This window comes from Flavobacterium seoulense (genome assembly GCF_000695795.1).
GTDB classification, from domain to species: Bacteria; Bacteroidota; Bacteroidia; order Flavobacteriales; family Flavobacteriaceae; genus Flavobacterium; species Flavobacterium seoulense.
The window spans coordinates 1-91,205 of record NZ_JNCA01000024.1; the positions used below are offsets into that span (position 1 = coordinate 1).

85 protein-coding genes, 2 tRNA genes and 1 riboswitch are annotated in these 91,205 nt (G+C 32.4%); of the genes, 48 read left to right on the forward strand and 39 right to left on the reverse strand.

The window, feature by feature from the left end; translation table 11 throughout:
• Nucleotides 1–47: 47 nt before the first annotated feature.
• The 3 genes from FEM21_RS12475 to FEM21_RS12485 all read right to left on the reverse strand — a co-directional run bounded on the left by FEM21_RS12475 (nucleotide 48) and on the right by FEM21_RS12485 (nucleotide 5,048).
• Entirely contained in the window at nucleotides 48–770 is a 723-nt protein-coding gene (locus FEM21_RS12475; protein ID WP_035660786.1) for a hypothetical protein, read from the reverse strand.
• Nucleotides 771–876: 106 nt separating this feature from the next.
• Nucleotides 877–3,342 (reverse strand): TonB-dependent receptor, encoded by a 2,466-nt coding sequence (locus tag FEM21_RS12480; protein WP_035660789.1) that lies wholly within the window; start codon nucleotides 3,340–3,342, stop codon nucleotides 877–879.
• An 11-nt stretch (nucleotides 3,343–3,353) separates the two neighbouring features.
• The gene (locus FEM21_RS12485; protein WP_035660791.1) at nucleotides 3,354–5,048 is read right to left on the reverse strand and encodes a M23 family metallopeptidase; all 1,695 of its coding nucleotides are present in this window, start codon (nucleotides 5,046–5,048) and stop codon (nucleotides 3,354–3,356) included.
• A 177-nt stretch (nucleotides 5,049–5,225) separates the two neighbouring features.
• Between FEM21_RS12485 and FEM21_RS12490 the strand changes: the two genes are divergently transcribed.
• The 3 genes from FEM21_RS12490 to rny all read left to right on the forward strand — a co-directional run bounded on the left by FEM21_RS12490 (nucleotide 5,226) and on the right by rny (nucleotide 7,589).
• The gene (locus tag FEM21_RS12490; RefSeq protein WP_035660794.1) at nucleotides 5,226–5,516 is read left to right on the forward strand and encodes a hypothetical protein; all 291 of its coding nucleotides are present in this window, start codon (nucleotides 5,226–5,228) and stop codon (nucleotides 5,514–5,516) included.
• A gap of 8 nt (nucleotides 5,517–5,524) precedes the next feature.
• Nucleotides 5,525–5,812 carry a cell division protein ZapA gene (locus tag FEM21_RS12495; RefSeq protein WP_035660797.1) on the forward strand — a complete coding sequence of 96 codons (288 nt, stop codon included), beginning with the start codon at nucleotides 5,525–5,527 and terminating at the stop codon, nucleotides 5,810–5,812.
• A gap of 214 nt (nucleotides 5,813–6,026) precedes the next feature.
• A complete protein-coding gene (gene rny, locus FEM21_RS12500) occupies nucleotides 6,027–7,589 on the forward strand; it encodes a ribonuclease Y (protein ID WP_035660800.1) in 1,563 nt (520 codons plus the stop codon).
• 98 nt (nucleotides 7,590–7,687) lie between these two features.
• Here the strand turns inward: rny and xerD are convergent, their stop codons facing one another.
• The 3 genes from xerD to FEM21_RS12515 form a co-directional block, all read right to left on the reverse strand.
• Nucleotides 7,688–8,590, reverse strand: coding sequence for a site-specific tyrosine recombinase XerD (xerD, locus tag FEM21_RS12505; protein WP_035660803.1), 903 nt, complete (start codon nucleotides 8,588–8,590; stop codon nucleotides 7,688–7,690).
• Nucleotides 8,591–8,669: 79 nt separating this feature from the next.
• Complete coding sequence (locus tag FEM21_RS12510) at nucleotides 8,670–9,149, reverse strand: hypothetical protein (RefSeq protein WP_035660806.1); 480 nt, start codon at nucleotides 9,147–9,149, stop codon at nucleotides 8,670–8,672.
• A 186-nt stretch (nucleotides 9,150–9,335) separates the two neighbouring features.
• On the reverse strand, nucleotides 9,336–9,944 hold the full coding sequence (locus FEM21_RS12515) for an OmpW family outer membrane protein (protein WP_035660809.1): 609 nt from the start codon (nucleotides 9,942–9,944) through the stop codon (nucleotides 9,336–9,338).
• A gap of 325 nt (nucleotides 9,945–10,269) precedes the next feature.
• Between FEM21_RS12515 and FEM21_RS12520 the strand changes: the two genes are divergently transcribed.
• Both FEM21_RS12520 and aroQ read left to right on the forward strand, forming a co-directional pair.
• Nucleotides 10,270–10,821, forward strand: coding sequence for a porin family protein (locus FEM21_RS12520; protein ID WP_035660998.1), 552 nt, complete (start codon nucleotides 10,270–10,272; stop codon nucleotides 10,819–10,821).
• A 75-nt stretch (nucleotides 10,822–10,896) separates the two neighbouring features.
• Nucleotides 10,897–11,310, forward strand: a complete 414-nt coding sequence (gene aroQ, locus FEM21_RS12525) for a type II 3-dehydroquinate dehydratase (protein WP_035660812.1) — start codon at nucleotides 10,897–10,899, stop codon at nucleotides 11,308–11,310.
• Nucleotides 11,311–11,475: 165 nt separating this feature from the next.
• Here the strand turns inward: aroQ and FEM21_RS12530 are convergent, their stop codons facing one another.
• From FEM21_RS12530 to FEM21_RS12545, 4 genes are all read right to left on the reverse strand, one after another.
• Nucleotides 11,476–12,348 carry a cation diffusion facilitator family transporter gene (locus FEM21_RS12530; RefSeq protein ID WP_035660814.1) on the reverse strand — a complete coding sequence of 291 codons (873 nt, stop codon included), beginning with the start codon at nucleotides 12,346–12,348 and terminating at the stop codon, nucleotides 11,476–11,478.
• An 8-nt stretch (nucleotides 12,349–12,356) separates the two neighbouring features.
• A complete protein-coding gene (gene murA / locus FEM21_RS12535) occupies nucleotides 12,357–13,673 on the reverse strand; it encodes a UDP-N-acetylglucosamine 1-carboxyvinyltransferase (RefSeq protein ID WP_035660816.1) in 1,317 nt (438 codons plus the stop codon).
• Nucleotides 13,674–13,765: 92 nt separating this feature from the next.
• A complete protein-coding gene (locus tag FEM21_RS12540) occupies nucleotides 13,766–14,491 on the reverse strand; it encodes a DUF4290 domain-containing protein (protein WP_035660818.1) in 726 nt (241 codons plus the stop codon).
• A gap of 34 nt (nucleotides 14,492–14,525) precedes the next feature.
• The gene (locus tag FEM21_RS12545; RefSeq protein ID WP_035660820.1) at nucleotides 14,526–14,810 is read right to left on the reverse strand and encodes a DUF493 family protein; all 285 of its coding nucleotides are present in this window, start codon (nucleotides 14,808–14,810) and stop codon (nucleotides 14,526–14,528) included.
• 229 nt (nucleotides 14,811–15,039) lie between these two features.
• Between FEM21_RS12545 and FEM21_RS12550 the strand changes: the two genes are divergently transcribed.
• The 4 genes from FEM21_RS12550 to FEM21_RS12565 all read left to right on the forward strand — a co-directional run bounded on the left by FEM21_RS12550 (nucleotide 15,040) and on the right by FEM21_RS12565 (nucleotide 19,018).
• Nucleotides 15,040–16,935, forward strand: coding sequence for a RecQ family ATP-dependent DNA helicase (locus FEM21_RS12550; protein WP_035660824.1), 1,896 nt, complete (start codon nucleotides 15,040–15,042; stop codon nucleotides 16,933–16,935).
• Nucleotides 16,935–17,882 (forward strand): methionyl-tRNA formyltransferase, encoded by a 948-nt coding sequence (gene fmt / locus FEM21_RS12555; RefSeq protein ID WP_035660829.1) that lies wholly within the window; start codon nucleotides 16,935–16,937, stop codon nucleotides 17,880–17,882. The genes FEM21_RS12550 and fmt overlap by 1 nt, the downstream gene beginning before the upstream one ends.
• 179 nt (nucleotides 17,883–18,061) lie before the next feature.
• Nucleotides 18,062–18,334 carry an HU family DNA-binding protein gene (locus FEM21_RS12560; RefSeq protein WP_035660832.1) on the forward strand — a complete coding sequence of 91 codons (273 nt, stop codon included), beginning with the start codon at nucleotides 18,062–18,064 and terminating at the stop codon, nucleotides 18,332–18,334.
• A 123-nt stretch (nucleotides 18,335–18,457) separates the two neighbouring features.
• Nucleotides 18,458–19,018 (forward strand): YqgE/AlgH family protein, encoded by a 561-nt coding sequence (locus FEM21_RS12565; RefSeq protein WP_035660836.1) that lies wholly within the window; start codon nucleotides 18,458–18,460, stop codon nucleotides 19,016–19,018.
• Here FEM21_RS12565 and FEM21_RS12570 read toward each other — a convergent pair.
• Together FEM21_RS12570 and FEM21_RS12575 are read right to left on the reverse strand one after the other, a co-directional pair.
• Entirely contained in the window at nucleotides 19,015–19,854 is an 840-nt protein-coding gene (locus tag FEM21_RS12570) for an aminotransferase class IV (RefSeq protein ID WP_035660839.1), read from the reverse strand. The genes FEM21_RS12565 and FEM21_RS12570 overlap by 4 nt on opposite strands.
• A 55-nt stretch (nucleotides 19,855–19,909) precedes the next feature.
• Entirely contained in the window at nucleotides 19,910–20,302 is a 393-nt protein-coding gene (locus FEM21_RS12575) for an START-like domain-containing protein (protein ID WP_035660842.1), read from the reverse strand.
• Between the two features lie 153 nt (nucleotides 20,303–20,455).
• Between FEM21_RS12575 and FEM21_RS12580 the strand changes: the two genes are divergently transcribed.
• Nucleotides 20,456–20,529 (forward strand) — tRNA-Met (locus FEM21_RS12580).
• 308 nt (nucleotides 20,530–20,837) lie between these two features.
• On the opposite strand, the gene FEM21_RS12590 is transcribed toward FEM21_RS12580, so the two are convergent.
• From FEM21_RS12590 to FEM21_RS12625, 8 genes are all read right to left on the reverse strand, one after another.
• Nucleotides 20,838–21,416: a DUF4833 domain-containing protein gene (locus FEM21_RS12590; protein ID WP_035660847.1), complete on the reverse strand. Its 579-nt coding sequence runs from the start codon at nucleotides 21,414–21,416 to the stop codon at nucleotides 20,838–20,840.
• Between the two features lie 17 nt (nucleotides 21,417–21,433).
• Nucleotides 21,434–21,862, reverse strand: coding sequence for a GtrA family protein (locus FEM21_RS12595; protein WP_035660850.1), 429 nt, complete (start codon nucleotides 21,860–21,862; stop codon nucleotides 21,434–21,436).
• 1 nt (nucleotide 21,863) lies between these two features.
• Nucleotides 21,864–22,550, reverse strand: coding sequence for a CDP-alcohol phosphatidyltransferase family protein (locus FEM21_RS12600; RefSeq protein WP_051627591.1), 687 nt, complete (start codon nucleotides 22,548–22,550; stop codon nucleotides 21,864–21,866).
• 127 nt (nucleotides 22,551–22,677) lie between these two features.
• Nucleotides 22,678–23,484, reverse strand: a complete 807-nt coding sequence (locus FEM21_RS12605; RefSeq protein WP_035660852.1) for a phytanoyl-CoA dioxygenase family protein — start codon at nucleotides 23,482–23,484, stop codon at nucleotides 22,678–22,680.
• A gap of 227 nt (nucleotides 23,485–23,711) precedes the next feature.
• On the reverse strand, nucleotides 23,712–24,500 hold the full coding sequence (locus FEM21_RS12610) for an SDR family NAD(P)-dependent oxidoreductase (protein WP_035660855.1): 789 nt from the start codon (nucleotides 24,498–24,500) through the stop codon (nucleotides 23,712–23,714).
• Between the two features lie 234 nt (nucleotides 24,501–24,734).
• On the reverse strand, nucleotides 24,735–27,038 hold the full coding sequence (locus FEM21_RS12615; RefSeq protein WP_035660858.1) for a cation:proton antiporter: 2,304 nt from the start codon (nucleotides 27,036–27,038) through the stop codon (nucleotides 24,735–24,737).
• A gap of 62 nt (nucleotides 27,039–27,100) precedes the next feature.
• Nucleotides 27,101–27,412, reverse strand: coding sequence for a response regulator (locus FEM21_RS12620; RefSeq protein ID WP_035660860.1), 312 nt, complete (start codon nucleotides 27,410–27,412; stop codon nucleotides 27,101–27,103).
• Nucleotides 27,413–27,423: 11 nt separating this feature from the next.
• Nucleotides 27,424–27,717 carry a GNAT family N-acetyltransferase gene (locus tag FEM21_RS12625; protein WP_035660863.1) on the reverse strand — a complete coding sequence of 98 codons (294 nt, stop codon included), beginning with the start codon at nucleotides 27,715–27,717 and terminating at the stop codon, nucleotides 27,424–27,426.
• A gap of 306 nt (nucleotides 27,718–28,023) precedes the next feature.
• On the opposite strand from FEM21_RS12625, the gene FEM21_RS12630 reads away from it, so the two are divergent.
• The 6 genes from FEM21_RS12630 to FEM21_RS12655 all read left to right on the forward strand — a co-directional run bounded on the left by FEM21_RS12630 (nucleotide 28,024) and on the right by FEM21_RS12655 (nucleotide 39,109).
• A complete protein-coding gene (locus tag FEM21_RS12630) occupies nucleotides 28,024–28,746 on the forward strand; it encodes a beta/alpha barrel domain-containing protein (protein ID WP_051627592.1) in 723 nt (240 codons plus the stop codon).
• A gap of 311 nt (nucleotides 28,747–29,057) precedes the next feature.
• Nucleotides 29,058–33,617 (forward strand): LamG-like jellyroll fold domain-containing protein, encoded by a 4,560-nt coding sequence (locus FEM21_RS16310; RefSeq protein WP_051627593.1) that lies wholly within the window; start codon nucleotides 29,058–29,060, stop codon nucleotides 33,615–33,617.
• Between the two features lie 268 nt (nucleotides 33,618–33,885).
• Nucleotides 33,886–35,400, forward strand: a complete 1,515-nt coding sequence (locus FEM21_RS12640) for an ankyrin repeat domain-containing protein (RefSeq protein ID WP_035660865.1) — start codon at nucleotides 33,886–33,888, stop codon at nucleotides 35,398–35,400.
• Between the two features lie 4 nt (nucleotides 35,401–35,404).
• Nucleotides 35,405–35,887: a DUF2271 domain-containing protein gene (locus FEM21_RS12645; protein ID WP_035660868.1), complete on the forward strand. Its 483-nt coding sequence runs from the start codon at nucleotides 35,405–35,407 to the stop codon at nucleotides 35,885–35,887.
• A gap of 12 nt (nucleotides 35,888–35,899) precedes the next feature.
• Nucleotides 35,900–38,077 carry a PepSY domain-containing protein gene (locus FEM21_RS12650; protein ID WP_035660870.1) on the forward strand — a complete coding sequence of 726 codons (2,178 nt, stop codon included), beginning with the start codon at nucleotides 35,900–35,902 and terminating at the stop codon, nucleotides 38,075–38,077.
• A 24-nt stretch (nucleotides 38,078–38,101) separates the two neighbouring features.
• Nucleotides 38,102–39,109 (forward strand): FAD:protein FMN transferase, encoded by a 1,008-nt coding sequence (locus FEM21_RS12655; RefSeq protein WP_035660873.1) that lies wholly within the window; start codon nucleotides 38,102–38,104, stop codon nucleotides 39,107–39,109.
• Here FEM21_RS12655 and FEM21_RS12660 read toward each other — a convergent pair whose 3' ends face one another.
• On the reverse strand, nucleotides 39,110–39,562 hold the full coding sequence (locus FEM21_RS12660; RefSeq protein WP_035660876.1) for a DUF4442 domain-containing protein: 453 nt from the start codon (nucleotides 39,560–39,562) through the stop codon (nucleotides 39,110–39,112).
• A gap of 151 nt (nucleotides 39,563–39,713) precedes the next feature.
• Here FEM21_RS12660 and FEM21_RS12665 point away from each other — a divergent pair, with 151 nt between their 5' ends.
• From FEM21_RS12665 to FEM21_RS12685, 5 genes are all read left to right on the forward strand, one after another.
• The gene (locus FEM21_RS12665) at nucleotides 39,714–40,169 is read left to right on the forward strand and encodes a DUF4870 domain-containing protein (RefSeq protein WP_035660879.1); all 456 of its coding nucleotides are present in this window, start codon (nucleotides 39,714–39,716) and stop codon (nucleotides 40,167–40,169) included.
• 14 nt (nucleotides 40,170–40,183) lie between these two features.
• Nucleotides 40,184–40,522, forward strand: a complete 339-nt coding sequence (locus FEM21_RS12670) for a PadR family transcriptional regulator (RefSeq protein ID WP_035660882.1) — start codon at nucleotides 40,184–40,186, stop codon at nucleotides 40,520–40,522.
• Nucleotides 40,519–42,210 (forward strand): PspC domain-containing protein, encoded by a 1,692-nt coding sequence (locus FEM21_RS12675; RefSeq protein ID WP_035660887.1) that lies wholly within the window; start codon nucleotides 40,519–40,521, stop codon nucleotides 42,208–42,210. The genes FEM21_RS12670 and FEM21_RS12675 overlap by 4 nt, the downstream gene beginning before the upstream one ends.
• Nucleotides 42,211–42,212: 2 nt before the next feature.
• Nucleotides 42,213–42,992, forward strand: coding sequence for a head GIN domain-containing protein (locus tag FEM21_RS12680; protein WP_035660891.1), 780 nt, complete (start codon nucleotides 42,213–42,215; stop codon nucleotides 42,990–42,992).
• A gap of 86 nt (nucleotides 42,993–43,078) precedes the next feature.
• The gene (locus tag FEM21_RS12685) at nucleotides 43,079–43,906 is read left to right on the forward strand and encodes a GIN domain-containing protein (protein WP_035661007.1); all 828 of its coding nucleotides are present in this window, start codon (nucleotides 43,079–43,081) and stop codon (nucleotides 43,904–43,906) included.
• A 73-nt stretch (nucleotides 43,907–43,979) separates the two neighbouring features.
• On the opposite strand, the gene trxB is transcribed toward FEM21_RS12685, so the two are convergent.
• From trxB to FEM21_RS12700, 3 genes are all read right to left on the reverse strand, one after another.
• Nucleotides 43,980–44,927 carry a thioredoxin-disulfide reductase gene (gene trxB, locus FEM21_RS12690; protein ID WP_035660894.1) on the reverse strand — a complete coding sequence of 316 codons (948 nt, stop codon included), beginning with the start codon at nucleotides 44,925–44,927 and terminating at the stop codon, nucleotides 43,980–43,982.
• A gap of 215 nt (nucleotides 44,928–45,142) precedes the next feature.
• Complete coding sequence (locus FEM21_RS12695) at nucleotides 45,143–46,135, reverse strand: cobalamin-independent methionine synthase II family protein (protein WP_035660898.1); 993 nt, start codon at nucleotides 46,133–46,135, stop codon at nucleotides 45,143–45,145.
• A gap of 39 nt (nucleotides 46,136–46,174) precedes the next feature.
• Complete coding sequence (locus FEM21_RS12700) at nucleotides 46,175–47,188, reverse strand: NAD-dependent epimerase/dehydratase family protein (protein WP_035660901.1); 1,014 nt, start codon at nucleotides 47,186–47,188, stop codon at nucleotides 46,175–46,177.
• A gap of 161 nt (nucleotides 47,189–47,349) precedes the next feature.
• Nucleotides 47,350–47,534: riboswitch (cobalamin riboswitch) on the reverse strand.
• A gap of 171 nt (nucleotides 47,535–47,705) precedes the next feature.
• On the opposite strand from FEM21_RS12700, the gene FEM21_RS12705 reads away from it, so the two are divergent.
• Nucleotides 47,706–48,167 (forward strand): Lrp/AsnC family transcriptional regulator, encoded by a 462-nt coding sequence (locus tag FEM21_RS12705; protein ID WP_035660904.1) that lies wholly within the window; start codon nucleotides 47,706–47,708, stop codon nucleotides 48,165–48,167.
• A gap of 104 nt (nucleotides 48,168–48,271) precedes the next feature.
• On the opposite strand, the gene FEM21_RS12710 is transcribed toward FEM21_RS12705, so the two are convergent.
• Nucleotides 48,272–48,346: transfer RNA gene (locus FEM21_RS12710), tRNA-Pro, on the reverse strand.
• A 201-nt stretch (nucleotides 48,347–48,547) separates the two neighbouring features.
• Here FEM21_RS12710 and FEM21_RS12715 point away from each other — a divergent pair.
• The 7 genes from FEM21_RS12715 to FEM21_RS12745 all read left to right on the forward strand — a co-directional run bounded on the left by FEM21_RS12715 (nucleotide 48,548) and on the right by FEM21_RS12745 (nucleotide 55,459).
• Nucleotides 48,548–49,315 (forward strand): ParA family protein, encoded by a 768-nt coding sequence (locus tag FEM21_RS12715; RefSeq protein ID WP_035660908.1) that lies wholly within the window; start codon nucleotides 48,548–48,550, stop codon nucleotides 49,313–49,315.
• A 4-nt stretch (nucleotides 49,316–49,319) separates the two neighbouring features.
• Nucleotides 49,320–50,219: a ParB/RepB/Spo0J family partition protein gene (locus FEM21_RS12720; protein WP_035660911.1), complete on the forward strand. Its 900-nt coding sequence runs from the start codon at nucleotides 49,320–49,322 to the stop codon at nucleotides 50,217–50,219.
• Nucleotides 50,219–50,779: a DUF5683 domain-containing protein gene (locus FEM21_RS12725; RefSeq protein WP_035660914.1), complete on the forward strand. Its 561-nt coding sequence runs from the start codon at nucleotides 50,219–50,221 to the stop codon at nucleotides 50,777–50,779. Before FEM21_RS12720 ends, FEM21_RS12725 begins: the two co-directional genes overlap by 1 nt.
• Nucleotides 50,780–50,834: 55 nt before the next feature.
• On the forward strand, nucleotides 50,835–51,536 hold the full coding sequence (gene dapB / locus FEM21_RS12730; protein ID WP_035660917.1) for a 4-hydroxy-tetrahydrodipicolinate reductase: 702 nt from the start codon (nucleotides 50,835–50,837) through the stop codon (nucleotides 51,534–51,536).
• Between the two features lie 34 nt (nucleotides 51,537–51,570).
• Entirely contained in the window at nucleotides 51,571–53,148 is a 1,578-nt protein-coding gene (gene lepB / locus FEM21_RS12735; protein ID WP_035660920.1) for a signal peptidase I, read from the forward strand.
• Between the two features lie 38 nt (nucleotides 53,149–53,186).
• Nucleotides 53,187–54,764 (forward strand): signal peptidase I, encoded by a 1,578-nt coding sequence (gene lepB / locus FEM21_RS12740; protein ID WP_035660923.1) that lies wholly within the window; start codon nucleotides 53,187–53,189, stop codon nucleotides 54,762–54,764.
• Between the two features lie 74 nt (nucleotides 54,765–54,838).
• Nucleotides 54,839–55,459, forward strand: a complete 621-nt coding sequence (locus FEM21_RS12745; protein ID WP_035660927.1) for a WbqC family protein — start codon at nucleotides 54,839–54,841, stop codon at nucleotides 55,457–55,459.
• Nucleotides 55,460–55,499: 40 nt separating this feature from the next.
• Here FEM21_RS12745 and FEM21_RS12750 read toward each other — a convergent pair whose 3' ends face one another.
• The 6 genes from FEM21_RS12750 to FEM21_RS12775 all read right to left on the reverse strand — a co-directional run bounded on the left by FEM21_RS12750 (nucleotide 55,500) and on the right by FEM21_RS12775 (nucleotide 61,823).
• The gene (locus tag FEM21_RS12750; RefSeq protein WP_035660930.1) at nucleotides 55,500–56,546 is read right to left on the reverse strand and encodes an endonuclease/exonuclease/phosphatase family protein; all 1,047 of its coding nucleotides are present in this window, start codon (nucleotides 56,544–56,546) and stop codon (nucleotides 55,500–55,502) included.
• A 44-nt stretch (nucleotides 56,547–56,590) separates the two neighbouring features.
• Nucleotides 56,591–57,463 carry a rhomboid family intramembrane serine protease gene (locus tag FEM21_RS12755; RefSeq protein ID WP_035660933.1) on the reverse strand — a complete coding sequence of 291 codons (873 nt, stop codon included), beginning with the start codon at nucleotides 57,461–57,463 and terminating at the stop codon, nucleotides 56,591–56,593.
• A 29-nt stretch (nucleotides 57,464–57,492) separates the two neighbouring features.
• Nucleotides 57,493–58,305 (reverse strand): rhomboid family intramembrane serine protease, encoded by an 813-nt coding sequence (locus FEM21_RS12760; RefSeq protein WP_035660936.1) that lies wholly within the window; start codon nucleotides 58,303–58,305, stop codon nucleotides 57,493–57,495.
• Nucleotides 58,302–60,200: a DNA mismatch repair endonuclease MutL gene (gene mutL / locus FEM21_RS12765; RefSeq protein ID WP_035660939.1), complete on the reverse strand. Its 1,899-nt coding sequence runs from the start codon at nucleotides 60,198–60,200 to the stop codon at nucleotides 58,302–58,304. Before mutL ends, FEM21_RS12760 begins: the two co-directional genes overlap by 4 nt.
• Nucleotides 60,201–60,364: 164 nt before the next feature.
• The gene (ribH, locus tag FEM21_RS12770) at nucleotides 60,365–60,940 is read right to left on the reverse strand and encodes a 6,7-dimethyl-8-ribityllumazine synthase (protein ID WP_035660943.1); all 576 of its coding nucleotides are present in this window, start codon (nucleotides 60,938–60,940) and stop codon (nucleotides 60,365–60,367) included.
• Between the two features lie 106 nt (nucleotides 60,941–61,046).
• The gene (locus tag FEM21_RS12775) at nucleotides 61,047–61,823 is read right to left on the reverse strand and encodes a tetratricopeptide repeat protein (RefSeq protein ID WP_035660946.1); all 777 of its coding nucleotides are present in this window, start codon (nucleotides 61,821–61,823) and stop codon (nucleotides 61,047–61,049) included.
• 246 nt (nucleotides 61,824–62,069) lie between these two features.
• Here FEM21_RS12775 and recF point away from each other — a divergent pair, with 246 nt between their 5' ends.
• Nucleotides 62,070–63,149 (forward strand): DNA replication/repair protein RecF, encoded by a 1,080-nt coding sequence (recF, locus tag FEM21_RS12780; RefSeq protein ID WP_035661009.1) that lies wholly within the window; start codon nucleotides 62,070–62,072, stop codon nucleotides 63,147–63,149.
• 110 nt (nucleotides 63,150–63,259) lie between these two features.
• Here the strand turns inward: recF and FEM21_RS12785 are convergent, their stop codons facing one another.
• The gene (locus FEM21_RS12785; RefSeq protein ID WP_152547405.1) at nucleotides 63,260–63,742 is read right to left on the reverse strand and encodes a hypothetical protein; all 483 of its coding nucleotides are present in this window, start codon (nucleotides 63,740–63,742) and stop codon (nucleotides 63,260–63,262) included.
• Nucleotides 63,743–63,905: 163 nt separating this feature from the next.
• On the opposite strand from FEM21_RS12785, the gene FEM21_RS12790 reads away from it, so the two are divergent.
• From FEM21_RS12790 to FEM21_RS12845, 12 genes are all read left to right on the forward strand, one after another.
• A complete protein-coding gene (locus FEM21_RS12790) occupies nucleotides 63,906–64,286 on the forward strand; it encodes a rhodanese-like domain-containing protein (RefSeq protein ID WP_035660952.1) in 381 nt (126 codons plus the stop codon).
• Between the two features lie 19 nt (nucleotides 64,287–64,305).
• Nucleotides 64,306–64,983, forward strand: coding sequence for a DUF2461 domain-containing protein (locus FEM21_RS12795; protein WP_035661012.1), 678 nt, complete (start codon nucleotides 64,306–64,308; stop codon nucleotides 64,981–64,983).
• Nucleotides 64,984–65,074: 91 nt separating this feature from the next.
• Nucleotides 65,075–66,136 (forward strand): glycosyltransferase, encoded by a 1,062-nt coding sequence (locus FEM21_RS12800; RefSeq protein ID WP_035660955.1) that lies wholly within the window; start codon nucleotides 65,075–65,077, stop codon nucleotides 66,134–66,136.
• Nucleotides 66,137–66,229: 93 nt separating this feature from the next.
• Nucleotides 66,230–67,282: a UDP-N-acetylmuramate dehydrogenase gene (gene murB, locus FEM21_RS12805; RefSeq protein WP_262486555.1), complete on the forward strand. Its 1,053-nt coding sequence runs from the start codon at nucleotides 66,230–66,232 to the stop codon at nucleotides 67,280–67,282.
• Nucleotides 67,283–67,389: 107 nt separating this feature from the next.
• On the forward strand, nucleotides 67,390–68,496 hold the full coding sequence (locus tag FEM21_RS12810) for a glycosyltransferase (protein WP_035660960.1): 1,107 nt from the start codon (nucleotides 67,390–67,392) through the stop codon (nucleotides 68,494–68,496).
• The gene (locus tag FEM21_RS12815; protein ID WP_035660963.1) at nucleotides 68,487–69,038 is read left to right on the forward strand and encodes an RNA polymerase sigma factor; all 552 of its coding nucleotides are present in this window, start codon (nucleotides 68,487–68,489) and stop codon (nucleotides 69,036–69,038) included. The genes FEM21_RS12810 and FEM21_RS12815 overlap by 10 nt, the downstream gene beginning before the upstream one ends.
• Before the next feature lie 207 nt (nucleotides 69,039–69,245).
• Nucleotides 69,246–70,634 carry an ATP-binding protein gene (locus tag FEM21_RS12820; RefSeq protein ID WP_035660966.1) on the forward strand — a complete coding sequence of 463 codons (1,389 nt, stop codon included), beginning with the start codon at nucleotides 69,246–69,248 and terminating at the stop codon, nucleotides 70,632–70,634.
• 685 nt (nucleotides 70,635–71,319) lie between these two features.
• On the forward strand, nucleotides 71,320–72,708 hold the full coding sequence (locus FEM21_RS12825; protein WP_081824701.1) for an MFS transporter: 1,389 nt from the start codon (nucleotides 71,320–71,322) through the stop codon (nucleotides 72,706–72,708).
• Between the two features lie 323 nt (nucleotides 72,709–73,031).
• Complete coding sequence (locus FEM21_RS12830; RefSeq protein ID WP_035660968.1) at nucleotides 73,032–73,880, forward strand: energy transducer TonB; 849 nt, start codon at nucleotides 73,032–73,034, stop codon at nucleotides 73,878–73,880.
• 139 nt (nucleotides 73,881–74,019) lie between these two features.
• A complete protein-coding gene (gene lipA / locus FEM21_RS12835) occupies nucleotides 74,020–74,919 on the forward strand; it encodes a lipoyl synthase (RefSeq protein WP_035660970.1) in 900 nt (299 codons plus the stop codon).
• Nucleotides 74,920–74,942: 23 nt separating this feature from the next.
• Nucleotides 74,943–75,938: a type I glyceraldehyde-3-phosphate dehydrogenase gene (gene gap, locus FEM21_RS12840; protein WP_035660973.1), complete on the forward strand. Its 996-nt coding sequence runs from the start codon at nucleotides 74,943–74,945 to the stop codon at nucleotides 75,936–75,938.
• Between the two features lie 13 nt (nucleotides 75,939–75,951).
• The gene (locus tag FEM21_RS12845) at nucleotides 75,952–78,132 is read left to right on the forward strand and encodes a tetratricopeptide repeat-containing hybrid sensor histidine kinase/response regulator (RefSeq protein ID WP_236353638.1); all 2,181 of its coding nucleotides are present in this window, start codon (nucleotides 75,952–75,954) and stop codon (nucleotides 78,130–78,132) included.
• Here FEM21_RS12845 and FEM21_RS12850 read toward each other — a convergent pair.
• From FEM21_RS12850 to FEM21_RS12865, 4 genes are all read right to left on the reverse strand, one after another.
• Nucleotides 78,129–78,941 carry a purine-nucleoside phosphorylase gene (locus tag FEM21_RS12850; RefSeq protein WP_035660976.1) on the reverse strand — a complete coding sequence of 271 codons (813 nt, stop codon included), beginning with the start codon at nucleotides 78,939–78,941 and terminating at the stop codon, nucleotides 78,129–78,131. The two genes, FEM21_RS12845 and FEM21_RS12850, sit on opposite strands and share 4 nt — an antisense overlap.
• Nucleotides 78,913–79,938 carry a tetraacyldisaccharide 4'-kinase gene (gene lpxK / locus FEM21_RS12855; RefSeq protein ID WP_035661019.1) on the reverse strand — a complete coding sequence of 342 codons (1,026 nt, stop codon included), beginning with the start codon at nucleotides 79,936–79,938 and terminating at the stop codon, nucleotides 78,913–78,915. Before lpxK ends, FEM21_RS12850 begins: the two co-directional genes overlap by 29 nt.
• A gap of 2 nt (nucleotides 79,939–79,940) precedes the next feature.
• The gene (locus FEM21_RS16620; protein ID WP_236353640.1) at nucleotides 79,941–80,069 is read right to left on the reverse strand and encodes a type II toxin-antitoxin system YoeB family toxin; all 129 of its coding nucleotides are present in this window, start codon (nucleotides 80,067–80,069) and stop codon (nucleotides 79,941–79,943) included.
• 127 nt (nucleotides 80,070–80,196) lie between these two features.
• Nucleotides 80,197–80,445 (reverse strand): DUF2683 family protein, encoded by a 249-nt coding sequence (locus FEM21_RS12865; RefSeq protein ID WP_035660978.1) that lies wholly within the window; start codon nucleotides 80,443–80,445, stop codon nucleotides 80,197–80,199.
• Nucleotides 80,446–80,560: 115 nt separating this feature from the next.
• Here FEM21_RS12865 and FEM21_RS12870 point away from each other — a divergent pair, with 115 nt between their 5' ends.
• From FEM21_RS12870 to rluF, 4 genes are all read left to right on the forward strand, one after another.
• The gene (locus tag FEM21_RS12870) at nucleotides 80,561–81,655 is read left to right on the forward strand and encodes a Nif3-like dinuclear metal center hexameric protein (protein ID WP_035660980.1); all 1,095 of its coding nucleotides are present in this window, start codon (nucleotides 80,561–80,563) and stop codon (nucleotides 81,653–81,655) included.
• Nucleotides 81,656–81,658: 3 nt separating this feature from the next.
• Nucleotides 81,659–82,438: a zinc ribbon domain-containing protein gene (locus tag FEM21_RS12875; RefSeq protein WP_035660982.1), complete on the forward strand. Its 780-nt coding sequence runs from the start codon at nucleotides 81,659–81,661 to the stop codon at nucleotides 82,436–82,438.
• Between the two features lie 41 nt (nucleotides 82,439–82,479).
• A complete protein-coding gene (locus FEM21_RS12880) occupies nucleotides 82,480–83,322 on the forward strand; it encodes an alpha/beta fold hydrolase (protein ID WP_035660984.1) in 843 nt (280 codons plus the stop codon).
• Between the two features lie 172 nt (nucleotides 83,323–83,494).
• A complete protein-coding gene (gene rluF, locus FEM21_RS12885) occupies nucleotides 83,495–84,334 on the forward strand; it encodes a 23S rRNA pseudouridine(2604) synthase RluF (RefSeq protein ID WP_035660985.1) in 840 nt (279 codons plus the stop codon).
• Nucleotides 84,335–84,417: 83 nt separating this feature from the next.
• On the opposite strand, the gene FEM21_RS12890 is transcribed toward rluF, so the two are convergent.
• From FEM21_RS12890 to FEM21_RS12900, 3 genes are all read right to left on the reverse strand, one after another.
• Nucleotides 84,418–86,487: a DUF5723 family protein gene (locus FEM21_RS12890; RefSeq protein WP_035660988.1), complete on the reverse strand. Its 2,070-nt coding sequence runs from the start codon at nucleotides 86,485–86,487 to the stop codon at nucleotides 84,418–84,420.
• Between the two features lie 135 nt (nucleotides 86,488–86,622).
• Nucleotides 86,623–87,699, reverse strand: coding sequence for a peptide chain release factor 1 (gene prfA, locus FEM21_RS12895; protein WP_035660991.1), 1,077 nt, complete (start codon nucleotides 87,697–87,699; stop codon nucleotides 86,623–86,625).
• A 187-nt stretch (nucleotides 87,700–87,886) separates the two neighbouring features.
• The gene (locus FEM21_RS12900) at nucleotides 87,887–89,047 is read right to left on the reverse strand and encodes an MFS transporter (protein ID WP_035660993.1); all 1,161 of its coding nucleotides are present in this window, start codon (nucleotides 89,045–89,047) and stop codon (nucleotides 87,887–87,889) included.
• A 146-nt stretch (nucleotides 89,048–89,193) separates the two neighbouring features.
• On the opposite strand from FEM21_RS12900, the gene FEM21_RS12905 reads away from it, so the two are divergent.
• Nucleotides 89,194–89,673 (forward strand): DUF6265 family protein, encoded by a 480-nt coding sequence (locus FEM21_RS12905; protein WP_035660996.1) that lies wholly within the window; start codon nucleotides 89,194–89,196, stop codon nucleotides 89,671–89,673.
• Between the two features lie 149 nt (nucleotides 89,674–89,822).
• The gene (locus FEM21_RS12910; RefSeq protein WP_081824702.1) at nucleotides 89,823–90,794 is read left to right on the forward strand and encodes a family 43 glycosylhydrolase; all 972 of its coding nucleotides are present in this window, start codon (nucleotides 89,823–89,825) and stop codon (nucleotides 90,792–90,794) included.
• The last annotated feature ends 411 nt before the right edge of the window (nucleotides 90,795–91,205 follow it).

The following is a 91,205-nucleotide window of genomic DNA, read 5'->3' on the forward strand; positions in this document are numbered from 1 at the left end:
ATTTTTAAATGTCTTTTTTATTGAAAAATTTTTAAAATCTTAGAATCTTAAATAGGCTGGTAACTTTTAACTTCCCATTCTTTATCTAACAAATTGATATAATTGTAATGTACTACATCATTTTTATCAAATTGCCCGTTTTTGTTAGTATCTTCAACAGTTCTAAAATACAAACGATTTTTCGAATCAATTAAACTCCAGTCGATTAATTCTTCAAAATCAGCAGAAATTTTGGTAAAATGATTTCCGCTACTATCACTTAAATACAATGATTTAATGTCACTGGTATCCAGTTTTCCATCTTTATTCGTATCTACATCATACATGGTGTAGACTAAAATTTGTTTTTGAGTTTTATTGGCAAGCGCTTTTAAATAGGTAGCTGTTAAAATTAATGCTGGTTTATCAGTCAATGGTTTTATAGAATCTGAATCTACTTTTTGAAATTTTAAATTTTGCAAATACCCCGTCAATTCGTCATCCCCTAAATTTGAAATCGTAAAGCTCAAATCAATCACACTTGAAGAACCATATTTTGCCTTTGTTCCTCGCTCATAAACTCGTAAATCTCCAACCGGATGAATTAAATAATCAGTTCCGTCCATTTGTATTGGCAAATCAGCAATCGAAATCTGAGTCGAATCAACCTTAGTTAATTGTTTTGCTCTCGCAGAAGAATCATAAATTACTTTTGGTTTTTCTACTTCCTTTTTACAACTCGCTAAAAGCAAGACTGCGATATTTACTAAGACGATATGTACTGTTTTCATACGGTTGTATTATTTAAATATTTTCAAATGTAATGATTTTTAAAAATGGTTTTGAATTTTAAACTTATTTTATGATATAACAAAATCTCCTAAAACTAAAGCCTGGCTACAATTTAGCATTCAACTTTACATTAAACACTCTTGTAGTCATATAATTAGGTATTGCATACTCGTTTTTCGAATACACATCCCGCACCCAGGTATTCGTTATTGCATTTTGATTATTAAATAAATTAAAAATTTCCAGACCAATAGCCAACTCTTTAAAATTCCCTAACCAATTCTTTTTAGCTTTCATCGAATTAGCGTCAATTAAAATTTTAGAAAAACCAATATCGACTCTTCGGTAATCATTCAATCGATTTTGATATTGATAAGCATCAGCATAAGATGGTGAACCTCCAGGCAAACCTGTATTATAAACCAAATTCAAATACAACTTCATACTTGGAATTGCAGGCATATAATCCTGAAACAAAACAGCAAATTTCAATCGCTGGTCTGTTGGTCGTGCAATATATCCCCGATTATTACTATTTTCTTCAGTTTTAAGATAACCAAAACTCACCCAGGATTCTGTACCGGGAACAAATTCGCCATTTAATCTAAAATCTAAACCTTGCGCATAGGCTTTCGCATCATTATTAGCAGCATAACGCATCCTAACATTATCTATTGTATAAGTGTTGACATCAATTAAGGATTTATAATATGCCTCTGAAACCAACTTAAAAGGACGATTCCACATTTTAAAACCATATTCATTCCCAAGAACCATCTGAATAGATTGTTGCGCTTTTACATTGTCCTGAACTGCTCCCGAAGCATCTCTCAATTCTCTGTAAAACGGCGGTTGGTAATAATAGCCTCCTGAAATCCTAAAAATCATTTCTTTTTCCCAATTCGGTTTTATGGCTAATTGAGCTCTTGGACTAAAAACCGTTTGTGAATTACCCGAAGCATTGGTCCCTGAGACTGCCCAGTTTTGCATTCTGATTCCTGCTGTGTACCAAAGTTCAGCATTCTCTAAATTGGTTTTCGAATTCCATTGAAAATAACCCGAAAAACGATTAATGGTATTAAAATTAGTTGCAAAAACACTTTGATAAGGCGCTAAAGGTCCTGTAAAAGAAGTATTAGGTTGATCATCTCTGGAAAAATCAAGAATGGGCGGATTAATTGAAAATCCAGCCGAATCGATTAGCTGCCATTCCATTAATCGGTCTCGAATGGATTCGCGGGTATATTTTACTCCAAATTCTAAATTATTTTGCTTCCAATCATAAAAACCTTTAATCTCCGAATTTACAATCAAAGCATCCAAATCATTCCTGGCATGATTGAGTTGCGTACCAATTCCGTTAGCATAAGAAGCATCATATTGCTCTGAACCAATTGCCGTATTAGTATTCGTTAAAAGATATTGTGCCAAAATATCAAAATACTCCTGCTCTATTGTGTGGAAAACAGAGGTAATAAATTTAAATTTTAGTTTATCCGAAACCTGATAAGTAGTTTTTAAAGCACCAAAATACGTACTGTATTTATCCTTTTCCTGACCATTATAAACTACGTTCAGCTCCATTGGATTATCTATGGTTCCAAATCTTGTCTTTCTTGTTAAAGGCTGATAATTGTAATTATTTTGAGAAATATTCCCCAGAAAACTCCATTGCCATTTATCCGATGCTTTGTAATTTACATTCGTTTGAACATCAATAAAAGTAGGTGTATAATTGGTTTCAGTATCCTGACTGTTCACTAAAAGACTATTATTTCGATAACGAACTCCAGTCACCGCAGTCCATTTTTTGTTTTTAGAAACGGCATCAACAGCAACACTTCCACCAAGAAAACTTGCCTCAAAAGCAGCTCCAAACTTTGTCGGATTTCGGTACGTAATATCTAAAATCGAAGACAATTTATCTCCATATTTAGCCTGAAAACCTCCTGCCGAAAAATTGACATTTTGTACCAAATCAGTATTGGTAAAACTCAAGCCTTCCTGTTGTCCTGAACGAATTAAAAAAGGACGATAAATTTCAATATCGTTTACATAAACCAAATTCTCATCATAACTTCCGCCCCGAACTGAATATTGCGTACTCAATTCATTGTTCGAATTAACTCCTGCCAGAGTTTTCAAAACATTTTCAATTCCGGCATTAGCTCCCGGCAATTTCTTGATAACATCAGCCGAAATAGTTGTTATTCCTTCTATTTGACTTTTTTTATCCTTAGAAACAATAATCTCTCCTATTTGCTCTTGTTGTTCATTCATCACCAAATTCAATTCGTAATCTGAAGTACTTTTTAAGAACAACGAAAGGGTCGTTTTTTTAAACGTGAGGTGGCTAAAAACGAGATTTACTTTTTTATTGACAGGAACTTTAATCGAATAAAAACCTTTTACATCCGACTGGGTTGCATGCCCTGAAAACGAAATATTGACATTACTAACAGGATTATTTTGAGTATCAAGAATGACTCCCTTTACCCTAACCAATTGTGCCAGAGAAGAAAAACTAATCCAAAACAGAATAAAAACGTAAGTTAATTTATTACTACTCAAAGCACCTGATATTATTTTTGACTTCTAAAAAACTGAGTATCAAATGTTTTTGAATTCCCTACCTGATCTGTCACAACAACTTTTAAAGTATTCGCTCCTTCGGCAACAATTCCATCACTAAAATAATGTGTAATCTTTTTGGTTTTAGAATTATATTCGAATAAAATCCAGTTTCCGTTTAAATAACCATTATAGGATTTTATTCCTGATCCGCTATCGCTAATAGAAAGCTGTAATGTTTTTTCATTACTCAGCCAGCGGCCTTCAATAGATTTTGCAATACTAATTACAGGAGCAACATTATCGATAGCCAAAGTATATTTCCCTAAAGTTCGTACTCTTGTCGTAAAAACATTTCCTTTTACATTCGTCGAGTTATAACCTAATCTTCCATTAGCACTAAGATTTGCAATATATACTTTGCTTTTTTGTTCTTCGGTATATTTATCACTTTCAATAGCTATTTCAAAATTAGTATGAGCAGGAACCGAATCATCATGAAGTGTTAAAACGGTTCCATTTGCTGCAAAATTCATAGCAAAATCATCATAAAATGTCTTAGCCGGAAAAGTTGCCGTCATATTATCTTTCGAAAAAATATTCTCTTTTTGGGCTTTTACAAAATAATTAGAAACTGTAGCTTCTTGTTCTACAACTGGACTCGAAGCATCATAAGCAATTGGAATATTCACTGTAGTTGTATTTCCAAAAAAATCAGCAACTTCAATTCGATACACTAAATTGATATTAGGAAGTACATTTACAATTCCGTTAGTGGCATCAGTTTTAATGATACTCAAATTATAAGGCGTATTCATAAAAAGTTTCTGCACTCTTTGAGACGTTTTTTTATAACGTGAATAATCAATCAAAGCATTTACATAACGCATTTCGTCGAAGGCATAAGTATCAAATTGGTATCCAAAAGCAGCTTTTCCATTCAAATACGACTGTACTTTGTAAACACCATTTTTATTGAACGAATTGTTATCATAATCATCGGCAGTGATTCCGAAACCAATGTTTCCATTCGCCAAAACTTTATTGGCTAAATAGGTTCCATCTTTTTGCAAACTTAAATTTAGCAACAATGGTCGTTTGGATTTATTAGCTGTTGCACCCGCCAGCGGATAAACATAGACTGCTGAAATTATTGGTGTCTTAGTATCTTTGAAATTTTTATCGAAACCAAAAAACATTGGATTAATAATTTTCTCCGTTTTTGTATCTCTGAATTCAAAATGCAAATGCGGCCCTTCGGAAGAACCCGTATTTCCTGAAAGCGCAATTAGCTGTCCTTTTTTAACGACTAATTCATTTGGCTTTGGAAACATTTCAATCTCAAAATTCTGCTCTTTGTAATGCGTTTTTTTGATGTAATTTTCAATTTCGCCCACACCAGTCTGCAAATGGCAATACACAGTAGTAAATCCGTTAGGATGATTGATGTAAATAGCTTTTCCGTTTCCAAAAGGAGAAATTTTAATTCTCGAAATATAACCATCGGCAGCAGCACGTACTTCCAGACCTTCTCTTTGCAAGGTTTTAAAATCAAAACCGGCATGAAAGTGATTTGGTCTCAATTCGCCAAAATTTCCAGACAATTGCATCTGAATGTCTAAGGGAGCTTGAAAATAATCTTTAGGGTAAGTAGTTTGAGCCATCACTGCTCTAGAAATCAATAGAAAAAAAAGTAAAAATCTCATGCGTATCGTTTTGGCTAATATAAAAAAACTAATTCGGAATGTTTTATAAAAAAAGTTTTTTTGTAACCAATTATAGTACAACATTTTGATTATTTTATAATAAAAAAACCGATAAAATATTGGAATAATAAAAACTAATACTAAATTTGTAATATTAAGTAATGAATAGGATTTATAATGAGTGTAATTGCAGAAATAATTGATACTCTTGAAAATAAAGTTGGAAAGCTTATTCTAAAACTAAGAAATTTAGAACAAAATAATCAAGATTTAACTATCGAATTAAATAAATCTGCCCAAATCATACAAAATCAGTCTCAACAGATTGAAGCCTTAAAAGCACAGTATGAAACACTTAAGATTGCCAATTCATTATTAGGCAGTGACGACAATAAAAGAGATACAAAGCTTAAAATAAATTCATTAATTCGAGAAATTGATTACTGTATCGCACAGTTATCAGATTAGTATAAACAATGGACGAAAAGCTTAAAATTAAAATATCAATAGCAGACAGAGTGTATCCATTAACCGTGGACCCGTCTCAGGAAGAAGGACTTAGAAGTGCTTCTAAAAAAATTGATACGATGATAAAGCAATTTGAAGAAAATTATGCTGTTCGCGATAAACAAGACGTTTTAGCCATGTGTGCCTTGCAGTTTGCATCGCAGGTAGAGCAAAAACAAATTGACAATGCTATCAACGGAGACGAAACCATTGACAGAATTCAAAAAATTAATGCACTTTTAGACGAAAATCTTTAAAAAACAACGTTCTTTAACAACTAAGATACTGCCTACATTAGTTAATAATTTGGTAAACTCAACACTAACAATTTAGAATGAGCAAATCATCGTTACTATAGCAAGCCAATTCAGTTTGGAAGCTTGAACAGCGAGTTAGCTCAAAACTTGTCTTTACGAGTTTATACAAACAACTTAATGTAGGCTTTTTTTATATATTAATTTTTAAACACACATGGACATATTAACGATTATTATTTCGGGAATTATAGGTATTGCAGTAGGTTTTGCCATAGCTAAAATCATAGAAAAAAGCAACATCTCTAATCTTATCAAAAATGCTAAAAAAGAAGCTGCTTCAATATTAAAAGACGCTAATTTTGAAGCCGAAAACATCAAAAAAGACAAAATTCTTCAGGCAAAGGAGAAATTTATCGAATTAAAATCAGAACACGAACAAGTAATTCTTGCCCGCGATAAAAAAGTAGCCGAAGTAGAAAAAAGAACCAGAGACAAAGAATCTCAGGTTTCTAACGAATTGTCTAAAGCTAAAAAGATCAACGATGATTTTGAAAGAAAAACAGCCGAAATCGAATCAAAAATTGACGTTTTAGACAAGAAACAAGCCGAAGTAGATAAACTACACAAAAGCCAATTACAACAACTAGAATTAATCTCTGGTCTATCAGCTGAAGAAGCCAAAGAACAATTAGTTGAAGGCTTAAAAGCCGAAGCTAAAACTAAGGCAATGTCTCATATTCAGGATACTATTGAAGAGGCTAAATTAACAGCTCAACAAGAAGCTAAGAAAATTATCATTAACACTATTCAACGTGTTGGAACTGAAGAAGCGGTAGAAAACTGCGTTTCGGTATTCAACATCGAATCTGACGATGTAAAAGGAAGAATCATCGGCCGTGAAGGTCGTAACATTAGAGCTCTGGAAGCAGCTACAGGAGTAGAAATTATTGTTGACGATACGCCGGAAGCTATTATTCTTTCTTGTTTTGATCCTGTTCGAAGAGAAATTGCCCGTCTTTCATTACATAAATTAGTAACTGACGGACGTATTCACCCGGCACGTATTGAAGAAGTGGTTGCTAAAACAGCTAAACAAATTGATGATGAAATTATCGAAGTTGGAAAACGTACCGTTATCGATTTAGGAATTCACGGTTTGCATCCGGAATTAATCAAAGTGGTTGGACGTATGAAATACCGTTCTTCTTACGGACAAAACTTATTGCAACACTCTCGCGAAGTATCTAAACTTTGTGGATTGATGGCCGCCGAATTAGGATTGAATGTTAAGCTAGCTAAAAGAGCTGGTTTATTACACGATATTGGAAAAGTGCCAGATACCGAAAGTGATTTACCACATGCCTTATTAGGTATGCAATGGGCTGAAAAATATGGTGAAAAAGAAGAAGTTTGCAACGCCATTGGAGCACACCACGACGAAATCGAAATGAAATCTTTATTATCTCCAATTGTTCAGGTTTGCGACGCTATTTCAGGAGCAAGACCTGGAGCCAGAAGACAGGTATTAGATTCTTATATCCAGCGTTTAAAAGACTTAGAAGAAGTTGCTTACGGATTCACAGGAGTTAAAAACGCTTATGCTATTCAGGCAGGTAGAGAATTACGTGTAATTGTTGAAAGTGAAAAAGTATCAGATGATAATGCTGTAACTTTATCTTTCGAAATTTCACAAAAAATCCAAACAGAAATGACTTATCCAGGTCAGGTAAAAGTTACTGTAATTAGAGAAACCAGAGCTGTTAATATTGCGAAATAATTACTCTAGTTTACAAAATATTAAAAGATCCAAATTTCAATTGTTATGATTGGAATTTGGATTTTTTTATTACAAATCAATTTAGAAAATTTGGAATTTTATTTGGATTTTCTCGGATGAAAATTATTGATTACCTCTGTTAAAAATGTTCGATCGAGATGTAAATAAATTTCAGTAGTTGTTATCGACTCATGTCCGAGCATTAACTGAATAGATCTTAAATCAGCACCATTTTCTAATAAATGAGTTGCAAAAGAATGCCTAAAAGTATGTGGACTAATTTTTTTGGTTAAACCAATTTTAGAAGCCAAATTACTTATAATAGTAAAAACCATCGCACGAGTCAACTGACCTCCTCTCCTGTTTAAAAATAAAATATCACTGAATTCCTTTTTCGCAGCAACATTGATTCTGACATTTTCCTTATAAAGAAGAATATATTTTTGAGTCGAATGAGCAATAGGAACAAATCGTTCCTTATTTCCTTTTCCTGTAATTTTTATAAATCCTTCCTCAAAAAACAAATCGGATATTTTAAGAGAAACTAATTCCGAAACCCGCAATCCGCAACTGTACAATGTTTCTAACATTGCTCTGTTTCGCTCCCCTTCCTTCGAACTTAAATCAATCGCCGAAATCAAAGCATCTATTTCCTTAACAGCTAAAGTATCAGGCAACTTTCTGCCTGTTTTGGGAGCCTCTATCAATTCCATTGGATTATCAGCCCGATAATCTTCAAAAATCAAATAACTAAAAAAACTTTTCAAACCTGAAATAATTCGCGCCTGAGAACGTGCATTCACTTGTCCAGAAACAAAATATATAAATTGCTGAACAATTTCCTCATTAATCTTAACAGGAGATACCTCTATTTTGTTTTCAGTAAGAAATAAACAGAGCCTTTCAATATCAAAAGAATAATTAGTAACCGTATTCTTTGATAAACCACGCTCTATTTTTAAATAAGATTGATAACTTTTAATATAGTATTCCCAATTCATACTACAAATAAACAACTTTTATAAGCATAAAAAAACCTCTTCATTTCAGAAGAGGTTCTATTCTAAAAAGATTACTTTTTTACAATTTGAAATTAACTCCTAGGTTAACTGAAGAAAATGTTCCACCATCTACAGAAATTCCTTTGTAAGCAACATACAAACCTGTATCTCCCATTTGGTATCCAAATTTAGGTTGGTATAAAAATCCTCCATCATTCTCAGAAGGACTAACACCAATTGCATATCCTAAATCTACTCCTAAAAAAATATTGTTTGTCAAAGTAAATTGAGCAGTTGCAGCTACAGGAATAAATCCAGCAGCATCACCTTCAAAATCACTTTTTAATAAATGAGTAGTATAACCAGTAGTTATACCTGCATCTAATCCTTCGGCAACACTCCAGGTATATGCTAGATCAGCACCTAAGTTTACAGAGTAAACATCTTTAATATCACCTGTAGGTAGACCTACGTGAGCTCCTAGTTTAAAAGCACCACTTTGTGCATTTGCAAATCCAAAAGCGAAAATTGCCGCCGCTGTTAAAATGACTTTTTTCATAGTTTAAATTATTAGATTAGTAATTTATTAACATAAAATTACCGAAACAACAAAACCAAAAAACTTATCCTACTAAAAACTTATCAACAAAGCTGTTAACATCGATTTTGTAAGAACACAATTTAAAGTATAAAAAAAAGACTATCCTTTAAGATAGTCTTTTTAAGTAATATATTTTAAAATTGATTAGAATTTGTATCCAACACCAAAGCTTGCAGCCGAAAATGGGTTAGCAATATTTCCATTTAAATCAAAACCAAATTGCGAAACATTTTCTCCTCCATCAGGTTTAACTGATTGATAACTGATAATGTTTCTCAAAGCAAAATTTAAAACAATACGCTCAGTTACAAAATAATTGATACCAAGACCAACACCTGCTCCAAAACCGTTTACTTTAGTGTCATTAATATCATCTTTAATAGTTGTAAAACCTACACCTGCATCAGCATAAGTTTTAAATCTTTGGCCTAAGTCTAAGAAATAATAACGCCCAAAAACACCAGCATCAAACTCTGACTCTTTGTCTGTATCAATTCCAGCTACTTCTCTCTTGTCTGAAGTATAACCTAATTGAGCACCTACTGCAAATTTATCAGTTAAAAAATAAGCTACACTAGGAGTAATACTAAAAGTATTTGTTTTTTCTTCAGTATTTTTGTCATTTGTAGAACCGAAACCTAAGTTTCCTTCAACTAGAACATCTCCTTGAGAAAAACTAAAATCTTTAGCATCTTGTGCATTTGCAAATGTAATTGCTAATAAAGCAACTACTGATAAAACAACTTTTTTCATAATATATTTTTTTTTTGAGTTGCAAACATACTATAGTTATGGTTAAAAAAAAAAATCTCCGATTTAAAAAAAGGTCTGTTTTGAAGAAGTGATTTAATAGAGGATTTTATCAAGTTGTTTGTTTTCAAAATGTTAATAGCACGCTTAATCACTAAATTTAGTGATTTATATTGTCTAGAAAAGCATGCTTAATTAACAGTAATTTACTTTCTTTTATTTTAGAAATGAAAAAAATGAAATAAAAATAAGTAATTATATAATATTTTTGTTTTAGCATAGTTATACCTTGCAGTCTCAAACTTTAAATAAATTAAAAGAGAATCTTATGAAAAAATCAATTTTAGCTGTCATCATGTTTTTTAGCATAGCAACAGCACTACAAGCACAGTCTATTCGTTTTGGTGTTAAAGGTGGGGTGAATTTTGCCAACCAATATGGAGATGGTTTTCCTGATGTTGACAAAGAAGGAATCACTAGTTATCATGCTGGTTTAGTTTCTGAAATTAAATTAATGGATCGTTTTGCTATTCAGCCTGAGCTATTATATTCTACGCAAGGAGCTACTTATAAAAATGCAGTTGAAGAATTTAAAAATGAATTAGGCTATTTATCTATTCCGGTATTAGCTAAAATTTATCTAAGTGAAAGTGTAAGTTTAGAATTAGGTCCTCAAGCTTCATTCTTATTAAACGAAAGAAATGATTTTGACGTTGAAGACGCAAAAACTTTTGAGTTTGCTGTAGTTGGCGGTCTAGGACTTAACATCACTAAAAATTTATTTGTACAGGCGCGTTACGGTCTTGGACTAACAGAAGCATCTAAAGAAGCTGATATTAAAAATTCAACATTCCAGTTATCTGCTGGTATCATGTTCTAAAAAAACTTAGAAAATATAATTAAAACCGTTCTTCTTTAAGAGCGGTTTTTTTTTATTTTTACAAAAAGTTATAAAATGAAAATAAGCATTATAAACGGCCCCAACCTAAACCTTTTAGGAAAGAGAGAACCTGAAATTTACGGAAGTTTAACTTTCGAAGAATATTTTGAAGACATTAAGAAAAAATTCCCATCTATCGAATTTACTTACTATCAAAGCAATATTGAAGGCGAATTAATTGATAAAATACAGGAATTTGGCTTTTCTTATGATGGAATTATCCTGAATGCGGGTGCTTATACACATACTTCTGTAGGTATTGGCGATGCTGTAAAAGGAATCACAACTCCGGTTGTCGAAGTACATATTTCGAATACTTTTTCAAGAGAAAGTTTTAGGCATCAGTCATATATTTCTGGAAATGCTAAAGGTGTGGTTTTAGGTTTTGGTCTAAAAAGCTATGATTTGGCGATACAATCATTTTTGTAATTGAAAAAAAATACCTATCATTTTATTAATTAGATTAATAAAATATTTAATCGTTACACAGAGATTCGCAAAGTTAACGCAGAGATAAACAAAGATTTAAATTACTTTGTGTATATCTCTGTGTGATTTTTCTCTGTGAATCTTTGCGAAATCTTTAATGAGCTATTATTCATCATCTGGTTCAATATGAATTAAAACATGTCCTAATTCCGGGATTTCTTTTCGTAAAGTATCTTTTAATATATGTGCTAATCTATGTCCTGCCTTGACTGAGATTTCGGCATTTACAACAGCATGTAAATCAACATGATATTTCATTCCTGATTTTCTTATAAAACATTTTTCAGTATCAATAATTCCATCGACTTTTAAAGCAACTTCTCTAATATGTTCGATTATATCATCATAAAGATGTTCGTCCATAATTTCGCCCAAAGCAGGTCTGAAAATTAAATAACTATTATAAAATATAAAACAGGAAGCAAAAAGCGCTGCCCAATCATCGGCAGATTCATAACCTTTTCCGAGAACTAATGCAATAGTTATTCCAACAAACGCCGCTACCGAAGTAATAGCATCACTGCGATGGTGCCATGCATCTGCTTTTAGTGAAGTACTGTTGGTTTCAATACTTCTTTTCATGACTAACTGAAAAGAATATTCTTTCCAAATAATTATTGCTCCAAGAATAATCAATGTCCATGATTTAGGCAAATCATGTGGCGTTTGGATATTCATAATACTTTCATAAGCAATAATTGTTGCCGAAGTCATCAAAAATCCAACAACTAAGAAAGTAATTAAAGGTTCAGCACGGCCGTGTCCATAAGGATGATTTTCATCAGCAGGACGGTTTGAGTATTTGATTCCAAATAATACTAAAAAGGAAGAAAAAATATCTGTAGTAGATTCAATCGCATCAGCAATTAAGGCATAAGAATTGCCAAAAAAACCCGCTAAGCCTTTAATTAAGGCTAAGCAGGTATTTCCTATGATACTAAAGTAAGTTGCCGATATGGCTTGTTGTTCTTTACTCATGTGTTTTTTTAATCAACACGAACGATTTTAGCTCCAATAGCTCTCAATCTTTCGTCAATACGTTCATATCCACGATCAATTTGCTCGATATTTTGAATCGTACTGGTTCCTTTTGCAGAAAGCGCAGCAATCAATAAAGAGATTCCCGCACGAATATCTGGCGAAGACATCGTAGTTGCTTTTAAAATAGATTCGAAATTATGTCCCATAACCACAGCTCTGTGCGGATCACATAACATAATTTTAGCTCCCATATCAATCAATTTATCCACGAAGAATAAACGGCTTTCAAACATCTTTTGGTGAATTAAAACATCTCCTTTTGCCTGAGTTGCTACCACTAAAACGATACTCAATAAATCAGGAGTAAATCCTGGCCAAGGTGCATCGGCAATAGTTAAAATAGAACCATCGATATCTGTTTTTACTTCGTAACCATCAACGTGAGCAGGAATGTAAATATCATCATTACGTTTTTCGATTGTAATTCCTAATTTTCTAAAAGTATTTGGAATCAAACCTAAATTCTCCCAGCTAACATTCTTGATTGTGATTTCACTTTTTGTCATAGCAGCAAGACCAATCCAAGAACCTATTTCGATCATATCAGGAAGAATTCTATGTTCGCAGCCTCCTAATTCCTTAACTCCTTCAATAGTCAATAAGTTAGAACCTACGCCCGTAATTTTAGCTCCCATAGAGTTTAACATTTTACAAAGTTGCTGCAAATAAGGTTCGCAAGCCGCATTGTAAACTGTAGTTACTCCTTTTGCTAAAACGGCTGCCATAACAATATTAGCAGTTCCGGTTACAGATGCTTCATCAAGCAGCATATCTGTTCCTTGTAAGCCTTCTTTAGGAGATTCTACTCCGTAAAAATGATCTTCTCTATTGTATCTGAATTTTGCTCCAAGGTTAATAAAACCTTCAAAGTGAGTGTCTAATCTTCTTCTTCCAATTTTATCTCCACCCGGTTTTGGGATATATCCTTTTCCAAAACGAGCCAAAAGTGGTCCAACAATCATAATAGAACCTCTTAAAGCGCCACCTTCTTTTTTGAAAGCTTCAGTTTCTAAGTAGCCTACGTTTACTTCATCTGCCTGAAAAGTAATAGAACCAGGTCCGTTACGCTGAATTTTTACACCTAAGTTTCCTAAAAGTGTAATCAATTTGTTGATATCAATAATATCGGGAATATTGTTGATTGTTACTTTTTCAGAAGTTAAAAGTACGGCACATAAAATTTGTAATGCCTCATTTTTTGCACCTTGTGGAGTTATTTCTCCTTTTAAACGGATTCCTCCTTCAATTTTAAAAATTCCCATATTCTTTGTTTAGAGTTTCTGAGTTTCTGAGATTCTGAGTTTCTAATTTTTTCGAAAAAAGACTTAGAAACTTAGCTGCTTAGCAACTTTATTTATTGATTTTTTTGATTATTGTTTTTTTGAAAAGTCTTTTTTCCCTGACCTTTATTGTTTTTATTGTTTTGAATTTTAGGCTGACCAGCTGGAGAAATCTTGTTAGACATTCTCTTATTGGTACGCAATAAATCGGTTGTGTTAATAAGTTCTTCTGTGCTTTGCAGTAAATTTAATTTACCATCTGATAATTCGTAAAGATGTTCGAAAATAACATCATCTTTTACAGTGTCTTTATTCCAGCTCAGGTAAGATTTTTTCATGTGATTAGCAATTACCTTTACTAATGCATTTTTCATTTCGCCTTCTTCCCATTTGTTAGCAACGTCAATCATATATTTGATATTGTTACCATAATAGCGGTATTTAGGGAAATTTTGCGGATATTTTAAAACATCTGGTTTTAACTGTAAAACTTCTCTCGAAGGAATTGGGTAAGGAGAATTTACATTTAATTTGAAATCAGACATTATAAACAATTGATCCCATAATTTATGCTGAAAATCAGGTACATCTCTTAAATGCGGATTCAAACTTCCCATTACCTGAATAATGTATTTAGCGGCTTTGTTTCTTACCTCGTCATCCTTAATTTCTGTTGCCTGATCGATTAATTTTTGCAAATGACGTCCGTATTCAGGAATAATCAAATGCGATCTTTCGGCATTATATTCTAAGTGATGTACTACATCATTCGCATTTTCTTTAATATATTTCTGATTCATAGTTGATTTTTTTTGACGCTTTAGTAAGCAAAAATTATAGGGAAATAATTCCTTCGATAGTAGAAACTTCGATGTATTTATCAATAATTGCCTGTGGATTTTCCATTTGAACATCAACAGAAACACTGGTAAACTTACCAGTTTTAGATTGGTTAGTTTTAATAACTGCACCCAGACAATTAAAAGCCTGCTCTACCTGTTTTATTTTTTCATTATCTGTAGGTACAATAAATTTAAACAAATATATCGCTGGCCAGGTATTGCTTTTTTCTAATTCGCCTTTTAATCTATCGAAAAATTCTTCAGTTTTCTTATCCATTTTGTCTGTAAAAATAAAAGCAAATATACGTTTTCAATTCTAAAATACGTATTCTCTAATTGTGAATTTTAGTAAAATCATTATTTTGATTCGCTGTATTTTTCAAAATCTAAATTAGATTGAGTAAGTTTGTTTTAAATACTCCTTTTTTCGAACAAAAAAGAACTCTATTTACATTAAAAACAGTCGTTTTCATTGTGTAAAAACGACTTAATTTTTTCAATATTGCATGTCTGAAGCTTTACAAATTCTAAAAAAATACTGGAACCACGACAGTTTTAGATTACCACAGGAAGAAATTATCAACGCAGTTTTAGAAGGTCATGATACTTTTGCGCTGATGCCTACAGGTGGCGGAAAATCTGTTTGTTTCCAAATTCCTGCATTGATGCAAAAAGGAATTTGTCTGGTTATTTCACCTCTAATTGCTTTAATGAAAGATCAGGTAGCAAATTTACAAAAGCGTAATATCAAAGCCATCGCCCTTACTGGCGGAATAAAATCAGATGAATTAATTGATTTATTAGACAATTGCCAATTTGGGAATTACAAATTCCTGTATTTATCTCCTGAGCGCTTACAATCGGACTGGATTTTAGAACGAATAAAAAATCTTCCAATCAACTTAATTGCCATAGATGAAGCACATTGTGTTTCGCAATGGGGACATGATTTTCGTTCTGCTTATTTGAAAATTTCGAATCTAAAAACGCATTTTCCTAAAGTTCCTTTTCTGGCACTGACTGCAACTGCGACTCCGAGAGTTAAAGAAGATATTATTACGCAATTAGGTCTTGAAAATCCTCAGTCTTTCGAGAAATCTTTCGAAAGAAAAAATATTGCCTATATGGTTTTTGAAATTGAGGACAAACTTTTTAGAATCAAACAAATTCTTAGTAAAAACAGACAACCTTCTATTATATATGTAAGAAATAGAAAATCCTGCATTGATATTGCTGCTCAATTGAATTCCTTGGGATTTAAAGCTACTTTTTATCACGGCGGATTAGCGACAAAAGATAAAAACAAAAATATGCAGCTCTGGATGGACGAAGAAGTTCAGGTTATGGTTGCTACCAATGCTTTTGGGATGGGAATCGATAAGGCCAATGTGAAAACGGTAATTCATACGCAATTGCCTGAAAATTTAGAAAATTATTATCAGGAAGCAGGAAGAGCGGGAAGAAATGAAGAAAAAGCATTTGCTCTTTTGCTCACAAGCCCTTCGGATGTTGCTCAAACCGAAAATCAGTTTATTTATGTTTTGCCTGATAAAAAGTTTTTGCAGGAAGTTTTTATTAAAATGTGTACTTATTTTCAAATTGCGTATGGTGAAGGAATTAATGAAAAATTTTCGTTTAACTTAAATCAGTTTTGCATTCGCTATAAATTTCCTGTTTTAAAGACCTACAATGCTATTCAGTTTTTAGACCGACAAGGAATTATTAGTTTGTCTCAGGAATTCTCAGAAAAAATAAGCATTCAGTTTATTATTCCTTCGAAAGAAGTAATTCGTTACACTAGCCTGAATCCTAATGACGAAGAAATTATTCTTGCTATTTTACGAACTTATCCCGGAGTTTATGATATTCAGACGAATTTTAATCTTTCATTAATTGCTAAAAAATCAAAACATACAGAAATCGAAGTTTTAAATGTTTTAGAAAAATTAAAAGAAAAAAACATCATTGATTATCATTCGAAAAATAATGACACGACATTAATTTTTAACGAAATTCGTGAAGATAATAGAACTATTAGTAGAGTTGCAAAATATCTTGAAAATCAAAACCAGCTTAAAAAAGAACAATTTGAAGCTGTTTTACATTATATCAAGAATGATAAAAGATGTAAAAGTCAATTGATTTTGGAGTATTTTGGAGAAACTAAAACATCTAATTGCGGAATTTGCTCTTATTGTGTTCAGCAGAAAACTAAAAAAGAAAACAGTATTTCTGTTTCAGAAAAAATACTCGATTTATTAAAAACAACCGATTTAAGTTCGAGAGAAATTCAAATGGAGCTTAATAATCCTTCGAACGATGTTATCTTTGCGCTTCAGGAGTTATTAGAAAACGAATATATTCTGATAAAATCGAACAATAAATATAGCTTAAACAAATAATGGAAAAATTACGAATCGTATTTATGGGAACTCCAGACTTTGCTGTTGGAATCCTTGATACCATATTAAAAAACGAATATAATGTAGTAGGAGTAATAACTGCTGCCGATAAACCTGCGGGTCGCGGACAAAAAATAAAATATTCGGCTGTAAAAGAATATGCTTTGGCTAATAATTTGCATTTATTACAGCCTGCCAACTTAAAAGACGAATCGTTTCTTGACGAATTAAAAGCCTTGAATGCTAATTTACAAATTGTAGTAGCTTTTAGAATGTTACCAAAAGTAGTTTGGGAAATGCCAAGTTTAGGAACATTTAATCTTCATGCTTCATTGTTGCCAAATTATCGTGGAGCTGCACCAATTAACTGGGCAATTATTAACGGAGAAACAAAAACGGGAGTTACTACTTTCTTCATTGATGACAAAATTGATACTGGTGCGATGATTTTGAGTTCAGAAACTGAAATTGATCCTGATGAAAATGCAGGACAACTTCATGATCGTTTAATGAATTTAGGAAGTACTACTGTTGTTGAAACTTTATCTTTAATCGAAAAAGGAAAAGTTAATACAACTATTCAAACTGAAAGCGCCGATATTAAAACTGCTTACAAACTCAATAAAGAAAATTGTAAAATAGACTGGACAAAATCAGCTTCTGAAATTCATAATCTTATTAGAGGCTTAAGTCCGTATCCGGCTTCCTGGTGTTTTTTTAAAGATAAAGAGCAAGAATGGAATGTTAAAATTTATGAATCTAAAATAATTTCAGAAAATCACAGTTATACTATTGGAACTATTGTTAGTTCTAAGAAAGAATTAAAAATTGCAGTAAAAGATGGTTTCATACAAGTATTGAATTTGCAATTTCCTGGGAAAAAGAAAATGAAAACTGCTGAACTACTCAACGGTATTTCTTTTTCTGAAGAAGCAAAAGCGGTCTAAACCCAATAAATATGGGATATGAAGCCTGAAAACAGCTAAAAAGGTGTTGCGTTATGAACAAAAAACAAAAGTTATTAACAAAATATCGTAAAAATAACAAAAACGCTTGCAAGGTCTGTATTTACTGCTAAATTTGTGTAGGACAATAATTTTTAACCAACAATTAATAACTATTTATTATGAACAAATCAGAATTAATCGATGCTATCGCTGCTGACGCAGGAATTACTAAAGCAGCTGCTAAATTAGCTTTAGAGTCTTTTTTAGGGAATGTAGGTGAAACTTTGAAAAAAGGTGGAAAAATCTCTCTAGTAGGTTTCGGATCTTGGTCTGTATCTGCAAGAGCAGCTAGAGACGGAAGAAATCCTCAAACTGGAAAAACAATTCAAATTGCGGCTAAAAATGTTGTAAAATTCAAAGCTGGAGCTGAATTAGAAGGTGCTGTAAACTAAGAATTATTTACAAAACCTTATCAATATAAAAACCCTCAATAGAGGGTTTTTTTGTGCTTTTTAACGATTATGTTTGGAGTTTTTTATTTTTTTTTCTTAAATTTAATAAAAACTTAAAAAGTCATGATTTCAGAAACATTAATAAAAGGACAATTACTTATTGCTGAGCCTTCCATTATTGGAGACTCATCATTCAATAGAGCTGTAATTTTATTGGCCGATCATGATAAAGATGGATCAGTTGGTTTTATCATCAACAAGCCGTTAAAATACACCATAAACGACTTAATTCCAGATATTGAGTCTCGTTTAAAAATCTACAATGGAGGACCTGTAGAGCAGGATAATCTCTATTTTATTCATAATGTCCCGGATTTGATTCCTAATAGTATCGAAATTTCGAATGGAATTTATTGGGGAGGTGATTTTGAATCGACTAAAGAATTGATTAATAGCGGGAAAATAAACAAAAATAATATTCGTTTCTTTTTAGGATATACCGGCTGGTCAGAAAGTCAGCTTGAATCAGAAATGAATGCGAATTCCTGGATTATTACCTCAAATAGTTATAAAAACAAAATCTTAGGTAAATCACCTGCTCATTTTTGGAAAGAACAAATTATTGAATTAGGTGGTGATTACCTTATTTGGTCAAATGCCCCTGAGAATCCTTATTTGAATTAAACAGCACTAATTAGCTCATTAATTTTCACTGATAATTCTTGAGCTATTTTATGCTGAAAAGTTTTCTTTCTGTATTTTGTAATAGGCTGAATTCCTTTTATCACATTAGTAATGAATAATTCATCTGCTTTTTGAAGTTCAAAAGGAGAAATTACCGTTTCAACAACTTCAATTCCTGGGATAGTTTTTGCTATTTTCAAAATTTGTTTACGCATTACTCCATTTAAGCAGCCTTCAGAAACTGGTGGAGTTATCAGTTTATTACCAATTACCATAAAAAGATTTCCCTGAATTGCTTCTACAACATTTTTGCTGTCGTTTAATAATAAGCAATTATCTAAGGCATTTTCGTTAGCAAAAATGCTTGCTGCTACATTCAGTATTCTGTTGGTGGTTTTGATCGAAGATAATAACTGTTTTGTAATGTAGAAATCTTTGTATAAATCTACTTCGTATTCTTTTTCTTCAAAAGAATAAAAGGTTGTATCTAAAGCTGTGGCATGAACTAAGAATGAAACGGTGTTGTCAATTGGTAAATAATACCCACCATCGTTTCTAAAAACAGTAATTCTGGCTCTGGCTGAATTCGAAATTGACAATTCATCAGTAAGTGAAAGTAATTGCTCTTCCAGATACTCCATTGTGAAATTCATTGGGATCTCCATTCGAACCACGCGCATGGAAGCCATTAGTCTAAAATAATGATCTTCTAAATAAAGTACTTTAGAATTGACAATTTTAACGGTTTCAAAAACAGCGTCACCGTATAAAAAACCTCGGTTTTGTGTTAAAATATTTGAGTCTTGAGTTACTAAAGTACCATTAAAATTAATCATAAAAAAAGCCCTGATTTTTGTTCAGGGCAAATATAAGTCATAAAATAGAATTTTACTAGACAGATCCTAAGAGATGTTTTAAATCTGAGATTTGATTTTCCCATAATTGCTTAGCTTCGACAATTTCGTCTTCTTCGGCAAAATCAATTATCATTAATGAAACATCTTTGGTTAGTTCGTCTTCCAGTATGTGTAATTCAAAAAAATAGTCGGTATCTTTTCCTGCTGTGTCAACCCATTTGAATTTTACTTTTTCACCTGATTTTTTAGATGCAAGTCTTGCTTTTTCTTCAGAGTCATTCCAGATAAAAGTAAAAAATTCACCTCTTGAGTTTACATTGTCAGCAAACCATTCAGATAAACCAGAAGGAGTAGATATATATTGATATAATAATTGTGGCGAAGAATTTATAGGAAATTCAATTTCGTAACGTACTTTAACATCCATAGGAGCAGATTTATTTTTTTTCGAATATATAGAATATAATGCCTAAAAAAAAACGTTTTTGAAAAATATTTTTTTTCTTCATTTTATGCTTGCAGAATTTGATTTTATTACTATCTTTGCACCCGCAATCAGGAACTATTGTTCATGAGAATTGGCGAGGTAGCTCAGTTGGTTAGAGCGCAGGATTCATAACCCTGAGGTCACGGGTTCAACTCCCGTCTTCGCTACAAGTTTTAAAAAACATCAAACATAAGTTTTTCAAGGGATTAGAAGCAATTTTAATCCCTTTTTTTGTGCCTTCAAAAATAAAATCATTACTTTTAGAACACGAAATTGAACACGATTTGAAAGAAAAAGTAAGATATTCAGAGCCAGAAATTTATGACGGTGATGGCAATTTATCAAAGTGCCGATACGTATATTTTTTTTTCTGAAATCCATTTCACAGGATACATAGAAAAAATGAATAATATTTTACTTTTTAAAGCATAAAATATATAAAGCTAAGCTTTTCACATCAGAGTATCTTACCTTCTTATTTTAATACGATTCTTTCTGTAATTGCTTTATTTGAGGAAGCATCAATTCCGGTCACTTCGGCATACTTTACATTGGGCAACCAAAAGGAGCCCCCTTCAATGCGTACAAATATTTTTTCTACTTGTATTTTTTTCTGATTTAGATTTACAAAAACATGGTATTTTTGATCTGAATCCAGCTTTTTTAAGGTTAAAGGCAGTTTTTTATACGACACAAATTGGAGTTCAAACTCATCATCATTTACCGTTTTACTTTCTATGCCATAGGCAAACTTGCGTTGTACATAACTAAAATCTTTTTTTTCTCCTTTCTCAGCATATCGAATCCAATACGATTTGATCGGATTACTTTTATTTATTTTTCCATTTTCCTGATAATTTAAGGCATAAATAGCCGTGTTAGTATTTGGGTCCCGCTGAATATAGAATAACATATTATCTATATTTTTAGGCGTTGGAAAATGTAATAGCGATGGATTTTTTGATTGTGCTAGTACATTTTCAGGAATTATATTTATTAAAATCACTATAATTATTAGTGATTTTATATTTTTTTTAAATAGTAATTTATTCATAACAATAATATTTATAACTAATTGGATTTAACTACATCTGTTTTTTTTATCTTAAAGACCCAATATTTAATTAATGGATAATTAAAACCATAGGAAACAAATAAATCCGTGACTACTCTTCCGATTCTATAATCGATTTGAAATGCTTTTTGAAAAATAAGCGTGCCCAATGATTTTAAGGAAATACTTCCCAATACAACTAACGCAAACTTAAAAAGCTGACTATTGATGTGACTGCTATAACCCGATTGATTTTTAAATACCCAAAACCTATTGATACTGAAATTTATAACTGCACCAACAGTTCCTGAGATTAGAATAGAAAAGCTAAAATGCAACTTAAAGACTTCTGTTAACAAAATCATTATTCCATAATCAGTAATACCACCTACAAATGCAGCTACTTGCGCCTGCAGAAAAGTGAAAATGGATTTTTTATTGAACATATTAGTCTTGGTTTTTATCTTTCAAATCACCCAATTTTAAAAGCTTCAAGCTATCTATAACATTAATTACAAATAAAATAGCAGTAATTAATCCAGCCAAGTAAGTTATTGCTCCCTGAAATAAAACTTCTGAAATTAAAATTAAAGCAATAATAAATCGAAGTTCTGTTGGACCAACAAATCCGGAATCGATACTGTATTCATCTGTAATTTTGTAGCGCAGCTGACTGATAATAATGGACCATCCATACAATGCGACAAAAGCAAAGGCTATTATTTGTGTGCCATTTTCAGCATAAATATAGTAGCCAAAACCTATAAACACAATACCAATCCAATCGGCAATAATATCGAGTGCAAAACCATACCACCGACGTGGAATATTTCTATAATAAGCCAATCTTCCATCCAGAGAATCGCCTAACCAATTTATAGCCAAACCGATAATACCCAAAAGTAAATACCAATTGGTGAAATAAGTTCCTAAAACAAAAGCTAAAAAAACGAATCCCGAACCAAGTGTACCAATAAAGGTAAGTATGTTTGGCGAAATGAATTTAGGCACCTTTGGAAGCAAAAACACAATGGTTAACTGTTCGGCTTTTTTTAAAATATTAGTTCGTTTACGATCAGAAAATGTTCTTTGTGTAATTGCATTATAACCTTCAACTTGCGTTTCCGTTTCCATTAATAACCCAATTCTAGTTTTACAATTTTCAACTTTATCTTTCTTCGGGTATTTTTAAGAAAATCTGTGGTACCTTTTAGTTTACCTGATCTAACCAGATAACTATATGCAATGATAAACAACATGATTACTTAACAATTCCAGCAAAACGCTGATAGAAAACCGTTGGACTATTCTCATTTTTAGGAGCATATTTTCCTGCTATAATAGGAATATAAATAACCCTTCTTCTACTTTCCTCACCACGAATGGATGATTCAGCAACTCTATGCCACAAACGGCCATCATGAATGGTCAAATCTCCTGCTTCTGGAATGATGGAAATTTCATCTGGATCTGCTTTATGATCTAAAAAGTATTTTTTACGAAAAAGCATTTGGTAAACACTTTGCTTGTGAGTCCCCGGAATAATTTTAAGACCACCGTTTTCAGGCTTTAAAGTATTTAAATGGATACCAACATTTAGCATCGGATTTAATTTTGCTCCATAAAAAACATCTCTCAAACCGTCTGTATGCCAGCCCATTTTTGCAAACTTACTTTCTGGTCCATTAATGTAATGATTGAAAACCATTCCGTCTTTTTCTTCAGTACCTAATCTTGCACCTTCACCTGCCAATGGTAATAAACCATTAAATCTTGGATCAAGTAAAAGACCGCTTAAGGTTTGATGATGTTGATTGATGAAAGCAAAACGTTGTACAATAGGAGATCCATCTAAATCTTTTCCATATTTAATAGGAACACCATTTACTTTTTGAAGGTCATTGTCAATCCATTTTTGCTCTACTTGTTTAGAAGCATCAATGATTGATGAAACAGTTTCAGGATTTATAAATTTTTTGAAATGGATAAAACCATGTTGGTTAAAAAAGTTGATTTGCTCATCAGTCAATTGATTAGCTAGGGTAAATGTTTTATAAGAAGATACCATGATAAATATATTTAATAAATGAAATAAAGAGTTTGAAATTTTATATAAAAGATTAGCAACAGCAACAACAGCAACACATTCGCATGTTTTTGTGCATTTGACCTTTAGGAAAATTAAACAAATTATTTTTACTATACATATTCTATCAAATTAGTCGATATTTAATGCAAATGTAAAAACTTTTTTCTTTTACAATGCATATCTTTTTTATTTTTTTTGAAAAAAATTTAAATTTTATAAATCCCTGCTGCTGTTTTTTCGATAAAAGCCTTTGGTAGTAAGCGATTAGCGTAAACCGAAATGATATTTGTAACCCCCGGAATAACTTCTGATTTTTTGCTGAACATCGCTTTTACAGCCATTTTTGCCACTTCTTCAGGCTGCATATTAAACTTTTCGGCCATTTTATTAAGAGCACTTAGACCAGCTCTTTCTGCAAAACCAGTAGCAACGGGTCCCGGACTAAAACAGCTTACTGAAATGGAAGTTTTAGTCAATTCGAAACGCAAGGCACGTGTAAATGATAAAACAAAAGCCTTTGTAGCCGAATAAACAGCCAGCGTAGGTACAGCCTGATATGCGGCAGTACTGGATATGTTTAAAATATAAGCCTGTTTTTCTTTTGAAAGTAGGGGTACTAATAAATGTGAAAGTTCTACAACCACATTCATATTAAGCTGCATCATACCAAGTTGATCGTTTAGAGAAGACTGACTAAAATCGCCCCACACACCATAACCAGCATTGTTAACTAAAATAGCAATTGGATAGTTATTCATTTTTATCCAGTCGGTTACTTTTCGCGATGCATCACTTAGTGAAAGATCAATTGCTAAAATTGAAGTATTGATACTGTATTTTACCCGTAGATCATCAGACAGCGTTTTTAATTCCTTTTCACTTCTGGCAACAAGTAATAGCGGATAACCCTGTTTAGCTAGTTCATAAGCAATCGCTTTACCAATTCCTTTGCTGGCACCGGTAATTAAAGCATACGATTTCATTTTTTTGCTCATTTTATTAATTTTAGCATCAAATATAACGATTAATTTATACTAATACTATAGAGTTAGTATTAAAAAAAATAGAATTAATGTCTTACAAAAGACAAAATCTTAACCAAAGGTCTTTATATTTTGTTTTTAAAATTCAATTCAGACTTTAAAATCGCACTATAAAAATAAAAAAGGCTTGATTATAAGTTATTTTCACACAAGCCTTTTATCTTTATTAAACCTCAAAATGATAACTTATACTTCCAGAAAGTTTTCACTATGATTTTTTAAACATTCTTTTATTTTATCAGTATCACCTACCAGCCATACAATATCATTCACAAATATATTTTCTGATGAGCCTGGATTTAGAATTCGGGTACCACTTCTTTCAATTCCTACAACATGACTTCTTAAATCTTTACGAATTCCAGATGTCTTTATCGTTTTTCCACAATAAGGATTAGCTTCGGTAACCCGGGCTTTTATCAATTTTATATTATTGATATCAATTTCTTCTTCGCTATCTTCTTGTGAATCTTTCTGGTCAAAAAGAACTTTTAATTTCGAAATTTGTTCTTCAGTTCCTAAAATACCTACTTTATCAAAAGGTAAAATTCGTTGTTTACCATTAGGCAAATGAATGATTTTGTCATTTCGGCGGATGTAAACCACATCGATATTAAATTTTTCTTTCCAGTTCAGTTCATACAAGGTCATTCCTGCAAAAGTAATGTCATCGGTTGTTTCTAACTCGGTAACATAGGCATTCCATTCCTGCAAATGATTTTTAACTTCTTCATTTTTACTTTGAATAGCCAAAATATCTTTGTTCTGCAAATATTCTAAACGCGCTTTTTCGTTCAAATTTGAAACAAATTGCTGTTCAATATGCTGATGAATCTTTCGAATTCTATCCGAGAAAAACCAAAGCAAGACCACGATTATTGGCAAAGCGATCAATAATGCGTAACGCGTAGTAGCAATTTGATCAATAAAAAATCCGATAAGAAAAACGCCTAACAAACAACGTATCACATTAAGTGTAATTCCAGCTGCCGAATAATTTAAATAATAGGAGTTAATCGTTTCCCCATTTTCTTTAATGTTCACTTTTTTGATAAGAATAGCCCAAAGAAATGGCGCTGCTAATAAGGTAGCTGAAGTTATTAAAATTACATTTCGCCATAATATACTCACTGTATGAGTATTCAAATAAGGTATAAAAGTGTATTTGAACAACAATGCAATCGCAACAAGAATGATGCTATTAATCATCAAAATTCGGTTGTATTCCTTCAGCATTTTTTTCCAAAGCGGATTGTCTTTATTTTTTTGCGTTTCAGCACTGTAAGCATCTAAACGAGCCAGCCATGTTGCAGGAAGCGTTTTTTCAATTTGGTTATAAAGTGGTCCTGAAAATTTAATTAAATAAGGTGTTGTAAAGGTCGTAATTGCTGAGACTCCTACAGCAATAGGAAATAAGAATTCAGAAATTACGCCTAGCGACAATCCTAAGGAAGCCACAATAAAAGCAAACTCACCAATTTGTGCCATACTCGAACCAATTTGCACCGCTTGTTTTAATGGTTGTCCAGAAATCAATGCTCCTACTCCACTAAATAAAAATTTCCCTCCAATAGTTAACAAAGTAACGGCTAAAATTGGTCCTGCGTAAGTATACATTGCATTTGGATCAATCATCATTCCTACCGAAACAAAAAATATTGTCCCGAATAATTGCTTGATAGGCTGTGTAATATGTTCGATTTTTTCTGCTAATATCGTTTCGGCAATTAAGGATCCCATTACAAAAGCTCCTAATTCAGCAGAAAATCCTACCATAGTAGCCAGTAATACCATTCCAAAACAAAGACCAATTGCCAGAATTAATACCGTTTCTTCGTCCATCCATTTTTTAGTTTTTTTGATAAAACCTGGCAATAAGTAAATTCCAACCAAAAACCATAAAACTAAAAAGAAACCTAATTTAAGAACCGTAAAGACAATCTCATAACCTTGAAATTGCTGTGTTACAGCTACAGTAGACAGCAATACCATCAACAATATCACAATGATATCTTCTACTACCAATACTCCAAAAACCACACTGGCAAATTGTTTGGATTTCAATCCCATTTCGTCAAAAGCACGAAGAATAATTGTCGTTGATGAACTCGCTAACATTCCTGCCAAAAAGAGACTATCCATTTGTCCCCAACCTAATAAATGTCCTGTGAGATAACCGCCCAGACCTACAAAAACAATTTCGGTAACCGCCGTGACTGATGCCGGCCCTCCTACTTTTACCAGTTTTTTAAAACTAAATTCCAAGCCCAAACTAAAAAGTAACATTATTACTCCTATTTCGGCAAAAATTTCTACGTTTTCGTGATCGACAATGGTGGGCAGGAAACTAAAATGCGGACCTACTAAAAATCCTGCAATAATATATCCTAAAACCAAAGGTTGTTGAATACGCTTGAAAATTATGGTAACAAATGTGCTTACTAAAAGGATAAGCGCTAAATCTTTTATTATTTCTGGTAAATGAGCCATGTTTTAAATTGGTTATATTTGGGTAATTAAGCTTGACAAAATCTAAATTAGTTAAAGTTTTTCTAAGGATGTAACTCCGGGAAAACCTGATATACTTCTGCTTTTAGTAATCCGCTGCCACCACCGTAATGTTCTATAATTTTTATTCTTTTTTGTGAGTTTTCAATATACTCTTTTATCTCTTTTTCGAATGTTAATTCTAAGCCTGAGCTAAGTAAAAGAATATCTGGATTATGCTTTTCTAAATATTCATAACAAAATGTTTCGCTATGCGTTATTTCGGCAAACCATCCTTCATTATTTTCGATGATTCTCTTTAGCGTAGCTACAATTTCTTTATGTTTTCCGATAACTAAAAAATTCAATGTTTTCATTTTATTATCTTTTATCTTTTGTACCAAATTTCCTCAAATTCTTCCGGATGACGTTTGAACTGAGCATGAACATAAGGACAAAGCGGCACAATTTTCATATTATTTTCCTTAGCATAACTTACTAATTTATCCAATAAAACTTTTGCAAAACCTCTTCCGTTATAAATTTCATCTACTTCGGTATGATATACTGTGAGTAAGTTACCTGAAACAGAAATATCCATTTTCCCTGCTTTATTTTCGTCAAAGAACAATTGAATTTCTCCTCTATTTTTATCGTTTAAAATAACTGTTATTCTTTCCATAATATTAATTCTTTTTTTAGTTGGTTTTACTTTTTATCAAAATTGGTGTCATTTATTTTTTCGACTTCATCTGATTTTCTTATGCAAAACTACACTATCAATCTCAACGCAAACTTGACCTAGATTAAGAAATGAATTAAATCCTGATTTTATTAAAATTGTAACTAAAAAAAATCCTCGGATACAATTTTACCAATTTCACTACAATTTTTCTTTATTTCATTACATGAGTTAATTTTTCATAGCATTTTTTATAATTTTTTAAAATGGAGTATAGTAAATTTGGTACTAAATAATAGAAAAAACATGCAAATCAATTCAGATTTTTTTTGGGGAATCAAAAAGAAAATTCCGTTTTGGGAACGATTTTTCGGTAAAAAAACGATTAACAAAGCATTAAATACCCCTGAGATAATTAGTAAGCGTTGTAAAGGAATTACAATGGGAGAAGAAAACTTAAAATCATTTCTTTTTTCTACCGATATGGCGCTTATTGAAAACAATGATGCCGATGCTATTTTAGCCGTTTATCCTTTTCCGCCATCGCCAAAAATAATTAAAACGCTAATTGATTTTTCCGAAAAACCAGTAATCTGCGGTGTTGGTGGCGGAGTTACCAAAGGAAAAAAATCTTTAGAAATGGCAATATACGCTCAGGAAATAGGAGCCGCTGGTATCATTGTAAATATTCCTTTTGAAAATAAAGATTTAAAAAAAATAAGAGAAAAAGTTACTCTTCCTATCATTGCCAGTGTTGCTACTGCCGATTATAATTTTCTAAAAAACAGAATTGATGCAGGTACAACTATTTTTCATGTCACAGGAGGAATATATACGAATGCAATTGTACAGGATATTGCTACTAAATTTCCAGGTTTTCCAATAATGGCAACAGGTGGCAAAAGCTTAAGTAGTATAGAAGAATCGATTGAAGCTGGCGCAATGGCTATTGTGCTTTCACCTCCTTCAAACAAGGATTTATTTAAAAATGTAATGACAAAATACCGAAATAGTTTTGGACTTTTTTGAGTGAATTGTAACAGCTTTAATTAAACTATTTTACAAAACATAGTTCCTATTACAAATATTAAATATGATTTTCTATTTTTCTTTTAGCAAACCTATTCCAGCAAAAAATTATCGCTAAAACAATTCCATTTAAACCTTCGCGTAAAAAGTAGTTAAAAACTTTCTTTTAAATTAAAAATATGTATTTAAACGACATTTATAGCACTTTATCGATATTCTGAAAATAAAATAGTTATTTTTATCCCAAAAAAAGCTCAATAATTATTTACCCCCAATCAACTATATGGTTGATATAATATTTGTACAAGCTTATGGTAAAATTTTACTTTGAAAGAATAAATAATTATCTCTTCTATGCAATACTATTATTTATTGCATTTTATAATTCTGTTAATGCTCAAACACTTACTTCTCCACAGGTAAATTTTTCGCAAAGAACAGCTGCGGCTACACCAGGTAAAACGATTTATAACATTAATGGTGATTTTACAATGTTAGGAAATACCAACTTGACATTAAGTAGCTATGATAATAATAAAAATAATGAAGGTAATGCAATGGTATATGTTGATATAGATGGAAACAATACTACATTAAACTCTTCAATGGCTACACTTGAACTTTCTAATTCCGGAGAAAATAGCGCTAATGAAAATTGCTCTACTGTTCTTTTTGCTGGACTATACTGGACAGGAAAATCAGATGATGCTAATGAAACTTTTTCCGTAACAAAAAATTCTCTAACAAAAAATTATAATAAAAAAACTATCTCTCTAAAAGGACCAAAAGCTACTTCTTACACTACGATAACAGCTAATTCAGATATTCGTTTCCCAGGAAGCGCACAAAGTGGAATATTTGTTGGATTTCAAGAAGTTACACAATATGTAAAGGCTCAAGGTCCCGGAGCTTATACAGTTGCCGATATTGCTTTAAAAGAAGGAACCAATGGAACCAGTGCACAAAATCCAGGTTTTTTTGGAGGATGGGTAATGGTTGTAATATATGAAAATCCTACAATGAAGAGCCGTGCCGTAACTCTATTTGATGGTTATGCCTATGTTAATGGACAACGAAGTGGAGGGGGTGAATATGGAAACATTCCTATTTCTGGTTTTACAACAGTTGCTTCAGGACAAGTCAATATGAAACTAGGAGTAATGGCTGCCGAAGGTGATGTTAATTCAAATGGTGATTATTTAGCAGTTCAAAAACAAGATTTAAATCCAACAGTTTATCCTGGAAATTATTTAGTTTTTAATAATACTGCTACTCCTCCGGTAACTAACAACTTTTTTAATTCTTCAATTTTTCCACAACCTGCAGCCGGGAAAAGTAACCCCATTTATAAGAATAATACAGGAATAGATTTTAATATGTTTACAGTTCCAAATTCTGGAAACTCCATAATTAAAAACAATCAAACCTCAACAAATTTTAGATTTGGTTCTACTTATGAGGTATTTACTATTTTTGGATTCGCCATGTCTGTTGACGCTTATATTCCTGAACCTAAAGGATTAATTAGCGTTAATTCAATTAATAATGTTACCAATCCAGCAGTTTTAAATGCACTACCCGGACAGGCAATTAATTATTCCCTAGCAGTTAGTAATTCAGGAACCGAAGCCATAAATAATACCGTTATTAGTATCCCTATTCCTAATACAGCGGTTTTTAACTCAGGTAGTATTTCCTACTCTACTCATAATGGTTTTTCTACACCTAATATCCCAACTTATGACTCCACGAATAAAAGAATAATTTGGAATTTAGGTACTTTACCTACTACTGCTGGGCATCCTGAATATATTTATGCTAATCTAAGTTTTAATCTTAACGTTACTAATGACTGTAACATAATAATTAACGAAGGTTGTAATACTAGAGTATCATTACAAACAGGAACAATAACAGGAACCGGAGCTACATCAGGAACACCTACCACAGTCAATTTCTTTCAGGGATATGACAATACTGCATGTAAAAAACCTATTGAAGGCTCAATAATAGTTGCTATAGATGGTACTTCCTGTTTAACTACTATGGCTGGTACTGACCAAATAGCTTCTTGCGGATTAGAATCAGTAAAACTAGCAGCCACACCAGGCTCAACAGGAACCTGGTTAATAGTTAATGGACCAGGTGGCGGTGGTGAATTATTTTCTAATAGCTCAAGTCCTAGTTCTGAATTCTATAGTCCTAATAATGGTACTTATACCTTAAGATGGACTGTTTCTGGAGGAGGAAGTTGCCCAGACATTAGTGATGAAGTTCAAATAACCTTAAATCCTTGTGCTCATCTTGACTTTGACGGAACAGATGATAATGTTGATTTCAAAAATAATTTCAATTTAAATAACGGCTCTTTTAGTATTGAAGTCTGGATCAAATCAGAGGCTACAAATAACAACATTCAAACTATACTATCTAAACGAAATACGGCAATAAACGACGGTTATGATTTAAGGTTAGTAAATAATATAATTTCTTTTAATTGGAATAACGGTAACTCGATTAGTTCTAGCTATCCAATTAGCACAGGAAGATGGTATCATGTTGCTGTTACTTTTAATGGTTCAAATTATAATCTTTACATTGATGGGGTAAGCATTCGCAATGAAGTTGCTGGATTAAATCCAATTGCTAATAGTAATGCAAAATTCATTCTGGGTGCAATGGCTCAAAACATTACATTCCCTTACACCCCGATTAACTTTTTCGATGGATGGACTGAAGAATTACGCATTTGGAATACCGCTTTAACAGCTGCCCAAATACGTCAAATGATGAATCAAAGGATCATTAACAATAGTAATTCAGTTTTTGGTGTTACAGTTCCATTAGCGGTTTCCGGACTAACATGGGCTAATTTAGAAGGTTATTACCCAATGATTCAGACCTCTGATTTAGTTAATGGTTATCTATTAGATAAAAGCCCTAATGCCCGAAATGGAAGATTATTAAACATTAGTACTCCACAACCAGAAACAGCTCCTTTGCCTTACACCTCAAAAAATGACGGAACTTGGGAAGCAAATAACACTTGGACAAATGGTACTGTTTGGAATATTCCAAATACTAAAGGTATAGATAATACTACCTTTATTGATTGGAATATTGTTCAAACAGCTAATAATATCACTACTGCAGGAAATAAAACTGTATTAGGTTTATTAGTTAACAACAATACTCTAAGTGCAAACAGTAATAATAAAATAGAAATTTCCCATTATTTAAAATTAAATGGAAAAATTGACTTAGTAAATAAATCTCAATTGATACAACCCCTCGAAAGTGTCTTGGACGTTACTAGTAGTGGTTTTATTGAAAGAGACCAACAAGGTCAATCTAATTTATATAACTACAATTACTGGAGCTCACCAGTTGGCACAGTAAATACTACAGCAAATAATGTTAATTATACTGTTGGAAATGTAATGAAAGATGGAACGACTACTACCCCACAAAATATACGATGGATTGGGGGAGACAGAGGAACTCCTACATCCCCTATAAGTATTCCACGTTATTGGCTTTTTAAATTTGATAACTATGTTAATGCTTATGCTAGTTGGGTACAAATTAATGAAAACTCAGCAATTCGAGTAGGACAAGGATACACAATGAAAGGCAGTGGAGCCTCTACAGCTACTCAAAACTATACCTTTGTAGGTAAACCCAATAACGGATTAATAAATTCTAATTCTGTAAGTGCTAGCCAACTATTATTAGCTGGAAATCCATATCCATCTGCATTAGATAGCGAAGCCTTTATTAACGATAATGAAAATTCAATTAACGGAAGTATTTATTTTTGGGAACATTATGCGAGTAATAATAGTCACTTTTTAAAAGACTATCAAGGAGGTTATGCCATCAGAAATAAAACTGGAGGTGTGGCACCATCATCTGCTAATGTTGATTTTATAAGCAAGTTAGGAACTCCTTCCAGAGGAATTCCAAACCGTTTTATTCCTGTTGGCCAAGGTTTCTTACTAATTGGAAAAACAGGAGCAGGAGGCACAATTACTTATAACAATAATCAAAGAGCGTTTCATAAAGAAGATGATTCTGGCAATTCTAACGTAATATTCAAAATTTCAAATTCGAACAAAACTGCTTGGAGAAACAGTAATAATGATACTATTACTGAAGAAAAACACAAAAAAATTCGCTTAGGTTTTAACTCCCACAATGATTATCACAGACAATTATTATTAGGGTTCATTGATGGAAAAGCTACCAATAAAATAGATTATGGTTACGATGCTCAAAACATGGATAATTTCCCTAATGATATGTTTTTCCAAATTGAAGACAACCAATTTATTATTCAAGGTGTTGATGCTTTCGATAAAAATGCTTCATATCCGCTTGGTGTAAAAACTAATGCTGAAGGAATTGTAAAATTTATGATTGATGAACTAGAAAATTTTGATGACAATCAAGCTGTTTACATATTCGACAATGAAACTAATAAGTATTATAATATTAGAGAAAAACAGTTCGAAGTTAATTTGACTCCTGGAATAAATACAACTCGATTTTCTTTACGTTTCATTAATCCAGCTGATAGCCCAATTATAGAACCTGAAGCACCTTTAAAAGATCCAAGCAAAGATTGTATTGTTATTACTTACACTCAAAAATCAGATTATATTAGTATTTCTAATAATTGTGATAACATCAAAATCAAAAAGTTAAGTCTTTATAGTAGTTCAGGTGCCGAAATAGACCAATTGAAAATCACAGAAGATAAAAATCAGTCTAATATAATAATGAATATTAAAAGGAATACGACAGGAATGTATATAGTGAAAGCTGAAACTACAAATGGTGAGTATACTAAAAAAATAATCATTCAATAAATAACATTCTAAATCAACTCAATTACCCTAAATGATTCTATGATTATTTAGGGTAATTTATTTTAATGAATATATACATTCAATTGTGTTTTAGAAAATTAACTAATGAAGAATAAAATCATTTCTTAAAATTTTCTAAAAAGAATTAAGTAAGAAATCGATACTATAATTTTTATCTCTACATTTGCATTATTTTTATTTATTCTAAATAGAATATTTACATTAAACCAATTAGAATAATATCTATCTAATCGTAAAATAATATATAATGAAGAAAAAACTATTTATTTCTCTAGCCTTGGCAACTTCTCTTCTTGCTACGGCGCAACAAAAAAATTCACTATTAGACCAATCCTTTTGGAAATCTTCTCCAGATGTGGCAGCACTAAAAGCTGAAATAGCTAAAGGAAATAATCCTGCAGAAAGTACCAGAAATGCTTTTGATGCAGTTGTATATGCCATAAACAGCGATGCTCCTACAGAAACCATCAAATATCTAATTGAACAACCTGGAAATTCTGTTAGCAAACCTACACATGACAACCGTATTTATTTACATTGGGCTGCCGGAAAAGGTAACTTAGAATTAGTAAACTATTTAATCGCTAAAGGATCAGATATTAATCTTGAAGATAGCCACGGTAGCTTTCCTATAACTGCAGCTTTATATAGTCAAAACAATATTGCTATTTGTGAAGCGCTTTTTAAAGCTGGTGTTGATCCGAAGAAAAAATACAGAGATGGTGCTAATCTTTTACTTTTAGGGGTTTCAAATGACAAAGATTTAAGTTTGAGTAAATATTTAGAAACAAAAGGTTTATCTCTTAAAGATACCGACAATAAAGGAAATACGGCATTTAATTATACTGCAAGAACTGGTAATATTCCTTTATTAAAAACACTTTTACAAAAAGGAGTAAAAGCTACTGATAATGCTGTAATTCTTGCTTCTGAAGGATCTCGTCGTGAATCAAATACTTTAGAAGTTTACAAATATTTAATTGAAGATTTAAAATTAAAACCAACAGCCGTTTCACCTGAAGGAGCAACTGTATTACATAACTTAGCACGTAAGGCTAATCAAAATGAAATTATCAATTATTTCTTAAGCAAAGGCGTTGATGTTAATAAAGCTGATAATGATGGAAATACTGCTTTAATTAATGCTGCAGCTGGTAGAGATACTGAAGCATTAGAATTATTACTTACTAAAGTAAAAAACATTAATGCTCAAAATGCTAAAGGAGAATCGGCTTTATCAGTAGCGGTACAATCAGGAAGTACTAAAGCAGTTGAACTTTTGCTAAAAAACAAAGCTGATGTTGCTGTTTTAGATAAAGATGGTAATAATTTAGGTTATTATTTAATTCAATCTTACCGTCCATTTATGATGATGGGACGTGGTCTTGCAGCTGAAAGTAATGCTCCAAAAGAAGATTCTTTTGCAGTAAAATTAAAACTATTACAAGACAACGGATTGAATTTATCTCAAGCACAAAAAGACGGAAACAACCTGTATCATTTTGCAGTTGTAAAAAACGATATAACTTTGCTTAATAAATTAGCCGATTTAAAAATCGATATCAATGGTCAAAACAAAGACGGATTAACTGCTTTGCACAGAGCTGCCATGATTGCAAAAAACGATACTGTATTGAAATACTTATTATCAAATGGCGCTAAAAAAGATATCAAAACTGAGTTTGACGAAAGCGCTTACGACTTAGCTAAAGAAAATGAAACCCTAACCCAAAACAACATTTCTGTTGAAATTTTAAAATAATACAATGAAATCTTTAATTAAAACTGCCCTAACAGGCGCATTTATTTTACTTCTTTCTTTTCAGGCTACAGCTCAAAGTAGCAAATACAAATGCATGCTTCAAATGTCTAATTATGTTGGCGAAGGTGCTTATGTAGTAGTTTCTTTAATTAATGCTAAAGGGGAATACGAAAAAACTCTTTACGTAATGGGAGACGATAAAAAATGGTATAGCAGTTTAAAAGAATGGAATAAATTCCAAACTAAAAAACCAACTAATATTAGTGCCATTACAGGAGCTTCTGTAACTGGAGGTGACCGTAGTATTACAACTATCGAAATTGACAATACTAAAATTAACAGTGGTTATAAATTACGTTTTGAATCAGCAGTAGAAGATCAAAAATACCATATTTCTGATGTAGAAATTCCTCTTACAACTGCAGGAATTGCTGAAAAAACAGAAGGAAAAGGATACATCCGTTACGTAAGATTAAGCAAAATATAATAGCATAACCCGATGACTCTTTCCTTTTGGCGGTATTCACACCTCGCTTTGGCGGTATTTTCTTCTGTATTTTTAATTATTGCATCCGTAACAGGTACAATCCTTGCGGTAGATGCGATTCAGGAGAAAATACCATCCCATCGGGTGGCAAATTTCGAAGATATTACACTGGCACAAACACTGCCTGTATTACGTAAAATCTATCCCGAAATAACAGAATTAAGTATCGATCACAAGCAGTTTGTAACCTTACAGGCTATTGATAATGATGGAAACGACGTCAATGGATACATCGACCCTTTAACAGGAAAAATTATTGGTACACCAACTAAAAAAAGTGACTTTATTAATTGGAACACCAGTTTGCACCGTTCTTTGTTTCTTCACGAAACAGGACGTATTTTTATTGGCATTAATGCCTTTTTATTAGTATTAATTGCTATTTCAGGTTTTGTTCTTGTTCTCAACAGACAAAGAGGTTTACGTAATTTCTTTTCGAAAATTGTAAAAGAATATCTCGCCCAATATTATCATGTTTTATTAGGCCGACTGGCGTTAATTCCTATTTTGATTATAGCGCTCACCGGAACGTTCTTATCAATGGAACGCTTTCATCTATTCGAAAATAAAGACGAAAAACAAACTGAAACAACAGCAACTAATACCAAGAAAACATTTGATTTAAAAACTACTCCTTTAGCCAATATTACTAAAATTGAATTCCCTTTTTCAGACGATCCTGAAGATTATTACATTTTTGAATTAAAAGACCGAAAAATCGAAGTTGAGCAATATTCGAATGAAATAATCTCTGAGGAACAATTCCCGACAACTAAGTTAATGTCTGATTTGAGTTTGGATTTACATACCGGGAGAGCAAATGTATTTTGGGCATTTATCCTCGGATTAGCTTCTTTAAACATTTTGTTTTTTATCTATTCCGGATTTGCAATGACTTTTAAAAGAAGAGCAAGCCGTATCAAAAACAAGTTCAAAGCCCACGAAAGTCAATACATTTTATTAGTAGGTTCAGAAAACGGAAGTTCGTTGCGTTTTGCCAATGCCATCCTGAAACAGTTAAATGATCAGGGCAAGAAAGCACATCTTGCACAATTAAATAATTATACACTTTATCCAAAAGCAGAACATTTATTGATTTTTACCTCAACTTATGGTTTGGGTGATGCTCCTTCTAATGCTGGAAAATTTGTATCGCTTTTAGAAAAACACAATCAGCAACAACAAATTAATTATTCTGTAATAGGGTTTGGTTCTAAATCGTATCCTGATTTTTGCGGTTATGCCAAAGAAATTGATACTCTTTTAGCAAATAAAACCTGGGCGAATCGTTTCTTAGAAATCCAAACTGTAAATGATAAATCAGCCGAAGAATTTGTGAATTGGGTACAATTATGGAGTGCCAAAACTGGAATTTCACTGAGCACTACTCCATCAGTTTACAATCATATTCCTAAAGGATTACAACAATTAATGGTTTTAGACAAAACCACTGTTTCAGAAACCGATCAAACTTTTTTACTGACTTTAAGAGCCGGAATGCGAAGCAAATTCACTTCGGGAGATTTATTGGCAATTTATCCAGCTAATGATAATCGCGAACGTTTGTATTCTATTGGAAAAAACAACGGTAATCTTCAGTTAGCAGTAAAGTTGCATCCATCAGGTTTAGGTTCAGGATTTTTATACAATTTAAATCCAGGTGACACCATTAAATCGCAAATCATTAGTAATCATGCTTTTCATTTTCCAAAAAAAGCAAAACAAGTCGTTTTAATTTCAAATGGAACAGGTATTGCTCCTTTCCTTGGAATGATTGCGCAAAACAAGAAAAAAACTGATGTTCATTTGTATTCGGGCTTCCGTCAGGAAACTGAAATTACCAAATATTATCAGGATTTTGCCAATGAAATGATCCAAAAGCAATATCTAAAACAATTTCATCTGGCTTATTCTCGTGAGGCAAATCATCATTATGTGATAGATTTGATCCGAATTGATGCTGATTTCTTTGCTAATTTATTGAAAAATGATGGTGTAATTATGATTTGTGGCGCACTGGCAATGCAATTTGATGTCGAAAAAGTACTAGATACTATTTGCATTGAAAAAAATAACACCACAATTTCAGAATACAAATCCAAAGGTCAAATCCTTACAGATTGTTATTAATCTATTTTTTAAATTTCTTTTCGAATGAAAACCAAACACTTATCCATTGTAAGCTTTTTTACATTCCTGTTATTTGGATTGTCTTGTCATTCGCAGGTTTTAAGAAAAAGAGCAACAATGCTTATGGGCGGTCGTTTTGATATTAGTATTGTTGCGCAGGATTCGCTTTCGGCTGAACAAAATATTGATATCATTATTGCTGAAATTAGCAGAATAGAGCATTTAATTTCCGATTGGAAACCGACTTCTCAAGTTTCAGAAGTGAATCAAAATGCAGGAATTCGTCCAGTAAAAGTAGACAAAGAAGTTTTTGAACTAACCAAAAGAGCTATTCATTTTTCTGAAATTACTAATGGTGCTTTTGATATTAGTTTTGCTGCCATGGATCGCATTTGGAAATTTGACGGTTCGATGACCGAAATGCCAACACCGGAAGCAATAAAAAAATCCGTAGAAAAAGTTGGCTACAAAAACATCATCTTAGACAGTGTTAATTCGACTATTTTCTTAAAATTAAAAGGAATGAAAATCGGATTTGGCGCTCTTGGTGAAGGTTATGCAACCAACAAATGCCAGGAAATGATGCTTGCAAAAGGTATCGAATCCGGAATTGTAAATGCCACAGGCGATATGAGTGTCTGGGGAACTCAGCCCGACGGAAAACCCTGGAATATTGGTATTACTAATCCGTTTCGTCCAAGAGATATCGCAGCAGTTATTTCTTTAAAAAATACTGCAATAACCACTTCTGGTTCTTATGAAAAATATGTTGTTTTTGACGGTAAACGCTATTCTCATATTATTAATCCAGTTACTGGCTATCCTGCAACGGGATTATGTAGTGTAACGGTTTTAGGTCCTAATGCTGAAATAGCAAACGGTTTTAGCACCTCAGCCATGGTTTTAGGAAAAGATGAAGCTATCAAATTACTCAATAAATATCCTGATTACAGTTTTATCTTCATCACCGATTCTGGTAAAATGATTAAATCAAAGAATTTCCCTAAACGACAATTAAAAAAATACCGATAATTATTTCAGTTTAATTGTCCATTCAAATTCCATTTCTGAAACAGCTTCTCCATTTTCATTAGTTCCAATAGATTTTAACCAAAACGTCTGCCCTTCTCCTGTTGCAATCGTATTTTGGATTGCAGATTCTATTTGATTTTCATTTCTACATTCAAAAGTAATTCTTCCCGTTGCTTTTTTAGTAAACTTACTTTTATTGTTAGCAACAAGCATGGCTATATTTCGATTACTTTGTTGGATATGCAACATTACTAAAGATCCTGTAGTCAATTCGGCAGCCATTGCCTGGACCGCAAAATACATAGAGTTAAACGGATTTTGATTAATCCATCGGTGTTTTACTGTTACTTTACAGTAATTAAAATCTATCTCTTTTACCCGAACTCCGCAAAGGTATGCTGACGGTAATTTGAATAATAAAAAACGATTTAATTTTGCCGCTGTAAGTTTCATTTCATTGGTTTTAAATCTAATATACAAAAATATTCATTAGTTCAATCAGATTTGTTTTTGTTAATTTTGTGTTAATTTTAAGTACTTTGCAATACATAATACCTTTTTTAAAACATATATTTGTATAAGAAATTACTATAGACTACAAAATATGGAAACAAAAAACGAACAAACCACAGCAGCTTTAACGCATTTAAGTGCACTATCACAGTACTTTATCCCTTTTGGAAATTTTATATTTCCAATATTAATTTGGAGTAGTAAAAAAGAAAAATCGGAGTTTATTGATTATCACGGAAAACAGGTCATCAATTTCCAACTTAGTATTTTACTTTATTCAGTATTATTCATTTTGATTGCTATACCAATATTTGCTACTGTAGTATTTAGCAATGTAAACTGGAACGAACTAATAAATGATCAGGATTTCATTTTAGAAAAAGTTAATATGGCAGATAATATTGGTCTTTTAACAATCGGAATTATAGCAGTATTATCAATCTTTCTATTAAAAGTAGCTGAATTTTTCCTGATCATCATTAAATCAATAAATGCTTCAAATGGAGAAAAAACTACTTATCCGCTTACAATAAACTTTATTAAGTAATAAAATGACATATCATGAACATTGAAAACACAAAAGCACAGATGCGTAAAGGTGTTCTCGAGTTTTGCATCTTATCAGTTTTAAAAGAAAAAGATGCTTATACATCCGAAATATTAGAAACCTTAAAAAACGCAAAATTATTAGTTGTTGAGGGAACAATTTATCCTTTGCTAACACGACTAAAAAACGACGAACTACTAACCTATCGCTGGGAAGAATCTACTTCAGGACCGCCACGTAAATACTATGGACTAACTGAAACCGGACAAATTTTCTTAAACGAACTCAATGGCACTTGGACTGAATTATCAAATGCTGTAAATTTAATAACAAATCAAAACAAAGAGTCATGAACAAAACTGTAAATATAAACCTAGGCGGTATGTTCTTTCATATAGACGAAGATGCATACCAAAAATTATCCCGCTATTTTGACGCTATAAAACGTTCTCTTACTAATTCTTCGGGTCAGGATGAAGTAATTAAAGATATCGAAATGAGAATTGCTGAATTGTTAAACGAAAAACAAAAAAGCGACAAACATGTAGTAGGTTTAAAAGAAGTAGATGAAATAATCGCAATTATGGGACAACCCGAAGATTACATCATCGAAGACGAACCAAAATCGTATGACAATAAGTACCAACATACCGCAACTTACAAATCAAAAAAATTGTACCGCGATGGCGAAAAAGGAATACTGGGCGGTGTGGCTGCTGGTTTAGGTCATTATTTTGGTATTGATACGGTTTGGATTAGAGTTGTTTTACTTTTATTAGTTTTTGCTGGTTTTGGAACAGGAATCATTGCTTATATCATTCTTTGGATTGTAACTCCCGAAGCAAAAACTACTTCTGAAAAAATAGAAATGACTGGAGAACCGGTAAATATTTCGAATATTGAAAAAAAAGTTAGAGAAGAATTTGAAAGTGTTTCGGAGAAAATTAAAAATGCAGATTACGATAAATACGGTAATCAGATAAAAAAAAATGCTTCGAATGTAGGGAATTCATTAGGCAATTTTATTCTAAGCGTTTTCAAAATCATAGCTAAATTCCTAGGAATAATCCTAATCATTACAGGAATAGCAACATTATTAGGTTTACTAATAGGTATTTTTACTTTTGGAACTAATACTTTCGTTGATTTTCCGTGGCAGGGTTTTGTAGAAACGAGCAATTTCACTGATTATCCTATCTGGACTTTTGGTTTATTGATGTTTTTTGCCATCGGGATTCCTTTCTTTTTCCTGACATTATTAGGATTCAAATTATTAGCTCCTAATACAAAATCGATTGGGTCTGTTGCCAAATATACTTTGCTGGCGCTTTGGATCATCGCTATTGCCTTAGCCGTTTCATTGGGATTAAAACAAGCTTCAGCCTTTGCAATGGACGGCCGTGTAGTTAAAAAAGAAGCCTTAACTATTCCGATACAGGATACTTTGCAAATTAAATTTGTACACAATGATTATTATGCAAAAGATATCGATGATCGTTCAGAGTTTAAAATCACTCAGGATGCAACCAATAATGATGTTATCTATTCGAATGAAGTTCGTTTTCAAATAAAAAAATCAAACGAAAATCATTCTTACATCCAAATCGAAAAAGAATCAAAAGGAAAATCATTTGCAGAAGCCAAAGAAAAAGCAGAACAAATTCGTTACCAATATAAAATTGTGGGCAATCAATTAATTTTCGATAACTATTTACTAACTAATTTAAAAAATAAATTCAGAAATCAAGAAGTAGAAATTACTATATTTTTAACCGAAGGAACTATTTTCAAAATTGATTCAAGTGCACGTCATTATAATCAGTCTGATAATGATTTTTTTGATTTTGAAGATGATATTGATAATCCGTTGTACAAAGTAGGCTATTCTGAAGTATCTTGTTTAAACTGTTCTTACAGCGAATATTCTAATGTGACTTTGACAACTAGCAGGAATGTAGAAATTACAACAAAAAATGACAGCGTAAACAGTCATTCCCGATTAAAAATAGGTAAAGATGGTATCATTATTAAAACCAATTAATCATGCAAAAAACTAAATTCATTAGCTGTATTTTGTTCTCTTTTGTACTATTGTCTTTTACTTCCTGCATTAATTGTGAAAGAGATGAATCGATAAAAACCATAAAAACGTCTGAAAATGTTACACATGAATCCAGACATTTTAACGAGAGTTTCAATAAAATTAAGGTGAGCAGTGACATTCAAGTTATTATCGAACAAGGAAAAAATACCGAAGTTACGGTTGTTACCAATGAAGATTTTCAAAAACGCATCAGCACAAAAGTAGAAAATGGTACTTTATACATTTCGAACAGCACCAGTAAAACTACTTTTTCAGTTTTTGGATACAAAAGCACTAAAATTTATGATGCAGCAACTAAAAAAGTCATTATTAAAACCCCATCACTAACCGAATTAGAAGCCAATGCAGCTTCGAAAATTGAAAGTAAAGGAATTTTAAGAGGCAACTCAATTACACTAAAATCATCGAGTGCCAGTCATATAAAACTGCAATTAGAATTCGAAAAAATTATTGCCGAATCCAGCAGTGCCAGTAAAATTGAATTGGAAGGAATGGCGCTTGAATTAATTGCAAATGCATCAAGTTCCAGTAAAATTGATGCCGATGATTTACTTGCAAATTTGGTGACAGCAGAATCTTCGAGTGCTTCAAAAATTAGTACCCATCCTATTGTGAGTCTAAAAGCCGAAGCCAATAGTGCTGGCGAAATTAAGTACAATTCGCTTCCTAAACAATTACAACAAAGCACTAACTCAGGTGGAAGCATCAAACAAGATTAACATAAATTATCTTTAAAATACTAAGAATCGCTCTCTCACAAGGAGCGATTTTTTTATATTTGCAGGCAACCTAAATAAAAATGATTATGAAAAAAATCAGTATACTTCTTTTAGTCTTTTTATCTACAACCATCGTTTTTGCACAGAAAAAAGAAAAAATAAGCGGTTCTAAAAATGTTGCTACAAAGCAAAAAAATATAGGCAATTTTAGTGCGATTGAAGTCGAAGATAACTTTGAAATTTCTTTAGAAAGAGGTGAATATCCCGAAATAAAAATTGAGAGTGATGATAATCTTATGGATATCATTGATATTGAAGTTAATGATGGTGTATTGCATTTATCAACTTCTAAAAAAGTAACAAAAAGTAAAGCTTTAAAAATAAAAGTTACTTACACGGCTGAATTAAATAGCATTACGGCAAAAAATGATGTTGTAATTAAAGCCATTCAGGAAATCCAAAATGAGCAAATTAGTATCAAATCATTCGATAATTCGAAACTTTTCATCAATGCCAATACAAAGAATTTTACATTAGAAGCTGATGGAAATTCGAAAATTGAACTGAATTTAAAAAGCGAAAAAGCGAAAATTGCACTAACTAAAAATTCCGAAATAAAATCGCTGGTAACAACTACTGATTTGGCATTTGATATGTACCAAAAAACGAAAGCTAAAATTGAAGGACAAGCCGTTACGAGTACCATTCGATTAGAAAATAATGCTGAACTGGAAGCTTCTAAATTAGAAATTGGCAGCATTAATTTATTCGCCGAAGGTCAGAGTAAAAGTGCTGTAAATGCTATAAAAAACATCAACATTAGTGCCAATGAAAAATCAGAAATAGATTTGTATGGTCTTGCAAAAATCGAAATGAAACAATTTATTGATAAAGCAAAATTATCGAAGAAATAATCGTTTTAAAATTGCATAAAAAAAGCTGTTTCAAGTTCATGAAACAGCTTTTTTTATTTTGAAAATAGGCTAATTATTCTTTAGCTGCCAAATATCTTTCGGCATCAAGAGCAGCCATACAACCAGTTCCCGCAGCAGTAATTGCCTGACGATAAACGTGATCAGCAGCATCACCAGCAACAAAAACACCTTCAACATTAGTTTTTGAAGTTCCCGGAGTATTGATAATATAACCTGTTTCGTCTAAATTTAGATAATCTTTAAAAATATCTGTATTAGGTTTGTGACCAATAGCCACGAAAAATCCAGTTGCAGGAATATCATAAGTTTCATTTGTAGTTTTGTTAAATACTTTGATTGCTTCTACCACCTGATTATCTCCTAAAACTTCCACTGTATCGTGATTTAATAAGATTTCGATATTTTCAGTTTTACGAACACGCTCTTCCATGATTTTTGAAGCTCTGAATTTCTCGCTTCTTACTAACATGGTTACTTTTTTACAAAGTTTAGATAAATAATGTGCTTCTTCACAAGCTGAATCTCCTGCTCCTACAATCACTACTTCCTGATTTCTATAGAAAAATCCATCACAAACCGCACAAGCCGAAACTCCGCCTCCCATTTGTAAATAATGTTGTTCAGACGGTAATCCTAAATATTTAGCCGAAGCTCCGGTAGAGATAATTACCGTTTCGCAATGCAATTCGATTTTATCATTAATCCATACTTTATGAATATCTCCTGAAAAATCAACTTTAGTTGCCCATCCATCACGAATATCAGCACCAAAACGTTGTGCCTGCTGTTGCAACTGAATCATCATTTCCGGACCTGTAACTCCATCAACATATCCAGGGAAATTTTCTACCTCATTTGTAGTAGTCAATTGTCCACCTGGTTGCATTCCTTGGTATAATATTGGATTCATATTAGCTCTGGCTGCATAAATTGCTGCAGTATAACCTGCAGGACCAGAACCTATGATAAGACATTTTATTTTTTCGATTGTATCAGACATAATAATTTAGGTTTAGTTTTTAAAACAGCACAAAAATAAGTTTTTATTATTGGATAACTAAATATGATTAATCAGTTTTTATTATCTTAACATAATTATCTTTAATCTCAACTCAATCTTTTAATTACAAATTTTCTCTATTCTATAAATGAAAAAGTCTGTTCGAAAATTCCTTTCCAAACAGACTTTTATACAACTTTTTTAAGTCTTACTTTTTATGACAACGTTTTAGAAGCTTCTACTAAACGTTTCAACTTGGCATGCGTAATTTCGATAGGAACGTGTCCAAAACCACATTCGCTTGTCAAAATCAAACGCTCCGCCGGAAAATAATCCAAAGCTGGTCTAATACGCTCACGAATTTCCTCCACAGATTCTAATTCATCACTACGCTGATCGATAACTCCTAAAGCCAAATCTCCTTTGAAATCCCAAATATCGAATAATTCCAACATATTGTAGCTAAGTGTACAATGCTCTAACATCAATTCGTCAACAGGAACGGCTTTAAAAGCTTCCACTAAATCAGTGTATTTAGTAAAATAAACTCTTTTTCTTCTTGGATTTCCACCGCAAACATGCAATCCTATGCGTATTTTTTTAGGTAATGATTCGATTAATTCATTAAGAATTTCAGCAGCCCAAAGACTTTCTTCCGGAGATTCAGTCCACATAGGTTCATCAAATTGTACATGCTCACATCCTAAATTGATAGCCTCTACAATTTCTTCTCTCAACACATTAGCCCAGGCACGGCATAAAGACTGTGCATCAGGATACAAATCTTTACGTTCGTTAACACTAAAACGGTACAAAACGTGAGGTCCTGTTACGGTTAATTTCACATCAACCCCTCCCGGAGCAGCATCGCGGGCAATTTTCCAGTTTCTGGCAGTTCCAAAACGTGGGTTTTTAAGTTCGCCAATAACTCTTGGACATTCAATTCCGAAACCGGCTGTACCGAAAGTAACTTTTGGCATATCTTCGAAAGTAATACCATCAATACGTTTTTGGTAGAAATAATACATATTTTCACGGTATCCTTCTCCGTCAGTAATAGTATCTAATCCTAAATCGGCTTGGTCTTTAGCAGCCCATTTGATATAATTATCTACTTCTTCCTGATTCATAACCGGTCGTTTCATTGTATCTTCCAATTTTTCCGGACGGGGATAACTTCCCACTACTGTATTGCGAAATCCTGACATATCATATAATATTTAAAAATCAATAAATGTAAAACTTTTTTAATAATTGAGCTGTAATTGCCTGTTACGGGCTTCCTCAATTTGTGTACTTATTCCGTCTTTTAATGATCGTGGAATAAAGTCAATTTCTTCTTCTAAACGGCTGCTATCACAACGATCGATTAATGAAGTACGCGGAACACTTTCTTCAAAATCATATTCAGCTTCAGGAACAATGCTTTGAACAGTCTGCATTAACTCTTCAGCTGTTACAGAATGTCCTCCATTGTTATAAGCAAAATGATTCAATTTTGGTTTTAGAGCCAAACGTACAAACTGCTCTGCTACATCATCCACATAAATCCAACAGTCGCGGGAATCTTTCGAAAAAGGTAATTTTACTTTTTTACCAAGTGCGGGATTTGTAGCAAATTCGCAAGCCCAAAGAACCGATCCTCTCATGCGTCCATCGCCATAAACAATAGGCGGACGCATTGCTGCAATACTCACTCCTTTGTTTTTAATATACTTTTGGGCTGTAAACTCGTTAAGCATTTTCATCACTCCATAAGTGTAAAAATGATCATCAAGAGAGCAATAATCTTCTTCTTTTACCGCATAATTTTCGTCACCATAAGCGCTGTGTTTAGCTCCATAAATGGTTTCGCTACTCGCAAAAACCAAACGAGCTAATTTATGATCGAATACCATATCAAACATATTAATCATTCCTAACATGTTGACAGAAGCACCACGATGATGATCAGCTTCAACCTCGGCACTCATCAGATAAGCCAAATGAATGACATGAGTTATATCAGCGAATTGAGCAAATACATTCTTAACCTCATCTCGGTTTGAAACATCAAGATTAATAAATGAAGTTTGTTCAATTTGTTTCTTTATTTCGGCAAGTTTCGTCTCATCTTTTTGATGTTTTAAAAGCGCTATTTGTTTTGTCCATTCTATATTTAAACTCAAATCGGCAACTACTACGGGAATTTTACGCTCCCATAAATTAACTACTACGCGTGCTCCAATAAATCCTGTACCTCCAGTAACTAAAAATTTCATAAAATTGTTTTTATGTTTGTGTTAAACAGTTTTGTTGAAATGTTAAGCGAAAAAGTGGGAAGAAAATGTGAATAGATAAATAGTGATACAAGAAACCTAACTATTTTCTGAGTATCTATATAAAACACATTGATCTGACCTAAGCTTCATATCGCGAAAGCATTGTCTATACGGATTAGGCAGGTATCCTGACTTGTAACAGTTTTTATCGTCCTTCCCGCTTTTAGCAGTGGAGCACTTGGATAAAACCTTTTAAATGTTACTTACAGTTGCGCGACAGTTCGTGATTTACACACGATTCCCTTTTAATTTACAGCTAAGTAAAACCGAATCCAATCGAAAAAATATATAAGAAACTAAATCTTTCAACTAGTTTAATATTCTATGCAAAGTTAATCCATATACACAAATAACTAAACAATAACGTTAAATAAGACTTTTTAACCACAAAAACCCATATTAAAGCATTATTAACTTTTTTATAGGTATTTTTGACATCATAAAAGATTTTTACGCCATGGAAGAACTGGATACAATAGACTTACAATTATTAAAAATACTAGGAAATAATTCTAATCAAACCATTAAAGAGTTAGCCTTGCAGGTAAACTTGTCACCAACACCAGTATTACAACGTGTAAAAAGATTAGAAAACAATGGTTACATTAAAAAATACATTGCTTTACTCGATTATGAAAAATTCAGCCATGGATTTATCGTTTTTTGCAATATAAAACTCAAACAACATGATAAAAACATTGGTCACAATTTTGTGGAAGATATCATGAAAATAGACGAAGTAATCGAATGTTATAATGTTTCCGGAGATTATGATTTTATTCTGAAAGTATTTGCCAGAGACATGAAACATTATCAGAATTTCGTATTTAACAAACTAGGTTCCGTGGAAAGTATTGGCAGTACGCACAGTTCTTTTGTAATGGCGGAGATTAAAAACCTACATAATATAAGTCTATAAATCCCAAATTTTGAAAGTACTAAATCCCAATTGCTCAAAAATCTGAAAAATTTGTCTCAGACAAAAATTAAAAAAGCCGTTTCAAAATTGAAACGGCTTTTTTGTCGGGGTGGCAGGATTCGAACCTGCGGCCTCCTGCTCCCAAAGCAGGCGCGATAACCGGGCTACGCTACACCCCGTAACGCGGGTGCAAATATACAACTCTTTTTTGCTTATGCAAGCTATAAATCAAAAATAAAATTTCATTTTTAAAATTAGCCAGAATTACGAACCAGATTTTCTCAAAACACCACAAATCAAGCTTTAACAAATGTTAACAAAATAGATTTTCAGAAACCATAATAAATTGTATTTTTACCGTTCAAAATTATAGAAAATAAATGGGTAAAATCATCGCGATTGCTAATCAAAAAGGAGGCGTTGGAAAGACTACAACATCTGTAAATCTTGCCGCTTCCCTAGGTGTTTTAGAAAAGAAAGTATTATTAATAGATGCTGATCCTCAAGCTAATGCCAGCTCTGGGTTAGGTATTGATGTAGAAACTGTAGAAATTGGTACTTACCAAATTCTGGAACACAGTAATACACCAAAAGAAGCTGTTATAACATGTTCAGCTCCAAACGTAGATGTTATCCCTGCTCATATTGACCTTGTGGCTATCGAAATTGAATTAGTAGACAAGGAAAATAGAGAATACATGCTTAAAAAAGCATTAGAAAGCGTAAAAGACGAATATGATTATATCATTATTGACTGTGCTCCTTCTCTAGGTTTATTAACCTTAAATGCTTTAACAGCCGCTGATTCAGTAGTTATTCCTATTCAATGTGAATATTTTGCATTAGAAGGTTTAGGGAAATTATTAAATACAATAAAGAGTATCCAAAAAATTCATAATCCTGAATTAGACATCGAAGGTTTATTATTAACCATGTATGATTCGAGATTACGCCTGTCAAATCAGGTAGTTGAAGAAGTTCAAAAGCATTTTAACGATATGGTTTTTGAAACTATCATTCAACGAAATGTAAAATTAAGTGAAGCTCCTAGTTTTGGCGAAAGCATTATAAACTATGACGCTACGAGCAAAGGTGCAACTAATTATTTACACCTGGCTCAGGAAATCATAAAGAAAAACATTCAATAATTGTATGACAAAAGCGATAAAAAAACAGGCTTTAGGAAGAGGTTTATCAGCATTATTAAAAGATCCGGACAACGATATTAAATCTGTAGACGATAAAAATGCAGATAAAGTTGTTGGGAATATTATTGAACTTGAAATTGAATCTATTGAAATAAATCCGTTTCAGCCCAGAAGCAATTTCAATGAAGAATCTTTAAAAGAATTAGCTACTTCGATCAAAGAATTAGGCGTAATTCAACCTATTACTGTTCGAAAATTAGACTTTAATAAATACCAGTTAATTTCCGGAGAACGCCGTTTGCGTGCTTCTAAATTAATAGGTCTTGCCACTATTCCTGCTTACATCAGAATTGCTAATGACAATGAATCATTAGTAATGGCATTGGTAGAGAACATTCAGCGTCATGACTTAGATCCTATTGAGATTGCGCTTTCGTACCAACGTTTAATGGACGAAATCCAGTTAACTCAGGAACAAATGAGCGAGCGTGTGGGAAAAAAACGTTCTACAATTGCTAACTATTTACGCCTTTTAAAACTGGATCCGATTATTCAAACTGGTATTCGCGACGGTTTTATTAGTATGGGACACGGTAGAGCAATTATTAATATCGAAGATTTAGATGCACAAACTGATATTTATCAAAAAATTGTAAGTCAGAATCTTTCTGTTCGTGACACCGAAGCTTTGGTTAAAAATTATCACGATAGTTTAAAACCAAAACCTGCTGTAAAAGCAAAAGCAGCTTCTTTTGACATTGATGATAGTCAGAAAAAGATTTTCAATAACTATTTTGGAAACTTAGTTGATATTAAAGTAGCGACTAACGGAAAAGGGAAAATTACGATTCCATTTCAGTCTCAAGACGATTTTAATCGAATAATCGAATTAATCAAGGGATAGTGAATAAATTTATTTCCATAGCACTATTTCTTATTATTTTAAGCAATACCGCTGCATTGGCACAAAAAAAAGCCGAATCAGATGAAGTTGCTCAGGATACTTTAAAGTCAATAGATATTGATCCGTTAACTCCCGCCAAAGCAGCATTTTATTCAGCTGTTATTCCTGGTTTGGGTCAGGTTTATAATAAAAGATACTGGAAAGTTCCTTTGGTTTATGGTGCTATAGGAACGAGTCTTTATTTTTATTTAGACAGTAATAAAAAGTACCATCAATTTAGAGATGAATACAAACGCAGATTAGAAGGAAAACCCTCTGCAGAATATGACTATTTGGATGATTCCAGATTAATTTCGGCACAAAAATTCTATCAGCGTAATCGTGATTTATCTTCTTTATTTGTCGTTGGTTTTTATGTTCTCAATATTATTGATGCCAATGTTGATGCAGCTTTAATGCAATTTAACGTAGACGATCGATTATCGATAAAGCCTACTATTTATCAAAACAATCTTAACTATAAAACTAATGTAGGGCTAAACCTTAGTTATAACTTTTAATCGAATACAAAAAAATTGACACACTCAATTTTTTAATAATTTAATACAATACACAATGAAAATCGCGCTTTTAGGATACGGAAAAATGGGTCAGGTAATTGAAAGAATTGCTCTGGAAAGAGGTCATGAAATTGTTTTGAAAAAAGACGAATTCAACACTTACGACGGACTTTCAAATGCTGATGTTGCTATTGATTTTAGCGTTCCTATGGCAGCCGTTGATAATATTTCAGCTTGTTTCAACAACAATGTTCCTGTAGTTTCAGGAACTACAGGATGGTTAGACCGTTATGACGAAATGATTGCTTTATGCAAAGAAAAAAATGGTGGTTTCATTTCGAGCTCAAACTTTAGTTTAGGAGTAAATTTATTCTTTGGTCTAAACGAATATTTAGCAAAAATGATGGCTAACATTGACGGATATAATGTTAGTATGGAAGAAATTCATCATATCCATAAATTAGATGCACCAAGCGGAACAGCCATTTCATTAGCGCAAGGTGTTATTGAAAACACTAAATATAAAAACTGGACTCTTGAAAACGGAACTGAAAATGACATTCATATCGAAGCGGTTCGTACAGGTGAAGTTCCGGGAACACATACTGTAACCTATGATTCCGGTATTGACAGTATCGAAATTAAGCATACTGCACACAACCGTGAAGGATTTGCTCTTGGAGCAGTAATCGCTGCCGAATGGTTAGCCGGAAAACAAGGAATTTTCAGCATGAGAGATGTGCTTAACATTCAATAATCCAACAAAAATTAATCTTTAATTTAAAAGAACTATGACACTATATCAATGGTTTGTATTTTTTCTTATTATTCAAGTTGTTCATTTTTTAGGAACTTGGAAACTATATGAAGCAGCAGGAAGAAAAAAATGGGAAGCTGCAATACCTGTATATAATGCTATTGTTTTGATGAAAATCATCGGCCGACCTACATGGTGGACTTTATTGCTTTTTATTCCAATTATTAACCTGATTATGTTTCCGGTTATTTGGGTAGAAACATTAAGAAGTTTTGGAAAAAACAGTCAGCTTGACACTATTTTAGGAATTGTAACTTGCGGATTATACATCTATTATATTAATTATACTCAAAAATTAAACTACAATAGAGATAGAAATTTAGATTCAAAAAACAAATCAGCCGATACAGTAAGTTCTTTATTATTTGCTATAATAGTAGCCACTTTAGTCCATACTTATTTTATACAACCTTATACAATTCCAACTTCTTCATTAGAAAAATCATTACTAGTAGGTGATTTTCTTTTTGTGAGTAAAGTAAATTATGGAGCCCGAGTTCCTATGACAACAGTTGCTTTACCAATGGTGCATGACTCTATTCCTATGCTTAAAAGGAAATCGTATTTAAGTTGGCCACAATTACCTTATTTAAGATTACCGGGAATTGAAGATCGTATTGAACGTACTGATATAGTTGTTTTTAACTGGCCAGTTGATACCGTTTACAAATTCCGCCAAGCTATCGGAATACCTGGTATTATCAAACCTATTGATAAGGAATCAAATTATGTAAAACGTTGTGTGGGTATTCCTGGCGATAGCTTAGCAATAAAAGACGGAACTATTTATATTAATGGAAAGGTTTTACAACTTCCAGAACGTGCTAAACCTCAATTCTCATATGCAGTAGGAATTGACACTAAAAATCCTCCTGCTAATTTAGAAAATCTAATTAGAGAAATGGATATTACAGATGGTGTAGGCATTAATGATTCGAGAGATACTATTTATTTTAGAGCATTAACTGCTGCAGGAGCTGAAAGATTAAAAAATACTTCAGGAGTAACTATTGTCAAAAGACAAATTTCACGAGGACCAGAAGCTGGCATTTTTCCTCACATAAATAAATGGAATGCAGATAATTTTGGTCCAATTTACATTCCACAAAAAGGAAAAACAGTTGCACTTACATTAGAAAGTTTACCTTTTTACGAAAGAATTATCACCACATATGAAAAGGATGACAACGGTAATCCAAATGACTTAAAAGTTACTGGAAACGAAATTAGATTAAAAGGAAAAGTAATTAATAGCTATACGTTTAAACAGGATTATTACTGGATGATGGGAGACAACCGCCATAATTCTGAAGATAGTCGTTACTGGGGTTACGTTCCTGCAGATCATATCGTAGGAAAACCTGTTTTCATCTGGATGAGTTGGGATACTAACGGAAAAGGAATAAATAAAGTACGTTGGGACAGAGTTTTCACAACTGTAAGTGGCGAAGGTCAGCCACAATCTTATTTCAAAATTTTCTTAATTCTGTTAGGTATATTCTTCGTTGGTGAATATTTTTGGAAAAAAAGAAAAGAGAAAAATAACATATAGTTTATATTCAAAGTTCATAAAGTTGTAATAAAATTATCATGACACTAACCCAGTGGTTTATTTTTTTTCTCATAATTCAAGTAGTTCATTTTTTAGGAACTTGGAAATTATACAAAGCCGCTGGTAGAAAAAGCTGGGAAGCTGCAATACCTGTATATAATGCTATTGTTTTGATGAAAATCATCGGTCGGCCTACATGGTGGACTTTATTGCTTTTTATTCCAATTATTAACCTGATTATGTTTCCGGTTATTTGGGTAGAAACATTAAGAAGTTTTGGAAAAAACAGTCAGCTTGACACTATTTTAGGAATAATAACTTGCGGATTATATATCTATTACGTTAATTACACTCAAAAATTAAATTACAATAGCGATCGAAATTTAGATTCAAAAAACAAATCCGCCGATACAGTAAGTTCTTTATTATTTGCCATAATTGTTGCTACTTTAGTACATACTTACTTCATACAACCTTACACAATACCAACTGCTTCATTAGAAAAATCATTATTAATAGGCGATTTTTTATTTGTGAGCAAATTCAACTATGGTGCTAGAGTACCAATGACAACAGTTGCTGCTCCAATGGTTCATGACACTATACCTTTCTTTAATATTAAATCCTATCTTCCTAAACCTCAACTTCCCTATTTAAGATTTCCTGGTTATCAAAAAATAAACAATAATGATATTGTTGTTTTCAATTGGCCTACAGATACTTTATTCAACATGTATCTTCCTGCTGATAAAAAATATTATAAACCTATTGATAAAAAAACAAATTATGTAAAACGTTGTGTAGGAATTCCTGGTGACAGTCTGGAGATAAAAAGTGGAATTGTTTTTATCAATGGAAAAGAATTAATTTTACCTGAAAGAGCAAAACCTCAATATTCCTACCATGCAGTTTATGATGGTAAAACACCAATTGATTTCGAATATTTGTTAAAAGAATTAAATGCAACAGACGGAGCATCTTTCATAAATAGCTCAAGAGATACTTTAATAATATACGCATTAACTTTTTCCGGAGCGGAAAAACTTAAAAAAGTACCTGGAATTACTTCTGTAACCAGAATAATTAATAACGGTTCTGAAGACGGAATTTTTCCTGATTTTAAGGACAATAAACCTTCTATAACAAACAATTGGTCTAATGATAATTTTGGTCCAATTTATATACCAAAAGCAGGAGAAACTGTAAATTTAGATTTAAAATCTTTACCATTTTATCGAAAAATTATTTCTGAATACGAAGGAAACACTTTGGATGTAAAAGATAACATAATTTATATAAATAATAAAAAAGTAACAACTTATACATTTAAACAAAATTATTACTGGATGATGGGCGATAATCGCCATAATTCACTAGATGCACGTTATTTTGGCTATACTCCTGAAGATCACATTGTAGGAAAACCAATATTTATCTGGATGAGTTGGGATTCTAATGCAAAAGGATTAAACAAAATACGGTGGAACAGAATTTTTACAACCGTTAACGGTGAAGGTCAACCACAATCTTATTTTAAAATATTCCTAATTCTACTGACCGTTTTCTTTATAGGAGAATATTTTTGGAAAAAAAGAAAAGAAAAAAAACAATACTAGAAGTTTATAATATTAGATCTAAAATGAATCTGTAATTAATATTAGTTTTAATCCAATAGCACCAAAACAAACAAATGAAAACCTTATTACATCCTTCTTATTTCCCATCGATTAGTCATTTTGTTGCCATGTTGCAATCAGAAAGTATCGTATTTGAAATGGAAGATAATTTTCAGAAACAAACTAATAGAAACCGAACTTATATTTATAGCCCAAACGGAATTCAGCTATTAAATATTCCTATAAAACATTCTAAAACCAGTCATCAAAAAACAAAAGATATTCAGGTTGAAAATGATTTTGACTGGCAAAAACAACATTTTAAATCATTGGAAGCAGCTTATAGAAGTTCGCCTTTCTTTGAATTTTTCGAAGATGATTTTGTTCCTTTTTTCGAAAAAAAGCATACTTTTTTAATGGATTTGAATTTTGATGCACTTGAAATTATCTCAAAATGTATGCGTACCAAATTCAATTTCGAAACTACCACCGAATATTTCCATGAAGTAGATTCGAATGAAATTAAGGATTATCGTTTTTTAGTAAACGGAAAAAAAGACACTTCGGTATTCGAATCTTACACTCAGGTTTTTGATGACAAACATGGTTTCATCAATAATTTAAGCATTTTAGACTTGCTTTTTAACGAAGGAAAATTTACCGTAGATTATTTAAAATCACAGCAATTAAGATAGTATATTTTTGGAATTTTAAAGATTAGAATTTGCTCTAAATTTATTCAATCGAAAGTTTAGCCATTATTGGGTAATGATCGGAATTATCAAATTCTGGAAAAGTTTCAAATTTTTTAACGGTCATTGTTTTGTCGGCAAAAATATAATCAATTCGCGCCGGATAATACTTAAATCGGTAGGTTTTACCAAAACCTTTCCCTGCTTCTTCAAATCCGTCTTTTAAAGGACCTTTAATGATGCGATACACATAAGAAAAAGCACTGTTATTCATATCTCCGCAAATAATTACCGGATAATGACATTGCTTTAAATTCTCTCGCAAAATCTCTGCTTGTTGCTGTTGTTGCTTAAAAGCTTTACTTATTCGAATAAACATCATTTGCGATTTCTCTTTGTTCATTACATCAATATGTTCTGAAATTTCGTTAACATCTGGCGAAATTTTAATCGATTGCAAATGCATATTATACACCCTGATAATATCTTTTCCTTTCTTTATATCGGCATAAACCACACTATTGCTCGAATTAGGAAATGAAATTTTCCCCTGATCAATTATTGGAAATTTAGAAAATATAGCCTGCGAGGTTTTAATTTGGTTTCCTTCGGTAAAAATAGTTCGGTGTGGGAATACTTTTAAATCAACATGAGCTGAATTTGAATATTCCTGAACACATAAAATATCCGGGTTTTTATCATTTATAAACTCCAAAATAGTTTCCGGAATATCTGATTTATCCTGCCATTTGAATAAATTGAACAAACGAACATTATAACTCATTACCACAAAATCCTTGTCACTTGGCGGATACTCTTTAGCCGAAAACTTATAAAATTTATTGATAAAAGTAATTCCCATCAGGAGAACCAATCCCGACATTATCATTCTTTTTTTGAATTGAATAGCCCAATACACAAAAAAAAGACTGTTCAAAATAAAGAACAATGGCATAAACAAAGTCAGTACCGACAAAAAAGGGAATATTTTTGGCGCCAAAAAAGGCAGCACATAAGCGATAAAAGTAACGACTATAAGAACAATGTTTAAGAAAAACATTCCTCTGTTAAACCACGAAAGATTTTTCATTTTTATTTACATCTAAAAGTAAAACCCTAATACATTCAGAACTATTATTTTCCTGATTTGAATAAAAAATCCTTTTCCTCTTTTGTTAAACTATCATAACCTGACTGACTAATTTTATCTAAAATCTCATCAATTTGCTGTTGTACCTTATCTTTTGTCACAATTCTGGAAGTACGTTTTTCTACAGGCTTTTTAGTATAATTTCTATGTACTTTTTTAAATGGTGTTGACGGCTGTCTTCTAAAACTATTAGCAAAAAAATCAATAATTTTAGTAATAAAGATACTCATATCTGTACCGTTTTGCAATGCTTTAATATACACAAATCCAAAAAAAGCTCCTGCCAAATGCGAAATATGTCCACCCATGTTATCCAAACGCAATTGAACCAAATCTAGTATTATCAATACCGCCGCTATATGCCACAATTTTACATTTCCTATCAACAACAAACGCACCTGCATTAAGGGCTGATAAACGGTAACTGCAACTAAAACAGCCATAATCGCTGCCGAAGCTCCAACCATAGCCGAAGTTATATTTAAAAAATAATAACTGGCAACAAAAATAATCCCAGCAAAAACAGCTCCTAAAATATAAAGACCTAAAAACTGTTTTTGAGTAAAAAAAGTCAAGAACAACTGGCTGGCAAAATTAAGAACTAACAAGTTGAATAATATGTGGAAAAAGTCAGAATGAAAAAAAGAATAACTAATAATGGACCAGGGTTTCCATAAAAAATCAGATGGATTAGACGACAAACTTACATATTCAAGTACATTGACATCAATAGTAAATAGCAACAATATCTTAGGTAAAACAAATGAAATCAAGAAACAGGCAATATTCCAATAGATCAATCGCTGAGCTACTCCTCCTAGTTTGTATTGCAATTTTAAATCGTCTAAAATTCCCATTTCTTAATTATTAAATTTTACTTTTTCTATTAATTCCAACGATTGTCATTAAACTGATTTTTCTTCCAATACCACATAATCAGGAAACCAACTATTGCACCACCTAAATGAGCAAAATGAGCAATTCCGCTAGCTCCACCGAAAATAGATTGTCCAGTAACGCCTGAATACAAATCAAAAACTAAAAGTCCAGGCACGAAATATTTGGCTTTTATAGGTATTGGGATAAACATTAAAGCTAATTCAGCATTAGGAAACATAACAGTAAAAGCGATTAAAAGCCCATAAATTGCACCTGAGGCTCCAACCATAGGGATTTGAACTTGTTGGGCTGCTTTATACAGCGCATTAAATGAATCCTGATTTAACAAATTTAATTTTGATGAGCTTTCTAAAATTACTCTTATTTCTTTTTCAAATAAATCTGGTCTATAATTATCTCCATCACTAATAGTTGCATTCAAAATTTGCCTAAGTGTACTTTCTGAAAGATTTAAATATGTTGTATCATTTAATAAATGTTGAATTTCTAAATGATTTATTCCTAGTTGCACTAAAGCTGCTCCTAAACCACAAGAAATATAAAAGAATAAAAACTTTTGACTACCCCAAAAATGTTCTAATGCTGAACCAAAAGAATATAAAGCAAACATATTGAAAAAAATATGCATATATCCCCCATGCATAAACATATGGGTAAAAAGTTGCCAAATTTTAAAAAAATCATCTTCAGGATTATATAATGCTAAATACTGATTAGATATTGGAACCAATAAAGAGCCAATAAAAAATATTATATTGATTATTAACAACTGCTTAACAGTAGGTGTGATATTCATCATAGTGCAAATTTTTTATCTATATCTTCCACACGCATGGTAATGAAAGTTGGTTTTTGAAAAGGAGAAACATTAGGATCTTTGCAGGCAAAAAGTCCGTTTACTAAATTTTCTTGTTCTTTTATTGTTAAACTTGTTCCCGTTTTTACAGCTAAACTCTTTGCCATCGACTTAGCAATAGTATCGTTTTGACTAAAACTATTCTCCGGAATTCCATCTTGCAAATCACTTAATAATTGTTCCAAAACGATAGAAACCTCGCTTTCGGTAACATTTACCGGAATTCCTGAAATTACTACGTGATCATCATTGGTTTCTTCGAATACAAATCCTGTATTGACTAACGAAAGTTTTAATTCTTCGATTAATTCCATTTCGTTAACCGAAAAATATAAATTCAACGGAAACAACAATTGTTGGCTCGATGCCTGATGCACCGTCATATTAGTCAAAAATTGTTCGTACAAAACCCGCTGATGCGCGCGCTGTTGATCAACAATAACCATTCCTGATTTTATAGGCGAAACAATATATTTTTTATGAATTTGATATACATTCTGAACTGCATGCTCTACTTCTTCATCATTAAATAACGAAGCGGTAACTTCTTCGCTTTCGAATGAAAATTCGGTGTTTTCAGTTGTAAAATCAGTTTCAACTTCTTGTTTTAAACCCACATACAAGCTTTCCCAACTGGCAGTTTGTGCAGGTTTTTTATAAGCAAAAGCCGAACCCGAATTTGAACTTGAACTTGAATTAGACCCCGAATAATGTTTATTGACTTTATCATCAGAAAACGGATTAAAAGTTCGATCAACTTCAATCGTAGGTGTTGCTCCTTCTAAATCCTTGTAATGATAAGGTGTATCTAAATTAGCGTCTCTTTCGAAATCCAAAACCGGCGCGACATTAAACTGTCCTAAACTGTGCTTTATTGAAGCTCTTAAAATAGCATACAAAGCACTTTCGTCATCAAATTTGATTTCGGTTTTAGTAGGATGAATATTGATATCAATTGAATTAGGCGGAACCGATAAATATAAAAAATAGCTCGGTTGTGCTCCATCTTTCAAAATTCCGTCGTAAGCCGCCATCACCGCATGATGCAAATAACCGCTTTTTATAAATCGGTCATTGACAAAGAAAAACTGCTCTCCCCTATTTTTCTTAGCAAATTCAGGTTTGCTTACAAATCCCTGGACCGTTACAATCTCCGTATCTTCCTGAACGGGAACTAATTTTTCATTGGTTTTGCCCGAAAAAACATTCACCACACGTTGTCTTAAAGTCGAAATAGGTAAATTATACATTTCGCTTCCATTGTGATAAAAAGTAAAATGAATATTAGGATGAGCCAAAGCTACACGCTGAAATTCATCCATAATATGGCGGTATTCTACCGTATCTGATTTTAAGAAATTGCGTCGGGCAGGAATATTAAAAAATAAATTTTTAATAGCAAATGAAGTCCCTTTAGGCAATACCGCCGATTCCTGAGAAACAAATTTACTTCCTTCAATAACTATTTGTGTTCCTAATTCTTCCTGATCCTGCTTGGTTTTCATTTCTACATGAGCAATCGCCGCAATAGAAGCCAAAGCTTCACCTCGAAAACCTTTGGTGTGCAAAGAAAACAAATCTTCGGCATGACGAATCTTAGAAGTAGCGTGACGTTCAAAACATAAGCGCGAATCTGTAACGCTCATTCCTTTTCCATTATCGATTACCTGAACCAATGATTTCCCCGCATCTTTGATAATCAATTTAATATCTGTTGCATTAGCATCGACAGCATTTTCAAGCAGTTCTTTGACCACCGAAGCAGGTCTTTGAACCACTTCTCCGGCAGCAATTTGGTTAGCAACATGATCAGGAAGTAATTGAATGATACTCGACATTTTTTTGTATTCGTTTTCAGTAATTAGTATTTAGAAAATAACCAAGCCCAGCAAATTTAATAAATTTCGGCTGGCTTTCCTGCTTTTACAATTCATAAATAAAACAAAAAAACCTATACTATTTGGCTAGAATAGTATAGGTTTCATTTTGAATTATTTAGTATTTACTCTTTTAATTCTAATGGTGTTCCTTCATCTAGCTGTAATGCTCCTGAAGTCAACAAATTCTGATTAGCATAATCGTGTGTCAATGAAGCCTGTTGACGAATGTATGCCATTTTTATTGCTGCAATAGCAGCTTCAGTTCCTTTATTCCCGTGAATCCCTCCACTTCTGTCAATAGATTGCTGCATCGTATTATCGGTCAAAACACAAAAGATTACCGGAATATCTGTTTGTACATTCAGGTCTTTAATTCCTTGTGTTACGCCTTCACAAACAAAATCAAAATGCTTAGTTTGTCCCTGAATTACACAGCCTATTACAATAACGGCATCAACTTTTTGAGTTTGCAACATTTTTTTTGCACCATAAATCAACTCAAAACTTCCAGGAACATTCCATCTGATGATATTTTGAGCAGGAACTTCATTGTCTAAAAAAGCATCTTCTGCACCTTTATACAAACCTTCTGTTATTGTATCATTCCACTCTGAAACTACTACTCCAAAACGGAAATCTTTTGCACTAGGAAGTGTGCTTTTATCATAAACGGACAAATTTTTATTAATCGTTGCCATATAAATTAGTATTATTTTTAGAATATGAATTTAAAAATAAAAATTGGTGATTACAAGTCTTTCTATCCTTGTAATCACCAATTTTTAAAAAACTTAACTTTATAATTTATTGAGATAATCCTATCAATCCATCAACAGTAGCGCCTTCTGGAGTATTCTCATAGTTCTCTTTAATATCTGTAAAATATTTCAAAGCTTCTTCTTTTTTTCCTAATGCCAAAGCTGTTTTTCCTGCTTTCAATAAGAAACGAGGCGTTGTAAAATCATTTTTATTTGATTCAGCCGCTTTTACATAATTTTCTAAAGCTTCTTTAGGTTGCTTGTTTTCAGAATAAGCATCACCAATAGCTCCTTTTGCCAAAGCACTCAATACAATATCATCCGATTTGAATTTGCTTAAATAATCAATAGCTTCAGTATATTTTCCAGTGTTTAAGTAAGCAACACCAGCATAATAATTAGCTAAATTTCCTGCCGAAGTTCCTGAATATTCACTTGCAATTTTAACGAATCCAAATTTCCCTTCAGAACCATTTAATGCTAATTTGTACAATGAATCACTTGCAACACCATTAGCTGCTTGTTCAAAATTTTGTTGAGCAACAAACATTTCGCTGGCTGCTTCATCCTCTTTAGGGCCGGCAACAAATTTTTGATAAGCTACATAACCTACAGTAAATAAAGCGATGGCTCCTACTATACCAATAATAATTTTTTGATTTTTAGCAACCCAGTCTTCCGTTTTTGATGCAGTTTCGTCTAATTTAGAAAAAACCTCAGCTGTTGTACTGTTTTTTTCATCAATTACTACTTGTTCTTCAACTGCTTCTTTTACTTCTTTTTCTTTTGGTGCTTTATATCCTCTTTTATTATATGTAGCCATTTAAAAATAATTTAGTGAACCGCAAAAATAAAATTTTTATTCAAACCCACACATAAAAACTGATATTTTATATCTAAATCGAAAATATTTTTATTTTGCCTTTTTTTCTATAAATTCAATCGTAAACTTTTTAACATAGAAAAGCACCAAAAGTCTTTTATATGGATATTTTTCAATAATTTGCGGTCGTTTTTAAAATCACCAACAAAAACAGCAAATACCTCAATTCCAGCAGACCTTACAACAATGTATCTAAAAAAAATTTCGTTATTCAATTATAAAAATTTTTCAGAAGCCAATTTTGAATTCGATGGCAAAATCATCTGTTTTGTAGGTAAAAATGGAATTGGGAAAACCAATGTTTTAGATGCTATTTACCATCTGTCTTACGGAAAAAGCTATTTCAATCCGCTGGCAGTTCAAAACATTAAACACGGCGAAGAGTTTTTTGTAATTGATGCCGAATTTATCAAAAACGAAAGAAGCGAACAGCTGGTTTGCAGCCTGAAAAAAGGACAAAAAAAAGTATTAAAACGTAACGGAAAAGCTTACGACAAATTCTCAGATCATATTGGATTTATTCCGCTGGTTATTATTTCTCCCGCCGACAGGGATTTAATTATTGAAGGCAGTGAAACCCGCCGAAAGTTTATTGATAGTATCATATCCCAACTCGACGCGCAATATTTACAGCAATTGATTCAATACCAAAAAGTAATGAGTCAGCGTAATGCTTTATTGAAATATTTTGCTTTGAATCATGTTTTTGACAATGACACGCTTTCTATATATAATGAGCAACTCGACGATTTTGGGAAATACATTTTCGAAAAGAGGAAAGCATTCATTGCCGAGTTTATTCCTATTTTTAACGAACATCATCATGCTATTACAGGTTCACAGGAATCGGTTCAATTAGTATATGAAAGTCATTTGTTCGAAAAAGATTTATTGACACTTTTACAGGAAAACATCAATAAAGACAGAGCTTTACATTACACCAGCATGGGAATTCACAAGGACGATTTGTCTTTTGAGATTGACAATCATCCTATCAAGAAATTTGGTTCTCAAGGTCAGCAAAAATCCTTTTTAATTGCTTTAAAACTAGCTCAATTTGAATTCCTAAAAAAACAAAGTGGCGTAAAACCTATACTTTTATTTGATGATATTTTTGATAAACTAGACGAAACCCGTGTTGCTAAAATTGTCGAAATGGTCAATTCAGATACTTTTGGACAACTTTTTATTTCAGACACCCATCCGGAACGCACCGAAGCCATTGTAAAATCAACATTACAATCTTATAAGATATTCAACTTATAATTTTAAAAAGCTATTTTGCAAAAAATCAGAAACAGCTCATTCTAAAAACTTAAAAAAAGCTGTTTGAATTTTCAAACAGCTTTTTTTTAAGAATATGAATAATTAGAAAATTATTCTTTTATCATTCCAGTTCCAATCATTTGAAGCTTTCCTGAAATAACAATACTAGCTGTATTATTTGGAGCCGTCCTTACCGTTTCAGAATCATTTGCAACACCAATAGAAATTGTTAATTGATTGTTACTGATAATAACTTTATCGGTAGCAATTTTAGAACTAGGCTTTTCTTGCTTTTTTATAGTTATTACATAGCTATCATCAACAGAAGAGTCAACTGTACCAGTATATTCTCTATCAACATTTAAATCTCCTTTAACTTTAATAGTAGCATTATTGCCCGATTTTAAAACTGTAACTTTCGCATTATAGATATACCCTAAAGCTGTTTGAGGATCATCAGTTACTTGAATATTTCCAGAAAATGTACCAAGATTATCTGAACCTGAGTCTGTATTAGAATCATCATCACTACTACATCCAGACAACATTACTACCAATAGACATACAAAAATTTTACTGAGATTTTTTTTCATTTTTTAAAATTTTAAAATTTAACGTAATTTTTTTAATACAATTAAAACTAATAAATTTTAAATATATTGCCTGCCTTTATTAACTTTCATTAACATTACATATAAAACAAATCAAATTCTATCGTTTTTCACTATTTTTGATTTTATTAAAAATTCAAATTTGATGAAATCAAAAATCTTATTCTCAACAATATTCTTTTTCACATTATTCTTTAGTTATGCCCAAATCAAAACTGTTGAAGTCAATGCTTTCGCAAAAGAAATAAAGACAACACAAAAACCTCAAATTTTAGATGTTCGTACTCCCGAAGAATTCGCCGGAGGACATATTGATAATGCTGCAAACATAGATTGGCAAAACGAAAATTTCGTTAAAAACACGGAAAAACTAGACAAAAACAAACCCGTTTATGTGTATTGCCGAAGCGGAAAAAGAAGTTTAAAAGCATCTGAAAAATTAGAGGAATTAGGCTTCAAAAAAATCTACAATTTAGATGGCGGCTATCTTCAATGGAATGCCGAATCAACAAAAACAGCGAAATAAAAATCAAAAACCACCACGAATGCTTACAAAAGAATCACTTCAATTTCTAGACGATTTAAGAACCAATAACAATAGAGAATGGTTTCAGGATAATAAAAAACGTTATGAGATTTTCAAGAAAGATTATCATCAGTTAGTTAGTGATTTTCTCGATGCTATGAAACCGCTGGATCCTGCCTTAGAAATGCTGGAAGTAAAAAATTGTACTTTTAGAATCAATCGTGACATTCGTTTTTCTAAAGACAAATCACCTTATAAATCACATTTGGGCGTTTGGCTTTCTTCGGGTGCTAAAGGACTTAATCGTGCAGGTTATTATGTTCATATCGAAAAAGGAGCTTCCTTTATTGCCGGTGGTTTTTATTCGCCCGAAGCCGATGATCTCAAAAAAATACGCAAAGAAATTGCGTTTTTCTACGACGATTTAGAAGCTATTTTAAATGAGCCTGGTTTCAAAAAAGAATTTGGTGATTTTAACCGGGATGAAAGAAGCATGCTAAAAAATCCACCAAGAGGTTATGAAAAAGATCATCCTGCGATTGAATTTTTAAAACTGAAAAGTTTTGAAACCGTTCAGAAATTCGATATTTCAGAAGTGACTAAAAAAGATTTTGTTGCAAAAATGAGCCAGAAATTAATTCTTTTAAAGCCTTTAAACGAATTCATGAATCGTGCTTTAGAAACAGAAGAATTTTAAGAAAAAGTTAGCCACAGATTAAACGGATTATAAAGATTTCTAAAATCTGTGAGAATCATTTTAATCTGTGGCAAAAAATCAACTTATTTTAATGGAAAAAAGAAAAATACTTTTCCTTGGAGAATCCTATCGCGCCGATGCCATTACCTGGACAAATGGTTTAAAGGAATTTGGTAATTTCGAAATCACCTATTGGGAATTAAAAACATCCAATAATTCGTTTTTGAATAGAATCCTGAGAACGCTGGAATTTTTCTTTGCTCCTATAAGTATTCGAAAAATAATTCGTCAGCAAAAACCCGATATGATTATTGCCGAAAGAACGACCAGTTATGGTTTTCTGGCGGCACTTTCAGGTTTACAACCAAGTGCAATTGCCCAGCAAGGCAAAACCGATTTATGGCCGGAAAATTCGATTACGATTCCATTAAAAAAAATCATTCAGAATTATGCTTTTAAAAAAGCTACGCTTATTCATGCCTGGGGACCAATAATGACGAAACACATGGAAAAATCGAAAGTCGATATGGCTAAAGTTTTAGTGTTACCAAAAGGAATTGATTTAGGCTCATTCGAAAATAAAAACACTACCAATTCTGATAAAATTCATGCAATTGTTACGCGTTCGCTTTTACCAGAATACCGTCATGAAGTTATTTTAAAAGCTTTTGGCATTTTACATCAAAAAGGAATTGATTTCTCATTAACTATCGTAGGGAATGGCAAGCAACTTTCTTTTTTACAACAATTAGCAAGCGAGTTAAATATTGAAAATAAAGTATTTTTCACAGGAAGAATCGACAATACCGCTTTGCCAAAATTACTACAACAATCTAATTTTTATATTAGCATGCCTGTGACTGAAGGTGTTTCGGCATCTTTGTTTGAAGCAATGGCTTGTAGTTGTTATCCAATAGTTTCGGATATTTCAGGAAATCAAAGTTGGATTCGTCATCGTGAAAACGGACAATTAATTACCGTTGATGATTCTGAAATGCTTGCTAATGAAATTCTTTGGGCTTTCGAAAATACAGATTTCAGAAATAATGCGGTTTTAAATAATCGAAAATTTATTGAAAATCAGGCAGATTATAAAATCAATATGAAAATCATTGCTGATAAATACCATGAAGTGATTAATAATACCATCTGATTTTTTTGACCATTAAGGAATTAAGATTCATTAAATGACTCTAAGTCTTAAATTAGCTTAATTTCTTAATGGTTAAAACAAAAAACCTTACTTTTGAATCTTCAATTCACCACTAAAAAAGCGCTTTCTTTTATGGAAATTCTAAATAATTTTTCTTTAAAAAACTACAATACTTTTGGCATTGAAGCCAAAGCAAAACAATTTGTTGCTGTTCATAGTGTTAGCGAATTAAAAACAATTTTAGAACAACATCCATCAGAGAAAAAATTCATTTTAGGAGGCGGAAGTAATATGTTGCTAACGCAAGATATTGACGCATTAGTGATTCATATTGATTTGAAAGGAAAAAAAATCATCAAAGAAGATGAGGATTTTGTTTGGGTTGAAGCTCAGGCTGGCGAAAACTGGCACGAATTTGTACTTTGGAACATAGATCAAAATTTTGGCGGATTAGAAAACATGTCATTAATTCCCGGAAATGTAGGCACCACTCCTGTTCAAAACATTGGCGCTTATGGAACAGAAATTAAAGATACTTTTGTTTCCTGCGATGCGATAAATATTAAAACTCAGGAAATAAAAACTTTCACTAATGCCGAATGTAATTTTGGTTACCGCGAAAGTGTTTTTAAACATGAGGTAAAAGACCAATATATCATTACTTCGGTGGTTTTTAAACTAACAAAACATAACCATAAAATCAACACTTCTTATGGAGATATTCTGGCTGAATTAGAAAAAAATAACATTAAAACCCCTGGATTAAAAGATGTTAGTAATGCTGTAATTGCCATTAGACAAAGTAAATTACCTGATCCTAAAGAACTTGGAAACAGCGGTAGTTTTTTCAAAAATCCAATTGTTTTGAAAACTGATTTCGAAAAAATTCAGCAAAAATTCCCTGAAATAAAATATTACGAAGTTTCGGCAACCGAAGTAAAAGTTCCTGCGGGCTGGCTGATTGAGCAGGCTGGTTTTAAAGGAAAACGTTTTGGCGATGCCGGAGTTCATAAAAATCAAGCCTTAGTTTTAGTTAATTATGGCAAGGCGACAGGACAGGAAATATTAGCTGTTTCCAAAGATATTCAAAAAACTGTTTTTGAGACTTTTGGCATTCAAATTGAAGCTGAAGTAAATGTAATTTAAACTCAAAAACAAGCTTCAAAATTTTATTTTAAAATTCCTATTTAACATTTTCAAATACTAATTGTATTCATACCTTTGCAGTCGATTTAAAAACCCATTAAACACTGATGCTTATACTGATTCTTTACTTTTTTATTGCTATTGTTTTTATTCAAATTGCGTATTATTTAGGAGTTTTTGGGAAATTTGCTTTCGCCAAAGCACAAAAAATAACACCCAAAAGAATTCCTGTTTCGGTTATCGTTTGTGCTAAAAATGAAGAAGAAAATGTAGCCAAATATGTTCCGCTGCTAGCAGAGCAAAACTACCCTGATTTTGAGATTGTTCTAATCGACGATGCCTCAAGTGATAACACCTTAGAACTTTTTGAAGCATTCGAACAACAATATTCTAACATTCGTCTCGTTAAGGTACAAAACAATGAGGCTTTTTGGGGAAATAAAAAATATGCTTTGACCTTAGGTATCAAAGCCGCAAAGAAAGAATATTTGCTATTTACCGATGCTGATTGTTACCCAACATCTAAAGACTGGATAACTGCTATGAGTTCGCAATTTACATTACATAAAACGATTGTTTTAGGATATGGAGGCTATGATAAAATTGCCAATTCATTCCTGAATAAAATCATTCGTTTTGAAACTGTGTTGACAGCAATTCAGTATTTTTCATGGGCAAAGCTAGGAAATCCATATATGGGTGTAGGGCGAAATTTAGCTTACAAAAAAGAAGAATTCTTTAATGTAAACGGATTTATTAATCATATTCAGGTGCGTTCCGGCGATGATGATTTATTCATTAACGAAGCGGCAAATGCTGGTAATACAACCGTTGCTTACACTCCGGAAAGTTTTACATATTCGGCTCCAAAAACGAAATACAAAGACTGGTTTACTCAAAAAAGAAGACATGTTGCTACGGCAAAACATTATAAAACTATTGATCAATTACAGCTGGGGTTGTTCTTCAGTTCCCAATTGTTATTTATTGTTTTAGCCACTATCTTATTAGCTTTCCAGTTTCAGTGGATTTTAGTATTGAGTTTAGTAGGATTACGTTATTTATGTGCCTGGCTTATTGTAGGGTTTTCGGCTGGAAAATTAAAAGAAAAGGATATTAAATTTTGGTTTCCAATAGTCGAAATTGCGCTTGTTTTTACTCAAATCAATGTTTTTATCACTAATATTTTTTCAAAACCAGTCAATTGGAAATAAAAAATCAAATAGAAAAAGCAAAATCAGGAGACCAAACGGCCTTTACTTTTCTATTGAATCATTATTGGAGTGAAGTTTACGGATTCATGCTTAAACGCACCGAAAACGAGACCAATGCCGAAGATATTACCATTGAAACTTTTTCGAAAGCATTTGATAAAATTGCAACTTATAATCCTGAATTCCAGTTCAACACCTGGTTAATCACTATTGCAAAGAATGTCTATATTGATATGCTTCGCAAGCAAAAATCAAGTCTTTTTGTCGAAATCACAGAGCAGGAAGACCAAAAAGCTTATAACATCGCCGATACGACACCGTCTAAAGAAGACGAATTGATTACCGAGCAAAACCTTTCGCAATTACTGCAATACATCAAGGAATTAAAACCTCATTATCAGGAAGTAATCCAGTTGCGTTATTTTCAGGAAATGAGCTATCAGGAAATAGCCAATAAAATTGACGAACCACTCAACAACGTCAAAGTAAAACTCCTTAGAGCCAAAAAACTATTGGCAGAAATTATCCATAACCGCAGGTAATTTTTTTTAAAACCATTAAGGCATTAAGTTATATTAAGATTCTCTTTTAGTGTAGCCGTAAATAATACTGTCATTTCTTTGACAAGTAAGAAAAGTTTTTAAATTTGTAGAAATAAAAACTTGCATACAACATGTCAATTTAGAATAAAACTGGACTGTTTTATGCGTATATAAACGAGTTACCGGTTATTATACTAAGAAACAACTATGATACAAACAATAGAAATTACAGACGAACAGAAGGAAAAAATTTTACATTTAAGTGAAAATCATTTTAATGACTTAAAATCTAAAGATATTTCTCCTGCAAGTTTAACAAAGACTATCTCTGCATTTTCAAACTCAGTTGGTGGCGATTTATATATAGGCATTGATGAGAATGAAGAAAAAGGAATTAAAACACGTTCATGGAGAGGGTTTGTTGACGAAGAGGAGGCAAACGGTCATATTCAAATTTTCGAGCAATTATTTCCGATAGGTGATTCTTATTCATACACATTCTTAACTAACCCATCTTCGACTGGACTCATCTTACAAGCATCAATTAAGAAAACACTCCATATTGTTAAGGCTTCTAACGGAAGTATCTATAAAAGACGCTCTGCTCAAAGCTTAAAATTGACTACTGACGCAGAATTAAAAAGATTAGAATTAGATAAAGGGCTATCTAGCTTTGAGGATATTACTCTAAATATCCCTTTAGAAACCGTTACAGATTCTTATATCATTTTTGAATTTATGATAGAAGTTGTTCCAACCATTGAACCTTTACCGTGGCTTAAAAAACAATTATTAATTAGAGATAACCATCCAACTGTTGCTGCAACTTTGTTGTATTCTGAAATTCCTCAAGCTGCACTTCCAAAACAAAGTGGAATAAAAGTTTATAGATACAAAACGAAATCAGATGAAGGAACAAGAGAAACTTTAGTATTTGACCCAATCTCAATTGAAGGACCAATATATACGCAAATATATGAGGCTGTAAGCACAACAAAAAGAGTAATTGAAGAAGAAAAAGTATTAAGAGAAACTGGACTTGAGGATTTGCAATATCCTGACAAAGCGTTACATGAAATTGTAACTAACGCTGTATTACATAGAGATTATAGCTTGGCATCAGATATTCATATCAGGATATTTGATAATAGAGTTGAAGTTTTAAGTCCTGGTTCTTTACCTGGTCATGTAACGGAAATAAACATTCTAAATGAGCAATTTGCTAGAAATGGGAATCTCGTACGATTAGTTAACAAATTTCCAAACCCACCTAATAAGGATGTAGGAGAAGGCCTAAATACTGCATTTAATGAAACTAGCGATTTAAGATTAAAAAAACCAATTATTAAAGAGCTTGAGAATGCAGTTTTAGTTACTATAAGTCACGAACCATTAGCATCACCAGAAAAAATTATTATGGAGTACTTAGAAACTAATGATGAAATTCACAATAGCACTGCAAGAGAACTGACCGGAGTAAGAACTCCTGACTCAATGAAAAGTGTTTTCTATAAATTACAAGAGAAAGGACTTTTAGAGATTAATCCAGACCCGACAAAAAAAGGAAGAAATTCAACTTGGATAAAAAAGAAATAACAACCGGTAAGAGAACAGTTACTCTGACCGCACAGATATATCAACGCAATGATAGCGCGGAAATGTTTTCCGTGCCCACAACGAAAAGCAACTTTGTCGAGTTACTAGATGAGATTCCTCATTCTTCGGAATGACAAGTTTGTGTAAAATCAATTGGAACGGGCTTTAGCCTGTTTTAAAAATAGAATTCTAAATTGGCTTTAGCCTAAATCATATTGATTTGGCTAAAGCCTTATTTATTATTAATTCCATCATCTGGCTAAAGCCAGACGCTATTGAATCTCGTTTAAAGCTCCCTGGTTCTCGTTTGCAACAAGGATCTACTTCATTTTTAAAACTAAAACCTTAAATACCTTAATGGTTTAAAAAACGTTTTTTTCTCACATATACCATAAAAGCCAAAATTATTTTAAGTCGTTAGTATTTTTTCCAACGGTTTTTAATTTCATCTACTTACAGTTTACATTCCTTGTAAAATCTGGCTTTTTTACACAGAATCAACTTACTTAAATTTTTATCACAAAAAATACTTAAGTAAAAATACTTAATTATTTTTCTAAAACTGCGTTTTCGCAGCTTTTAATCAAAATTAAGCCCGTAATTTTGCTTTATAAATAAGTAAAATACTTAGAAATAAGTTTTCTGCTTAGATAAAAAACAATACAAACGATTAAATATTTTGGTTATGAGTTCAATTTCAACAAATCAACCGCTTTCTAGTTTAAACATTTTTAGTGGTAAAGGCGTTCAAATGCGTACCTTTCACATTACATGGTTAACATTTTTCTTTTCATTTTTTGCATGGTTTGGTATGGCATCACTTATGCCAATCGCTAAAGAACAATTGCATCTGACAAAAGACCAATTAGGTAACATTCAAATTGCAGCTGTATCGGCAACCATTATCGCCCGATTATTAATTGGCCGATTAGTAGATAAATTTGGTCCAAGGCTAACTTATACTTGGTTATTAATCATTTGTTCTGTACCTGTTTTATTAATTGGTACTTCACAGTCTTACGAAAGCTTTTTGTTTTTTAGATTAGCTATTGGGGTTATTGGTGCTTCATTTGTAATTACACAATTTCATACTTCGGTAATGTTTGCTCCATCTATTAAAGGAACAGCTAATGCCACGGCAGGAGGATTTGGTAATGCAGGTGCCGGTTTAGCTAATATTGCCATGCCGCTTATTGCTGCAGGATTCGTAGGATTAGGAATATGTACTCCAGAAGATAGCTGGAGATACGCCATGATTGTTCCGGGAGTATTATTATTGTTTTTTGCTTTCATCTATTTTAGATATACTAAAGATTTACCTAATGGTAATTATAAAGAACTTGGAATTGAAAAAGAAAATAAAGAAAATACATTCATGCTGGCTGTTAAAGATTACCGTACCTGGGTTTTAACTATCGCTTATGCTGCTTGTTTTGGTGTTGAAATCACTATTGATAATTTTGCTCCAATTTATTTTACAGATACTTTTGGTGCCAGTCTGAAAACAGCGGGAATCTGTGCTGGAATTTTTGGATTAATTAATCTTTTTGCAAGACCATTAGGAGGTATCGTTGCTGACAAAGTAGGTAAAAGCTATGGTTTTTCAGGAAAAAATTTATTGCTTGCATTACTACTTGTTGTAGAAGGTATAGGCGTTATTTTCTTTGGTATGACTAATCAATTAGGAGTTGCTATCTTTTTAATGTTCTTGTTCGGGATGAGCTTAAAAATGGCAAATGGAGCAACTTATAGTCTTGTACCATTTATTAATCCAAAAGCTGTGGGAAGTGTAGCTGGAATTGTAGGAGCAGGTGGAAATATTGGAGCTATGTTAATTGCTTTTTTATTCAAAGCTAAAGCTGTTAAGTTTTCTAAAGATGTAATTAACGAAAGTGGAGTATCTCAAACTAAAGATTTAATTGATTACACCAATGCGTTTTACATATTAGGAATTATCGTTTTTATAACAGGAATCATTGTTTTGGCTGTAAAATTTGCAGTAAAAGATAAAGAAGTCGAGCAATTACCTTCAAATACTAATTTGGCATATCAAACAGTAAAAGTAAAATCTTAAATTGCTTCGCCGATTCGCTTCGTTCGGGTCATAAAGAAATATAGAACTTCGAATATTGTTTAAAAAGAAAGGCAGCCTGTATTCAGACTGCCTTTCTTTTTAAATACATTTTTTATAGTTCAATCGTAGTATTTTATAAACCAACTAATTGCTCTGAGAATCCTTTCATCCCTGTCATAAAAGTTACTTTAAAATTATTCTAAATTATTTTTACAAACACCTCGGAATTTACATACTAAATTCGTATCTTCAACATTACAAAACAAATACCACATTCGCATACGATTTAACTGAAACCTATTTAACCATTAAATCTATACATTATGTCACAACACAGTCTTTATGAAAGCAACTGGATTAATCTAGTTTTCGAAAACAGAAACAAAGAGTACGGCGCTTTTCAACTACGTCAGGAAACAACCAAAACTTCTTTTAACGCTCTTTTTACCGGAATTTTATTGTGTGCTGCATTAATACTGTTGCCCAAATTACTCAGCCATCCACAAGAAATTACTGCTCCCAATGTTCCTGACATTATAGATACTGTAGTACAGCTAGACAATATTTACTCTAATCAAGAAGAACCAATGGCAGCTGCTCCGGCTCCTCTTCAGGCACAAGAACAAACTCCTACTGAAGTAATTGATAAAACCCAACTTATTAACCCAACTGTTGTGACTGCAACACTGGCAACTCCTGTTGTAGAATTTACCACAGCGACAACTAATCCTGTAGACAGCACAACTGATAGACTAGTTGTTGCTGGTTCTGGAAATGGAAATGGCGAAGGTGTTCTTAACGGCACAGGAACTGGTTCAAATTCTGCAACAGGAACTTCAACTGGCAATGGAAACGAATTACTAATGGCAGAAACTTTAGACAGTAAGCCTCAATTTCCGGGAGGAATTGAAAAATTCTACCGTTACATAGGAAATCATTTCACTAGTCCGGTACTAGATGAAAATAGAAACGTTCGCATTTTTGTTTCTTTTGTAGTCGAAAAAGACGGTAGCATGAGCAATATAAAAGTACTTAATAAACCAGGGCAAGCTTTGGAAAAAGAAGCCATTCGCGTGTTGCAATCTATAAAAGTAAAATGGACTCCGGGAATATTAAATTCAAAACCGGTAAGAACGGCCTACAACCTACCTATTGTTGTACAAGTAGATTAATTTGTTTTTTGAATCAAAATTAAAAGCAGTCTTAGCGCTGCTTTTATATTTTTATAACAAATCCAGCCAAAAGCTTCACTAGCTAAAACACCACTTTTTAAATCAACATTGCGTATATTTGTAGCCTTAAAATTGATTTATGGAAACTGTTTTAGATACAACTGCACCAATTACTGCCCAAGGCGCAGCCGAACCAAGCGTAGCTAAGCCTAAATGGTTAAAAGTAAAATTACCTATCGGAAAAAAATATACTGAGCTTCGTGGCTTAGTCGATAAATACAGCTTAAATACCATTTGTACTTCAGGAAGTTGTCCTAATATGGGCGAATGCTGGGGTGAAGGTACTGCAACCTTTATGATTTTAGGAAATACTTGTACGCGCTCCTGCGGATTTTGTGGTGTAAAAACAGGTCGTCCTGAAACTGTAGATTGGGATGAACCTGAAAAAGTAGCCCGTTCTATAAAAATCATGAATATTAAGCATGCTGTAATTACAAGTGTTGACCGAGATGATTTAAAAGATGGTGGTTCCATTATTTGGATTGAAACCGTAAAAGCCATTCGCAGAATGAACCCTAATACTACACTTGAAACACTAATTCCTGATTTTCAAGGTATCGAAAGAAATATTGACCGTCTTGTAGAAGCTAATCCTGAAGTCGTTTCTCATAACATGGAAACTGTTCGCCGATTAACCCGTGAAGTACGTATTCAGGCAAAATATGACCGTAGTTTAGAAGTATTGCGTTACTTAAAAGAGAAAGGAATTAACAGAACCAAATCAGGAATCATGTTAGGTCTTGGTGAAGAAGAAGAAGAAGTATTCCAAACACTGAGAGATTTGCGCGCTGCCAATGTAGATGTAGTAACTCTGGGTCAGTACTTACAGCCTAGTAAAAAACACTTACCTGTTAAGGAATTTATTACACCGGAACAATTTGCTAAATACGAACAATTTGGCTTAGAATTAGGATTCCGTCACGTAGAAAGCGGACCATTAGTTCGTTCTTCATACAAAGCACAAAAACATATTCTTTAATACCCTAAAGTTTACATAAAAAATTGAAAACAAGAATTGCCATCAATGGTTTTGGTCGAATTGGCCGAAACCTTTTCCGTCTACTTTTAAATCATCCCGAAATAGAAGTTGTCGCTATCAATGATATTGCCGACACTAAAACTATGGCGCATTTAATAAAATACGACAGTATTCACGGCGTTTTGCCTCATACTGTAGTCTCTGACGAGACAGGCTTTACAATTGATGGAAAACATTTTGCGTTTTTTCACGAAAAATCAATTGCAAATCTTAACTGGAGCACACTAAACATTGATTTTGTAATTGAATCAACAGGAAAATACAAAACCCACGAAGATTTAAACCAGCATATTATTGCAGGTGCTAAAAAAGTAATTCTTTCGGCACCTTCAGAAGTAGATACTATCAAAACTGTAGTTTTAGGAGTTAACGAACATATACTTGACGGAACCGAAAAAATTATTTCTAATGCGAGCTGCACTACTAACAATGCCGCTCCAATGATTAAAATAATCGATGATCTTTGCGGAATTGAACAAGCTTACATTACTACAATTCACTCATTTACCACAGATCAAAGTTTACACGACCAGCCACACAAGGATTTACGAAGAGCTCGTGGTGCCAGTCAGTCAATTGTTCCTACAACAACAGGAGCAGCTAAAGCTTTAACAAAAATTTTTACTAACTTAGAAGGCAAAATTGGAGGATGTGGTATTCGTGTTCCCGTTCCCGATGGTTCTTTGACTGATATTACCTTTAATGTAAAAACAGCTGTCTCGATAGAAGAAATTAACGAAGCTTTTAAATCAGCTTCACAAAATGAACTAAAAGGAATTTTAGATTATACCGAAGATCCTATCGTTTCTGTTGACATTCTTGGAAATAGAAACTCCTGTTTATTTGACGCTCAACTTACTTCTGTTATTGACAAAATGGTTAAAGTAGTGGGTTGGTACGACAATGAAATTGGTTATTCATCACGATTAATAGATTTGATACTTTTGACAAAACCTTAATCAAAGTAAATAAATGAAATTACAAATCAAGTATCTGATTTTCGTTATTTTATTTAATTCAACCCTGTATTCCCAAAAAGAAGAAACAGACAGCATTAGCTATTACAATAATTTAGCTAACAAAAACAGTAAGCTAAATCAATTTAAAGAAGTTTTTTTCTTCACTCAAAAAGCAATTAATTACGCTCAAGAGCATTCAAAAACTAAAGAACAAGCGATCCAGACAGCAAAATTGGGTCGCTTGTATTTTGGTTTAAAAAAATACGATGATGCCATTGAAAAACTTACCGAAAGCATCAATTTATTTAAAACACACAGCCCTTCTCCCGAATATGCCAAAGCCTATTATTATCTGGGATTAAGCCACATTGCTAAAAAGAATTACAAAGCAGCCGAAACCGCTATTAATAAAACCGCTGCTATTTCTAAAGCTTTACAAATTGATGAAAACATTGACCTAATTCAACTTCAAAAAGCAATTATTTATCGTGCCAATCAAAAATTTGACATTGCTTCACGCATCTTAAATTCTATTATTTCAAAGCCTGACAATCCGAAAAACATGGATAATAAAGCGGAAGCTTTGTACCAAATGGGATTAATTGAAGAATACAACAATCGAAATAATTTAGCGCTTAGCTACTACAACAAAGCTTTAAATCTGAATGCTAAAAACCAAAATTTAGATCAAAAATCGAATATTTTATTAGCAATTAGTCTTGTTTATGATAAAATGCTTGATAAAAGCAATGCCTATTCTTTTTTAAAATTACATTTGAATTTAAAAGAAAGTATTGCTATTTCACTTAATGAAAAACTCGGAATAAATGATTATGAAGCTTTCAAGAAAAATCAAGAAAAACTAAATACAGCCCGAATTAATAAACAAAAACAAGAAGAAGAAAAAACAAAAAGATTCTCCAGATTAATCAATTATTTATCAGTTGCCCTGATTGCTATTCTTTCATTATTGAGTTTTTCATTGTATAGAAATAATATTATTCGAAAAAAATCCAACTTATTATTGCAAGAAAAAAACGACGAACTTTTATTAGCTAAAGAAAAAACAGAAAAAGCTTCGAATGCCAGAGCTGATTTTTTATCCATCGTAAGTCATGAATTAAGAACACCACTCAATGCCATTAACGGAATTACTCATCTTTTATTAGAAGAAAATCCTAAGAAAACCCAGCTCCATTATCTTAATTCTTTACAATATTCAGGACACTACTTAACTTCTTTTATCAATGATATTTTAGAAATTAATAAAATTGATTCTAATAAAATCCAACTTGAGTTTGTGAACTTTAATCTAAAGCAATTGTTAGAAGATATTCAAAATTCATTAATCGAAGTTGCTACAAAAAACAGAAATCAGTTTTTACTCGAAATTGATCCAAATATCCCCAATAACCTCATTGGAGACCCCATAAAATTGTCACAAATATTCATGAATCTGATTAACAATGCGCTAAAATTCACTAAAAATGGAAAAGTGAGCGTTGTTGCTCAACTAGAATCTTTTGAAGAACAAAAAGCCATTATTCTTTTTGAAATAATTGATACAGGAATAGGAATTCCTTCTGAAAAAATTGATAGCGTTTTTGACAGTTTTTCCCAAGGTTCTACCGAAATTAATAGAAAATATGGCGGAACAGGTCTTGGTTTAACTATTGTAAAAAAACTATTAAATTTATTAGACAGCGAAATTCATGTAAAAAGTGAATTAGGCGAAGGTGCTACTTTTTCGTTCAAATTAGCCTTAACTGCAAATAATATTCATACAATATTAGAACCAATCGAAGAAAAGAAATTTGATCTTTCGGCAATAAAAGGCAAAAACATTTTAGTTGTTGAAGACAATAAAATCAATCAAATGATTACTAAAAGAATGCTCGAAAACAAAGAAATTATTTGCGAAGTAATTGACAATGGAGAAGATGCAATTCAGGCAGTAAAAAGCAAGAATTATGATTTAGTTTTAATGGATGTTCACCTCCCAGGCATCAATGGAACTATTGCTACAAAAGAAATCAGAAATTTTGACACAACCACACCCATCATTGCAATGACGGCTATTTCGCTAAATGAAAACAGAGAAATGCTACTTTCTTTTGGCATGAATGATGTCATTACAAAACCATTTATTCCTCAGGATTTTTATAATTTATTATGTAAATTTCTAACTAATTAATAACTTAAAATTAATTCTTTAATTAGCATTCTAACCTTAGGTTCGGCTTTTCTTGCTGCTTCTAAAACTTCTTCATGAGAAATAGTTTCGATACTTTCTTCGTTCCCCATATCAGTAATTACCGAAATACCAAAAGTCTCTAAATCCATGTGTCGTGCCACTATTACTTCAGGAACTGTTGACATTCCTACACAATCGGCACCAAGAATTTTTACCATTTTGTATTCAGCCAAAGTTTCAAATGTTGGCCCCTGTAAACCTAAATAAATTCCTTCTTTGACTTCAATCTTGTTTTTTAGTGCTATTCCTTTTGCCTGAGCAATCATTTTTTTCGAATAAGCCTCACTCATATTTACGAATCTTGGTCCAAAACGTTCATCGTTTTTCCCTCGCAAAGGATGTTCGGGAACCATATTAATGTGATCGGTAATAAGAACAATATCGCCCACTTTATAATTAGGATTTACACCTCCCGAAGCATTGGAAACAATTAATTTTTCAATACCTAAATATTTCATTACACGCACCGGAAAAGTAACTTCCTGCATCGAATAACCTTCATAATAATGAAAACGACCTTGCATCGCTACTACTTTTTTAGTTCCAATGGTTCCAAAAACCAAAGCGCCTTTATGTCCCTGAACAGTCGAAACAGGAAAATTAGGAATTTCAGCATAAGGCAAAGTGAATTCTATCTGAATATCATCTGTAAAACTGCCTAATCCTGAACCTAGGATTACTCCATATTCGGGAGTAAAATTAATTTTCGATTGTATAAAACTAACGGTTTCTTGTACTTGTTCCCACATAATTTAAAATAGTTTTATCAAAATTATCACTGTCAGAAAGGAAAGAACTTTTTATAGGTAAATAATACAATTGTTCTTTTAAAACACTATTTTTTAACCTTACGTAATCTTTCTCGGTAGTAATAATGAGCTTATTTTGAGCTTTATCTTTAATATTTACCAAATCATTTTCAGAAAAATGATGATGATCAGGAAAAACTAATTTCTCATCGTTATTGCTTTGCAAATAAGCAAAAAATGGTTCTGGTTTTGCTATTCCGGCAAGAAGTAATTTATCGGCATTTTTGATTTCATCAACTTTAATTGATTTACTTTCCGAATAAATAAATTCGTCATAATCAATATACGAAAAATACAATTCCTGATTTGAATTCAACTTTAATCGAATTCTAATTTTATTTTGTTCTTCTATCGAAAGATTTTCAGGACATTTTGTAACAATAATAATGTTAGCTCTTTTGGATCCACTTCTACTCTCACGCAAATTTCCTGTTGGCAACATAAAATCATCGGCATAAATATCACCATAAGAAGTGAGCAAAACATAAAATCCTGCTTTTACTTTTCGGTGCTGATAAGCATCATCCAGCAAAATCACTTCAGGTTTTGAAGGTTGCGAAAGCAATTGTTCAATACCATTTTTTCTATTAGCATCAACAGCGATCTGAATGTTTGGGAATTTTTGATAAAACTGAAAAGGTTCGTCTCCTAAAACTGCAGCATTCGAATTGGCATCAGCCAAAACAAAACCTTCTGATTTTCGTTTATAACCACGGCTTAAAGTAGCCACTTTATATTTTGACGAAAGTAAACGAATTAAATATTCAATTTGTGGCGTTTTTCCAGTTCCGCCTACACTAAGATTTCCAACAGCAATTATTGGTAAATCAAAAGTGTGAGATTTTAAAATTCCTTTATCAAAAAGAAAATTACGAATACTTGTAATGAATCCATACAAAATGGAAAAAGGAAAAAGTATTTTTCGAAGTAAATTTATCATTATTTATCAGAATAGTGCCCCATTGCTGAAACTACAAAAACGGTTACAATATCGTCATCTACCTGATAAATCATTCGATCTCTTTGATTAATACGTCTTGACCAATAACCTGTATATTCATGTTTCAAAGGCTCAGGATTTCCAAATCCTTCGTATGGATTTTCAGTAAGCTCAATTAAATTTTAGCGATATTTTTAATTGAAATCTTATTTCCTGATTTTTTATGTTTTTCAATATCTTGATTTGCGACCTTAGTTACTTCAACCCTAAACTTCCCCATATATCATCTGGATTTAGCGTTGTAGTTTCACCATTTTTAATATTTTCTTCTGCTTTTTTTACTTTCTCAACAAACTCAGAAGTATAAATACTCGATTTCTCATTAAGCTGTTCATAAGCTGGCTCAACAATTTCTATACCATCAACACCTTTAAAAAAAGCTTCAAACATAGCCATAAATGCTTTTCCTGTTTTGGTACGTTCGTTAATTTTAATTGTAGTCATAACTTTAGGTTTAGAGTTACAAAGATACAAAATTCGTGTGGTATTGATTTTAAAGTTAATTTGTTTATTCGTTAATTTGTTTATTCGTTAATTTGTTTATTCGAAAAAATTCAAAATGAAAATAAAAGAAATCCTTTCTGTTCTTGAAGAAATGGCGCCTTTAGCCTATGCCGAAGATTTTGATAATGTTGGGCTATTAGTTGGTGATCAAAACACTGAAGCGACAGGAGTTTTGGTTTGCCATGATGCTTTAGAAAATGTTATTGATGAAGCGATTGCTAAAGAATGTAATTTGGTAGTTTGTTTTCATCCAATATTATTTTCAGGGTTGAAAAAAATCACTGGCAAAAATTATGTAGAGCGTTCGATTCTTAAAGCCATAAAAAATGACATTGCTATTTATGCCGTTCACACCGCTTTAGACAATCACAAAGACGGAGTGAATAAAATATTTTGTGATGCTTTAGGGTTGACTAACACTAAAATATTAATTCCGAAATCTAATTTTATTCGAAAATTAGTTACGTATACCATTCCTGAAAATGCCGATAAAGTTCGTAATGCTTTATTTAATGCCGGAGCTGGAAAAATAGGCAATTATGAAGATTGCAGTTTTAATTCGAAAGGAATTGGCACTTATCAAGGCAATGAAGACAGCAATCCTGAAATAGGAGAACGTTTTGAATTTATAGAAAATGAAGAAATTAAAATCGAAGTTACTTTCGAAAAGTATTTAGAATCCAAAATTCTAAAAGCTTTGTTTAAAAATCATGTTTATGAAGAAGTAGCTTATGAAATTTATGATTTGCAAAACCAACATCAAAATATCGGTTTAGGAATGATAGGAGAACTTCCTGTTGAAATGGATGAAAAAGATTTTCTTCTTCTTGTAAAAGAAAAAATGATTGCTGATGGAATTCGTCACTCGGCCTTTCGAGGAAAAAAAATAAAGAAAGTTGCTGTTTTAGGTGGTTCCGGAAGTTTTGCTATAAAAAACGCCATTCAGGCTGGAGCTGATGCTTTTTTAACTGCTGATTTGAAATACCATCAGTTTTATGAAGCAGAAAATCAGTTAATTTTAGCCGATATTGGACATTTTGAAAGCGAACGCTATACAAAAAATTATATTGTTGATTTTCTTAGAAAAAAAATCCTTAATTTTGCCATCATTTTATCTGAAGAAAATACAAATCCAGTTAAGTACTTATAGAATATGACTAATACGAAAGAATTAAGTGTTGAGGACAAGTTAAGAGCCATCTACGATTTACAATTAATTGACTCTAGAATTGACGAAATTAGAAACGTGAGAGGGGAACTTCCTCTTGAAGTGGAAGATTTAGAAGATGAAGTTGCTGGTTTAAGCACACGTTCTGAAAAACTAAAAGGAGAGCTTGAAGTTATTGAAGAGCAAATTAAAGCTAAAAAGAATAGTATTGATGAGCATAAAGAAGCTATCAAAAAATATACTAAACAACAAGAAAGTGTACGTAACAACAGAGAATTCAACTCTTTAACTAAAGAAGTAGAATTTCAGGAGCTTGAAATCCAATTAGCTGAAAAGCAAATGAAAGAAATGAAAGCTTCTATTGAACACAAAAAAGAGATTATTGCTCAATCTAAAGAAAAGTTAGAGTTAAAATCAAATCACTTAAAGCATAAAAAATTAGAGTTAAACGATATCATGGCAGAAACTGCTAAGGAAGAAGAATTTTTAACTCAAAAATCAGCTGAATTCCAAGAGCAAATCGAAGAAAGATTATTAGCTGCTTACACCAGAATTCGTTCAAGTGTTCGTAACGGATTAGCTGTTGTTTCTATCGAAAGAGGGGCTTCTGCAGGTTCATTCTTTACTATTCCACCACAAACGCAAGTGGAAATTGCTTCAAGAAAAAAAATCATCATCGATGAGCATTCAGGAAGAATTTTAGTTGACAGTAGTTTAGCTGAAGAGGAAAAAGAAAAAATGGAAAACTTATTTGCAAGTATTTAATTATATATTTAAGTCCCGATTCACATCGGGACTTTTTTATTATGAAAAAAGTCCTTTATTTTTTATTTACTAAATTGGTCGGTTTATACATAAACCTATTAAGTTTTATTTTTCCCAAAAAAGCAAACCAAATTGCTTATGCTCTTTTTAGCGAACCCAGAGACGGAAAATTACTAAAAGATAAACTTCCTGAAATATTAAACGAAACCGAAAAAACAATACATCAATACCAAAGCGAATATTTTCAAAGTTATACCTGGAAAGGAAATGAAAATGTAATTTTGCTGGTACACGGCTGGGAGAGCAATGCTTCCCGATGGGAAAAATTACTAGTTTACTTAAAAAAATCAGGCAGTACTATTATTGCTCTCGATGCTCCGGGTCACGGATTATCCAGCGGAAAAGAATTTAATATTCCGCAATATGCTGCTTTTATTGATATTATGGTTCAAAAATTTGCCCCTAAACATCTTATCGGACATTCTCTTGGCGGTAAAACCTGTCTTTATTATCAGTCAACTTACCAAAATGATAGTATCGAAAAAATGGTAATTTTAGGATCGCCTAGTGACTTTAAAATCATACTCAATAACTACATTAATTTATTGAGTTTGAATTCTAAAATTTCTAAAGGATTAGAAAATCATTATCTCAATCATTTTAATCTCACAATGGAGCAATTCTCAGGAAAACACTTTGCTTCTACTATAAAAACAAAAGGCTTAATTGCGCATGACAGCGAAGATACCATTGTATTATTCGAAGAAGGAAAAAAAATTGCCAGCTCATGGCAAGATGCCGTTTTTATAGAAACAAAAGGATTAGGACACAGCCTTCATGGAGAAGAATTGTATGAAAAAGTATATCAGTTTCTGTTCGAATAACTTTTCAATAGCTAAATTCAATGGCAATATCAATTTTAAAATAGAACTGTAATAGACTTTTGCCATTGTTATTGATTTTTTATCATTGTCATTGCTATTGTTTTTTTTACCATTGTTATTGATATTGCTATTGTCATTGATTTTTGACATTGAAATTGTTTACTTTTGCCTTATGGAAGAAAATCTAAAACGTCTCAATAAATTCATTGGAGAAACTGGCTTTTGCTCTCGTCGTGAAGCTGACAAATATATTGAAGAAGGTCGTGTAACTATTAATGGAATTGTACCCGAATTAGGAACAAAAGTAGGACCAAATGACGAAGTACGCATTGATGGTAAACTGATTCATGAGAAAAACGAAAAGCATGTTTATCTTGCTTTTAACAAACCTGTTGGAATCGAATGCACTACTAATTTAGAAGTTCGTAACAACATTGTGGATTATATCAATTATCCAAAACGTATTTTTCCTATTGGCCGTTTAGATAAAGCTTCGGAAGGATTGATTTTTATGACTAATGATGGTGATATTGTCAACAAAATTTTACGCGCCAGAAACAATCACGAAAAGGAATACACCGTAACGGTTAACAAACCTATTACCGAACGTTTTATACAACGTATGGGTAATGGTGTTCCAATTTTAGATACTGTAACCCGAAAATGTAAAGTTGAACAAATAAGCAAAAATATTTTTAAAATCATTCTGACTCAGGGTTTGAATCGTCAAATTCGTCGAATGTGTGAATATTTAGGATATGAAGTTATAGCTTTAAAGCGTATTCGTATTATTAATATTTCGCTGGATGTTCCTGTGGGACGCTACCGCGAATTAACTGATGCCGAGATTAAAGAATTAAATCAGCTTATTGAACCTTCGAGTAAAACAGAAGAAGCAAGTTTACCAAAAACAAATACTTCTGAAAAAATTGAAGACCGAAAACCAATTTGGAAACCAAAAAATGATTTTCGTTCCAAAGAAAATCCCAGATTTAAAAAAAGAGGAAATTAGAAACTACTAATTTTCTTTTTCAAAAAAATACAAACAAAAAAAATGAGGCCCGAAAGCCTCATTTTTTATTTAATTGATTCTAATTATTTTACAAGAATAATTTCAACTCTACGGTTTTGAGCTCTTCCTTCAACAGTTTTGTTAGAAGCAATTGGCTTAGTAACTCCATAACCTTCTGACGAAAGTCTGTCTGCACTAATTCCTTTAGCAATTAAATAATCTTTAACTGCTGCAGCTCTATCTTTTGATAACTGAAGATTTTTAGCCACATTTCCTGTGCTATCTGTATGTCCTTCTAATTTAAAATTAGCATTACTGTATTCGTTCATTACGTTTACAATTCCTTCTAATTTATCGTTAGATTCTGGCTTAATAGTCGCTTTTGAAGAATCAAATAAAACAGATTTAGAAAAATCGTTTAATTTTTTAATTACTTCTTTAGTTACTTCTGGACAACCTTTGTTAGCAAGCGTTCCTTTTACTTTTGGACATTTATCATCTTTGTCTAAAACACCGTCACCGTCAGTATCTGGCCATGGACAACCTGCATTTTCTTTTGGACCAGCAACAGTAGGACATTTGTCATCTTTATCTAAAACTCCATCGTTGTCTTTATCTTCCCATGGACATCCGTTATTAGCAGCTGGACCAGCAACATCCGGACATTTATCATCTTTGTCTAAAACTCCGTCATTATCTCTGTCTCCCCATGGACATCCTTTATTTTCTACAGGACCAGCAACCGTAGGACATTCGTCATCTTTATCTAAAATACCGTCTCCATCCTGATCTTTATCTTCTGCCTTTTTTTGATAAATTGGAATCTTAATTCCTAAATGAATATCAGCAGATTTTGAACTTTTCGAAATAGCATTAGAAAGAATTGAACCAGACCCTATGAAGAAAACTCCTGTTCTTAAACCTAATCCTACCTGTGCTTGTTTGCTATAATCCATGTAAGAAACCGGAATATAAGCAGAAAACCATTTTGATTCGTAACGAGGAGTCAAACTCACACGATTAGCAATACTACTTTGGTTTAATTTTGTTTTGCTTACAATTCCTAAATCACCATTAGCATTCAAATAGAATTTATTGTGAATATTCCAATCGATATCAGCATGTAAAGCAGTTGGTAAATGAGATCTTACTGCTCCGTTTAAAACTGTAAAGTTGTAATTATTTTCTAAGAACTCATCGAAATTATCAGCATTATCATAATCGTCCTGACTGATTATTTGATTTAAATCATAATTTCTACGAATACCTTTATTATATTTCATAGAACCTAAATCAGTAACAGAAACGCCAACACGTAATTTATATTTGTTTACTTCTTTTAGATCATTAATATCGGCTCTATCAGCACTATATTCTGGTCTCCATTCGTAAGTTAAACCTAAATCAACTCCAAAACCTCTTGATTTTGAATCAAAATCTAAATCTGAATTAGCTGCAAAATCCTGGCTTGAACCATAAATTGCAGAACCTTGAGTTTCATAAGTACTTAATTGAGGTAAAATATTATCATTAAATTCTAACTTTACATCATTCCCTTGAATATGGTAATTAGCTACTCCTTGTAAATACTTAGCAGTAATACCTCCTTTTAAGAAATGCTCACCTCTTTGAAATAAAACTGCCGCATAAGAAATCCCAAATTCACCCCAGGAATTTCCTACTCCATTAAAACTTCCTACTGTAGCTTCAGGAAAACTAGTTTTATTATCTTTTGTTACGTCATTAATTACTTGTCCGTTAACACCAACAACATTAACAAAAGCTCTTGCTCGTGTATAAACTGCTAATGAATGCTTTGGAGCAATATTAAACATTACAGATGGTCCCATTACATCTGCATTAAAAGCCGCATTATTAGCATTACTAAAACTCTTTTTAGCTTCTAGATCAAAATCATAACCATCTTTGAAAACATCAAAAATCTTAACTCCGTAAGCATCATTAGCTACTGATGAACTTATAGAGAACAAATTAATATCTGTTTTAAAACGAGAATCTACAATAGACGAAGGGTTAAACAATACACCCTGAACACCTGCATAGTTATCATGATAATAACCTAAATAAGACTGAGCATTTGCTGTACAAAAACTTGCAAAAGCAAATAAGGAAAGGAAGACTCTTTTCTTCATAATTATTACTATTTAGTTAATAAATTGGAGGCAAAAAAAAAACACCTAATTTGATAACGCAAATTAAGTGCTTTTTCTTATTAATATCATTAATAATTTTGTGTTTTTCTTAACAAATGATTTTTAGTTAACGATTTAGAAAACCTCGCTAGCCTCTTTTAATTTTTCAGTATTGTTAACTAGCTGTAACTCATCTACAATCTTCTGAATATCACCATTCATGATATTTCCTAAATCGTATAATGTTAATCCAATTCTATGATCAGTTACACGTCCCTGAGCATAGTTATAGGTTCTAATTTTTGCCGAACGGTCTCCAGAACTTACCTGAGAAGTACGTTTTGAAGCATCTTCAGCTTCTTTTTTAGCTAATTCCATTTCGTATAAACGAGAACGTAATACACCTAAAGCTTTGTCTTTATTCTTATGTTGTGATTTTTGATCCTGACATTGAGCAACTAACCCCGTAGGAATATGCGTTAAACGCACTGCTGATTTAGTAGTATTTACTGATTGTCCTCCAGGTCCTGACGAACAGAAGAAATCTACACGCACATCATTCATATCAATTTGCACATCAAACTCTTCTGCTTCTGGCAATACCATTACAGTAGCTGCCGATGTGTGCACACGTCCTTGTGTTTCTGTTTGAGGAACACGCTGTACACGGTGAACTCCCGCTTCAAATTTTAAAGTTCCATAAACATCCTCACCTGTAACTTCAAAAATAATTTCTTTAAATCCTCCCGAAGTTCCTTCGTTCATATCCACAACAGATGTTCTCCAACCACGACCTTCACAATATTTAGTGTACATTCTAAATAAATCTCCTGCAAAAATACTTGCTTCATCTCCACCTGTTCCGGCACGAACTTCGACCATTACATTTTTAGCATCTTCCGGATCTTTAGGAATCAACATGAATTTAATTTCTTCTTCAAGAAGTGGCAATCTTTCCTTTGCTTCCTCAAGTTGCATCTTAGCCATTTCGGTCATATCTGCATCACTTCCATCAGCTATAATTTCATTAGCTTCATCAATATTAGCCATCAAAAGAACATATTCATCTCTTTTTTCAGCCAAAGCTTTTAGATCTTTATACTCTTTATTCAACTGTACATAACGTTTTTGATCGGCAATAACATCCGGTTGGATAATTAAATCCGAAATCTCGTCAAAACGTTGTTTCACTATCTGAAGTCTGTCTAACATAGTTGTAGTCCTTATAATTGGAGTGCAAAAATACAAAAAAGATTGCACATTTAAGAATCGATATTTTTAATTTTTTCAGGAGCTTTTTCCTGCTCTCCGCTCTATCTTTTTCTAGTCTCGTCCAAAAAAGACGAGACTAGAAAAAGGATGCCGCTTCGATCAGGGCTAGGCGTCTAATTCAGTGAAATTAATTCTCTTCTGAGATTTTGTTCACCATAAAAATCATAAGCCCTCCTAATAATGCCATAACAAGAAATGCCCATTTCATACTCAAAGCTTCCGAAATAAATCCCACCATAGGCGGTACTATTAAAAATCCAAGATACCCAATAGTAGATATCGAAGTCAATGCTGAACCACTACTTAAACCTTTTGATTTTCCTGCTATACTAAACACTAACGGAACTGTACAGGAAACACCTACTCCTATTAAAACAAATCCTAAAATTGTAGAAACTATAAAAGGTAATAAAAAGCAAATTAAGAACCCAACACTAATCATTACAGCACTATAAAACAGCATTTTTTTTACGCCATAACGCATCACAATATGATCTCCACAAAAACGACCTAAAGTAACCGCTGTCATAAAAAACACAAAAGCTGCTGTGGTCATCTTTTGAGGTGCATGTAAGACGTTTTGAAAATATATACCACTCCAGTCATACATAGTATTTTCACAAGCCATCGAAACAAAACAAATAATAGCAAACTTTACTAAATCTTTATCTGGTATAGAAAAAAACTTCCTCTTCTCTCTAGAAGGTTCACATACTAAAGTCATAGGATAAAAACAAGCTGTCACTGCTAACATAGCCACACTAACACCTAATAAATGCTGAGAAGGATCTATGTTTTGTGTTACCATAACATAACCTAAACCAGCTCCAGCAAAACCTGCCAAACTCCAAATAGCGTGAAAAGTGGTTATAATCGATTTTGAATACAAACGCTGCACTTCTAGCGAATGAGCATTCATAGACAAATTCATAACATTTCTTGAACCTCCAAAAATCAATAAAATAATCACTAATTGCCAAACATATGCAGCAAAACCCGGCAAAGCCAAAACAACATTAAACAAAATAGCACCTATTAACATACAATAACGACTGCTAAATAAATTCAACATTCTACCTGTAAATGGCATTGTCAACATTAAACCTATTGGAAAAGCAAATAAAATTGCTCCAAATTCAGCTTCAGTCAAATGTAATTGTGTTTTTATTGCAGGGATACGTGATGCCCAGGAAGAATACCCAAAACCTGAAACAAAGAAAAAGAAAGTTGTTGCCAGTCTGTAACCTTTTGGAGAATCACGCAAACTTTTTATATATTCTAATAACATTTATTTACCGTTTATAATTTGGAGTGCAAATTTAAACCTTTTATAGCGCTAACAAATGTTAAATATACCTAAATAATATTCTTAAAATTCAATTGGTATTTTTACTAATTTTACTGAAATTTTAATACAATATCAATTCTTTTTTTATGCAAAAAACAGCCTCATTTTTATTACTCCTTTTAATTGTTTCGGCTTGTCAAAAAAATAAAAATTCCGAAAAAGAATTAATTAAAAAAGCGGATTGGCTTATTGGAAATTGGGAAACCAAAACTAATATTGGAACGCTTTCTGAAAATTGGAAAAAAGTTAATGACAGCACTTTTAAAGCACAATCACTTTTCATAAAAGAGAAAGACACTATTCATAATGAAAGTATCCTCTTGCAACAAAAAGGAGAGTTTCTAACATACACCGCTACTATAAAAGGACAAAACGATGATAAACCAATTATTTTCCAATTAAAAGAAGATGTGGAAAATGAACTAATTTTTGAAAATCTAAAAAACGATTATCCTCAAAAAATTAGTTATAAAAAATCAGCAAATAATAGCTTAATCACTCAAATTTCCGGATTGCAATTAGGAAAACCAAGTGCCGAAAAATACATTATGATTAAAATAAAATAATTACAATAAACTTCCTTTTTTAAAGAGCTCGCCATAATAAGCGAGTTTTTTTATTTATAATCGAAACTCATTTAACAACATCAGTAACATTTTTAGCATTTAGAGAATAAATCCGTTATATTTACAAATCAACCTATTAACCTGAAATTATGAATAAACCAAAATCGTTATCATTTATTGCAACACTATTATTTTCGATAACAGCTGTAAATAATAGCTACTCACAAAATCCACTCAACTTTGGCAGTAATATACTAACTGCTGATCCATCAGCACATGTTTGGAAAGACGGTAAAATATACATCTATGCCTCTCATGATGAGGAATGCCAAAAAGACTTCTTTATGAAAGATTGGCACGCCTTTTCTTCTTCAGACTTAGTAAATTGGACTGATCACGGAGCTATATTTTCTGTTAAAGATTTAACTTGGGCTGATAATTTTGCTTGGGCTCCGGATTGTGCTTATAAAAATGGTAAATATTATTTCTGCTTTCCTGTAGGTACTGGATTTAAAGATCGGGTAAATCCAAAAAACAGCACAAAATGGATGGGAATTGGTATTGCTGTGAGCGATTCACCAACAGGGCCATTTAAAGATGCCATTGGAAAACCTTTATGGACAACACCTTATGCTAATGATCCTTGTCTTTTCATAGACGATGACGGTAAAGGTTACATTTATTTTAATGGTGGCGGTGATTATTTAGTAGCCGAAATGGCCAATGATTTACTTAGTGTAAAAGGAGATATGTACACAATGGATATGGGTGGCTACAAACCTAAAAGAGAAGGTCCATGGGTTTTTAAAAGAAATGGAATTTATTATTACACCATGCCCGAAGACAATAGAATTCTTACTTATTACACTGCAAAATCTCCTAAAGGACCATGGAAATACCAAGGAGTTATTATGGATGAAGAAGGAGAAAGCAACAATCATCACTCAATTGTTGAGTATAAAGGAAAATGGATACTATTTTATCATAGATGGGTCGAAAATAAATCGGAATGCGGAGAAAAACAACGCAAAACATGTGCAGAAAATCTCTATTTCAATGAAGACGGTACAATTCAAAAAATTACCAGAACTGACTTAGGAGTTGGAAATACATTCAAATAAAATTTAAATTATTATGGCGTTCCCCTTTGGGTCGGGCTTTCCGCTGCAAGTCCTCGCCTTGTTTAGCCTAAAAAGACTAAACAAGTCTGTGGGCTATCCGCTTCAATCCCTAACGCAAACACAACATTCCTAAATAATATCTTCATAAACCAAAAAACTCCAACTAGTTATAGTTGGAGTTTTTTGTGTTGTACTCAGAGCGGGACCTGTCACTTTTACACATCCGACGCTGCTGACGAATAGAGAGGTGTAGACTTCAGTGGTCTAGATAAACTGAAATTAAAAACAACAAAATCATAAAATGGCTTAGATTGTTTGAATTAGCCGTAAAAGAACTAAATTCGGATTTGGGTCGTGTACTCATCTCATATACCATTGTCCTCATCCACCTCCTCTCTCCAACCCCCTCCC

Excerpts from the sequence above, each read along its gene's own strand:
- FEM21_RS12475 (WP_035660786.1), bottom strand. The coding sequence starts at position 770 with ATGAAAACAGTACATATCGTCTTAGTAAATATCGCAGTCTTGCTTTTA.
- FEM21_RS12485 (WP_035660791.1), bottom strand. The coding sequence starts at position 5,048 with ATGAGATTTTTACTTTTTTTTCTATTGATTTCTAGAGCAGTGATGGCT.
- FEM21_RS12490 (WP_035660794.1), top strand. The coding sequence starts at position 5,226 with ATGAGTGTAATTGCAGAAATAATTGATACTCTTGAAAATAAAGTTGGA.
- FEM21_RS12495 (WP_035660797.1), top strand. The coding sequence starts at position 5,525 with ATGGACGAAAAGCTTAAAATTAAAATATCAATAGCAGACAGAGTGTAT.
- rny (WP_035660800.1), top strand. The coding sequence starts at position 6,027 with ATGGACATATTAACGATTATTATTTCGGGAATTATAGGTATTGCAGTA.
- xerD (WP_035660803.1), bottom strand. The coding sequence starts at position 8,590 with ATGAATTGGGAATACTATATTAAAAGTTATCAATCTTATTTAAAAATA.
- FEM21_RS12510 (WP_035660806.1), bottom strand. The coding sequence starts at position 9,149 with ATGAAAAAAGTCATTTTAACAGCGGCGGCAATTTTCGCTTTTGGATTT.
- FEM21_RS12515 (WP_035660809.1), bottom strand. The coding sequence starts at position 9,944 with ATGAAAAAAGTTGTTTTATCAGTAGTTGCTTTATTAGCAATTACATTT.
- FEM21_RS12520 (WP_035660998.1), top strand. The coding sequence starts at position 10,270 with ATGAAAAAATCAATTTTAGCTGTCATCATGTTTTTTAGCATAGCAACA.
- aroQ (WP_035660812.1), top strand. The coding sequence starts at position 10,897 with ATGAAAATAAGCATTATAAACGGCCCCAACCTAAACCTTTTAGGAAAG.
- FEM21_RS12530 (WP_035660814.1), bottom strand. The coding sequence starts at position 12,348 with ATGAGTAAAGAACAACAAGCCATATCGGCAACTTACTTTAGTATCATA.
- murA (WP_035660816.1), bottom strand. The coding sequence starts at position 13,673 with ATGGGAATTTTTAAAATTGAAGGAGGAATCCGTTTAAAAGGAGAAATA.
- FEM21_RS12540 (WP_035660818.1), bottom strand. The coding sequence starts at position 14,491 with ATGAATCAGAAATATATTAAAGAAAATGCGAATGATGTAGTACATCAC.
- FEM21_RS12545 (WP_035660820.1), bottom strand. The coding sequence starts at position 14,810 with ATGGATAAGAAAACTGAAGAATTTTTCGATAGATTAAAAGGCGAATTA.
- FEM21_RS12550 (WP_035660824.1), top strand. The coding sequence starts at position 15,040 with ATGTCTGAAGCTTTACAAATTCTAAAAAAATACTGGAACCACGACAGT.
- fmt (WP_035660829.1), top strand. The coding sequence starts at position 16,935 with ATGGAAAAATTACGAATCGTATTTATGGGAACTCCAGACTTTGCTGTT.
- FEM21_RS12560 (WP_035660832.1), top strand. The coding sequence starts at position 18,062 with ATGAACAAATCAGAATTAATCGATGCTATCGCTGCTGACGCAGGAATT.
- FEM21_RS12565 (WP_035660836.1), top strand. The coding sequence starts at position 18,458 with ATGATTTCAGAAACATTAATAAAAGGACAATTACTTATTGCTGAGCCT.
- FEM21_RS12570 (WP_035660839.1), bottom strand. The coding sequence starts at position 19,854 with ATGATTAATTTTAATGGTACTTTAGTAACTCAAGACTCAAATATTTTA.
- FEM21_RS12575 (WP_035660842.1), bottom strand. The coding sequence starts at position 20,302 with ATGGATGTTAAAGTACGTTACGAAATTGAATTTCCTATAAATTCTTCG.
- FEM21_RS12590 (WP_035660847.1), bottom strand. The coding sequence starts at position 21,416 with ATGAATAAATTACTATTTAAAAAAAATATAAAATCACTAATAATTATA.
- FEM21_RS12595 (WP_035660850.1), bottom strand. The coding sequence starts at position 21,862 with ATGTTCAATAAAAAATCCATTTTCACTTTTCTGCAGGCGCAAGTAGCT.
- FEM21_RS12600 (WP_051627591.1), bottom strand. The coding sequence starts at position 22,550 with ATGGAAACGGAAACGCAAGTTGAAGGTTATAATGCAATTACACAAAGA.
- FEM21_RS12605 (WP_035660852.1), bottom strand. The coding sequence starts at position 23,484 with ATGGTATCTTCTTATAAAACATTTACCCTAGCTAATCAATTGACTGAT.
- FEM21_RS12610 (WP_035660855.1), bottom strand. The coding sequence starts at position 24,500 with ATGAGCAAAAAAATGAAATCGTATGCTTTAATTACCGGTGCCAGCAAA.
- FEM21_RS12615 (WP_035660858.1), bottom strand. The coding sequence starts at position 27,038 with ATGGCTCATTTACCAGAAATAATAAAAGATTTAGCGCTTATCCTTTTA.
- FEM21_RS12620 (WP_035660860.1), bottom strand. The coding sequence starts at position 27,412 with ATGAAAACATTGAATTTTTTAGTTATCGGAAAACATAAAGAAATTGTA.
- FEM21_RS12625 (WP_035660863.1), bottom strand. The coding sequence starts at position 27,717 with ATGGAAAGAATAACAGTTATTTTAAACGATAAAAATAGAGGAGAAATT.
- FEM21_RS12630 (WP_051627592.1), top strand. The coding sequence starts at position 28,024 with ATGCAAATCAATTCAGATTTTTTTTGGGGAATCAAAAAGAAAATTCCG.
- FEM21_RS16310 (WP_051627593.1), top strand. The coding sequence starts at position 29,058 with ATGGTAAAATTTTACTTTGAAAGAATAAATAATTATCTCTTCTATGCA.
- FEM21_RS12640 (WP_035660865.1), top strand. The coding sequence starts at position 33,886 with ATGAAGAAAAAACTATTTATTTCTCTAGCCTTGGCAACTTCTCTTCTT.
- FEM21_RS12645 (WP_035660868.1), top strand. The coding sequence starts at position 35,405 with ATGAAATCTTTAATTAAAACTGCCCTAACAGGCGCATTTATTTTACTT.
- FEM21_RS12650 (WP_035660870.1), top strand. The coding sequence starts at position 35,900 with ATGACTCTTTCCTTTTGGCGGTATTCACACCTCGCTTTGGCGGTATTT.
- FEM21_RS12655 (WP_035660873.1), top strand. The coding sequence starts at position 38,102 with ATGAAAACCAAACACTTATCCATTGTAAGCTTTTTTACATTCCTGTTA.
- FEM21_RS12660 (WP_035660876.1), bottom strand. The coding sequence starts at position 39,562 with ATGAAACTTACAGCGGCAAAATTAAATCGTTTTTTATTATTCAAATTA.
- FEM21_RS12665 (WP_035660879.1), top strand. The coding sequence starts at position 39,714 with ATGGAAACAAAAAACGAACAAACCACAGCAGCTTTAACGCATTTAAGT.
- FEM21_RS12670 (WP_035660882.1), top strand. The coding sequence starts at position 40,184 with ATGAACATTGAAAACACAAAAGCACAGATGCGTAAAGGTGTTCTCGAG.
- FEM21_RS12675 (WP_035660887.1), top strand. The coding sequence starts at position 40,519 with ATGAACAAAACTGTAAATATAAACCTAGGCGGTATGTTCTTTCATATA.
- FEM21_RS12680 (WP_035660891.1), top strand. The coding sequence starts at position 42,213 with ATGCAAAAAACTAAATTCATTAGCTGTATTTTGTTCTCTTTTGTACTA.
- FEM21_RS12685 (WP_035661007.1), top strand. The coding sequence starts at position 43,079 with ATGAAAAAAATCAGTATACTTCTTTTAGTCTTTTTATCTACAACCATC.
- trxB (WP_035660894.1), bottom strand. The coding sequence starts at position 44,927 with ATGTCTGATACAATCGAAAAAATAAAATGTCTTATCATAGGTTCTGGT.
- FEM21_RS12695 (WP_035660898.1), bottom strand. The coding sequence starts at position 46,135 with ATGTCAGGATTTCGCAATACAGTAGTGGGAAGTTATCCCCGTCCGGAA.
- FEM21_RS12700 (WP_035660901.1), bottom strand. The coding sequence starts at position 47,188 with ATGAAATTTTTAGTTACTGGAGGTACAGGATTTATTGGAGCACGCGTA.
- FEM21_RS12705 (WP_035660904.1), top strand. The coding sequence starts at position 47,706 with ATGGAAGAACTGGATACAATAGACTTACAATTATTAAAAATACTAGGA.
- FEM21_RS12715 (WP_035660908.1), top strand. The coding sequence starts at position 48,548 with ATGGGTAAAATCATCGCGATTGCTAATCAAAAAGGAGGCGTTGGAAAG.
- FEM21_RS12720 (WP_035660911.1), top strand. The coding sequence starts at position 49,320 with ATGACAAAAGCGATAAAAAAACAGGCTTTAGGAAGAGGTTTATCAGCA.
- dapB (WP_035660917.1), top strand. The coding sequence starts at position 50,835 with ATGAAAATCGCGCTTTTAGGATACGGAAAAATGGGTCAGGTAATTGAA.
- lepB (WP_035660920.1), top strand. The coding sequence starts at position 51,571 with ATGACACTATATCAATGGTTTGTATTTTTTCTTATTATTCAAGTTGTT.
- lepB (WP_035660923.1), top strand. The coding sequence starts at position 53,187 with ATGACACTAACCCAGTGGTTTATTTTTTTTCTCATAATTCAAGTAGTT.
- FEM21_RS12745 (WP_035660927.1), top strand. The coding sequence starts at position 54,839 with ATGAAAACCTTATTACATCCTTCTTATTTCCCATCGATTAGTCATTTT.
- FEM21_RS12750 (WP_035660930.1), bottom strand. The coding sequence starts at position 56,546 with ATGAAAAATCTTTCGTGGTTTAACAGAGGAATGTTTTTCTTAAACATT.
- FEM21_RS12755 (WP_035660933.1), bottom strand. The coding sequence starts at position 57,463 with ATGGGAATTTTAGACGATTTAAAATTGCAATACAAACTAGGAGGAGTA.
- FEM21_RS12760 (WP_035660936.1), bottom strand. The coding sequence starts at position 58,305 with ATGATGAATATCACACCTACTGTTAAGCAGTTGTTAATAATCAATATA.
- mutL (WP_035660939.1), bottom strand. The coding sequence starts at position 60,200 with ATGTCGAGTATCATTCAATTACTTCCTGATCATGTTGCTAACCAAATT.
- ribH (WP_035660943.1), bottom strand. The coding sequence starts at position 60,940 with ATGGCAACGATTAATAAAAATTTGTCCGTTTATGATAAAAGCACACTT.
- FEM21_RS12775 (WP_035660946.1), bottom strand. The coding sequence starts at position 61,823 with ATGGCTACATATAATAAAAGAGGATATAAAGCACCAAAAGAAAAAGAA.
- recF (WP_035661009.1), top strand. The coding sequence starts at position 62,070 with ATGTATCTAAAAAAAATTTCGTTATTCAATTATAAAAATTTTTCAGAA.
- FEM21_RS12785 (WP_152547405.1), bottom strand. The coding sequence starts at position 63,742 with ATGAAAAAAAATCTCAGTAAAATTTTTGTATGTCTATTGGTAGTAATG.
- FEM21_RS12790 (WP_035660952.1), top strand. The coding sequence starts at position 63,906 with ATGAAATCAAAAATCTTATTCTCAACAATATTCTTTTTCACATTATTC.
- FEM21_RS12795 (WP_035661012.1), top strand. The coding sequence starts at position 64,306 with ATGCTTACAAAAGAATCACTTCAATTTCTAGACGATTTAAGAACCAAT.
- FEM21_RS12800 (WP_035660955.1), top strand. The coding sequence starts at position 65,075 with ATGGAAAAAAGAAAAATACTTTTCCTTGGAGAATCCTATCGCGCCGAT.
- FEM21_RS12810 (WP_035660960.1), top strand. The coding sequence starts at position 67,390 with ATGCTTATACTGATTCTTTACTTTTTTATTGCTATTGTTTTTATTCAA.
- FEM21_RS12820 (WP_035660966.1), top strand. The coding sequence starts at position 69,246 with ATGATACAAACAATAGAAATTACAGACGAACAGAAGGAAAAAATTTTA.
- FEM21_RS12825 (WP_081824701.1), top strand. The coding sequence starts at position 71,320 with ATGAGTTCAATTTCAACAAATCAACCGCTTTCTAGTTTAAACATTTTT.
- FEM21_RS12830 (WP_035660968.1), top strand. The coding sequence starts at position 73,032 with ATGTCACAACACAGTCTTTATGAAAGCAACTGGATTAATCTAGTTTTC.
- lipA (WP_035660970.1), top strand. The coding sequence starts at position 74,020 with ATGGAAACTGTTTTAGATACAACTGCACCAATTACTGCCCAAGGCGCA.
- FEM21_RS12845 (WP_236353638.1), top strand. The coding sequence starts at position 75,952 with ATGAAATTACAAATCAAGTATCTGATTTTCGTTATTTTATTTAATTCA.
- FEM21_RS12850 (WP_035660976.1), bottom strand. The coding sequence starts at position 78,941 with ATGTGGGAACAAGTACAAGAAACCGTTAGTTTTATACAATCGAAAATT.
- FEM21_RS12865 (WP_035660978.1), bottom strand. The coding sequence starts at position 80,445 with ATGACTACAATTAAAATTAACGAACGTACCAAAACAGGAAAAGCATTT.
- FEM21_RS12870 (WP_035660980.1), top strand. The coding sequence starts at position 80,561 with ATGAAAATAAAAGAAATCCTTTCTGTTCTTGAAGAAATGGCGCCTTTA.
- FEM21_RS12875 (WP_035660982.1), top strand. The coding sequence starts at position 81,659 with ATGACTAATACGAAAGAATTAAGTGTTGAGGACAAGTTAAGAGCCATC.
- FEM21_RS12880 (WP_035660984.1), top strand. The coding sequence starts at position 82,480 with ATGAAAAAAGTCCTTTATTTTTTATTTACTAAATTGGTCGGTTTATAC.
- rluF (WP_035660985.1), top strand. The coding sequence starts at position 83,495 with ATGGAAGAAAATCTAAAACGTCTCAATAAATTCATTGGAGAAACTGGC.
- FEM21_RS12890 (WP_035660988.1), bottom strand. The coding sequence starts at position 86,487 with ATGAAGAAAAGAGTCTTCCTTTCCTTATTTGCTTTTGCAAGTTTTTGT.
- prfA (WP_035660991.1), bottom strand. The coding sequence starts at position 87,699 with ATGTTAGACAGACTTCAGATAGTGAAACAACGTTTTGACGAGATTTCG.
- FEM21_RS12900 (WP_035660993.1), bottom strand. The coding sequence starts at position 89,047 with ATGTTATTAGAATATATAAAAAGTTTGCGTGATTCTCCAAAAGGTTAC.
- FEM21_RS12905 (WP_035660996.1), top strand. The coding sequence starts at position 89,194 with ATGCAAAAAACAGCCTCATTTTTATTACTCCTTTTAATTGTTTCGGCT.
- FEM21_RS12910 (WP_081824702.1), top strand. The coding sequence starts at position 89,823 with ATGAATAAACCAAAATCGTTATCATTTATTGCAACACTATTATTTTCG.